Here is a 113058-nt window from a genome sequence, read left to right as displayed (position 1 = left end):
TCGGCAGAGGAATGATGTGCGAATCAGCATCTGTCACAATACCGACTTGGTACGAATAGCACGGTAACGGTTCAAATGTTTTATGAAACAGCCGCCACACTGCCGACCGGATGTAAATTCCGTCTCCGGCAGTAGAAACATGAACTGTTAGTTCGTCAGAAGACAACGCAACAAAGGCTGGAAACCTCAGTCCATTCTCTGGATCAAGAATCAGGGTAATAGAGGCCGTTTGACCAATAAGCAGTCTTGTGTCATTACCGGAAACAAAGAATCCCCCACAGCCCCAATTTTGGCCGCCAGAGGCACTTTTCAGGTACTCGACAATATGGCTCGAAATATTCAGTACAACCTCATGGCTTTGCCGAAGCACTTTAACATCCACAAACAGAATCCGCCGCTGATGATCGATGAGAATACCGCATGGCGGTGATGTTGGATGTTCCGCAAAGACTACAGTATGCCAGCCGCACCCCATTTCCACTGCCTGAGCAAGGTAAGCGAATCGAATCTGCTGATCCCGGGTTAATCTCGGCATGAGACGGATTTGAAAGCGGTCGCCGGTTAAGGCGGAAATACAAACCAACGATTCATCAGCAGGGGCCGCCGCGCTCAAGTAATCATCGGGCCTCAATGTATGAACGGCGAGCATCGTTGGCATGAATCCCTGTGATTCTGAATCTAAGCTATGAATCAACGAATATTGCAGTGTATGTATGCTCATGTGCGATATCCTCCTTTATGTTGGTGAATAGATGGTTGAATCAATGGATGTCATTATTGCGGTCAATCAGACGGGCCAGAAATGCCTTTTGAGCCTCGATTAGCCTTAATTCCAACTCAAGGCTATATTGGATGTCTACAACCGCTGAAATGACCTCAGAAATTGTCTTTTGATGCCATTTAACGCGGCTATGATATACGCCGCCAATAACGACCTCAATGATTTCCCTGCATGCCGCTAACTGGCGGCTCAATTCATCTGCAAGCTGTACAAGTTTCTCGTATTCAGCAAGCAAGTGTTTCCGATTCATGCCTTTAACCTCGCTCTCATTCTGTGATTTGATAAAAAGGAAACGTGGTATCGCCGATCTGCATTGACCGGAAATACCACGTCGCATGAAATTTGTTACATTAAGCCGTGTTCTTTTAGGCTGTAGAACTGATCTCCGCCGATTATGATGTGATCAAGAACGTCGATTCCGATGATGCTTCCTCCCTCCACAAGACGCTTTGTAATTTGAATGTCTTCAGGAGAGGGGGTTGGATTACCGCTCGGATGGTTGTGGGCTACAATGATCGAAGCACTGCTACGCTTGATGGCCGCTTTGAACACTTCACGCGGATGTACGATTGAAGCGGTCAAACTGCCGATCGAAATCGTTTCTTTTGCAATCACGCCATTCTTGATATTCATAAACAGAACGACAAAATGCTCGCATTGCAAATACCGCATTTCAGGAATCAGAAGTGTCGCAACGTCCTGAGGGCATCGGATGATGTACGGTGCTTCAGCAGGTACATTCAGTTTCTTCGCCAGTTCTAGTGCGGCCAGAATTTGTCTTGCTCGTACCTTGCCGATGCCTTTGATCTGCATCAATTCCTGCTCAGTGACCGACATCAGGTCTACAATCGACGGGAAGCGGGAAAAAAGTTCCTCTACAATGTAGGAGCCGGGACGCTCAGCCAATGTTTGTGCAAACAGGTTTTTGATTGTATCGTAATGATCCATTGATATTACCTCCTGAAAATGCAAAAAGAGGGAAACCGTGAGCGGCCTCCCTCTTGCTTGATGTGATGAAATTGGATAAGATGATCTCAAGCTACTTTTCTATTAGTCGCTCCGATTACCGGGCGGCTTTTTCTTTTTCGATCTGTTCGATCTCAAGTTCAATAAGAACCAGTTTCGTAAGCACGCGGGCATACTGCATGCCCTCCCACGTATAAATCGATGCGTCCTTGTCCAACACGCGTTTCACAGACAGCCAGAACTGTTTTTGCTTCCGGAGCGTTTGCAGACGATCCATGTGTCTTCACCTCCTTCACGCCGTAATAAAAAATCCGCCAATTATCGCCCGTATTGAGCAATGACTAGACGGATACTTCGCGTTTCACACTGTACGCGATCAAGACCTCAACTTTCCCGTTCTTCAGGGCAACGACAGCGTATTTGTCACTATCGATCCGCACGCTGTATATGAAGCCCTTCAGTTCACAGTAACCGAGATATTCCTTCTGGCTGTTGCGTTTGAACGCCTGATAATCCATCTTCGTTTCACCTCCTTGCCTTGGTCTGGAACCGGCGGTCACTCTTCACCTGCATGTTTCCGCTGAGACTGGAGTTGACGGCTGAAATACTTTTCAAAGTATCGCCGCATGTAATAGGCCGCAGTCTCATCGTCCAACTCCCAACAGCGTCTGAACCATGCGTACAGCAATGTGCCCGCGATTCGTACACTGCCGTTGGCGACCAGCCGCTTTAATAACGTCTGCAACTCATCCGGCAAACCCCTGCGTACAACCATTTGCGTTCACCTCCCTTCCATGTTCCGGCACTCTCACTACCGGTGATTTTCACTGTCAAATGCCCACGACAAATAACCCGCTTTGATTCAAGCAGGCAAATCAACGATATTGAGTTAAATGTCAGGCTGTCAGGGTTGCAACCGCACGGCAATCCGCAACTGACGGCTCAAATACCAACCGTCATGCTGTAAATCCCGGGCGATCTTGTCGTAGTCCAGATATGGGATCACCGAAGGCGGCACAGAGCCGAACAGTCCTTCTTCCACCATCTGCTCCGCAACGTCGGCCAAATCATCTATGTCGTAGTACACGATGAATTCCCCGGACTGCAATGCCTGAATCACCTCGTCACGATTGCCGAGAAATTCACACAGTGCCGCAACCAGCCTGCCGTCGTAACGGCTCATTATCTTCATGTCTTCATTGATGGCAAACACATTCTCGTATTCGCCAATGGCAAAGGGAGATTCATAATCATGAATCGCGTATTCTTCATCTTTGCCAAGCACATCCCGGATGCATTGCTCCAGTTCATGCCGTTCCATCGGCAACGTGACCCAACGGCCAACCAGTTTCCCTTCGTTGTACTTCGCCAGATTGGCGATATACACGTTGATTAACATTCCGCATCTTCTCCTCATACTGTTTTTTTCAACATCGATTTCCCGATGTTTGACACACCGGGTACATAAAGCCATCAATTTCAGCTAGTGTTCAGCGGCGGGATGAAAGTTTGTCATACTTCACATATCACTCACTGCATACCACTCTGGATTCGGGCACGGAATAAACAAATGCATCAACAAAGATGTCCTCTCCAACCTGCACATCCAAAACCTTTCCGCAGTCATCACAATTCACTTTGCGGCTGTCGAATGATTGGGTATTGACTGAACTTCGCTGATCGCCGTCGTTAAGGCTTTTTCCCAAAACGGCAATTCTGATCAACGATAATCGCTTCCGAAGCATGGTAGCACCTCCTTTCTTTGTGATTTGGCAAGCCTCTCACCTTGCCACTGTGTCCTCTCTGTCAAAACGGTTTTCATCGCCGGAAAAACAAAAAAGGACTGCTATCTGCCAAATGAGGCAGACAACAGTCCTATGCAACCGGGTGGGGCATGAAACGGCAGGCCCCCCGCCTTCAATTATGCATGGGGGTGCCGCCGGAAAATGTATATCATTTTTCCTCTATATAGGGCCGATTATTGCCGTGCAAACGATATTTTCAACGGTTCTTCCGATCAATGGTATTTAGAAACTCACGGGCCACCGTCAGAACAAAGTCCACTTCTTCAATTTGACGCTCACTCAGTAAAGTGATCAAGTCTTCGATCTTGTTTTGTATTTCGCCATTCCCGGAATGTTCCGTTATTTCATCTATATCCTCAAACAGTTGAGCGGGCTTTACACCCAAAGCATTGATAATCTTGCCCAACGATTCCAGCGATATATTACGAGTTCCACGTTCAACATCACTTATATAGCTGAAGCTTAAGCCGGATTGTTCCGCCAGACGCTCCTGCGTCATACCTCTTAACTTTCGAATCTTGCGGATTTGTTCACCTACCATTTGCTTGAAATCCATTTTGTATCACCTCTACTTCAGCTTAGTAGAGTGTGATTGCGACGCTTATCCTATCATAGTGACAATTGAACTACACTTATATGGGTAGTCTGTTGTATAATTGCCTTGGATAGAACTGCCAAGATTCTACAATTTCTATCAAGGGGGGACATATTATCAGCAACCGAATGAAAGATGAATGTGAACCATGTTCAAAGGGACAAGGAGAAAAGATAGCCATGCCAATGATGATTATGCCCATCCCACACTACTATCCTTTCTTTCAGTCCATTGGTAATGTAGCTCTGTTTTTTCAGTAGATTCATAGCTTACGGAGGAATGAAAATGGTACATAAGAAAATCACATCTGCACTAATAGCAATTCTCATGATATTCACCTTAACCGGAACGATGTTTGCGGCTCCTGTTGAATACGGCGAAGAGCTTCAGAACATGCCGCAGAATACGCCGACAGTATCGTTTACCGATTTGCCGAACACCCATTGGGCGTATAAATATATCGCAGAAATGGTGAACAAGAAAGTGCTTGAAGGTTATCCGGATCATAAGTTCCGCCCGGATAACACGATATCCCGTGCAGAATTTGCAACGATCATTGTCAAAGCGGCTGGCCTGCAAGCGAAAAAAGTCAACTATTCGTCATTCAGCGACGTAAAGGTAATGGACTGGTACTCGCCATGGATTGAGACCGCCAAAGACTATCTTACCGGTTACAGGGCGGCAAACGGTGAGTATATATACAATCCGACAGCACCGGCGTTGAGGGAAGATATTACCGTCGCCATCGTCAAACTGAAGGGGTACGATGCCGCCCGTTTAGCGAATCGTTCCATCATTGAAGCGATGTTTAAGGATTACGAGGGCATCTCGGAAAGTGCGAAGGACTACGTTGCCATCGCTGTTGAGAACGGCCTTGTTTCGGGCTATCCCGATGAAACGTTCCGTCCGCAAAACAGCATCACCCGAGCCGAAGCCGCCGCATTGCTGTGGCGGGCATTCATGTATGGCAACGACAACAAAGGCGTCGGAGGGGGCGACCAAACGACGACAACCCCAACAACACCAACGCCGCCGGTCACCCAGCCGGGTACAACGCCAACTGACCCGCAAACGCCAGCACAACCGCAACAGCCTTCACAATCGACGAAATTCAGCGTTGATACGCTTGTTGGAGGAACAGGAGCGGGTGACGTGGATGGGCCGGTAAGTCAGGCGAAAATCAATCAAGTAGACAGCATGGTTGTTGATAAGGACAACAATGTATATTTCCTTGATAAGTCGCTGAAAAAAGTACGCAAGTTTAACGCTTCAAACGGTACGGTCGAAACTTTTAGACAAGTGGACAGTTCATTTGATTGGGATTTATCAAAAAACGGGAATGTCACTCGTATTGATCACACTCAATTTACGCCCGTACAATTAGCATATAGCCATGCCAATAACGGCTTGTATCTTCTTGGATATGCAAAAGGAGATAAAACTCATTCGGACTACGGACAGGAATATTACACGCTAATTTATGCATTAACGCCTGATGTTACACTATCTGCCTATGGACAGTTTTACGAGGAAAATTCAAGCTTTAAGTACCGTTTTTTCCGTATTGATGATCAAAATCAATTTATTTACGGTTCCGGCGGAGATGATGATTATTACTCCATCAAAAACTCAAACATTTACAAAGCGAAAATGAACTCTGAAGTTGAATTAGTTGGAAGTACAAAGGACAATACATCCGTTGCTTTTAGCTATGATCGCTACGCAAGTACGCTTTACCCAATGGATGTCATCGGCATGAATGGAGCCATTTATGTATTTGATACCGGCGTCAGGTACAATTCTTCAGATCCCAAAAACCGGTTGACCAGGATTCAACTATTTCCGCGAAAAGTTGAAAACATTGTATCCTTTAACAATATGTCCTTTGATTCGGTTACTATCCAAAACAATAAGTTTTATCTATCCAGCGGCACTACGATCTACGAACTGACGACAGACGGCAAACTGACCACCTTCATTGACGGCAAAGACCTGACCTACAACGACGGCAACCCGATTAAGAAAATCAGCCACATGTGCTTCGACAGCCGTGGAAACGTCATTGTTTACGACGACGAAAACAAAGCCATCCGGCGGATTAACCTGTAAGGATAAACCAATTTCAGGGGAGCGATCTGCTCCCTTTCTTTTTACTGCTAACGGCAGGGGGATACAGGCATGAACCGGAACTACTTTTGCCAACGTTGCCATGACTTCCACGATACGATGAGCGGCATTGGCATCAAACATTTACCGCATAATCTTTCAAAACGGGATATTGCCAACTTCATCAATGTAGCCACAACGATTCCCACCTATGAAGTTGTCACGGGCGGCATTCCGGGTGTCTTTGAGGGCACCGGCGAATTTGTCCGCGAGGTTAAAATCGCGCAAACCCTGCAAGACAAATTCCCAAATATGGAGGCATACAAGTCAACCGACGGCTTTAAGGAATGGCTTGCCGAACGGATGCAGATGAGCAACAACGCGGGTGCAAATGCGCTGAGCCGCATTCAGGGAGACGCCGCTGGCGAAGTGGATTTCGTGAGAGAGATGCAGGGAGACATCCGCAGTTTGTTCACCAAAACGGATTTTCCGCGCAATGCGGACGGGAGAATCATCAGCAACAATCCCGGCATCGACGCTGTTGAAATCAACCGCTTCACGGGAGATATCGTCAACGAGTACCAGATCAAGACGTTGCGGTCTGCGGACAGCATCGACAAGACGCTGGAAGACTTCCTGAACAACGATCACTACAAACCGACAACCGTACTTGTCGGCCCGCAGGAATTGATCGACCGTGCGCATGAACTTGGCATTCCGAATCCGACCAAAGTCATGGGAACGTTGCAGGACAATCTGCAATCGGCACAAGAGTTGAGCGATAAGATTTTGAACGAACAACTGGCTGTCGGCATGACGCCGGGGGCGGTTGCCGGAGAATTGATCGGCGGCGCAGGCATCGGCGCGGCCATTTCCGTCACTGTTTCCGGGCTAATTACATACTTGCAGTACAAATCCGGCAACATCACTTTCGACGAGATGAAAACGAAACTTGCCAAAGACGGCGTCAAAGGAGCCGTTACGGGCAGTGCGCTGGCGGGATTATCGCTCTTTATTCCCGGCGGTCTGATCGGCACGGGCATCGGCTTTGCCGTCGGCATTTCGCTCCGCCGCTTGCTCGATGAAGCGTATGGCGACGGCATGTTCGGCGAAGTCATCAAGCTGACCAAATCCGTCCACGCCAACGTGCAGATGGTGAACAACGGAGCGATTTATATTGCGCAAATTTCCGAAATGAACAGCAATGCACTGGCAAGGGCGGTCACTGCCGTTGACGATCTGTACGATGACCGCACCCGGGCCGACAACATCTTCACCCGATTGGAGCGGGTTCATAACAACGGCATGCGGATCGATTACAGCCAATCGGCGGACAGCATTTTGTCAAGACTGGATGCGATGCGCAACCGGATGCAAGGAGGAGGATCACGATGAGCCAGTTGCCTGCAAAGGTAATCAGTATTCCGAATGAGCGGCAGGTACAGGAAGTCATCAAAAACAATTCGCGGCTTGTGGACGAAACGCAAGTACGGTCGATCGTCAACGAAGGCCTGTCTCTTCTCGCCAACATTGAATACCGGCTCGACAGGCTGGAGAATCAGGGGTTTCTAGGCCGGGTGTGGGGTTCCATCACCGGCTCCACGAACCGGGAAATGATTTCGCTGATGCGTGACTTGTCCCAAACACAGCAGACCACAATCAAACTGGTGCTTACGCTGGCGGTGTATCACGCGCAAAACGTGAAAGTCATGAACGAAATACTGGACGAACTGGATCGGGCCAAAGGATTGCATACGAGAACGGCTTCGCATATCGAATTTTTGTACGAGCAGGTGCAGTTGATACGGGATATGCATGGAAAACGCAAGCCGCCAGCCGGACATATCCGGATATGGGTGTTGTCCGCCGCGCTGATCGGCATCACCGCATTGTTCATCTTTTTGTGGGTTCAGAACATGGCATAAGCCGAAAGGAGCAGATCAAGCATGATGACGTTGAAGATGGCGTTATTCTTCAAAATTTTAAGTTACTCTACCATCGGATTCGGCATTTTGTATTTCATCGTCGCCAAAATCATAAAGAAAAGCGCGAAGATCGGCTGTCTGGTTTTTATTCTGGGCATTGCATTCTACGCACTGGCTACCCACTTTGAAGATCAATTCAGGCGTTTTGGCGGCTACTAGAATCAAACCGAGGTGTTGACAGCATGAAATGGATAAAAGCTTTGCTATGGATTTCCGCGATTGTCGTTTGCGCGGTTCTCGCTTACAACGAGTTCTATCCGAAAGAGATGCGTTTGGCCGCCGCCGTGAAAGAAGGAGACATCAAAGCAGTGGAGAGCATGCTGAAGAAGGGGGCTGACCCGGACGCATATGCTGGCGATTCGCTGACGCCGCTCAACATCGCTTTGATGAACGGCAATATCGACATGGTTAAAATCCTGTTGAAGTACGGCGCAAACCCGAATGCGCACGGCAAACTGAGCGATGCCGAGATGACACCTCTCGGCCTCACTGTTGTCTACAACAAACGACCGGCTGATGTCATTCGATTGCTGATCGACGCCGGTGCTGATCCCGCGAAAGATTTTTATGCCTTGCACGCGGCCATCGAGAAGGGCGATCTGGATGCAGTGAAGTTGCTTGTCAGCGGCGGCGGTGATGTCAATCAAGGATTGCAATCGGCAGTGATGTTTAATCAGTCAGAAATCGTGAGACTTTTGCTGAAGGCTGGTGCCGATCCGGACAAAGGCGTTCAGCTTGCAAAAATGACATACAGCGACGAGATATTGCGATTGTTGGTTGAAGCGGGTGCAAGCGTGGCAAAGTAATCGGATGATATCTGTTGGACGTTACAATTTTCAATTTTTGCGGATATATGAGATGTGAATGCAGGGCTGTTGGCAGGATGCTTGCCAACCGCTCTGTTTTTTTATTCAGATTCCCGGCAAAATCAGCGGTTTGGCAAGGAGGAACGGGAAAGTGACTGGAGAATCGAAAAATTACTCCCAATTCTGCAATTTGGAAACAAGGATCCGAGACTATCGTAAAATTAAGTGTATTGGGTATAGAATAGGTGGTTCAATTTGGCAAGAACGTACTATTCCAAAGGCAGGCAAATTGCCTATTTCCTTCGTGGTCTTTTGGTATTAATCAGATTTGCACTCGAGTTTTTTGTTTATTTTCTTGATCGTAGGCGTATTCGCGGCAGAGATTATCAGAGCGTTGTGGATTCGACATCGAGGAAATTCTTCAAAAAATTCCAAAGCAAAGAGGTAGGATCAAGCAACCGCACGAAGGAAATGCGCGAGCGAATCACACGTTTGCCTGGATTGAAACAAAAGTAATGCCTCAACAATTAAAGCCTGCAAATTTTATTCTTTTTTCTTCAGATCATCCGCAAACATGGTTTGACGCAGGACATCCTGGGTGAAACACGTTACCAACATATCCTACTAAAACGCATATTTCGTGAGGGTTTACAGGACGTATCAGCCGAGGTTATTACTGTCGCGCTGGAAGAAGACCATTGAAAATAGATTTTAGAAGCGATTCTTTATCAAAGACACCCACAAATAAATAAAAGATATAGAACATTTGTTCGTATTCTGGTATAATAAATAAAAAGAATATGGGGTATAGCATTTCTTGCAATAAAATTATAGTATTATTATATAATAGGAGTTTTTTGCCTTCTGAGGAGTGAATAGAAGATGAATAATATAGAGTTGGAAAAACAGCAAGAAAATAAGGGCAGTGCCTATCTTTACTTTGAACCTAGAGAAGAGTTGAGCGATTTCGTTAATGATAGAAGTACTATATATTGGCTTGAAAGTAAAGCGGGCTATAATGCCTTTTCAGAGAATATGGTTATTAAAGGCGATAACTTAACCGCTATGGCTACAATGAGAGTGTCTTGGCTTCTTACTGAAAATGAAAAAAAGTTTGATGTGATTTACATTGACCCACCATATAATGTTGGAGGAAATACAGGTTATAAAAATACATTTAAAGGTCAGTCTGAAGGTAATTTTGGATGGGCGGGAGATCACGGGAAATGGTTAGACTTTATGGAACCAAGATTAAAGATGGCCAAACTTTTAATGAAAGACGAGGGAATTATTTTTGTATCAATTTGTGACCAAGAATATGCGAGACTACTTTTACTTATGGAGGATATATTTGGGGAATCAAATCTAATTGGTACATTTATCTGGGATAAAAAACAAGGTTCTCCTTCAGAGTCCATAAGTGTTGTGCACGAATACATAATTTGTTTTGCAAAAAATAAGTCAAAATCTTGGAAGTTGTCCCAATTGAAGCCAGGATGTAGTGAAATTATTGCTAAATCAAAAGAATTGGTAAAAAAATATGGATTAGAAAAAGCACAACCATTGTTAAAAAAATGGATCAAGGAACAAGAAAAGAAAGGGAACATATCAAGTGGTCTATCACCATATTGTTATATACATCCTCAATCACATAGGGTGTTTAGAGACATTTCATCTTGTGCCCAAGATGATAATGGTTCAAGGTGCCGCAAGCCTTTAAAACATCCTATTACTGGTAAGGATTGTCCGGTACCATCGAAAGGTTGGAAATGGAGCGAAGAAACATTAATGTCAATGGTTGACTATAACAACGTGGTAGAATACGAAAAAGGATATATCTGTGGGCAAATTATTTTTGGGAAAGATCACAATACTGTTCCGCAAAAGATATCTTATCTTGATGAAAAAGATAGGCAACAGCCGCCATCTATTATTAGAACAAAGTCTTCAGGGGCAGGAGATTTACCTCCGGGTGTGTCATTCCCAACTCCGAAACCCCTTGAGTTACTGGAGACTTTAATTAGTTTTGTGCCATCTAAAAATATTCGTGTGTTAGATTTTTTTGGTGGATCAGGAACAACTGCACATGCAGTGTTGAATTTGAATGAGCAAGATGACGGTAATAGGGAATATGTGCTTATTGAACAGGTGGACAAGTTTATTGAAGAAGCGATATTGCCACGTTTAGAGCATGTCGCTGGAAAGGATAAATTTGGTGTCTTCTCTTTGGCTAAAAAAGAGGTAGATTCTCTCGATTTACTAAGGGCATTTCAAAAACACGCCGAAGAGTTTTTAAGAACTACGCATTCTCTTAACCATTCAATTAACTATGCTACAGAAGGGGTCAAAGTGGTAGGATATAATACATCTACCAAAACACTGGTTGCTACATTAACACAGGAACTTCGGAGTGACAAGTCAAAAACTTATTTCAGAAAAGAAATGCAGTGCCTTGCTAAATCGATCATGGAGACCTCCGCTGTCAAAGTGATCTTATATAGGATTGAGACAGATAACGTTGATCGTGAAGAACCTTGGGTTGGGATAAAATCTGATATATTTAGCAATACAACTTGTGAAAAGTTTACTTTTGTTTCATTGCCAAGTGCAATTATAAGGGCTTGGAATGAGACTTTGAATGCTTTGGAGGCGGTTTAAAATATGATAAGTGATGCTACACGGAGTTTGAAGGATTTCCAGTTCGAAGTGGTAAAAAAGAACCTCGAGCTATTATCAGATGTATTTGATAATGGAGTATCTTTCGCTGAACGTAGAGTTACTGTGTCTCCTACTGGGTCAGGGAAGACTTACATGATGTCAACAATTATACAACTAGGCTTGAGAATGTATAGTAACTCTTGTTTCGTATGGATAACACACAACAAACAAATTACAAAACAAACAGCAGAAAATATACATTCTGGAATCGCCCCGTATATTTGTTCGGTTGAAGCAATTGAATCGGGATCACATTCAAATGCAAGAGTACTCCTTCTAAACGTTCAAAAAGGACTTTCAAAGAAAGCGATACCTTGGTTGCAAAGATGGATTAAAAAGCATGAGGAAGATAATAGAAAATGTGTATTTATTGTCGATGAGTCGGATGAAGGCCAGAGTGGACTGAATATGCAGTCTCTTCGATCTATTTTAAAGCCTAAATTAGAATTGGGATTTACCGCATCCTTTAAAACAGAATCAGAGGATAGACTATTTCATCGCGTCCCTTATGTTGATGTTGTAAGAGCAGAGATGATTGTGGATAACATTTACTATGAGGTATCATCTGAAGTTGCACTGAGAGAGATGATCAAAAAAGCTATTGAAAAAAGAAATCGTCTTGAATCCTTAACAACATTATTAAGGGGTACAGAACGTTATTTTGTACCCAAAATGGCTATACAAACTCAAGCTTCAAGAGCAGAAGAGATGAGATCATTATTAATCGACATACTAAACTTATCACCTGAAGAAGCTCGGAAACAAATTGCAATACATACTCAAGATGAAAGAGGTCTTGATGGTATAATCGACATGAATGAACTACGTTTTATCATTGGTGACCTGATGATTGAACGTGGATGGGATATGCCCGAATTGTACGTGTTACTTGCGGCGAAAACATCACTGTCACAAGCAAAAGGAGTTCAACTCCTCGGACGTGTAATGAGGTTGCCAAAGGCCAAAAGGTTTGAAGAGGAGGAATTACAGGCACTTAATGCAGGATATATTTATATTGCAGGGAAACATTCGATACAGAAAAGTTGTGAAGAATTTATGGCACAAGGGTTGATACCGAAAGGCGGCGGTGGATTCGGTATCGAAATGGAAACAATCAATATTCGTCCAAACTTAAAATTACCCACAATAAAGACGACATCTGGCGAACTTAATGATGACATATGGTCGGACAAAATTAGTACAGTTCTTGAGCAAGCCGTAGAAGCTATATTTGAAGAGATAAATATTACAAGTTCTGCTCAGCCGACCATCAGAACCGGGCAATTGGATCTTGAAGGTATGGCTCATGCCCCATTAACTATTAGAGCAATAGAGGCTGAATGGAACTATGAACATACCAAAGATATCCTAAGAAATGCTATTTCAAAGCATTTTCCACAGGCTCTTTGTGAACTAATAATTGGAGAGTTCCATGCTGAAGTACTTTCTAGAAATTTAGCTTCCTCGCTATAGTTCATGGCTAATGTCTGCTTAATAGAAATTTAGTCAATACTGCTCTGTAAGATGATTAATAGGGCGGGATGACTAGTGTGGACTACATTAAGCAGTAGTGACAATATGATTTCAGAGATGTTCAAAGTGGCGTTACAGTTGGAAGAACCATGGAAATTGACGCATGTTGAGTTTGACGATATGGATCAAGCTTGGCACCTGTTTATCGACTTTGCACGAGGAGCAACCTTCGCTTGTCCCTTATGCGGGATCGCTTGTAAAGCATATGACTCCGAGAAGAAGACCTGGCGACACTTGGACTTCTGGAATTGGAAAACATATATGCACGCCAGAATGCCACGAGTAAAATGCAAGGCGTGTAACAAGATAACGCAAGTATCGGTGAAGTGGGCCAGACCGCTTTCTCATTTCACTTTGCTCTTTGAAGCATGGGCGATGCGATTAATGGCGGAAATGCCCGTCAATGCGGCAGCCCGTGAGCTGAGAGAACATGACACACGGATGTGGCGCATCTTCCATCACTACGTCGATAAAGCGATGGCAGAGCTTGATATATCCAAGGTGAAACGGATTGCGATTGACGAGACGTCATCTAGGCGAGGGCACCGCTACATTACCCTGTTTGTTGATGTTGATCGCAAAACCGTGCTGTTTGCAACTGAAGGCAAAGGAATGGATACGTTGGAGCGCTTTAAGTCGTATCTGACAACAAAAGGTGCTGCCGCGCAGCAGATTGAAGAAGTATGCTGCGATATGTCACCCGCCTTTATCCGAGGCATTGAGGAATATTTTCCTGATGCCGAGATCACCTTTGACAAATTTCATGTGATGAAGCTGGTGGGCGAAGCCCTGGATGAGGTTCGAATTCAAGAGCAGAAGCAAATGCCAGAACTGAAGCGAACGAAATACATCTGGTTGAAGAACGAAGCAAACCTCAAAGCGGAGCAGAAAGAAACCTTACTGCGCCTAAAGGACAGCAACCTGCAGACTGGGCGGGCTTACCGTCTTAAGCTGGCCTTACAGGATCTCTGGACTACCCCGCATATTTTGGCGGATATGTATTTGCGGGAATGGATCGGCTGGGCCACTCGATCAAAGCTCTCGCCCATGATTAGCTTAGCCAAGACGATCAAGCAACATGAGGAAGGCATATTACGCTGGTTCCACAGCAAGATGACGAACGGTTTGCTCGAAGGTATTAATGGTCTGGTGCAAGCAGCCAAACGGCGAGCCAGAGGTTACCGCAACGTAGAAAATCTGATCGCCATGGTCTACATGACCGCGAATAAGCTCCGACTTCCAACGCTCGGAGCACGCCGAGCACAATAACCCTTACCGCCTTAATACCACGCTTCAGAGATTGAAACAGCGGTCAAGTGCTCTTCTTGAGGGCTGTTTCAATCTCTGAAATTCTCTTAGAGGCGGAAGGGTTATAAAACTAATATTTGCGCCTCTACCCACCCAGTAGAGCGAAGAGCCGAAATTTAAGTATAGCAGAACTTTCAAGTAAGATAAGGGAATCAGCCCAGAAAATCAAAAAATCACAACTTTTCAGAAGATTATCTTTACAATTAAACTTAAAAAGACATGACTTTGTTTGGCCAGAATCTATCAATGTAATCAAAGATAAATCATACAGTTTTTCAAGATGCATTTTTCCTAAAATAAGCGGGTTAAATAATGAGGAAGTGGATTTTGCTACCGTTCTTAATGAGGTATGTGAGCGAAAAGGATGGTATTGGTTTAGAAACACTCCATCAGATATTCTAGTTGTAAAAAGTGGTTATCCAGATTTCGTTGTACTATCAGAAGATAAATACGTTTTCATCGAGTTTAAAGGAGTTCACTTAGTTAAAACCGACGAATCGGTGCTTAAAAATGCAATTGGATCTCTTGGTCAGCAGAACTACTATATGGTTTATAAAAAAGATAAAAATGATGATAAATATTATGCAGTCGGATTAAATTCTTCTGATGAAGAAGTTTTTAGACCGGAGATGCATCTATCAATATATTTATAAGTTTAGGCGGGAGCAGTAGAAAGGATACTGCTCCCAATTTATCGTAAGGTTTAGTTTACCATATCAATAGATACGGTGATCCTTATCTTAAACTGGGCGAAGCCTTCGCGGATACGGATGCAAAGAAAGCGATTGGATATCTGGAACGGTTCCGTGAGGTGAATTCCTCCTCTTGCGAAGCGTACTATTTGCTAGGTCAATTATACCGCAAGTTAGGCAGAGAAGAAGAAGCCCGCCGGTCGTTCCGCGAGGCGGTAGAACTGTACCGGGGGCTTCCGAAATACAAACGGCGCCATGAACGCCGTTGGGCGCTGCTTGCCCGTTTGAAATCATAATGATGCCGTTGCTTTTGCGGAATCTCTCATTGGCGAGAAGGGCTTGAGATCCTCAAGAGGCTTGTCTCCTGCCGCGATCTGAGCAACAATTCTGCCAGTGACCGGAGCAAGCAGAATCCCGTTTCTATAATGACCTGTGGCGAAAATCAATCCGGGAAGCTCACTGGTTTCGCCGAGATACGGCAGCCCGTCACGTGTCCCGGGGCGCAGACCTGCCCAGGAGCTTATAAATTCGGCCTCTTCTATTCGCGGCAGCAGCGCGGCCGCTTTGCCGTGAAGCTCGGCTATGGCCTTTACGGTGACTTGCTTATCGAAACCGGCTTCCGCTTGCGTCGCTCCGATGATATAGCTGCCGTCCAGCTTCGGTACGATATAGCAGCCATGAGTAAATACGGTTGAACGGATGATCGGAGCTCCCGTTTTGACCGATATGCATTGTCCCTTTACGGGGAACATATCAAGCTTGATGCCCAGCGGCCCGGTCAATGCCGGACTCCAGGCTCCGGAAGCAAGCACGACGATGTCGGCATACAAGGGGCCCTCCGAGGTTTGAACGCCGCAGATGCGTCCGGTGCCGGGCTCCGTCAGCAGCTTGAATACGGGCGTCCATTCGCGGATGCGGCAGCCTTGCCGTACAATGGCTGCGCCAAGTGATTTGGCGAGCCAGACCGGATGGACCTGGTGATCGGCGTGAAAATGTAATCCTCCCCGCACTTCAGCGGAAAGCTCTGGCTCTATCCGCCGCATGTCCTCCGGCTTCATCCAGTCGGCGTTCTGAATCCACGACAGACGGCTGCGAAGCTCAAGCTCGTCTTCTTCCGTCAGGGCGGCGCGAAGTATTCCCTTACCGATGTATTGTGCCGTTACGCCGCCGATCTGCTCAAGCTCATCGATCCAGGCTTTATATATCTCCTGGCTTTGGCGGCAAAGCTCGTAGAACGGACCGGGCTGATGTATTTCCACCTGGGCCCCGAGCATACCTGCGGCGGCAGTAGACGCTTCCTGATGAATAGCCCCTTTGTCGAGAAGGGTGCAGGCATAACCGGCCTTGGACAGTTCGAAGGCCGCTGCACAGCCGATGACGCCTCCTCCGATAATGATTGCGGTGGGGGCCGATGTCCTGCCGCCGGTTTGTTGTGCTGCCGTGCTCATGTAAATCCTCTCCTTGGTTTGTGCTTGGTCCGATCAAGCGCCTCACGGTAAGCGTATACTTGTCCGACAGGGTCAGAGTGCAGCAGGACGGAAGACAGTACAGCTACGCCTGCGGCACCGGTGGACAGAACGTCGTCCACGGTCTGCGGCTCGATGCCTCCGATGGCGATGACCGGCACGTTTGCGGCAATCACGGTTTGTCTCAGGACGGCAATGCCTCGAGGGGGGATTCCCGGCTTCGAGCCCGTAGGGTAGACATGGCCGAAGATGACGTAATCCGCGCCTTGGAGGGATGCTTCCGCCGCTTCATTGGCAGAATGCACAGAACAGCCGATAGTCATGCCTGTCGGGGCGATAGCCCGTGCCTCTGCAGGCGACAGACTGTTCCCAGTGAGCTGCACCCCGTCCGCCGAAGCTGCAAGCGCAGCGTCCATACGGTCGTTCAGCACTACCTTTGTTTGAGGGAGCAGGGGCTTCAGCATCGCGTGCCATTGCACAAGCTCGTGTGCGCTCCGGTGCTTCTCGCGTATATGCAGCACATCGATGAACGACACAGGGCACCGCTTCAGAATCGCGGCCACCTCTTCGAGCTCTTGCCGTCCCGTGGTGATGATGTGCAGCGCATGCAGTCTACTGATCATCAAAGATCGGACCCTTTCTTTAACTCTTTCATTAACTTCATCATAACGCTTTCGCTTTGACGGCGTCAAAGCGTTTATTCCAGTTGTCATAAAATGATCACCAAACGAAACAACCCCGTCCCCCCGGGCTTCTTGACGGTAAACCGACGGAAGACTAAACTTAAACTGAGGTAAATTCTAGACACTGCGTATTATCTTATTGAATAAGGAGATTGTAGGAATGGTCATATCTAAAGCTCTGACCATCGCCGGTTCGGATAGCGGCGGCGGTGCGGGGATTCAAGCCGATCTCAAAACGTTTCAAATGCTGGACGTGTTCGGAATGTCCGCCATCACGGCCGTCACGGCACAGAATACATTGGGTGTGCATGGAATATACGATATCCCGCTCGAAGGCATCGAAAAGCAGATTCAGGCGGTCTTATCGGATCTCGGAGCCGATGCGGCCAAAACAGGCATGCTTTCGCAGCCGGAGGTCATTGAGCTTGTGGCGGACTGTATTCGTAAAGCCGGTCTGCGGCGGCTGGTGGTAGATCCTGTGATGGTTTCCAAAGGCGGTGCCCGTCTCCTTGCCGAGAACGCCCAGGACGCGCTGCGGCAAAAGCTGCTGCCGCTGGCAGCCGTCGTAACGCCGAATATTCCGGAAGCGGAGGTCATCACGGGGATGACCGTGTCGTCGCTAGAGGACATGAAGCAGGCGGCTGTACGTATAGTGAAGGAGTTGGGCGCTTCGGCAGCCATCGTGAAGGGCGGTCATCGCAGCGGCGATCCTACCGATGTGCTCTATGACGGAGAAAGCTTCCACCTGCTGACGGGGGAACGTTATGAGACGCGCCATACGCACGGGACAGGCTGCACCTTCTCCGCAGCGATATGTGCCGAGCTTGCAAAAGGGAAGCCGCTCCTGGAAGCCGCGCATACGGCCAAGCGCTTCATTACGCTGGCGATCCGCCATGAACTGGGGATTGGCGGAGGACACGGACCGACGAATCATTGGGCCTATTCGCGCGAAGGTGCGCCCTCCAGGGAGAACGCATAAAGATGAGCTACGAATATTTGATGCAGGCCGTCGTGCTTATCGTTCTGTTGTTTGTTTCATTCCCTGCAATCCTGATATGGTCTAAACGGAGAAATAAGAAACGGAGATAACCACATGTATTATGTCAACCAGGAACAAATCGATCTGCGCTTGTCATTTGTGCCTACGCTGCTGCAGGCTTGCACCGAATTAAGAGAAGCCTGGCCGGAAGATGTACTGGGGGAGGCTAAGGAAGAACCGCTTCTCCTTCATTTTGCCCAAGAGCGGACGCTTCATCTGGCTATCGAGACGGTAACGGATGTAGGCAGTCTGCTCATTGATGCGTTTATGATGCGCGATGCGAGCAGCTACGAGGACATTATCGACATTTTAGGCGATGAAGGCGTCTTTGACCAGGACACGGCTGCAACGCTAAAGGAGCTGGTTCTGCTGCGCCGACCGTTAACACAGGATTACACTGCGGTCAGGCACAAAGGATTGCATCCCATGATCGGCAGGCTCCCGGCAGCACTCGAAGCATTCGCCGAAGCGGTTCCGGCTTTTATTCGTAAGGAAATGCTGTAGGCGGTGCTGCAACGGGTAAAAGACGTGAATCCTGTTCTGTAAATCCGCTCTCGTTTTTCATATCCGGTTCTCATAACTTTGAGCACATTCATTTACTTATGGATTATTTTCGTTTAAAATGTGTTGTATTCAGACGGCGACATAACCCGGCAGCGGCATGAACAAGCGGCGCTCGGCTAACAAGAAGGACGGTGAGACCGGATGAACCACGGGGCGGACGTGTCCACGAGAAAAATGATTTTAACCATGCTTAAAACCAAGGGACCGCTGAGCGTCAGCGAGATGACCAGAGAGCTGGGCATTACGGAAATGGCCGTACGGCGTCATTTGAACACGCTGGAACGAGACAACCTGATCGCATCGGAGCTGGTTCGGCAAGCGATGGGAAGACCCATGAATCAGTATTCGCTGACAGAGCATGCAGAAGACTTGTTTCCGAAGAAGTACCAGCATCTCACGTTGGATTTGTTGGAAGAGCTGGAATCCGCTTTGGGGGAAGATAAGGTGAACCTGCTGTTCGAACGCCGGAAGCAGCGCCTGATCCGACGATATGAGAATCGGATGGAAGGTAAATCCCTGGTGGACCGGGTACTGGAGCTCTCGGACATTCAGAATGCGAACGGCTACATGGTGGAGCTGGAACGGAAAGAAGACGGGTCCTTTCTGCTGAACGAGCATAATTGCCCCATCTCGCAGGTGGCTAACCAATACAATCATGCGTGCAGTTGTGAGCTGGAGATGTTCAAAAGCTTGCTTGGCAAAGAAGCCAGAGTGGAGCGAATGGAATGTCTGGCCAAGGGAGGCAGCAAGTGCGCTTACGTTATACAACCTAAATAAACCATCTTCAGAAACCGTAAACCGTAATACGGCTGAAGATGGTTTTTTGCTATTTTCATAAAAAGCGGCGGATTAGAAAAAAATAATCCCTATACTGAGGCGGAGGGAAAAGCATGGAGAACGAACAAAAAAGCCGGCTGGAGCTGCAGTTCGGCAGACAACTGACGGAAGGTGAAGCGGCGGAAATATTAAATGAGCAAATCGTTCATCCGGATGACGAGGAATATGATGAAGAAATGGATGATGCTGCGCCATCTCTGGCAGCCACCCAAATCTTCAGGAGACATCTGTAATCCGTGTGAACGCTTGATCGTATGGCTGACAGGACCTCCTTTATCGGGAAGTCCTGTAATGTGTCTGGGTTATGTTTTTGTCCCGGAGGTCGGTGACGGATGGGTCTATACCGAAGCGCTTTGAAAGTACGCTATAGGTCGCTCCTGTAACCGTGCTGCTTTCCGATGGTAGGCCCAGCTGCGTCCGAAGCGCGGCGATGGCGGCACTAAGATCCTCTTCTTTGGGCACAATATAGGGGCTATCCCATCGGCCATCCAAAGGAATCGATTCGATATGATCGGGTTTCAGCTTCTGAAAGGACAGGATGAATTTGCGCAGCTGGTCAGGCGGAATATCGGTTTGCACATTTTTGCCGGCAATGTCGAGCAATCCTCCCCATTGGGTGATTCCGGTAAACGAGGTCATCTTATCAAGCAGCGTAGACAAGACCTTCTGCTGCCGTTCGTTTCGGGCAATGTCGGAGGATTCCTGCGTCCCCCGGTTGGACTTGCGGTAACGCAGGAAATCAAGCGTTTCCTTGCCGTTGAGTGTTTGCAGCCCTTTGGACAGATTGATGTTCGTACCGTCGAAGTTATCTACATAACGCATATCCATGTCGACATCAATTGTAATTCCGTTAAGCTCGTCAATCACCTGGCGGAACCCGTCAAAATCGATCACCGCTATATAATCGATCGGAACGTCAAACATGCCGCTGAAGAATTTTTTGGTATGGGCGAGGGCCGTTTCGCGGTCCTTATTATAATAGTAAGCGTAATAATAGTTGGCTTTTTGCGAGGACAGTCCGAATTCTCTTGGCTTTAGCTGCAAGTCGCGAGGGATGGAAACCATGGTGGCTGAACGCGTCTCAGGATTGAGCGAGACCAGCATCATCACGTCGCTATTCATGCTTCCTCCGCTGCCGCTTCGGTTATCCACACCGATCAGCAGAAAGCTCATCGGTTTCAGCTGCGCGCTGCTTTCAACAGCGGCTGACTGATGTGCGCCTGCGGCGGATACGGACATTTGCTCCAGAGCTTTATCAGCTTTATGTATTAAATAACCCGCATAACTGGCTGCCCCTATACCGAAAATTCCAAGGGTAAGCATGACGGTACGCAGTATTTTTCGGTTTTTTTTCTTTTTGCGCGGTGACAACATCCGTAGTTCCTCCCGATAAGGTAAAATATGCACTATCTATCATAATAACGTATATTGATGGGTAAAATGTTACAAAAATATTAAATTTTCGACGAAAAGCATGTGAAAATTTTTTTAGAGCAGGCAGCGGCTGCGAGAACGGTGAGAATTTGACATATGCCATAATTTGGAGGATAATAGAATAAAATAGAATACGATTTACTTTTTACGTTATAAAGCAGATTGGCATATGTAAACATTTTGGAGCGGCGGACCAATTCTCTGTTCGCGTGTCCGACATACTGGAAAGGAGAATGAAATCATGTCTTACGATGTTGCTATTATCGGAGCAGGACCAGCCGGAGCCAGCGCAGCGCTTTTTACCGCCAAAGCCGGGAAGAAGACAGTGGTTATCGATAACGATCAGAGCATTACCAAACGCGCATGGGTTGAGAACCACTACGGGGTAACGGAAATCTCGGGCCCGGATCTCGTCGAGATCGGCAAGAAGCAAGCTGCCAAGTTTGGCGCAGAACTGGTGCAATCCAAGGCGGTAAATGTAAAAAAGACTGGTGATGTCTTCCAGGTGGAAACGGAAAACGGAACCTACGAGGCGAAGCATGTCATTCTTGCCACGGGTGTTTCCGTCGAACTCGCGGAAAAGATTGGCGTATCCACCAAGCCGGGTACGGAGCCCCGGATCAAAACGGTCTTTGAAGCGGACAGTGACGGCAAAACGGCTGTACCAGGTATTTGGGCGGCCGGGACGGCTGCAGGAGTAAGCGTGCATACGATCATTACAGCCGGGGACGGCGCCAAAGTGGCTATTAACGTAATCAGCGAACTGAACGGTGAACGCTACGTGGACCACGATGTCATAAAAGGTTAAGTGAAGATGAAGGCGGCCTAAAGGCCGCCTTTTTTGGTTTAACGCTTATGACTGCCGCCGCCGCTGTTGGCTTTTGTTCTCTTTGGATGAAGCGGGCTCAGCCTCTTAAACGAGCCGTTAACCGCGATGCCTTTTCCTGAATCCATCCATAATTTCCGGCGGCAATTTCCTTTAAATTGACAAGCGAGCCGCCGATGCCGACACCGTAACACCCTATTTTGATAAACTCGACTATATTGTCTTCGGTGACCCCGCCGACGGCCATCATAGGAATGTGATTCAAAGGTCCCATCAGCTCTTTAATGTAGCCCATGCCAAGGCTGGACCCCGGAAAAATTTTCACAGCCGTCGCCCCGGCTTTCCATGCTTTGACGATTTCCGTCGGCGTCATCGCTCCAGGGAAGATCGGAACGTCACGGCGGACCGCATAAGAGATGACTTCTTCCTCCATATTAGGCGTGACCAAATAGGATGCGCCCGCGTCCAGGGCTTGACGGGCATCGTCCAAATCCAATACGGTCCCGGCTCCGATATACATCCGGTCGCCGAACTGCTCCTGCAGCTTCCCGATCATCCTGAGCGCTCCGGGCGTATTCATTGTAATCTCCATGACGGGAATGCCCCCCGCCAACAGCGCCTCGGCGACGCCGACAATGTGCTGTTCTTCCACACCTCGTACGATAGCTATGATTTTGACCTCTTCAATTCGCTGCAAGCCTTGCTCTCTGTTCATATCGATGAGTCCACCGCTTTCTTATGTAATCAGGAGAATCAGAAAACGCATCCACTTCTCTCCATTATACCTTCTTTTTTCTTCTTGCCAACCAGGTTGACGTCATGAACTGCTTATGATTGTTTTACGTTCGGACAGGTCTGCTGCCATACTTTTTTTTCAATTGTTGTGTCAAAATGGCCCCCGGCGTCTTATACTGTAGTATCTCATAGGCATTCGTCCAGAAGCTTGATGGATCGGAGGTGACGGCCATGTGGTGGCAATGGGGACTCTTGCTCTGCATGCTCGCATTCCTTCTATTTTTATTTTTCGCTGTCAGGTTGATACAAACGGCAACAGAGGTGCTGAAGCGCAGCGAAATGAAGCTCGAATTTATGCAGGAGCAGGTGCGCAGAACGACGGAGGAATCGGAGCGGCTGGTTAAGGTCTCCACCGAAGTGATGGAAGATGTGCAGAAGAAGCTGGGTACGGTCGACTTCTGGTTTGCTGCAGCGAATGAAACGGGTGAAGCGGTGGACCGGATGTCCCGTTCCGTCAAGGCTGTATCATTGGCAGTGGAAGATACGGTATCGGAAGCCCGCAGGGCTGTCCTTAACAACCGCGACACCGCTAAGGATTTGGTAGAGCTCATGACAGCCGGTCTTCATCTCTGGCATCGACTGAAAGCTTCGAAATCAAATCAATCCAAGGAGTGAAGAGAAGATGACAGCAAACAAAAAAAACAAGGATTTGATCATCGGAGCGGTGATCGGCAGTGTGCTGGGCGCCGTAACCTCGCTGCTGCTGGCACCCAAGTCCGGTCGTGAACTAAGAAACGATATTGCAGAGGGGTATCAGCAGGTCAGTGAGAAGACACAGCGGCTGGCGGGGGATGTCGCCGAGAAATCGAAGCAAATCTTTTCCGCCGTATCGGAAACGTCCCAAACGACAGTAGAGACGATCGGAAAGCATACTTCCGAATGGGCAAGCAAAGCCAAGGAAGTGGCGATTCATGCAGGGGAAGAAGTGAAATCGTGGAAAAAAGATAAAGCCGCTCAACGGCAGGACGACATAGCTGCTGCAGAAGCTTCCGTAGCCGCTACAACAGCGGAACGTGAGGAAGCATAACATAGGCAACGGGACTTGGCTTCTTACTCCAAGTCCCGTTCCGTTATATAGTAGAAGATGGATTTACCACTTGGATGGGTCGATTTTACTCGGATCCAGTCCCTCCCAAATATTGCGAATGTTCGCTTTCTTCGGATCCTTGAAAACAAGCCAGGATGTCGGCAAATATCGTTCGCCATATTCACTGGAGGGCTTGTTTACAATGACGGCCTTGGTTGTTTTATTGGTGGAAGCGGACACTGCGGCATCCTGATTTCCCTGATTCCCCAGCACCAGCACTGAGGATGAGCCGCCATCCAAATTAGCCGCAGTGACCGCACCGCGCTCTAGAAAAATATTCTGGATGTCGTAAAGCGTGGCGCCGATGCTGTGTCCGGGTTGACGCCCGTCAATAACGGCGAACATTACCGTTCCGTCGGCCTTTTGGGCCATCGCGGTCCTGGGAGCGATGCCCCAGCCGTCGGCTTTGCTCTTAATCAGCCCGACACCGTTTGCGATAAACCTGGGAGCGAACGTGACCGCTTCCTGTACGCCCATTTTCAGAAGCTCGGACGGAGAATATTTACCTGCTACCATACGCCCCTCTTTGTCGATACCGACGATATGGGTTGGCGTATTCATGCCGCCGTCATTATAAAAGATTTGGCCTCCGGACATGACAAGCCCTGTAGGCTGGAAGCCGTTTCCTTTCCATTCCGGGTCTACAAAGCCCCCCGCATTCACGCCGGCGAGCGCATCCAGACGCTGCACCATATCGGAAACCTTCTCGCCCTTTCCGGCTTTTCCGGGCACAGCGATACGCAGCATCGTCGGATCATGGACAATCAGAAGCTTGCCTTTAAAATTCGTACCTTGAATATCTTCAATCTCAATAGGCGGCTTGGACTGCTTCTCTATCGTGGAAGTGCTTGTGCCGTCCACATGGACGAGCCCTTGATCCTGGACTTCCGAATAGGTGTCGAATTGCGACCAGTATCGATGAACCCGCTTTTCCAGCTCATCATTGCCGATGATATATTTGGCCCAGTGGCGGTGCTGGGTTGTAATCAGCGTATCGGCCATCAAATATCGAAGGTTGGTGCCTGATTCGGTTAGAAAAAACCATAGTAAGAAAAATAAGCCGAAGATAAACAATACAAACAGAGTATAGAAAAATAATGTAACCGAAACGGATAATCTGCGGCTTTTAACGTTTTTTTTTCTCTTGGGAACCGCTCTGTAAGAAGGCCGCGATGACGAACGGGAGCTGCGGGATAGAGGAGCAGGCATGGTTCAAATCCTTTCCGAATGAGCTGGACTACCATAATTTGACGAAAAAAAAGAAAAAAGTTGCAGCCGCTGACCGCCTTTTTTCTTGGTTCAGATGTTTACATACAGTTGCTTGTTATTTTAATTAAATGTTCAAAGTCGCTGGCTGGGATCGGCTTACTGAATACATTGCCTTGAATCTCGTCACAGCCTTGAGCAATCAGGAATTGAAGTTGGTCCATGGTTTCTACGCCTTCCGCCAATGACTTGATCTTTAATTGACGGGACATGGCGATCAAGGCCGTTACAATCGCAGCATTGTCTTCATCGGAAGAAATATCCCGAATAAACGATTGGTCGATTTTCAGCGTATGTATATGGAACCGTTTCAAATAGCTTAAGGAGGAATATCCGGTGCCGAAGTCATCAATGGAGAGGCGTACGCCGAGCACCTTCAGCTTTTGCAGGGTCTCGATAATGTAAGGGACGTTATTCATCGCTACATTTTCCGTGATTTCCAGACAGAGCCGATCGGGGGCCAAGCCGGACTCTTGCAGGGTATCCATCACCGTCTGCACGAAATTCGACTGGTGAAACTGTATCGCTGAAATATTGACCGATACGACCAGAGGGGGGAGGCCCTTTTGCTGCCACTCTTTGTTTTGCATGCACGATTGCTTCAAAATCCAGTTGCCGATCGGTATGATCAGACCGGTTTCCTCGGCCAGCGGAATAAATTCCGTGGGGGATACCATGCCCCAATCGGGGTGCTTCCAACGGACGAGAGACTCCATGCCGATCACGGACCCATGGCGAAGATCAACGATCGGTTGATAATAAATTTCAAACTCTCCGCGCTCCAGGGCTTTGCGCAAATGCACCTCAAGGTTCAAACGGTGCAAGGATCGCTTGTTCATATCCGGGTGGTAATAATGATATGAATTTCCCCCTTTCTCTTTGGAACGGTACATGGCGATATCCGCATTTTTTAAAAGGCTCTCCACTTCGGTGCTGTCCTGCGGGTAAATACTGATGCCGATGCTGGACGTGACAAAAAACTCGTTGTCCTCAATAACGAACGGTTCCTTGAGCAAATCCGATATTCCTCCGGCAAACTGCGCAGCTTCTTCCGCTTGAGTCACATCCGTAAGAAGAATGATAAATTCGTCACCGCCGAAGCGGGCGACGATGTTTTCGCCTTTAACATATTCCTGAAGCTTACGGGCCAGCATTTGAAGCAGCTGATCTCCGATATGATGTCCGAGCGTATCGTTAATGACTTTAAAGCGGTCCAGATCAAGAAAAATAACCGCCATCATCGAACCGGTGCGCTGCGCTTCTTCAAAATAGTCCTTCAGCTTCTCGTCGAACATCGTGCGGTTAGGCAGGTTGGTCAACGAGTCATGGTAGGCCATGTGCAAAATTTTTTGCTCTGCTAGCTTGCGTTCATTTACCGCACGAATGGTAGCATATGAACGGAGCAGCTGGTAATCGTTGGTTTCGCTTGTGATTTTGGTGAACAGTTTCTCATGCAGCGTAGGATTATGCTCTGCGGAAGCGGAATTGGATGTTTTAATTAGCTGTATCGCATTCTCGATGTGTTCTTTGTGAATTCTTGCGGCGGATGCGGTTATATGGCTTGCCCGGTTTGATGTCAGATACACCAGGCCTTTTTTGGAGTCGTATCGATCGACATGATTCATATTCACGATATTGGTGCTGTCCAGCTGGCGAAATCCGTCCTCGAATAACCATTCTTCTAAGTTGTCAAAGGAAAAATCCAAATAGTACTGTTCGTCTTTGGTATGAACGATGACTTCGCGGTCCCGAATGCGGTCGATCTTGATTACATCGGATGCATCGACTACAAGTGCCTCGGACCCCCTTTTGCCATCGCGAGTAACGGGAATTTTCTGCATGAATGTTCAGCTCCATGGAAAAGGATGAGGCTGACGCGCCATGGCCCGTCAGCCCTAAAGTGCTACGATGTTCTTATTTTTTCAAGAGTTCTTGCGGAGTTTCCGGACGATTCGCGATGATGGTGTTGGTGAAAACAAAGAATGAAGCAAGTACTACAGCAACGCTATTAGCTACTTTTGCCATTTTCAGTTTCATTGTACCACCTCCTTTCCATTAATTTAAACAAGAAGTATCCCGGCTTGGTCAAAGTAACGGACTGTGCAAAAAAAACGGCGGATAAAAGGGAAGATTGAAAGTAAAAATTGCCGCCTATAAATATTAAACATATGATTTTTAAGTAAAGATAGTTTTTGGGATCGATGCGGCTTATATTTTCCAACCCTTCCGGTGCCTTGATCAAAAAAATAATGAAGCTGAGTATATTAAGAATCAGCCCGGTATGAAAGTAAGCGTAATCGATATGGGCCAAGGAAGTTAAAATCGTCAAGGAAAAGATGCAACACCCCAGCGAGGAACTGAGGTGAGCGCCGCCGCTCAAGTATCTAAGGAACAAAAAAGAAAAAATCGTTATAACCGCCTCGGGCAGACGGCCCGTAAACGTACAGATGATTAAAGTCGCAGCAATAGCCAGGGATGTATTGATCAATAAACTGAGCGAATAAAACAGAACTTTCTCGGATGCGGCATCGGCATAATTATTTCGGATTGCTTTTGCTATGCTCATTGCTGAGCGATCGATCAAGTTCATCTCTCACAGGCCTTTCATAAGTTTCTCTAATGATTTTTTTGTTGTGAATATAAGCGACATATATACCAATCAGAAAGATGAAGGCAATAAAAGTAGAACTTACAATATTCATAGAATGATTGTAAAAAGAGATCAATTCGAGCTGAGCTAGGACAATGCTCAAAACTAAAAAAGCCGACAAGATAAAATTATATCCTTTAAGTGCCGTGCGGGATGCCAAATACTTGGTTTTAAACAAGAATCCGATCTTTCTTCTTTGCAGAGGATAGATGATCAAACTGATGATGAACGCGGTAATCAATTGTATAGAACCGAGCACCGCAACCGACTGCTGAATTTGTACCGGGTCAAATAACCCCAGCTTGATGCCGGAAAGCATGACGGCGGATTCGATAATGACTCCGGCGATAAAACCGGTTACACTGACAAGAAGAGAGTAGAAAAAGGGAATTCTGTAAATGATCATGATTAATATGATTTCGGCAGACAGGGCGGAAATTACGGAAAAAGTGCCTAACTCGACGATATCCCTGAAATAAAACGTGATCAAAGACATGATGAATGCAGTGCCGTATATCTTATGTAAATAGTAATAATACTGAAAACGAAACATCGTTAGAGAGAGCACGATCATAGCGCTTAGTTCGATGGAGGAAAGAAATACTTTTATAGCAAAACTCATTGGAATGGGCTCCCTTGTCTTCTATTCTATAGGGTAATTAGAACTTGGTACATAGTTAAATAGACTCATGCTGATCCATGTTCATTATTGTTGTATAAAATTTACTTGTATTTTAGTTTAATACACTTTAAGTAGGGTGACAAGCGAATTATGTCGAATTTTGCTGATAACTTGAATCTCTCCCTATATTGATTTATGTACTGGAATCAAGGCGCATAATGTGCGATTCTATTGTGCGCAGGACCGGAGTGCAAAAAGTGATGAAGAAAAACAACAGGTTCGCAGTGCCGATTGGCTTATAAACAACCGGGACTTAAGAACCATCCGTTTTGATCATTGCGCATTTGAGTTTTGAACCTAGTCATCCGACAATTCCTTTTCATAAAAAATGCGTATGATCCCGATCAACAGCAGCACAGAAAAGAATTGAATGACCGCAGTTTCGGCCTTCCAATAAAATATGGAGGATACGGTTAGGGTAATGATCAACAGACCGGTACTCATGATAAAAAACATGGCTTTGTGAAAGCGGGGGTGAATGTGGTCTTTGCAGTTAATATGAAAGGGCACGAATGAAAAGCCGAGTCTGAATTTTTTAAGGATACAGGCGGCGGACAAATTCAGCAAGAACAAAGAAATGACGGGCATCGTCATGCTTTCCTGCGCGATCTTATAAAAATCTTCTGAAGTAAGCCGACTAATCATCAAGAAGAATCCCAGTTCCGTTGTAGTATCCACCAGATAGACCACTACACTAACGATCAAAGCGTATATAAAACGAAGTCTGAAAATCATGTAAAAGCATAAGATAACAAAAAGAGGCTGCAAAATTAAGCCTATGACCGAATGTGTCGTTTGGACAAAAACGGATATAAGCGTCAGAACAACAGCGCTGACAACAATCTGTTTCCGGTATTCTTTAAGCCGCTGACGAAACACTGCCAAAGCTAACACAATCATCGACAGCCAACATATAAAAAATAAGGGAACTAAATATAACACCCTCATAATATACCAACTTTCCTTGGGTAGTTACTTGGACATTGTATTGAAGTAAGGATGCTCCAATGGTTTATGGCTCTCGCTATATGCTTAGCGCCCAAACATGGAAAACAAGCCCGCAGCACATGATCGCGCAGACGGGCCAGTAGGCGGCGGTTGTATGAAGATTAAACGATTCAGATCAGGGCAGGGTAAACGTATCCCGTGATGTCTCTCATCTTATGTCTGCCCATTGCTGCCAGCGCCGGTTTAAGTTAAATGTGTTTGTTGGCTGCGGAAAACGTCGGGGTGTTTCCGCTTTTGCCGAATGAAAATTCAAGGCTCTTCTCGGTATTGGCCGCTACTTTGCGGGCAATCAGGTCGTGATACTTTTTCTGCCGGATCGCAGAGATGGTTACGCGGGGGCCGGTGCCGTCTTCATGAAAAAAAAGCAGTCCCTTACGTTCGTCATACTTGCGAATGTGATTTAGATTAACATACAGATCGGTATCCATTTTCTTGAAGTCGTTTTCTTCCAGTTCGTCTAAAAACGTGCTGAAATCCAGCAGCGAATCGATGCTATGGACAATGTTCGAGCCCTCTGTATGATAAGTGATGTCCTTCCTGCCGATTTCGATAAAATACACGTGATTGAGATCCATATCCAATCGGTTGCCGTTGGATTGGGAATCGGTATCGCCGCCCGGCAGATGTCCCGCTTTGATCATCAATTCCGTATAAGAATAACCGTATGCAGCCGAGAGCTTCTTCAGCGTATCGGGCGAAGGGGTGATTTTGTCGTTGGTCGAACGGTTTCGTTCCAGTTCCAAATCTCTGATATAAGCATGAGAAAGACCGCTCTTCTTAGCCGCTTCTCTCAAAGACATGGATCCTCGAAGACCTTCAAGAAACTTTCCAAAATCAGGAATAGGACGTCCCATCCCGGTTCACTCCTTTCTAGTACTTAATTGTAATGGACAAATGCGGGAAAAGAAATAGTTTTCTTTACATTGCGCCATCTGACAAAGTATCCCTTGACGGTTTGTAATATCGATACTACATTAGATGTAGCAGTCTTTTTCAGTGTGAAGGGGGAGAATCACTATTGCGAGATAAAATAATGAGTCGTTGGAGTACATATGAACCCTTCCATGTACCATTTAACGGATATAAAATAGCCGACATCGTAATCACCAGCCACGCGCAAAACCGGTGGTCCGAGCGTGTGGAAGACGAAAAGGGCGGAATTGAGCATATTTGCAGTTTTTTATGGAATAAATTGAAGTACGGCGGAATTCAACCGTATTATGCGAATGAGAAGGACGTTTATCTCATTGACGAGGACCTGGTGATGGTATCGGAGTTTGTCGAAATGAAAGATGAGATCGACATTGCCGGCAACCCATTGCACAAAATGATCGTAGTGACGTTTCTTGGCCGCGTCTCTCAAGACATTCAGCTTCGCGATTTGAAGGCGTATTATTCATGGCTTAGGCACAGCCGAAGAATGACTCTTGTGAAGAACGGAAGAAAGAAAAGATAATGAAAACCGGTGTTCAAAGGCCGGCCTGCGGGCCGGCCTTTTTTGGGGTATCTCTGCTTTTCGGTGTAGAGAAAGAACGGTGAAACCAGCGAGCTGTGCCTGAACGGGCCAGGCTCGCTGGTTTGTTTCTGCGGAATGAGCGGACTTTCGTAAGATGGAACACCTCCGCCGGTTCTGATATGATGAGATTAATAGAAGGGAGAGAAAGAGTTATGAATTGGAGGAACACCATCCGCGAGAACGGGCTGCATCTTTCCTGGTTCGTGGCGTTGACCGCCACCCTCGGCAGCCTGTATTTTTCCGAAATTCTGCATTACATTCCATGCAAGCTCTGCTGGTATCAGCGTATTTTGATGTATCCGCTCGTCATTATCCTGGGCATTGCTGCCGTTCGCAAGGAACGACATATGTACATATATGCGCTCCCTATGTCCATTTGGGGCGCCGGCATCTCGCTTTATCATTATTTGATGCAAAAAACATCATGGTTTACAAGCGGCGCGCAAGCCTGCGGTCCGATTCCATGCGATGTCGACTATGTGAATTATTTCGGATTTATCACCATTCCTTTTATGGCATTAACCGCATTTGTAATCATTGCTGTTCTGCAGATTTTGATGTGGGCCGCAGAACGCAAATAAAGGGCGCATTCGTGGAGAGCAGCGGGTTTGGGTTTTCTTTGGATAAGGGGTCTGTTAATATAGAATAACTTGTGCGGTTACAGTATACGCCAGGTACCAATTGTTTCCTTCATTCATAGACTGGAAAAGCATACATCGTTTCAACACACCAACATAAAGGAAGCGAAAACACGTGCAGCAAGCGATAGCCATACTGGATTCAGGGGTTGGAGGATTGACCGTGGTCAAGGAGGTCATGCGTCAATTGCCGCAAGAAAAGATCATTTACTTCGGGGATACGGCCCGTACACCGTACGGCCCGCGGCCTGCGGAAGAGGTATTGATTTTTACCCGCCAGATTGTCGATTATTTGCTTCAATTTCATCCCAAAATGATTGTTATCGCCTGCAATACGGCAACGGCGGTAGCTCTTGAAGAGATTCGCAGCAGACTGCCGATCCCCGTCGTCGGTGTGATTCATCCGGGGGCCCGGGCAGCGATCAAAACGAGCAGGAATTTGAGGGTCGGGGTCATCGGTACCGAAGGCACCATCAAAAGTCGTGCTTACGAGTACGCTCTCCGCCAAATATCGCCGCAAATTCAGGTAATCTGCCAGGCTTGCCCATCGTTCGTACCGCTGGTGGAGCAGGGTCTGTTCCATGCTGAAGAGACGCGGAAGGTTGTGGCGGATACATTATCCGAGCTGAGGAAGAAGCCTATAGACTGTTTGATCTTAGGTTGTACGCACTATCCTTTTCTTTCCGATATCATCTCCCAGGTTATGGGACCCAACGTGACTCTGATCAGTTCTGCGGACGAAACGGCCAGAGAAATCAGCACGATCTTGTATCATAAGGGGAAACTTGCGACCACGGGTACCTTACCCGTACATCAGTTCTTTTGCAGCGGCGACCCGGTATTGTTCAGGAAGATCGCCCAATCATGGCTGAACGAGCATATTAAAGTAACGCCTGTGGTTTGGCAGGTTCCGAATATTATCTAATTCCCGTTCATATGCATTAGCTAGGCTATCGGCCCTTTATAAGCGGATAGGCATTTGAACTTGAAGGGGGAAATGAGATGATATTCCCTTATACGGTGCGGTATGGAAAACCGTTATTCCGGTTGGCCGCGAGGAAAGGCGGGAACGTGGCGGACCGGATCGCGGCAAATCCGGGCGGTGATCCGCATCGCCCTTGTATCTGTATCGGACAAACCGTTGCTGTGGCGCCTGGCAGGACGATGGAAGCCGTGGATACGGCCAACCCCTATGATTATGAGCGCATGATGGAGGATTTGGGGCTCTTGAAGCAAAGGTATCCGTTCCTGGCGGTCGAATCGATCGGCGGGAGTGTGCTTGGAAAGACCATTCCCTCCATCCGTATCGGATCAGGACCCGCGGAGGTGCACTACAACGGTTCATTTCATGCGAATGAATGGATTACAAGCCTGCTGTTGATGAAGTTCATTGAGGACTACGCTTCAGCCTATGTGAATGGTGCGCCGCTTGGAGCATGGGATGTACGGCCGCTGTTCGAACAAACGTCGCTTTGGATCGTACCTATGGTGAATCCGGACGGAGTGGAGCTTGTCTTGCGGGGCCTTTCAAGGGAAAACCCCTATTACAGGCAGCTGATGGAATGGAACTGCGGATTGCAGGATTTCTCGGGCTGGAAGGCCAACATCCGCGGCGTTGATCTCAATGACCAGTTCCCCGCGCACTGGGAGATCGAGCGCGACCGCCGCGGCGTACCTGGGCCGGGCCCGCGGGATTATACCGGTATGGCTCCCCTGTCGGAACCGGAAGCTTTGGCGATGGCGGAATTTACGAAAAGCCGTAACTTTCAACTCGTCGCGGCGCTGCATACACAGGGGAAAGAAATCTATTGGAATTACCGCGATCTGGAGCCCCGTGAATCGGAAGCGATAGCATGCCGATTGGCCAGCGTGAGCGGATATGAAGCGGTTAAGCTCCATGGCAGCGATGCGGGATACAAGGATTGGTTTATTCAAGAGTTTCGGCGTCCCGGCTTCACTGTGGAAGCCGGCCTCGGGGTTAACCCGCTGCCCGTTTCACAGTTTGGGGAAATGTATCGCGAAATCGCTCCTTTACTTCTGGAGGGGCTGGCGTCGGTTTCCATCAAATCGTAAATGACAAATCCTATCCTTTCGTCAAGGGGCAAGCCGGCTCTGTTATGACAGATGCCGGCTCGTCTTTTTTGCTGCATGCTGTTGGGTGAATGCCGGGCATTTGGTGTATAATGGAATATAGAGCTGGGAGAGCACTAGGAGGAGAGAGCATCATGTGGAGACGATTATTATCGGTAAGGCGCTGGGCGCATGTGTTCCGCAGGATTGTGCCGCTTCTGCGCTCTTCGCGAATTCCTTTCCGTGAGAAGCTGTTGTTCGCCGTTCCGGCACTGGTGTATTGGATCATACCTGACGTGCTGCCGGCGCTGCCTATTGACGATGTGGCCGTCATCATGCTGCTGATGAACTGGTTCACCGAACGGGCAGAGCGCAAATATGGCGCCTAACCGGCAAGAGCCGCCCAAGCGGGCGGCTCTTGCCGTTATGCCTAACGGGAGGCACCGGGGTCTTGTTCATATTCTTCAGCAGGCATGCGAATCCATCTTTTCAAGTATCCCTGCTCATACAGCGCTTTAATCAGAATGATCAGAATCGGCGATAAAATCAAACCCGCGACCCCAAAAAGCGAAAGTGAAATGATGATAAACGCCAGCATGGTAAAGGCCGATACGCCGAGCGAATCACCGGTAATTTTGGGCTCAAGGATTTGTCTCGTTGTAATGACAACGGCAAGCAGCACCGACAGCCAGATCCCCAGCGTTGTTTGTCCGACGATGAACAGGTAGATGATCCACGGGATGAACAGCGTAGATACGCCGAGAAGCGGCAGCACGTCAAATACCGCCGATAAAAGCGCGATGGAGAAAGCGTTCTTCACATCCAACAAGAGCAGCGATATGAAAACGACGATAAACGTCAGCGTGATCAGCTTGGCCTGTGCCTTGATGTAGGTGACGATTCCCTTCAATACGTTTTCGCGCAGAAAATGGAACGCCTTTTTAAAGGTTTTGGGCGTTTTCTCTTCAGCCATACGCTTCCATGATTCGATTTCGATGCTTAAGAAATAGGCCAAAATGATCCCGATGGCGAAATTAATCAAAAAGGTTGAAACCGAGGTTAATGCCGTAAAAGTTCCCGTAAGAAAACCGGTGACGAATTGGGTTATTTTACCGGTGATGACCGTCGAATATTCTTTGGCCTGTTCAATCAGATCCTGGATAGGCAGCGGACCCAGGTAATTCTGAAGAGCTTCGGACCGCTGAATGATTTCCCTTTCCATGACGGCCGTATATTCGGGAAACTTATCTTTAAGGTGTAAAATCTGCGTTGTAAAAATGGCGCCGAGTCCGGTAATCGCCCCAAGGATAACCAGAATAAACAAAATGGTCGAGATGCCGGAAGCAATCGATTTCTTGAGCCCTCTGCGGTGCAGAAATTTCGCGAGCGGCTCGATAATCATGTAAATGACGAACGAAAAGAAAATCGGCGTGGCGATCCGATACAAGAGACTGAAGATGTACATAAACAAATACACCGTCAAAATCAGGAGCGCAATATCGAAGATGGTTTTGTAATATTTGCGGTAAAAACTAATCATTCGGTCACCTCGGACTTCGTCAATCCTCTGCGGCTTGCGCACACCATTTGGCGGCCCAGAGCTTCATCTCTTTTAACATGCGGTGCAAATCCTTGCCTTTGGGTGTAAGCTTGTACTCCACGGTAACAGGAACCGTCGGATAGGCGGTCCGTTCTAATACGCCGTTGTCCTCCAGGTGACGAAGCGTGTCCGTTAACGATTTGGGGCTGACGGATTTGATTTTGCGCTGAAGCTCGCCAAACCGTTTGGTACCGCCGAACAATTCGCGAATGACGAGAAATGACCATTTGCCTCCGATAACATCGAGCGCTTTTTCGATGGAGCACTCGATATGAACCGGCTTCACCGGAATAGAACTGCTGGACTGACGCTGTTTGAGCTGCTCGTTTTCCCGCATGGACATGGTTCTCATCCTTTCCGTATGGCTATGTCTGTGTAGATGCCGAGAGGCAGTAACCTTGTGGTAAGTAATGATAGGAAAATGTAATAATATCCGAATTTTTTCACTCCTTTCCATTTTATATAACAAGCCGTAGAATAGCAAATGCAGCGGCGATGCCGTTTGATAGGGAGAAAGCGCGTATGAAAAGGGTGAAGCCGGTTCCCGGCTGGACGCAGCAGCGTGAGATCATGATACGTGAAAGTTGCTTTCACCACCAAGTTTCTATACAATAAGGTGAAAACGATAAGTGCTGGGAGATGGAAATCATGAAATGCAAAATTTCGCGCAATGCCGCCAAAGTGCTTTTGGCCGAAATAGAGAAAGAGGAAGACAAAGAATTGAAGCTCCGCGTATACGTGACGCATTCGCACGGAGATCATGCGCATTACGGTATGAAATTGGACAAGCCTACGGAAAACGATGTCGTCGTCTCGACCGACAAAGGCATCGATGTGATTCTTCAGAAGGACGAGCCGTTTTTGGACGGTATTCGCATCGATTACTTCTATGTGCCTGAGGAAGGCTTTTCGGTGACCAATCCGGGCAAAGGCAACCACGGCGACCACTGATTGTTTAGCGGGTTCCGCAATGGGTTAATGCAATAGAAAGGAAGCCCCCGTATGGCCAACGATATACGTATTTGCGATAAATGCAAGCATATGAGATTAAAAACGGCTTTGCCCAAGCTGCAGAAGCTGGCCCCCGACGCAGAAATCAAGGTGGGGTGCAAATCGTACTGCGGGCCCTGTTCGCGCTTTGCCTTCATCTTCGTCAATGGCCGGTACGTTACCGGCAAGACGGAGGACGAAGCGATCGAAAAGGCCAGTAAATATGTGAAGTGACTTCATAGCGGATACCTACGCGCTTATGTTCAGGTCAGGTCCTGACCGCAGGTTGCTGCGGGTTTATAAGCGTTTCGGAGTCCGCTTTTTTCTTTATCATCCGTCTTTTTAAGGAGTTAAGTACCTCATCATTTTGGCCCGTATCGTTCCTTATAGGAGAAATTGGGCTGTTATATATTGAAAATAGTTCCAAAGACTCAATGTATTTGGTGAAAATAGGAATTTTGAATTATGTATCTCTTAGGTCTTATCTTTTATTCTTAAGGAAATGAAGTTCATTTGAAGACATTATTCGAGCAAACTCGATAAAGGCAAACCAGGCGAAAGCCTGGGCACGCAAAGCTATAGGGGCTAAAGCGCTGATTCCGGCGCCAAGCCAGCCAGTTGCCGAAGGTAAGGAGCGACGCATCCATTTGCTACTCCTGTACCCGTAGGTTGAGAGTCTCTTTGTTTTGAAAAAGGAGTGGAAACGGATGCAGGGTCAGGATCGGAGCATCATGTCAAGAAAAGGCTTTTACACGAAAGTAGGGAATGATTTCGTAGGCGTGTTTTTGTCGAACGAAGGTCCGAAAATGTTCATTAACCGTGAGGTTTACGAACTGATGGCGCCGTGCTGGGACGTCGAAATGGTTAAGGGGCGCAGCCATCAGATCGTGAATTTTTACTGGCGCGGCGAAGTCAAGCTGTCCGTAAGATGCGAAGCGGATAATGACATATTCATGCCGCTATTCGATTATTTGAGCTGCAGGGAGTCTCTGGTTCGTCACGCCTGATTGCCGGAATAGAAGAATAACCGATATCGCAAAAAGAACCGCGGACAAGGCGAGGTGCCTTTGAAGCGGTTCTTTTTGCATGCTTATATGTCCGGGCTGCTTCAGCATAAACATGGAAAGATGAAGAAGCGGTGCTTAAGACGATCACAGTACGGCAAGGTCCCGAATGTTATTGTTCGGAAGGAGCCGCCGCCTTGTTGCTGCGCCAACCGTATAAACCGCCGGGGGCGAAATATTGGTAAAGACTGCATTCGATGCGGCCGTTGAACAGCTTGCGTTTCTTGTCGGTTTTACGGCCCATATGATGCTCAAGCTGTTTGTTCGGGCTAAGGATGAAGGCGGACCATGTAGGCAGCTGCCCGTATAAATGGCTGAACTGGCGAATAGCCCGTTCCGCTTCACCGTGGTCGCCCAGACGTTCGCCATACGGCGGATTCGTAATGATACATCCGTAATCTCCCCGCGGCATGACCTTGGCAACCGGGAGCACCTGCAGGGTCAGCTCCTTTGCCAGGCCGGCCGCCTTCGCGGCGGCCAAAGCGACATCGATCGCTTTCCGGTCGATATCGGAGCCCGTAATCTGGAGCGGGATGTCATCCTTTACAAGATCGTAAGCTTCTTCGCGGGCTTGAGACCATAATTCATTAGGAATGAGCGGCCACTTCTCGGCGTTGAAGCTGCGTCTTAAGCCCGGGGCCAAATTCCATCCGATCATTGCGGCTTCGATGGGTATCGTGCCCGACCCGCAGAAGGGGTCATAGAGCGGGCGTTCGGCCTGCCACCGGCTCAGCAGCACCAAGGCTGCGGCCATGGTTTCTTTCAGCGGGGCTTCCGTGACCAGCTTGCGGTAGCCGCGCTTGTGAAGTCCGGGGCCGGTTGTGTCCAGCGTCAATGTAGCGATGTCGTTGAGCAGCGACACCTCGATGACGAAGCGGCCGCCGGTTTCGCGGAACCACTCCGTACCGTACCGCCGTTTCATGCTTTCGACGATCGCTTTCTTGACGATACCCTGGCACGCGGGAACACTGGACAGCTGTGACTTGTGCGACCGTCCTTCCACAGGAAACTCCCCGTCCTCGGGAATCCAGTCCGGCCAAGGCAGCGCCTTGACGCCTTCAAACAGCTCGTCGAAAGTAGCGGCTTTGAATTGGCCCATCTTGACGAGTACGCGGTCGGCCGTGCGAAGCCACAAATTGGCGCGGCATATGGCTAAATAATCACCTACGAACGTTACGCGTCCGTTCTCAACCGTGACTTGATCGTAGCCGAGATTGCGCACTTCTCTGGCTACAACGGCCTCGAGCCCCATAGGGGAGGTGGCGATGATTTCAATGGAATCTGACGACATGTTGAACTCACTCCGTATCTGTTATGAAAGGGAAAACTCCGAATATCAGCAGGTTGAACTAAGTCTGGAAAAGCCATACAATTAATTAGTATAGGCGATTGACGGTGATTATACAATGACACAAAGCCATAATGGCGGGTATTGGCGCCGCATTGCAGGGTTTCGCCTATTGGCGCAAACCATCGTGCATGGGCGCGGGCCGGCCCAAAACGGGAAGGATGGAAAACCATGACAACATCAATAACGGCAGAGCAGTACCTGGAAGGATTTTTTGAACCGGATGAGCTGCTGGAGCGGGTTAATGAAGGCATCCGGGCCAACGATATGCCGGAAATCTCGGTAGCCGCCGGTTACGGGCGGCTTTTGACTATGCTTGTGCGCATTACAGGGGCCAAAGAGGTGCTGGAGATCGGAGCGCTTGGGGGATACAGCGGAATTTGTCTGGCCCGGGGGCTGCCGCATGACGGCAAACTGGTCTCGCTGGAGTTGAAGCAGGAATATGCGGATCTGGCTTTCAAGCATGTAAGCGAAGCAGGGTTTGGCGGGAACGTGGAGTATCGGATCGGTGAGGCGCTGGACAGTCTGAAGGCGCTCGATGCGGAGGGACGGAAGTTCAACCTGTTTTTTATTGACGCGGATAAAGGCAATTATCCGAATTATCTGGAATGGGCGATCAAGCTGGCCCGGCCGGGGGCTATCATCCTGGGCGACAATTTGCTTATGCGCGGGAAAGCCGTAAACCCGGAGGCAAAGGGGAATGCGGTTACCCAAATGAGGCTGTTTACGGAAGCGGTGGCTCGGGATCCCAGGCTCGAAGGCGTGCTGTTGCCTGCCTACGACGGTTTAGCCATAGCAAGGGTGAGGGAATAATCATTATAAGAGGAGCCGTTGTTTTCATATCATGTTAGGGAAACAGGAACATGCTGCTTTCCATGCGTTTCCATCGATAGGAGGATGAGAAGTTTGACACAGGTGCGGTTAGAAAAAGATTTTCTGGGCTCCAGGGAGGTTCCGGTTCAAGCTTACTATGGCATTCAGACGCTGCGGGCAGTGGAGAATTTTCCGATCACCGGTTATAAAATTCATTCCGAATTGATTCGCGCGATGGGGATGGTGAAGAAAGCCGCCGCCACCGCCAATATGGAAATCAAACAGCTGAATCCGCGCATCGGGCAGGCTATCGTTCAGGCGGCAAAGGAAATTGTTGAAGGGCAGTGGCACGATCAGTTTATTGTCGATCCGATTCAAGGAGGAGCAGGCACTTCGCTGAACATGAATGCGAACGAAGTGATTGCCAATCGGGCGATCGAGCTTTTGGGCGGAACGAAAGGGGACTATTTCATGGTCAGCCCGAATACCCACGTCAATATGGCTCAATCGACGAACGACGCGTTCCCAACAGCCATCCATATCGCGGCCCTCTCCTCCATTCAGAAACTGCTTGAAACGATGCGCGAGCTGCATGCCGTTTTCGTGGAAAAAGCTCGGGCATTTGACGGGGTTATCAAGATGGGGCGGACGCATCTGCAGGACGGGGTCCCGATCCGTCTCGGTCAAGAATTCGAAGCCTACGCAAGGGTGCTGCTTCGGGATATCGAACGCATTACGCATTCCCGGCGGCATTTGTATGAGGTCAACATGGGAGCCACGGCGGTTGGAACCGGACTCAACGCAGACCCGAGATATATTGTCCGCGTAGTCGAGCTTCTGGCGGAAGAAAGCGGGCTCCCGCTGGTCACCGCCGAGCATCTGGTCGACGCCACCCAAAACACGGATGCGTATACGGAGGTTTCCTCGGCTTTGAAGGTGTGCATGATCAATATGTCCAAAGTCGCCAACGATCTAAGATTGATGGCATCCGGGCCGCGGGCCGGCCTCGGTGAAATTATGCTGCCGCCCCGTCAGCCCGGATCTTCCATCATGCCGGGCAAGGTTAATCCGGTGATGTGTGAGGTCGTCAATCAGGTGGCGTTCCAGGTGATCGGCAACGACCACACCATTTCGTTGGCTTCCGAAGCAGGACAGCTCGAGCTGAATGTGATGGAGCCGGTCCTGGTGTTCAATCTGCTGCAATCGATCAGCATGATGGATCAGGTGTTTCAGGTGTTTAACAAGCACTGTCTGCAGGGCATCGATGCCAATGTGGAACGCTGCCGTGAATACGTGGAAAAAAGTGTGGGAGTGATCACTGCGCTGAATCCCCATCTCGGTTACGAGACGGTGGCGCGCATTGCCCGCGAAGCTATTGTGACCGGACGCTCCGTGCGGGAATTATGCCTGCTGTACGATGTGCTCAGGGAAGAGGAATTGAATCTGATTCTCGATCCTTATGAAATGACCAATCCCGGGATTGCGGGGGCCTCTTTATTGACCGATAAGACAGAGTAAATGAGAAAAAGACTTGGCCTGTACACCGGCCAAGTCTTTTTTAGCTCCTGAAAGACCCGGACATTCCAATCCTAACGCAGCCTCTTTTTGTTTCTACCTGCCCTCCCGATACCCCAGTTCTTGGGAAATTTCCCGCGTAATCTGCAAAAGCTCCCGGACCCACTGCTCCTGATAAGGCGTCATACGGTCGGTTGGCCCGATGACGCTGACAGAGGCCGGCACTTTACCGTAAGCGTCGAAAATGGGGGCCGCAATCCCTGTCGCCCCTACGTTACGCAGATTGGAGCTGATCTCGTAGCCGTTTTTCCGGATTTCCTCAAGCCGGTCTTGCATCATTCGCGATTCGGTAATGGAATAAGGCGTGAATGTAATTAAATCGTCGGCCAGCACCTCATCGATAAACTCCCGGTCATGAAAAGCCAGTATCGCTCTGGCTGCGGAAGTGGCATACAAGGGAAATCTCCGGTATTCCTCCGCGTTGAAACGAATGGGATGCTTCGAATCGATTTTGTCCACATAGATTGCATCTTTGCCGTCGATAATACACAGGCAAACGAGTTCCTTCGTCTTTTCCGAAAGTCTTTGCAAGTAGGGCTTGGCGAAATCCACCAGATTATGATTCTTCAACACCTTGTTTCCAAGCTCCAATAGAGTATATCCTAGCGAGTACTGTTTGTTTAAAGGGTTTTGCTTGATAAACCCCTCGCTTTCGAGCGTCATTAACAGCTTATGTACGGCGCCTTTGGATAGCTCAAGCTTTCGGCTTAATTCGCTCACACCGAGCTCTTTGGGTGAATTCAAAAATATTTTCAGCAGTTTGCAGCTATTTTTGACCGAAGATAAATAATTGTCCATAGTAAATGTGCTCCTTATGTTGATAATAAGCTTGGATTCATAATGAAATTAGAGTTAGTGTAACACAAACCGAGAATTCTTCCCATATCCTTCAAATTATGTGATGTAATCTTCCATGAAAGATAGTTTTTTTAAAAAAGAGTATTGCACAACCTAATGCTGCATGCTAAAATCACAATATGTTTTACACATAGAAAACGTCGTTCTCATATAGAGAACGATAACACAACAAAAGGAGGAAAATCAATGAACAAAAAAGCGGGGATATTGGCAGTATTGACTTTGTGCGGAACGGTATTGGCAGCATGCGGTTCTTCGACCAAGGAAAACCCGGCTCCCGCCGCAGGGACGGGGGGACAGGACCAGTCTGCGGCGGCAGTGGAAAAAAAGCTGGTTGTCGCCGGTAACGGGGCAACGGTTGAGCAGCTGATGAAAGACGAAGTGTTCAAGAAATTCAATGAAAAGTATCCTGACGTGAAATTAACTTATGTAGCCGGCGTGGCTACGGAAATTGTGGCAAAAGTCAAAGCGCAAAAGGCTTCTCCTCAGATCGACGTTACGGTAATCGAAGCAGGCGAGCAGGAAGCGGGCCGTGTAGAGGGTTTGTGGGAACCGATTACAGAAAAAGATGTCCCATCGATTTCCAAAGTGTCGCCTGAGCTCAAAGTCAATGAAAACAGCGGCGTAGCCGTCAACTTTACACCGATGGGCATTTCGTATAATGCCGCCCTTGTGCAATCCAAAGGCTTGCCGGTGCCTGAATCCTGGAACGATCTTGCCAGGCCGGAAATGAAGGGCAACCTTACGTTGAGCGAAATATCCAGCAACTTCGGCCGTTCGGCGCTGATCATGCTGTCCTATGCCAACGGCGGTTCAGAGAAGGATATGGAGCCCGGCTTCAAAAAATTAGAAACTATTGCAGGCTATATGCCCACATTTGCCAAAAATGCGGCTCAATTGCAGCAGAACCTGCAAAATCAAACCGCAGCTTATACTGCATGGACGATGGCCCGCAGCTTAGTGCAGAAAGATGCCGGGCTCGACCTCCAATTCGTCATTCCGAAGGAAGGCTCCAATCTGGTTCCGACGGTAGCCTCCGTTGTCAAGGGAACGAAAAGCCCGAACGCAGCCAAGCTGTTCGTAGAATTCCTGCTGTCCGATGAAGTACAAACCTCGTTTGCCACAAAGCTTTATTATAACCCGGCAACAAATGTCAAACTTCCGGACGATATTTCTAATAAGCTGAAGGTTGATATGAGCAAAGCCGTGAAATTCGATTATGCCGTGCTTAGCAGCGAATCTTCCAAATGGCTCGATCGCTTCAACAAAGAAATCGCACCAAAAGTAGGGAAATAGGTGATCCTCGTGTCGAAAATGATTGATGTAGAATTGAAAGGCGTTCAGAAAAAATTCGGTTCCAATGTGGTTGTAGAAAATTTCAACCTGCAGGTGGAGCAGGGAGAATGCGTCTCTTTCCTCGGTCCTTCGGGATGCGGCAAAACGACTACGCTCAACATGATTGCCGGCTTCCTTGAGCCAGATCAGGGCGAACTCATCATTAAAGGAAAGAAAATGAATGGCGTTCCATCCAATAAAAGAGAGCTCGGCATGGTGTTTCAGACGTACTCCTTATTTCCGCACATGACGGTATTTGAGAATGTAGCCTACGGCCTCAAACTGCGCAAAACGCCGAAGACGGAAATTCAAGAGCGCGTGAAAAAGGTGCTGGAGCTTGTGAAGCTGCCGCATGTGTCGGACCGTTATCCGAAGCAATTATCGGGCGGTCAGCGCCAGCGGATTGCTATAGCAAGAGCGCTTGTGACCGAGCCTTCCCTGCTGCTGTTGGACGAACCGCTCAGCAATCTGGATGCGAAGCTCCGCGAAGAGCTGCGCGACGAGTTAAAGCGTTTGCAGCAGGAGATCGGCGTGACGACGATTTTCGTAACGCACGATCAGGAGGAAGCGATGTACCTGTCGAACCGGATCGTTGTACTGGACCACGGTAAAGTGGAGCAAATCGGCAGCCCGTGGGATATTTACAATTTGCCTGCATCAGAGTTCGTTCATACCTTTATTGGCAAATCGAACCGGTTGAACGGTACTGTCGTATCGGCTTCGGAGAGAGACGGAATCGTTCTGAGGACCAATGAAGGACTAGAGCTTCGTGCGTCATTTAAAGGCCGGACATTCCAGTCCGGAGAGGCGGTATCGATCTATGTGCGTCCGGAGAAAATTGCCTTTTCTACAGGTACAGGGGGAGGCTTGCAGGCGGAAAGCCGCAATGAAGCACAAGGACGCATAGGCCAGATCTCGTTCCTGGGTTCCTACGCGGAAAGTGAAGTCCTGCTCGGGAATACGGTCATCCATGTGCGGATGCCTTCGGACAGCCAGAACCGTATATGGACGGCCGGCGATACAGTGAACTTGCAGTGGAAGCCAGAGGATGTATTCGTATTCCCGGGAAAGGGGAATGGGGCTCATGGGTAAAGGCGCTTTGTCCTCTGTACGTTCGGCCGCTTTCCTTCTTGCCCCGAGCCTTGCCGTCGTGGCAGGCGTATTCCTGCTGCCGATGCTGTATATTCTTATGCTCAGCTTCCAGGATGGTGACGGACAATTTTCATTCGAGAATTATGCGCTCCTTGTCCAGGATCCCTATTATCTGCAAATTTTGTGGAGAACGGTCAAATTGGGGCTGCTGACGGTATTGGCCTGTCTCATTTTAGGCTATCCGGTCGCCATGTATATGGCTAAGTGCTCGGGCAAAATGCGCGGTTTGATCACGTTCCTGATCATCTCCCCTCACTTGATCAGCGTAGTCATCCGAAACTTCGGCTGGGTCATCATTCTGGGGGAAAAGGGCTGGATTAACAACACGCTCATGCAGCTCGGTCTGATCGATCAGCCGATCAAGCTGCTGTATAACGAGCTTGGCGTTGTCATCGGCTTGACCGATTCGCTGATCGTTTACATGATTCTGGCGATCGCCACCAGCATGTATCAGATCGACGAATCGCTGTATAAGGCGGCCGGAATTCTCGGCGCCGGCAAATTGCGCACATTCTTTACTGTGACGCTTCCGCTCACGCTGCCCGGCATCATGGCGGGAACGACTCTCGTGTTCAGCTTGTCGATGAGCTCATTTGTGACACCTGCTCTGATGGGCGGTACGTCCGTCAAGGTACTGCCTGTGATCGCCTATGAGAAAATTATGGCTCAGATGAACTGGCCGCTCGGTGCTGCGCTTGCGTTCCTGCTGCTCGGATCGACGATTGCGCTTGTCACTTTGTTTACCCGGCTTATGGAGACAAAGCGGTATAAAGAGGTGTTTTCTTCATGATCAAACGAATCACTCCGCTGGGAGTCATCACCTTTTTCGTCGTTTTGTTTGTGATCTCGCCGCTGCTGATCATTATTCCAACCTCTTTAACGTCGGCAAAGTATCTTTCTTTTCCGCCGGTCGGTTTTTCTTTGGACTGGTATGAAAGAATATTCGACCGCCCCGAATTTGTCGAATCCTTCTGGTTCAGTCTGCAGCTTGCGGCACTTTCGGCTGTGCTTTCAACCTTGATTGGAACGATTGCCGGTCTAGCCTTGCATAAGTACAAGTTTCCCGGAAAAGACGTCATTAACGGACTTTTGCTGTCGCCGCTTACCGTGCCGGCGCTGATCATCGGCATTGCGGCTTTGCTCTTCTTCACGAGGATCGGACTGGCGGGCACCTTCACCGGCCTCCTGTTGGCGCATATCTTAATTTCGATTCCCTATGTCGTGCGCCTGGTGCTGACAGGACTCAGCTCCTTCGATTATACCCTGGAGCGTGCCGCATACATTCTGGGCGCGAAGCCGATCAACGTCTTTTGGGATATTACGATGCCGATCATTAAACCGGCTATTTTGTCGGGAGCGATTTTCGCCTTCTTGACCTCCTTTGACAATGTCACGGTGTCTCTCTTTCTGGTCTCACCGACGACGACAACGCTCCCGATGGCGATATTCAGCTACATGCAGGAAACACTTGACCCGCTTGTAGCCTCGATTTCATCGGTCGTCATTTTATTAAGTCTTGTATTTATTATTTTATTGGAACGTGTGTACGGTTTGGACCGGCTGTTCGGTTCGAAATCGCATTCGCACTAACGGAGATGCTGCTTTGGTGAAGTTACAGACAATAAAAGAACAAATTGAAGGGTATATGCCTGACATTCTCCGATTGCTGGAGGAGAGTGTGAATATCGATTCGCCGTCTACAGACAAGCGGCAGAACGATTTGATGGCCGACTGGTTTACGCGTCAATTTCAACGGCTGACCGGAGGCAGGGTCATTCGGGTTCCGAACGAAACGTATGGCGACCGCCTTTTGTGCGAAGTCGGAAGCGGGGAAAAACAGATTCTTCTGTTGGGTCATTACGATACCGTTTGGCCGCTGGGAGAAGCTGCCCGAAGGCCGTTCCGCATCGAGGACGGACGAGCCTACGGTCCCGGCGTTTACGATATGAAGGCCGGTTTGCTGCAGGCCATATTCGCACTTAAAGCGCTGTTGGACTCCGGACGGTTTCCGGAGGATAAGAAAGTCGTACTGCTCATGAACAGCGACGAAGAGCTGGGAAGTCCGACGTCCCGTGCTTTGATCGAGGAGCAGGCGAAACTGTCGGCTGTCGCTTTCGTATTGGAGCCGCCGATGGAGCCAAGCGGTGCGCTCAAGACGTCCCGCAAAGGCAGCGGACGCTATAAGCTTGCGGTACAGGGCATCTCGGCGCATGCCGGGGTAAATCCGGAGAAAGGTGTATCTGCCATTCATGAGCTGGCTTGTCAGATTCAGCGTCTTCATGCGCTTACGGACCTTTCGCGGGGGACTACGGTGAACGTCGGCGTGATCCGGGGCGGTATCGGGAGCAATGTCGTTGCGGAGCATGCTGAAGGAGAAATCGATGTGCGCGTGGCTACCTCAGCCGAAGCGGAGCGCATCGAAGCGGAGCTTGCCCGGCTTATTCCGGCGCTCCCTCAAGCCCGGCTTACGCTTACCGGCCGGATGATGCGCCCTCCGATGGAACGTACCGACCGTACGGCGGCCCTGTTCGCCTTGGCGCAGGAAATCGCCCGGACGGATCACGGAATCGAACTGGCGGAGACGCATACCGGCGGTGTGAGTGACGGAAACTTCACCGCCGCCGTCGGCACACCGACGCTGGACGGTTTGGGCGCAAGAGGCGACTTTGCCCATTCTCCGGATGAATACGTCCGGATTGACGAGATACCGCTGCGCACCGCGTTGCTGGCCGAGCTCATCCGGCGCTGCTAAAGTCTTAAATGAAACAGCCTGGTACCTCTATGGGGTAACAGGCTGTTTTGCTGTACATTCCTCGTCAGGTTTCATATCTGAAGGGCATCCTCATTCATACCCGAATGGGATGCCCTTTATTAGCGATAAGCTACGAACCTGTTTTCTGCACTTGATTTCTCGGGAATAGAGAGAGCCTGACCCATAAAGCGTTTAGCAGCAGCAGCACGGCGGCCATCATGAAGATTCCCCGGATGCCGATCAACCCCGATACGGCTCCCCCGATGACCGGTCCGAGCATATTGCCCAAAGCCAGGGCGCTCGTATTAAAGCTATAGGCCCGGCTTTCCATGCCGCTTGGTGTATACTGGCGTATTAAGGTCTGCACGGAAGGGAGAAGCCCTCCCATAAAAACGCCCAACAGGAAACGCGAGGCGAGCAGCTGCCAGATGTTGGTGACAAAGGCCTGGGGAATAAAGGCCAGACCCGTCCCGATTAAAGCGATCGCCAGAATGCGCTGCGATCCCAGCCGGTCCCCCAGTCTGCCCAGCAGCGGTGATGCGATCATGTTCGAAAAGCCGGTCACCGAACCGACAAGTCCGGCATAAAAGGCCAGCAGCTGGCCGCTGCCGTGGAGCTCTTGTACGAACAAGGGAATCAGCGGCATCGAGCTAAGAATCGAAAACTGGATCAGGAAGGTAACGGAATACAGAGCCGGCAGCTGGCGGATCCGGATCAGCTCGCGAAACCCGCTGAACACCGACATTGTTGGCCTGGTTTTGGCTTGCTCGATGTCGAATTTTTCTTTTACCAAGAACGCGGCGAGCACGGAAGCGGCGAACAACAATCCCCCGGTGATGTAAAAAATGGGGCGAAAGCCGACCCATTCCGCCAATACTCCCCCAAACAAAGGTCCGAGAATCGTGCCCGCCACGCTGCCGGATTGCAGAGTACCCATGGCGAAGCCCATCCGTTCACGGGGCGTATTCGCGGATACCAACGCGACGGCGGCCGGCATAAAGCCCGATATAACGCCGTTAGCCAAACGAAGCAGCAGCAAATGCAGAGGCGTAGCGGCCATGCCCATGAACATCATGACAAAAGCCATGCCGAAGCCTGACCTAAGGAGCATGACCTTGCGTCCGAACCGGTCGGCAAGTCCTCCCCAGATCGGCTGAAAAATAAACGAAGAGACGAAGTTGGCGGCGAAGATCAAGCCCGCCCACACGGCCACTTCATGCGGATCGTGAATTCCCATTTCCTGTATGTATAGGGGCAGGAACGGAATAATCATGGTCATGCCGGACATGACCATGAATTGTCCAAGCCAGAGTACGATTAAGTTGATTTTCCAACGTTCCAAAAAAGGTTCCTTCTTTCCTTGCTTGGATGGATAACTTACAGCGCTTCAACGTTCCAGGCCGGTTGTCTGTTCATAACGGAACCGCTCCAGCTCAGGCAGTCCGACCTGCTCTGCGATAGCGACGGCTTTCTCGATATCGTAAGGGACGCGTACGGATTGCACGGAGAACGGGGCTTCCTCCATAAGGTTCGCCACACCCTCCAGAATCACGTAGCTGGCCTGCGCCAGTCCGTCGTAGGGAGCGCCGACGCTGCCCGTATTGAACAGCAAAAGTCCTTTGCTTTGTTTGGATTTGAGCGTCTGCATGAACGGGATGTGAATGTCCCCGTAGCCGATCACATCCGGCGTATGCTCCGTTCCCAGGAATCCTCCGGTATGCTCGGTGTTCTCGAACATCGCCAGCTTTTCTTTCTTGTCCGCTTTTTGCGGTACGCGATGATAGACGCTTTTCGCGGAAGCGTGCAGCAGCCGGATACGCCTGCCGCTCATCCGAAGATCCACGAAAAAAGGCAGCTCCCGCAAATAACGGAGCCGTTCCGCTCCAAGCCGTTCCTGCTGCCACAAGCCGGATTCCTTATCCTGAGGCTGGTTGATTCCGTGTTCCCAATTGCCCAGCACCGTCACTTCGCAAAGCTCGCGAATCCGATCCACCACCTCGCAAGGCTGAGGGCCTTTGCCGACCAGATCGCCAAGACAAATGATGCGCCGGATCTCGCGGCAGCGGATGTCCCGCACAACAGCTTCCAATGCCTCCAGGTTACCGTGGATGTCGGAAATGACTGCGATTTTGTCCATTGTCACCCATGGCCTCCTGTTATTCCATTTTTTCATATGTTTTTCATTATACCACATACCGGGCTAGTATATTTGATGAATCACTTCTTCAAAATCAGGCTCCTCCATATGAACGTCGCTGATCGTACCGAACGATTCCAGCTTCCGGAGCACTTCCATCGCAGGGATATCCCGCCGGTTGAAATGAATCGCAAGCCCGCGGCCGCTCGTCTTTGCGATGCTAAATTCGGGTAACGCATCCGGGCCCGGAACGTCCGCTTCCGAGGTGAAGGTAACCTGAAGGAGGGTAGGAAGCCCGATACGTTCGCGGAGCTGACCGATCGTTCCGTCATAAACGAGCGACCCGTGGTTAATGACCATCACACGGCTGCATAACTGCTCGATGTCATCCATATCGTGAGTCGTGAGCAGCACCGTTTTTCCCAGCTCCCGGTTAACGGTGGACAGCAGCTTGCGGACAGGGACGTCCATCAAGTCGCGCAGCTCGAGAAGCTCGTCCAGCTCGCCAAGCGTCTTTGCTTTACGGCGCGGGTCAATGCGGTACATTGCGGCAAGAATATCGAACGAATCGCGAACGGGCAGATCCCACCACAGCTGGCTGCGTTGTCCGAATACGACGCCGATCCGGGAGGCTACCCGCCGCCGGTCCTTATGGGGATTAAGTCCGCCGATGCGGACTTCCCCGGAGGAGGGATGAAGGATACCCGCCAGCATTTTGATGGTGGTCGATTTGCCGGCGCCGTTCGGTCCGATATATCCGACAAATTCGCCTTGCTCTATGGTGAAGTTAATCTCGCGGACGGCTATTTTTTCCGCACCCGCCCCGGAGAGTACAGACTTCAACCGCTCCCACCTGCTTGGATGGTTCGGGGGGAGCCGAAAGCTTTTATGCAAATTTCTCACTTCGATCATTCAAACGGCAGCTCCTCTCTATATTTATGGAAGGATGCAGGCTTGCATCAGCTTCCCGTGCTTTGATAGCGGGTAAGGCCGAGCTTCCAGAAACGCAGCATAAGCCCCAGAAAAACAACGGTAAACAGCATGACGCCGGGCAGCAGCCACCAGCCGAATTCCCCTCTCAGCACATACAGTGCGGGAATGTAGTTGGCCATTCCTACGGGAATGAGCGTAAGCAGAACGGTTCGCAGCCAAAGCGGGTACAGATCCATCGGGTACTGAACGGCGGTTCGGGCGGCGTCTTCCGTCAGATTTTGAAGGTCGCTGATGCGTGTAATCCAAAAGCCGAAGGTGGCGGTGCCAAGTCCGATCGCGAACAGCAGGGCCGCTCCGGTGACAAGAATGAGCAGCGTTAAAGGAACCGCCAGCCATGTGACTTGCCCTATGCTCATCATGTGGCTTAAGCAAAGCGTCAGAATGATCCCACCCTGGATGCACTCGCCGAACATGGGCCGGAAGTTTTGCGACATCAGCGCGAGCAGAACGGGGACCGGTCGGATCAGCAGGCCGTCGAGGTCGCCCGACACCAAATATTTTTCCAGATGGTGCACATCGTTGGCAAAGCTGCGATAGAGCGCCTTGGACAGCAGTATGGTGGAATACAGATAGCCGATATCGTACAGGGACCATTCTTGGATGTTATCGAACTTCCATAAAATGATCGAAATCAGTAAAAAATCGGTCGCATTGACTACAGCGGCCAGCAGCGTAGACAGCCAGAAGTTGAATTTGTACTGCATTCGGCTGCGGATGCTTGCTCTAATTAGCAGAACATACATTCGAAGCGTGTTCATCCGCCCTGCACCTCCACTTTGCGCCGAACGAACGCGGTGGCTGCCAAACAAAGCGCCGTAAGCAGCGCGCACCACAAAAAACCGCCACACATGGTGGAGGGGTGAGCGAGGCCTAAATAGATTTTGCTTGGAACGTGCTGCATATAGGGATATGGGGTCCAAGCGCTTATCCGCGAAAGCCAGTCGGGCAGCCATTCGATCGGGACCAGAAAGCCGGAAAGGACGGAAGAGACGGAAAAATGGACCCAATACAGCCAGTTGGACTCGGTGGTCCAAAGCGCCGTGACGCCGATGAGGTAGTTGATGCAGATGTTCATATAAGAGGCGGATGCCAGCGACGTTAATGTAAAGATCCATGTTGCCGCGTCTGTAGGGACGGGCAGACCGATCGTCCAGATATAGATGAAGTAGATGGGCACCGTTTTGTATATCAGCTGATAGCCGATTTGTCCCCATTCCCGCCCCATCAACTGATAGAAAAGATGAACCGGGCGCATCAGGTCCAGGGCGATATGTCCGCTGCGAACGGAACGTTCGATGCCAAGTCCGTTGGTGATGAACAAGGTGATCCACAATACCGCCTGATTGAACGCAACATAATGGATGACATTTTGCAGGCTGTAGCCGTTCATCCCCGCGGGCTCGCCGATTCCTTTCCAGATGGAAACGTAAATAAGACCGAACATGGCGCTCGCGAAGGTATTGATCGCATGCGAGGAACGGTACTGCAGGTTTCGCGAGAACGCTTTTTTAACCAATACGGGAAAAAGCATAGGCACCTCCAAGGTTTCAAACTCTCTCCAACTGGTAACGGCAGTGGAGAAGTGAATGGGTTCGTGCAATCATGCCTAAGTCCGCTCGGGGTGAGTAAGTCTGAAAATCGAAAGGATATCTATCATACCAGAAGGCAGCGGGGAACGGCAACATATTTTTGGTACAATTGCCCATGACCAGGGGAGGGCCTTTTGGTATAATGGTACACGGAGGTTGCCGGCAGTTGGGAGGAAAAAGGGGTAGGTTGCGATTAGATCACGTACAGAAAAACATAAGCGTCTTAAAGAGAAAAAAATGAATCGCATGTTATGGCTGAAGATCGCTTTGTTGACAGTTTTGACGATAGGTGCCTTCGCCTATTTAATGCAGGAGCTTGATCGGCCTCATGGTATGGTGGAAGGTGAAGCGGCGTCAGGAGCCAAAACGCCGCCAGCTCCAAGCGCAGGAGTTCAGCCGCGGCAGGATGATGCGGACAAGCCGCCGGCGGTGAATGAAAACGAACAGGCGAATATCGCCCCAGCTAACGATAAAGCAGCGGACCGTGTGAACATGTCCTTTGTCGGCGATGTGATGTTCGCGGGTAAAGTGGAGGCTCTCCTGAAGCAGCACGGATATGATTATCCGTTCAAATATGTTCGTTCCTATCTAGAGAAGGCGGATATTGCCGTCGCCAATCTAGAGACGCCCATTACGACCCGAGGCACGCCGGAGGATAAGACCTATGCTTACCGTTCGTCGCCGTTGGCCCTTTCCGAGCTCGGGAAAGCAGGGGTGGATCTCGTCAATTTGGCGAACAACCACAGCATGGACTATGGGGTGGAGGGTCTCCTCGATACTTTGGATTACCTGGATGCGGAGGGGATCAGGCGGGTCGGGGCCGGAAGAGACAGCGAAGAAGCGTACCGTCACGTCATCATGGAGCATAACGGAATGAACATCGCGTTTCTCGGGTTCAGCCGGGTGATTCATTCCGCAAGCTGGTATGCGGGTAAAAACAAGCCGGGGCTTGCTGAAACCTATACGACAAAGCTGCCGCTTCAGGCGATTGCCAAAGCCAGGGAAGAGGCCGACCTCGTTGTCGTCATCGCCCATTGGGGAGAAGAACGAAATCACCGACCGATCAAGGTGCAAACCGATCTGGCCAGACAGTATATCGATCAAGGTGCGGATCTGGTTATCGCGAGCCATCCGCATGTATTGCAGGGCTTCGAGCAGTATAAGGGCAAGTGGATTGCGTACAGCCTCGGCAACTTTATTTTTACGACCAACGAAAATTCGGCTACGTGGGAAAGTATGATACTGGAAGCGTCCTGCTCGAAAGAAGGAAGCTGCGATTTGCAGCTTGTGCCTATCTTGACCAAATGGGCTCAACCAATCCGTATGGTAAAGGAGGAAGGCCGCAAGCTGTTCGACAAATTGACTGCTATTTCGGTTAATGCCCAGGTTGATGAGGAAGGGCGGGTTACGGCAGCATCCCGACCGTCAACGGGGCAGGCGGCAGTGAAGTCATCGGTGAACGAGACCAAGAAGCCGACAGAATCCAATCAGGCTGTCCGATCGGGAAGCAAGGCGGACCCGGGCAACAAATCCGATAGCAATAATGCAAAGCAAAGCGAATCAGCCAAATCCGGAAGCACAGCGAATCGGAATGAAACGCCGAAATCGAACGGAACGGCCAAGCCGGATGAAGCGCCGAAATCGAACGGAACGTCGAAATCGAACGCGAATCCTAATTCAGATGAACCGGCAAAAACAAATCATCCCGTCAAACCCGGCGGGACACCGAATGTGGGCGAATCCGGGCAAACCGGTAACCAAACCAATCCGGGGGGTATGGCCGAGTCCGGAGAACCTGTTTCCGGTGAGTAAACAAAAGAATGGCCATGAGGAAAATACAAACCGGCCCAGGATCGGCACAAAAGAAAGTCTGCAGCAGAACTTGAGATCCGTACATATGAATCCGTACATATGAAAAAAGACGCTCCATAAGACTGATTTTCAATGCAGTGGCCAGCGTGTGGTAGGCAGAAACGTGGTCGGCGATCTCCGGCTAGCGGACAGAGTATGTTGCCCGGCAATATGGGATATTCCCTTAAACTCTTCAGAAATGGGTACGTCAATAGTGGGATGAGGTGGAAGCTGACTTGGCAAAAAAAGAAACAGCCAGCAGAGGGCAGGACATTATAACGAGCCTCTTTTGAAGCTGTAGTGATTCCACAGCAGCATCATTGGCCCCATACCCACCCGTCTAGAGAATTGCCCGGCCGGCGGCCGGGTTTTCTTGATGCTGCACAATGAGTAAGTTCAGTCAAGCGCTAAGTAAAACCGGGATGATGATCCGGCATCCTTGAAAGGACTTCGACGGGAATATTCCTTTTCGCAAGAAAAGCTGCTGTCAAACATTGATCGAATGTGTTTTTTATTCAGGAAGAGGAGTTGAAGTACAAATGGCGGATCTGCTGGTTGGACTTGCCGGGAGTTTGCTTATCGCAGGAGCGGCCTATTGGAAAAAGTCGCTGACGATTTCAGGCCTGGCGGCGGCTGTACTGCTTGGCACCTTGATGTATGCGTTAGGAAGCCTTCCCTGGTTTGGGACGCTGATTGCCTTTTTTATTACCTCATCGGCATGGTCCAAATGGAAAAGCCGAAGAAAAGAGGCCGCGGAAAGCGGCTATGCCAAATCGGGGAGGCGTGATGCAGGACAGGTTTGGGCTAACGGCGGGCTGGGGCTTGCGCTGTGCATCGGATATTGGTTGTTTCCGCACCCGCTCTGGTGGGCCGCTTTTGTCGGTGTCATGGCAACGGTTACCGCCGACACTTGGGCAACGGAAATCGGCGGCGTCAGCCGCTCGGCTCCCAGGTCCATCGTCAGCCTGCGCACCGTAGAGCCCGGGACATCCGGCGGCGTGACACCGCTTGGGCTCGCCGCCTCGGCGGCCGGCGGGCTGTTCATCGGAGCGACAGCTTGGCCGCTCCTGCTGCTGTCGCCGCAAGGGCCTCTCCCGTCCGCAGCGGCCTTGTGCTTCATCGGCCTGCTCGGCGGTTTGGCCGGGTCGTTGGCGGACTCCTGGTTTGGTGCGGTTTGCCAAGTCATGTACCGCTGCCGGGTGTGCGGCAAAGAGATCGAAAAAAACCGCCACTGCGAGGCAGCGGCGGTTCGAATCCGTGGGCATGCGCTGATGACCAACGATACGGTTAACGCCCTAAGTTCCGCGTTCGGAGGTCTGATCGCCTTGGCCATGTGGCATTGGATTGTTTAGTCTTGTTTGCGTGAATAGGCTTTGTAAGTAACGTAGATCGTTAGTCCCGAAACAACCAATGCAATAATGACGGAGATGGTAATGATGGTGTTTACCATATAAACAGGCTTACCTCCATATAGGATTTGACACTTGTAATTGTACCCGATGAGGAAGCCGCTGCCAAGCCCGTTATTGGCGCGGCTTCCATGGAGGGAGCTTGAGCGATCCGATTTCGGTTAACGTGGACAAATCGTTTGCTTTCAGCATATCCGGCGAAGCAGTATACAGGGTATCGCCGATATAGAGCAGCCGTTCGACGTTGCGGTCGCTGCTGTACCATTCACGCCCGGCCTTTTGCAGGTCTTCATCGCTCAAATGGGTAATCCTGCCCCGAAGCTGGAAGCCATTTTGCAGATCCAGCCCGTAGACGTATGCACCCTGGAACGTGAACTCGCCGTATTTTGTCGCATCTGCGGGAGCACCGCCGGAGGATTTGTCTTTGACCTCCATAACCGTCACCGGAAAAGCGAGCAAATTTTTCTCTTTGGAGAACAGCAGGGCTTTATGATTGTTCAGCAGCTCCGAATGCGTGCCCCGGCCGCCGATCGATTCTTTGAACAGCTCTTTCGGATGGGCGACATCCGATACGTCGAACAGCGCCAGCTTCATGCCTTGATAATATGCAGTAGGACCGCCTTCGAAACCGGAACCGTTTTTGTTGTCCACTACTACGGCGTCCTTGCCGAAGCCAATGATATGGTTCTCGTCATAGGGGTGCAAATAATCGCTGTAGCCCGGTATTTTGAGCTGACCCAGCACTTTGGGCGCCTGAGGATCCTTCAAATCGATAACGAACAGAGGATCGACGTTCTTGAAGGTAACCATATAAGCCCGGCTTCCGGCATAACGTACGGAGTAAATGCGCTCGCCTGGGGCCAGATCTTCCACTTTGCCTACGACATTCATCGTTTCGTTCAAAACATACATATTGTTCTTTGAAGTAAATTCATCGTCGCGCCACATGTCTCCCTTGGTGGTTGCGATGCGGAAATAGCCGTCGTGTTCATCCATGGAAAATTGATTCAGCGGGTGTCCGGGCACTTTGCCGCGTCCGAGGTACTTGACCGTGCCGTTATCCATGCCAAATTTATAAATGACGCTGCTCGTTTCGACCGGTACCGGCCGGATCGGCATAATTTCCTGCCCGATTCCGGGAACCGCCTTTGACGATTGTTCAGGTTCTTCTTTAACAGGTTCGTATTCATTCACTGTAATATACAGATTGTTTTGCGATGCATACACATATTGGCCGGAACCGAGATAGCTGGTCACCTGCATTTTTTGCTCCGGCTTGCTGAGGTTGAGTCCGCCGACGAGCAAATAATTCGGCTCTACCGCTTTCGGGAAATATCGAATGTCCTCGTAGCCGATGGTGATAAACGAGTCCCCGGCCGCAGAGTCACGGTAAGCCGGTGTGGAGAGGGCCGCTTTCTTTTCCGCAGGGCTGATCTGTTTGTCCATAAGCCAATACGTATCCATCCCTTTGTTGGTGACGATGTAAAGCGAATCGCCGATTTTACGCGACGAAATGTAATTTCCCTCGAGTTCCGTTTCTCGGACAGGTTTCATTTCCGTACGGTCGCCCAGCTCATATACGATCGCCTTGGTGGTGAAACGTTGAGGCGCGGGCCAGATCATTTTTTTTCGCTCTATAAACTCGGGTACGGGCGCGACCTTGATACTTTTTGTCGCTGGGGCATCCACCGCCGGACTGCTGACCGGGGTGGAGGGATCGCTCGCAGCCGGCGCGGCCGAATTAGACGGTTTTATCTTATCGTTTATCGGATAATGGGTATTGCCGATCACCACGAGATGCTTGCCGTCGACATAAATTTCCTGCGGGTAAAATTGGGGGTCGGCCCAGTACACCGTACTGACGACGCTCATACTATCGGCAGGGTAGGCCTGGGATACGATCACCCGGTCACGGTTTACCTGATAAATGTATTTGCCGTCCGTCTTGATGATATCCGCCTCATCCACGCCTTCCACCTGTACATTAGTACCGGAGTGCGAGGGGGCTGCAGAAAACGCCGGAGCCGTAGAGGCGGATTCACTGGTTGGTGTTTTGGCGGCACCGGATTGTGAAGCCAATTTATCGGTAACCATTAAACGCATGCCGCCATGGACCGCAGCGGAATCCTTCAGCAGCTCCTCCATTCGTTCGAGCGATCCGACCGTGGGCAGGCTTTTGTCCGCGTCCACGATGTCCACCGATCGGTTGGCGCCATCCCAATACACATTAAAATCAAAAGATTCACTGAAAAAACGGAGCGGCACAAGCATATAGCCGTTATCCGATACCGGTGCCGCGTCCAGCGTTACGGGTGTGCTGCCGCGATACGCCTGGTTGCTGTCCAGGCTCAGCTTAATGTTTCGCTCTCCTTTGCTGGCTATCGCCGTCCGTTCGCGTTCGTTCCACTGCACCGTGACACCCAGAGCTTCCGAAAGCTCCCGCAGCGGTACCATCAGCGTGTTTTGGATCAAGCGGGGTTGGATCGAGAAACGGACCGATTCTCCGTTCAAGCTCAAGCCGACCGTCTTTTCCGTTTCGGCCTGCATTTGTTGAGCCGGTACGCTAGAAGCAAGCAGCGTGAGCGCGACCATGCATGAGAGCAGGGTTGTTTTTCTCACATAAGTCCCTCCATTCGTTTTTATGTATTTCCATGATTTGCTTTCAACCCTACTGACGCAAACCGCACCCGATTTGTTTCAATATAAAAACGCCCTTTTCTTCAATAAAGAAAAGGGCGCAGCTGCGTTTAGGAGGGTTCATAGGTTTTGACCCGGTTTCGTCCGTCTTTTTTGGCCTGGTACAACGCCTTGTCCGCTTGCAGGAGGAGCTCGTGGCTGGTCATCTCCAGAGTAGGAATGACCGTCGCCGTTCCCAAGCTGGCTGTCACCACGGGGGATACATCGGATTGCCTGTGAGGAATGGACAGGCTTTCCACTTCTCTGCGCAATTGTTCGGCCACCGTCTGTGCCCCGCGCTTATCCGTAAAAGGAAGCACGATGACAAATTCTTCACCGCCGTATCTGGCAATGATATCGCCGGGACGCTTGACAGCCGCACGCAGCGCATTGGCTACTTGCTGCAGACAAAGGTCTCCCTTTTGGTGCCCATAGGTGTCGTTGTACTTTTTGAAATAGTCGATATCGATTAGTATGACGGTTAGCGGAGTAGAGAAGCGAAGGGCCTGCCGCCATTCCAGCGCGTAGCATTCATCGAATCTTCTTCGGTTGGCCACACCGGTCAATGCATCGATATTGGATATTTGCTGCAGCAATTCGTTCGTTTGAAGGAGCTGATGCTCCAATTTTTTTCTGGCAGAGATGTCCCGGGAAGTGCACAGCGCTTCTTTAAACTCCCCGTCGTCGCCTCTCAGGATACTTCCGGTGGTTTCAAACCAGACATAGCTGCCGTCCTTGCGGCGGAAACGATATGAAAAAAGGATAATATCGGAACGGCCATCGACGATGTCTTGCGGTTGGGGAACGGCATCCAGATCCTCCGGGTGAAGCAGCTCGTAAGCGATGATGCCGACCAGTTCTTCGGGTTTTACCCGAGAAGCTTGCGGCAGGCGGGAGAGACGTACAAGAACCTGCCCGACCTGTCGTGCTTTGAAATCATGTCCGTGGAATGATCGGCAATCATCCGGTACATTCGTTCGCTTTCGAGTAAGGCGTTCCAAGCCTGCTTGGCGTCGTCCTCCTTGCGTTTGCGCTCCGTCACATCCTGAACCAGCTTGAAATATAAAGGACGGATGCCGTTGGACGGTGTAATCTGAGAAATGCTGACGTAAGTCCACAAGGTTTCACCATTTCGGCAGATATATCTGATTTCATGCTGCTTCAACGACCGATCGTTGGCAGGACTGTCCGACAGGAACGAATACAGGAGATCGCGGTCATCGGGATGAATGACCGATTTCCATGGTTTATCGGACAATTCTTCCTCCGCATATCCGAGAAGTGAGCAAAATGAAGAATTCACATGAATAAAAAAGCCATCAGCAGATACAAGGGCCATACTTAAAGCCGATTGGTGAAATGAGCTGGCCAATAACTCTTTTTCCTGAATTTCCGCCCATTGAAAATCCATGATGACGGCATCCTTCCTTCATAGTATAGGACTTTCGCCCTGCTAATAGTACTATATTAATGAATGCCGTCATTCAGTTCAATGAGGAATGTTGAAAAATGCTCATTTTCAAATGCATTTGACTAAAACTTGATTTTTACGATTTAAAATCCTCGGAATTTGGGTTGAGCGATTCCTTTGGGAGAACGATTTCACGATCCCCCGGGGATAAAGATGAGTCCTTCCATTCCTCCGGGGCTTGTCCGTTCCCGGATTCTGCGAGCCGCTTCTCCAATTGCTTGATGGTCCGCTGCAGCTTGAACTGTCTCATGAATCCGATAAAAAGGGCAATCAGTCCTCCGAGAAAAGTGGAGCCGATAATCACCAATATGAGAGGGATATCCGCTTGCGTGAACAAAAAATTAACCTGAACCGGCTCTACGTTAATCACTGCAAATACGGCGGTAATCAGGGCAAAAATAAGTATGAACATGAGAAACCATTGTGCTTTCATAGTCCCTCCCCTTTACATGAGTGTCTATAATAAGGCTTAAAAAAGCTGAGCCGGGAGAACCGGTCTCAGCCTGCGGCGCATGGTTATTTCGCCAGTGCCTCCATTTGTTCGAGCAGCTCTTTAAATACGCTCATGGCTTGCTTGATTGGCTCTGGAGAGGACATATCCACGCCGGCCCGTTTTAAAATGTTAATCGAATAGTCGCTGCCGCCGCTTTTCAGAAAACCGATGTAGCGCTGCACCGCCGGCTCGCCTTCCTCCAGAATTTGCTTGGCGAAGCTGGTGGCTGCGGAGAATCCTGTAGCGTATTTATACACATAGAAGCTGTTGTAGAAATGCGGAATCCGCGCCCACTCCATCTCGATATCCTGGTCTACGACCATGCCTTTGCCGTAATACAGCACATTCAGATCGTAGTAAATTTGGCTGAGTAGCTGAGGCGTTAACGATTCGCCTTGCTCCGCTTTTTCGTGAATGATTTTCTCGAATTCGGCAAACATCGTCTGGCGGAAGACAGTCGTCCGGAATTGGTCCATATAGTAGGTAAGCAGGTACATTTTTTCCTTTTTGTCCGTCGACTTTTTCAACATATAGTCCATCAGCAGCGCTTCGTTAAGCGTAGAGGCGACCTCCGCCAGGAAAATCGTATATTGCGCATAACGGTAAGGCTGGTTGACATCGGATAAATACGAATGAAGCGCATGACCCATTTCATGCGTCAATGTAAACATGCTGTTGAGATTGTCTTTATGATTCAGCAGCACATATGGATGGGTCCCGTAAGCTCCCCAGCTGTAGGCGCCGTTGCGCTTGCCTTCATTCTCGTAAATATCGATCCAGCGGTTGTCAAAGCCTTCCTGCAGGATGCCCAGATAATCGTCGCCTAGAGGCTTCAAGCTTTCTTTGACCATTTGCTTCGCTTCCGGAAACGTAATATCCATTTTGTACTCGTCGACGAGCGGAGCGAACAAATCGTACATGTGCAATTCGTCCACTTTCAGCAGCTTTTTGCGCAGCTCCATGTAACGGTACATCAAAGGCAGCGATTCGTGGATGGCGTCGATCAGGTTCGTATAAACTTCCTTTTTGATATTATCGCCGAAGAGGGACATCTCCAGCGTGGAAGGGTATTTGCGCGCCTTCGCATAAAAGATGTTCTTGGTTACGTTCGCGGCCAACGTAGCGGCAAGGGTATTTTTTTGCTTGGCGTAAGTGGAATACATCGCTTCAAAAGCCTGCTTGCGGACCTCGCGGTCTTTGCTTTCGAGGAACTGAATATATCTTCCATGTGTCAGTTCGATTTCTTCGCCGTGCTCATTTTTTACCTTGGGGAATTTTAAGTCGGCGTTATTCAGCATGCCGAAGATGGTTCCCGGAGCCTGCGAAAGATTGCCTACTTGGGCGAGCAGCGCTTCTTCTGTTTTACTGAGCACATGCTGCTTTTGGCGGATCATCTCCTCCAGCGTGCGCTTATAAAAGGAAAGCTCTGGGTTTTCGACGAGCTTATGCAGCTGTTCGTCTGTCAGGCTCAAAATTTCCGGGGAAATAAACGACATGGCTTCGTTGGCTTCGACGCTTAATTTTTTGGATTTATCGGATAAGGCCTGATATGTAGGATCCGCCATATCTTCATGGTGCTTCATGTTGGCGTATACATACAGTCGTTCGGTATGTAGGGAAATTTTGTCCTCCAGCTCGAAGCATTTTTTTATCGCAGCCGGGTCGTTAAGCTTACCTTCAAAACGCCCGATTTCTTTCAGGTCATCCTTGACCAGTTGATACTCCTTATCCCAAGCCTGTTGATTTGGAAAAAGGTCTTCCAGGTTCCAGCGGTGTTCCAAGGCTACGTCCTTACGCTTTGGCAGTTGATTCATGGGAGCCCTCCTTGTCATATGATATGGTTTGGCCGCTGCATCCGTCTGCATCGCGGATGCGCTCAGCAAGCCGGACAACAGCATGCCGCACAGCAGCAAAGGCATGATTCTCAAATTTGCTCACGCTCCATGGAAAATAGGGGTTGGTCTGGAAAGCATTCCTTAGTATGACCGGAGCGAGGCTTAAATATTAGTATATGAAAATCATGGAAGGAAGTCTAATGCCTCTAAGCGGGAGCGGCAAAAAAGCTGAATATCATCAGCACGAAGGAAAAAGAAACCAGCACCAGTGCGATGATCGCCAGAGGACGTTTCACTCCGGGGGGCAGCGTATCTCTTTTCATGATTAATACGAGTGCCAAAGAAAAGGACAAGATCATAAACGTAACAACGGATGCCGCATTGCTCAACAGAATCACCTCTTGCTAAGTAGTTTCGCCACAAAGGTTGAAATTCCTGCGTTTCCATAGGCAAGATATACCTGAAATCAGGAAGGGGAGAGTCGGCTGCAGGATGCGAAAATATAATACGCCCGAAGACGATGGTTTTCATTGGAAAAAATAAAACAACCCGGCGAGAATACCGCCGGATTGTTTTATTGGTCAGCCCTCGGATTTGGCGACTTTCACCAATACGATGCGGCCTTGATCATCGACTTTTGCTTCAAAGCTGTCATTAGCTTCGATTTGAGCTTCATTTTTTATACTGTCAGGGATGGTCAGTTGTCCTTGTTCATTGATGGAAATGAAGTTTTTTGACAGCTTCTTCAAGTAACCGGCGAGAATGACGCCGATGACGACAATGGCGATGAATGCCCACTTCATTACAGGATTTTCATCAAACCAGCCTTTGACAAAAGGATCCCCCGTCAGCATGGAACCTGCAGTGTACGCGAGCACCCCGGCACCGATCGTAATAATAACAGGGAATTTTTCGACCAAACGAATGAACAGCGTGCTGCCCCAAACCATGATAGGGACACTGACGATCAGGCCGATGATTACCAGATCGAAGCTGCCGTGGGCTGCGCCTGCCACGGCGATGACATTGTCAAAGCCCATGACTGCGTCGGCGATAATGATGGTTCGGATAGCAGGCCAGAGCTGAGGCTTCGCTTCGATGTTATGCTCCTTTTCATCCACGAGCAGTTTATACGCGATCCATACCAGCAGTACGCCTCCGATGAGCAGGAGGAAAGGCAGCTGCAGGAGCCAAACAACGGCCAACGTAGCGGCGATCCGTATGATAACAGCGCCTACGGTTCCCCAAATGATCGCTTTCTTCTGATGTTCTTTCGGTAAATTTCGGGCGGCCAATGCGATAACAATGGCGTTGTCCCCGGCGAGCACCAAATCGATCAAGATGATGTTGAACAATTTGATGAAATAATCCAGTGTAAGGAAGTCCATTTTTAAATACCACTCCTTCATCCAAATGATTTTTACACAAAAATGACCTCTACCGATACGGTAAAGGTCGTTTTCAATCAAAAATAGACCTTTACCGCAATAGGCAAAGGTCTTGCTAACAACGTTTCGTTGCCAATAAAGCCGGGGTTTATCAAAAACCCGAACTGACGACTTTATTGTGACAGCTACTCCCCTTTGGAGGACATCCTTATGTAATTGCCCTCATTATAACGAGTGGACAAGCTGCAAGTCAAGCCTAATTTTGTCGGTTTCATGTCGTAACGTTTATGGAATTATATTTGACGGAAAGCCTCGATTAAAGCCTCATACTCTTCTTCCGTGCCTTGAAAACGGTCTTTGGGGAATCGCTCGTGAACCCAGCTCATCATCTCCGGACGGCTCAGGAATGTGTGGCATTCTTCTCCCCAATCTTCGGATATTTCCCGCAGGATCAGCTGCTTTCCGTTAACCTCTACCGTCATCATATTCCATTTGTCCTTCTTGTAAATTGTGTGTTTTTTGATCATTTTCAAGAGCTCCGTTCTATTATGATATATTTGAACACCGTCTATGCGCGAAATGATACCTTAGCTGTAAGGGAAAATCAAGGAAAAGAAACAATGACGCTTTTTGTTGGTGTATGATATAATTCCGGATACGCTTCAGTGCCGGCCGGAGGGCCGGTGCTGAAGCGTATCCGGAACAGATGAGGAGAGTGGATTTTGAGATGAGTGGAGAAGCAAGAAAGTACGAACAAGCAGGCGTTGCCATGACATGCCGTTCCTATGTGGAATATGAGCGCATGTTCTCACTGGATGAAGAGGTGCTTGGGGCCGGCCCTATCCTGGATATTGCCGCAGGGGCTTCATCCTTTGTGGCTGAGGCGGCAGATCGCGGGTGGGAAGCGGCCGCAGTCGATCCCTTGTACGCCATGACGCCTGAAGAGCTGTTTGAACACGGAAAGAAGGAAATTCAGGTTTCTACTCACAAGCTTGCCGGGCTGGAGAGGGTTTGCGACTGGACGTATTACGGAAGTCTCAGGAATCACAGATCGATGCGTGAAGCGTCGCTCAGCCGCTTTATTGAAGACTATAAGACCCGCGGCAAGAAAAGTTATATGGCAGGAATGCTCCCGAAGCTGCCGGTGGAGGACAATTCACAGGGACTTGTGCTGTGCAGCCACTTCTTGTTTTTGTATCACGAGCAGTTTGATTATGATTTTCATCTGGAGGCGATAAAGGAAATGCTTCGCGTTTGCCGTCCGGGCGGTGAGATTCGTTTGTATCCGCTAGTCACACTCGGGTGGGAGAGGTATCCTTTCCTTAAATGCCTTTTAAAAGAGCTGGAAGGGGAGGAGCAGAAGCTAACCTTGATGCCTTCATCGCTTCCATTCATCCCCGGATCGAACCAGTTATTGCGTATACAAAAAAGTGATTTCGAATAAATTTCATTGTGTTGATTTATCCTTATAAGGGTGCTATAATTGAACCATTCGCCCTTGATGGCGATACATCTAGGAGGTTGTTTTCATTGAAAGGTACAGTAAAATGGTTTAACGCAGAAAAAGGCTACGGATTCATTCAAGTAGAAGGCGGCGACGATGTATTCGTTCACTTCTCCGCAATCCAAGGCGAAGGCTTCAAAACTTTGGAAGAAGGCCAATCCGTTGAATTCGAAATCGTTGAAGGAAACCGTGGTCCTCAAGCGGCTAACGTTCAAAAGCTGTAAGCTTAACACTAAACTATAACTACCCTTTACGGGTTAGCATGATATAATGTTTCTCTGGAAATCAAATGACTGGCTTCTAGTACTTGCTCCTTGATTTCACAAGAAAACGTACCGCTGCTTTGCGGTGGCTCCTTTCATGTGCAGGTAGTTTTCTTATAGGTTAGTGCCACAACAACAAGCCGATAAGAGCGGTTCTTGGAATAAATCCAAGAACCGCTCTTTTTGCTATGCTGTTTATCTCCGAACATGGTTATATCGGCTTTCGCCTCGCTCGGAGTGTAAAGATGAGGGTACCAAAAAGGATGCTTCCATGGATGAGCTATTCAGCATGATTGAAATTTTAGAGGAATTTTCAGATGAGCATTCCCTCATAATACATGTTTTTTGAACAAGGGACTTGCATGTTTTCATAGGTGAGAGGACGGGGATTAGTCGCCCTCTCCTACTCGATTACCGCAAAAGCTGCTGTTGATATTACTCCACAATACGAAGAATATCGTCAATTTCTTTACGCGCGAGCCGTGCAGGACGCTCTGCCGGATGCCCGAGCGCGATGACCATATTGATCTGGCACTCCGGGCGAATATCCAGGTAAGCGCGAAGCTGCTCGCCGGCGAGCAGGACGGGGCCGGTCATTGGGCATGTGGCAAGTCCGCGGGCATGTGCGGCGAGCATCAGGTTTTGTGCGGCCAAGCAGCTGCTCTTGATACCTTCTTCTTCCCATATCGCGTCATCAACCAATTGGATCGGATCGAAAATCCGCTCGCGGAACTTGGAGTTGTAGGGCGTAGCCAAGCAGATAATCAGCACCGGGGCATCGGCGAATGCAGTCGCATAAGGTCCGAAGGATTTGGTCAGCAGCCGCGCTTCCCTGGAAAGTCCCCGCCGTTCGGCTTCTGCGGCTTTGAGGTGCAGCTGCTCCCAGGTCATCCGTTCGATTTCTTTAATTTTATTTCGATTCATAACGGCGATAAATTCCCAGGTTTGCGAGTTCGTATCGCTCGGGGCGTATCTGGCACAATCGATGATGTCGCGAATATCTTCAATCGAAACCGATTGCTCGGTAAATTTGCGAATGCTGCGTCGATCCAGCAGGATCGATTTGAAATCCTGATAGGGCAGTGTCATGATGTCGTCAGTCATGTATGGTTCATCCTCTCCGTATGGCAAGCCGTCAGCTTACTGCTTAGTACTTGGTACTAAAATTATCCCTTATTATACCGTTCGTCAGAGGAAAAGACAACTCAACGGTTTCGCCTTCGCCCATCCCGGAGACGATCCGTCTTCTCCATCGTTTCCATGCCGATCTGCACAATGCGGCGCCCTCCTTTAAGCTTGCCTTTCTCTTTTGCCGACAGGTGCGGTCGTCCCTCCATCAGGAGGGACCCTGTTCCAACTCATGAAGGGCCGTACGCCCTCTGGTTCGAAGGTGAAGCCCCAGAAAACCCAGCATCGCGGCAAAAGCCAATGCCGACGCCAAGGCGTACATGGCGTGCGGTCCCCAGGAGTTAAAGACGGTTCCGCCCAAAGCACCGCTAATTAAACCGGCCAGCCCGGACCAGGTGATGGCGAACAGCGCCTGGCCGCTGGCACGAAACTGGTCGGGCACCACGCTTTGAATATAGCGGATGACGGTGAACAGAAAGATCCCGAAGGAGACGGAGTGCATGAATTGAATCCCGATAACCCACAGCGGGTTGTCTATAACGCTCATCAATAAAAAGCGGGCCAAGTATACGAGGCAGCAAATGATGAGCAGAGGCAACTCCTTGTATTTATGGCCATGCTTGCTAAGCCAAAAGAATATAGGGATTTCGCTCACGGCCGAAACCATCCAGGACCATCCGACGATGGTCTGATCGGCGCCAAGGCGTTCAAGATAGAGGGCCAGAAAGCCGTCATTCATCCGGTGTGCCACGGAGATTACGAGGACCGTGAGCAGGAACGCGAGAAACGAGCGGGTGGTGACAATCGGCACGAGTCCGGAGAAATCCGGCTTCTTATAACCCGTCTGGCGGGCGTCCTTCAGCATCAAGGATAAAAGAAGGGAGCAGCCGATCGTTGTCATCATCAATACAGCCGTCAGCTCTATGCCGAAGTCTTTCAACAGCTTGCCGAAGACCAGTGCAGCGGCGGCAAAGCCGATCGAACCCCAAACGCGGAAGGAAGCATAGCTCTTTCCGGTGTTTTTGATCGTCAGCAGAATTTGGCTGTCGTTCAACGAGCTCATCGGGGATTGAAAAAAATAAAAGCTCCCCATCAGCACCATCAGAAGACCGAACGCATCGGTGCGGAAGATGAAAGCCGAGGTAAGCCATTGTCCGATCAGAACCAGGATGACTATTTTTTTCACCGTTTGCCATCGGTCGCTCACCACGCCCCAGAATAGGTTGGACACGATACCGAGCATCGGGCCGACAGAATACAAGAGGCCAATTTGGACCGTTGAGAATCCCTTGGACAAAAAGTAAAGCGGAAAATAAGAAGTAAGAACGGCAACCGTCGTATATATAGAGAAGGTAAAGCAGCAAAGCGTTGCAGCATTTCCTCTGATTAATCGCTCACTCATGCATTTTCACTCAATTCTTTTGTGTTTCCTGCGGCAGAAAGCGGCGGTCCGGGGATTTTACCCTCCATTTTGGCCGTCTCCCGGATGACGAACCAGACTACGGCGGCTTCTGCGGCTGTGCCGAGCGACTGCGCCAAGGCGCCGATCATCCCGTTCCAGCCGGGACTAAAAGCGATGCACAGAAATAAGGCCAGCAGGGTGGCGCACACGTTTGCAGCCTGAGACCAAACCATCACCTTCGTTTGGCTGCGCAGCATCAGCAGTCCGTTCCCGTAATCCAGCCAAGGGAAAATCAAGGTCATGATCATAAACACACGGAGCGTAGCAAGACTCGCCTCCAGCAACCTCTCGTTCACTCCCATCACATGCTCCATAAACCAAGGGCCGGCAGGCGTATAGGACATTACGGCAATCAGCAGGCCGGGAATCAACGAGATCATCAGCGTGAAGCGAAGCACAGACTCCGGATCCTTGCGGTAAAAATTCAGAACTAGCTGGTGCACGTAAGTAAAAAAACTTTGTACGAGCTGCGTCAGGCTGGCTGCGATGGCAAAGGCTGCTATGGACAGCTGAATATCCGTCGTTTTGCCGAGAAACGCATTGATGGCGGGGATGGAGATCACCGCAATAAACGACGAGTACATTAACGGCTTGTAGAATCCGAATACTTGCGAAGATTTCTCGATGGAATGCCCGGGATGCTTCTCCGGAATGACGCTGCGCAGCAGCGACCGGCCTTCCCAGTAACTGACGGCCGCTTCAATGATCATCCCGGTGAGGAAGATGATCGCACCGACCGTAGCGCTCGTAACCCCGGTTTTAATAAAATACAGCGAGAGCGAGTACATGCCGACCAAACGGATCAGCATTCCGATCGTAAGCCATTTCGTCCGCATGTTATAGATGATGATTCCGTGATAAATACAGCGGATGCCCGAAAAAATACTGACGAACATCAGCACCCGGTACACGTCGACCATCGGGGCGATCATGCTTTCCTCCGCTCCGAACAAATGCACGAACACCCACGGACCGATAGAGGTGTAGCTGATGAGAAGACCGATGAGAGAAACCGAGCCAAGCACATAAAAGCCCACAAGCGACATCGCCCGAAACGATTGTCTGTCGCGGACGAGGGCTGAGCAGGTTTGACGCAGCAAAACGGCGGGTTTTTCGGTAATGCCTAGTATGCTCATCGGCAAAGCGTAGGCGGCAATGATGATCTCCGGATGGGAAGATCGCGCCAATGTGCTGTTAATGATGACATGGGATATGGTAACCAAGCTCGCCGAAAATCCTAGCGGAAGGAAGAAGGCAAGCAGCTGACGAAACGTGATGCGAGTTTGTTCCGATGCGTTCATGACGGGCTCCCTCTTTTCACATGTCACACATTATACCATGAACCGGACCGGCAGGGGAGAAAAATTTGTTTTCCTACTGGAAGCAGTGAAGCGTTCGTGATACATTAATATAGATAAGCTGTCAGCGCCTTTTACGGTGATCCGGAACAGAAAGGTGGAACAGAAATGTCTTACTCTTTTATTATGGATGAGAGGATAGGTATACCGCTGCCTCACCTGGAGAAGAATTTTGAAGATTACAGCGAGCAGGAGCAGGCGGAGATTCTTCTTCGCTGGGAGGAAATCCGGGGAATGATCCCGGATCGGATCAAGCGGCTGGAGACGATGATCATCGCCAGACAGGATCAGCTTAACGTAGAAGATAATTTTGCGGTTTCCTGCCGCCTGAATACTGAAATTGCAGATCTGGCCAGTACGATCAATGAGCTTCATTTATGGTTTCGGGTTCATCAGGACATGGCCGTGGGAGCGGCTCATCACTAATAGATTCCATTCGCTGATTGATAGAGGAGGTAAGAAGCTTGAGCTGGACCGAAAGCTTATACAAGCTTGCAGCGAAGCTGACGGCTCACAAGCCTTCGCTGTATCCGACGGAGGAGCTTGACGATTTGACGGATGTCAAGATAACGAAGCTCTCCGTGGACGGATTCGAAGGCGAACGCCGATCCTATGCGCTTTCCGTTAAAGCGGGCTTGCATTTGTTTAACGAAAGTTTGGAACCGTCGCACGCCATTTCTCAGGATATCGATACGCCGACCGGAAGCTATTGGCACGCGATCATGCATCGGATGGAAGGGGATTACAGCAATGCGAAATACTGGTTTCGCATGGCGGGTGCTCATCCGGTATATGATGATGTGGCCAAAGAAGCGTTCGCGTATATAAGACAAACGGGTTTGGAGGATATCCAAAGCGCGGCGCTCAAGCAGCAGTTTGAACAATGGTTATCGGCAAGCGGCTATGATCCGGTTCGGTTCACGGATCTGGTGGAGTATCAAGTCACGAAGGCTAACGACGAGCGGGGAGAGGAGCTGCTGAAGCATATTCAATGGATCGAAATGCGTAAGCTCCTCCGGCATGGTTATGCGTTCAGTGGCGGCGAAAGGGAGTTATTCTGATTTTCTTGAACCGCAATCCTCAAGTTCCCAGAAGCCCGTTGCAGCTTATGCTTCGCGTTTATCGCCACGTTCTTCCCGCTGTCCGGGAACAGCTGGATCATTGGCGTTCCAAGGCGGAACAGATCCCGGATGCGGAGCTGCGCAAGCAGGCGATTAACAGCTTAACCTCAAAGCAGTTTCACTGTGAAGGCGGAGCCGTATATGCGGCGGCGAACCTGTCGATGCGGCATATACTCATTCCGCTCATCGCCGCTTTTCAAACGATCAGCGATTATTTGGACAATTTGTGCGACCGGAGCACATCGCTCGATCCGGAGGATTTCCGTCGGCTGCATCAATCAATGCTGGATGCGGTGGATCCGTCCGCGCCGCTGCACGACTATTACGAATTTCACAAGGAGCAGGAAGATGGAAACTACCTGAATGAGCTTGTCAAAACATGCCAGGCCAGCATTCGCATGCTTCCGTCCTATGCGCCGGCGGCTTCTTCCGTTCGGGAACTCGTCAGCTTGTATTGCGATCTGCAAGTTTACAAGCATATGGCCAAGCCTTTGCGCGAGGATGCGCTGCTGTCTTGGTGGGAGATGCACCGGGAACGCTATCCCTCTATAGGATGGAATGAATTTGCCGCTGCGACGGGATCCACTCTCGGCGTTTTTGTGCTGTTCCTGGCGGCATCCGAGCCCGAACTTAGTCCGGAAACCGTGCGGAACATCCATGTCGCTTATTTTCCGTATATTTGCGGACTGCATATTTTGCTTGATTATTTGATCGACCAGGAAGAAGACGCGATTGGCGGGGATCTTAATTTTTGCAGCTATTATGACAATATGGACAAGACCGTTGAGCGGATTGCGCTGATTGTGAAGGAGGCCAAACGCACATCGGAGAGGCTGGAGCATGCCGCATTTCACCGGATGATCATCGAAGGGCTGCTTGCGCTTTACTTGTCCGATCCGAAGGTCAGAAAGCAGCGGCAGGTCAAACGGGTTTCCCGGCAGTTGATGAAGGACAGTCCGCTGATGCGGATGTTTTTCCTCGTTAACAGCATTTGGATTCGCAAAAACTCGTAATTCCAACGATAATTAATGGTGTGCTTTATCAACAAGGAGGAATCATCATGTCGGTAAAAAAAATCGCAGTACTTACAAGCGGAGGGGATTCGCAAGGGATGAACGCGGCCGTTCGCGCTGTCGTTCGCAGCGGCCTGTATCACGGGCTGGAGGTATTCGCCGTTCAGCGCGGCTATGCCGGCCTGATTAACGACGATATTCGCGAGATGGATCTGCGCAGCGTGGGTGACATTATTCAACGCGGGGGGACAATTCTGCAGACGGCCCGCTGTAAGGAGTTTCTGACGCCGGAAGGGCAGCAGCTCGGCGCGGAGAACCTGCGCAAGCGGGGCATCGACGGTCTGGTTGTCATCGGCGGGGACGGCTCCTATCAAGGGGCAAACAAGCTCAACAAGCTCGGGATCAAAACGATGGGCTTGCCGGGCACGATTGACAACGACATTCCTTTTACCGATTTTACGATCGGCTTCGATACGGCCGTCAGCATTGTCGTGGACGCGATCAACAAGATCCGCGACACCATGAGTTCCCATGAACGATCTTCCGTCGTTGAAGTCATGGGCCGCCATTGCGGAGATATCGCATTGTACTCGGGACTTGCCAGCGGGGCGGAGACCATTCTGGTACCGGAGGTTCCGTATGATCTGGATGAGATCGCGAACCGGATGTCCGAAAATTTCAAAATGGGCAAGCGCCACAGTATCATTATTGTTGCCGAAGGGGTAGGAAAAGGGGAAGATATTGCCGCGGAAATTACGAAGCGCAACGGCATCGAACCGCGTGTGACCGTGCTCGGCCATATTCAAAGAGGCGGTACGCCGACGCATAACGACCGGATTTTGGCGAGCAACCTCGGCGATTTTGCAGTGCGCAAGCTGCTGGAGGGCGTCTCCGGTAAAGCGTGCGGCATCATCAAGGGAGAGCTTACGGTAACCGATATCGATCTGGTAGTAAACTCCAAAAAACAATTCAACATGGAGCTTTATGAATTGGCTAAACGGTTGTCTCAGTAATAAGGGAGAAAATATAAGCATTCTCACTCCTTTTGAAGGGGAGAGAATGCCTATTTTTTCAACAGTTATCGATGCTCCTCCAGTGCCTTCAATATTTCGGCGGTGGGGCGGTTGCCTTTCATGGCGTACACGATGGTTCCGTTGCGGCCGATGACATAGACGGTGCGCTGTTGACCGAGAAGACCAAACAGGGTGTGTCCGACGTCGTACAGCTTTTGAATGTTGGCTCCTTTGTCGGCAACCAGCGGAAAGTCGTACATAAATTTGTTGGCGAACTGTCGGTGCTCCTCCAGGAACCCGGAGTTGATCCCGAGCACCAGCGCATCATATTTGGCGTACTGCTCTTTAGAGTCGCGGACAGCGCACAGCTGCTTTGTACATATGGGCGTATGGTCCTTCGGATAAAAAATGAGAACAATCGGACGCTTGCCCAATGTCTCCTCCAGTCGAATCTCACCTTGTGTACTGTCCGCCGAAAAAGACGGAGCTCTTGTACCCACAGCCAGCATAAGAATCACCCCTCATCTTTGCTGCATCAAGTAAAGATGAACAGCATCCAGCTACATTGTAGCGGATTGCGGTGAACGCTTGCAAGGAAAGCGCGTCACGTTCAAGTGCCTGGAAGCTGCTGCTTGCGCATCATTTCGTCCGGTCTGATCATGATTTCAAATAAAAGGAGGCGTGCGTCGGTGGGCGTCATTCTGAAAAACGATTGGGCGGACCTGCTCGAAAACGAGTTCCAAAAACCTTACTACATCAGGCTGAAGCATTTTTTAAAACAGGAATATGCTTCGCATACCGTGTATCCAAACATGTACGACATTTTTAATGCGCTTCATTATACGTCATATGCAGATACGAAAGTTGTTATTTTGGGACAAGACCCGTACCATGGACCCGGACAGGCCCATGGCCTCAGCTTCTCCGTCAAGCCGGGAGTTCCCGCACCGCCGTCCCTGCAGAACATGTTCAAGGAGCTGCAAAGCGATTTGGGCTGCCCCATTCCGGATAACGGTTATTTGGTTCGTTGGGCGGAGCAGGGAGTGCTGCTGCTCAACACGGTGCTGACCGTGCGGGCCGGAGAGGCCAACTCGCATAAAGGAAAGGGCTGGGAATCATTCACAGATCAGGTGATTCGCCTTCTGAACGAGAGGGAGGAACCGGTAGTCTTCATTCTTTGGGGAAGCCATGCCCAAAAAAAATTGGAGCTGATTACGGAAAAACGCCACTGCATTCTACGTTCGGTTCATCCGAGTCCGTTATCCTCTCACCGCGGTTTTTTCGGAAGCCGTCCGTATTCAAAGGCCAATGAGTTCCTCCAAACCATCGGCAGGTCGCCGATCGATTGGCAAATTCCTAATATCGGCAGGAGCGGGGCGGCCAACGGATAGCTTTTATTCAAACGGTGAAGGCCCGATTCCGGTATATACGAAGTCGGGCCTGCCTGTTATTGGTATTCTACACCCTGCGTGTAAGAGTTCACAGCGTTCCATAGAAGAAACTCTTCAATGCCGTTATCCTTTAGTGCGCCGATTTGCTCTATAAATCATCGGGCAAATGACATCCACCTGCTCCGATATTTTTTGAAAATCCTGGCCGATCCCTTCGGCAGCAGGCACGGATGCGGCATAGCCGAATATATCTGCGGATACGCGGACGCCTAACGGGTTGAGCTGTTCTCTGGCATACTTCGCAAATTAATAAGTGCAGGCATATCGCGAATAATGTTCTTGGTTGTGTCCATGGCAAGCAAATCCGGGTTTCCGGTGTTATATGTGATATAGCCCCAATCGTCCTTTACATCAACTACCAGTGCATTGAGTTCCGTACGATCCATCAGCTCCAGCAGTGAATGTAACCGGGAACCGCCGGCGCTGTGAGCGGTTGCGTAGACGCCCTTAACCTTGGGAGCATCTGGTTGAGGGTCCTGCTTGTTTACCGGCCTCAATCGGTTTTCGGGGCTGCCGTTTGACGGTATCTGCTGTACAACGGCGTTTTTTCGAATCAAGAGATGCTTACGCCAGCTGTTCGAACGTCATATTCGGATGTTCAGCGCTGACACCCCCCCAGGCGAGGAGAAACGCGGCCAGCAATAATTCCATTTTCTTGTCTCTCTTTGGCAGTTATTCTATATATTTGTAGTTTATTCTGATATTATAATAGAATAGCAGGTCATTCGGATAGAGAGTTTTGAAGTATGTTGTTGATTGGAAGGACCAACCCGCAAGAAACTAGAGTAAAAAGGATCGATATCGGATGAAGAATCAACTGCGGATGCTGCGGGGACTTAATTTTTCATACTATGCCACCAGCGCGGTGCTTATGCCGTTCTTGCCCATTTACTTCGAAGGCAGAGGATACTCCTCTTCCCAAATCGGGCTGCTGATGATGATCGGGCCTTTCGTCTCCATCTTCGCCCAACCGATATGGGGCTATTTAAGTGACCGCTATCAGACGCTGAAGCTGATTATATTCGGGCTTTGGGGGATGACCCTTTTGTCCAGCGTAGGCATCTTTACAACGACCGGCTATTCGTTTGCTTTGTTGTTCATGCTGCTGCTTTACTTTTTCATGCTGTCGTCGGTACCGCTGCTGGATACGTTAACAATCAAGTCTGCGGTGCAGGCGGGGGCCAGTTACGGCTCGATCCGATTATGGGGATCCATAGGCTTTACGCTGCTGGCCGTCTCCAGCGGGTTTATTCTGCAGGCGCTGGGCGGACTTCAGAATATTCCTTATTTATACTGGAGCATTTGGATGCTGCCGCTCGTGCTTTTGCTTTTCTTAAAGGATGAACGAAGCCCTGCGCCGCGGGTATCGTTCCGTTCCTTTACCAGCATGTTTCGGAACGGCCATTTTCTTTGGTTTCTGCTGCTTGTGTTTATTCTAACCGTACCGCACCGGATGAACGACGTCATGTTCGTGCTGTATCTCAAAGATTTGGGGGCAACGAATGCAATGGCGGGCTGGGCATGGGCCTTGGCCGCCTTCAGCGAAATCCCTACGTTCGCGCTGTTAAGCCGTTATATGCACAAGTTTCACGAGCTTGCACTTCTCGGTATTGTGGCCATATTGTACACGCTCCGTTGGCTGGCTTACGGTTGGATTACGGATCCGCTCATGCTGATGGTTCTTCAGGTGACGCACTCCATCACCTTTGCCGTATTTTGGATTGTAGCGGTACAGTATGCGGTTCGGCTGGTTCCTCCTGAACTGCAGTCCACGGGACAATCCATGCTTTCCATGGTATTTCTGGGGTTGGCCGGCATTACCGGAGGATTTGTCGGAGGTTGGATTAAGGATGAATGGAGCGGGGCGGGCATGTATATGTTCGGAGCGGGAATGACTTGCATCGCCGCGATTTTGCTGCTTGGCACCCATGTTTATTATCGCAAAAAAACCATCCGGCTTAATTAGCGGATGGTTTTTCGTTGGAAGCGGTCAGTTCTTTCTTGGTCGGCTCCGTATCATGTATGGCTTCGCTGCTGTTGCCGCTATTTCCGTTCGTAGCATCTTTAAACTCCCGAAACATGCGGCCGAAGCTGCGTCCGAGCTCTGGAAGCTTGTTCGGCCCAAACAGAAGCAAAGCGACGAGAACTATCAATAGAATATGCATGGGTGACAAAGCGCCCATTGTAAACACCTCCGGAAAACTTTTTCTACTACAGCATACCACGAGCATAACACGAAAATGAAGCCGGCAGGAACGGTCAATTATTACGAAAAGACAACATTTTTGCGTCGCTGCGACAGATTAAAACGCCTATCTTAATGAAGATAGGCGTCTTTTTGATGTTCAGAAATGCTGTATTGAATAATTTCCATTGCATCCTCCGCTTCAAGAGCGGCCAGGCCATTGCGCAGGACAATCTCTGATTCAAGCTCGTGTTTCTTTAAGGTAGGATATAAATCAGGCGTTAATTTCATAACAATAGTCGCCAACTTTACTGTTTCCACAAGCATCACCCTTCCCGTCATCATCTAGTGTTGAAGAGAGCAAGTGCGACTTACGAGCAATACAGGTAAGGCCGGTGAAAAGATATGAAATTACGCTTATATTATAACATAATCAAAACAAAAAATCTTGGTTTATTTATGCCAAATTTGGCATCAGTGCCGCCAATTGTTGAATGAGCCCGGGGCTACCGGCGGAAAAGACCCATGACATTTACCGTTTCCGTAATATTTACGAACGCTTGCGGATCCCACTGCCTGATCAGGCCTTGAAGGTCGTACAGCTCATACCGGGTGGTTACCGTCATTAGCATATGCTGAGGGTCCTTTGTATAGGATCCTTCCGTATTGATAACGGTAACGCCCCGCTGAAGCTTTTGCATTTTTTTCAGGAGCAGATTCTTTTTGCGGGTTACGATAAACACCGTCACTTTCAGATGCCGGATATGGATCGTATCGATCATTCTGCCCGTGATATAGATGGACAGCATGGAATAAAGGGCCAGATCCCAGTCGTTCTTGAAATATCCGAGGGCCAGAATGACCAGGCCGTTAAGCCCGAATAGAAAGGTACCCAGAGGAAAATCGCGTTTGCGCGTGAGGATGGAGCCCAAAATGTCGAAGCCGCCGGTTGATCCGCCCGCCCACATGGATAAACCTGAACCTAAGCCGATAAGAACGCCTCCGGTGACCGATGACATAATAATATCCCGACTGACTTCCGCAACCGGAATCATATGCATGAACCAGGAGGTCAGGACAACCGAAATCACGCTGAGAATGATAAATTTACGGCCAACAGTAAGTAAGCCCCATATCAGCATAGGCAGATTGAAAACAAAATACAAGAGGGAGATATGAAGCCCTGTAAAATAGCCTACGATCATGGAAATACCGGAGATTCCGCCGCTGAGCAGCTGATGGGGAATCAGAAACAAATTAAAGCTGGCAGCGATTAAAGCGGAGCCGAGCACACAGATGAGCACGGAGCCTATGACGGACCGTTGGAAATAGAGCATGAGCGTACCTCCCTAAGTTCTTCATGTAGTATATCCCAAAAAGGGGCCGTCCCAAAACAGGACATCAGCAAGGTGGACAACTGGTCATATGATGAAGCCAGCGACACTTGGCATTATCCTGGCGGTCAGGCACGAGAGCTGCTCCAAAGTGAAGAAGGATACAAGCTTTCCGTTCGTCGTATGATTGAACCCGAGAGTGTGTTTGGACAAATGAAAAGCAACCGGAGCTTCCGGCGTTTCCTGCTTCGCGGCTTGCCTAAAGTGAGCCTGGAGGTCGGGTGGCTTTCCCTTGCCCATAATCTACTCAAATGGGCAACAACGAAGGAAAAAGAGCGAGTATGGGTGGGAATCTGACCACCAAACTCGCTCTTTTTCACTAAATCGTTGGCTTATTTGTAAACTATGGTTGTTTCTCAGTAGTTTTGATACTACTTATGAGACAGCCCCTTAGATTGGTTTCCGTTCCGGCTATCTTCTCTTAAAGGAACCGGAGCGGATGCTTGTACTTGGTTTCGAACCGGTGATGCGGGAAGGCGTTTTATAATTTTTCGTTGAACCGTCATTACGTCTGATCGACTGGCTGCTTCCTGACACCGATTTGGACGGCGAGGTGGTAAAGGTGCCTTTACGCTCACTGGTCGAAGGTGCGGTGGTTGAAGAAGGGGCGGGAGCGCTTTGGTGCTTGCCGTAATCCTCGTACCGTTTGGTAGACGTGTAGCCTCTATAGCCGCCGCTATCGCCGGACCAGACGGAGCCAAACAGCGACTGCAGCAGGCTGGCGGCCACATAGCCCTGGAGGAAGGAAGAGTCGTAATGTTCCTTCGCATACTCTATGGAATCTAACTGCACCAGCGTGGTATTCTCGTTTTCTTTGTCTTTTTGTATGTTGATGATCTTGTTGTCGTAGACCAGGAACATCTGGTTCTCATATTCTTTGCTGATTTCCAAAGGGGGTTCTTGATCTGCGAGTTCTTTGGCGACAGTCGGAACATTCTTGCCTTCTACAGAATAGATTTTGGCCGTGCTTTTTCCTTGACCTTGAACATCAATTAAGGAATAATTCTCTTTTATATAATTGCTTGCATCCCCGCAGCCGGCCAGCAGTGCAAATACCAGTACGACGGCAAGCCATTTGGATATCCTGCTCATCATGTTCCGTCACCTCCTGCATAAAGCTTCATTTATACTTGCTTTCGCCTGGTTACTTTGAGCCTTTCAAAAATTGAATTTGACTGCCCGGAGTGGGCGCACCTTCCATGGCGACGTATTTGCCGTCTTGCCATTGCAGGAAGAAATAACGATCTCCCGTTCCACTATAACGCCAGAACAGCACCTGATCGTTGCCGCGGAAATCCGTATTGCCTTCTGTCCTCACCGTATCGCTGCGATGATGCTCCAATTCAAAGAGGCTTTCGGCTCCGATATCAAGCCGGGTCGGAACGTCATTGGGATCGTCCAGCGATCCTTCCACAAATTCACACAAGAAACATTCATAGATTCTTCCTTTTTCCACAAGGAGGCAGGAAATATGCTTGCCGTTCTGCAAATAATAAGCAAACCGGTGCGGCGGGAATCCTCTGTCGAAATAGACGGCTTTTCCGGAAACGACATATTCCTCTAAATCTACGTTTACGATATCGCCCACTTGAGTATCCTCGAAAGGATTGGACGGTTTCGCTTCCGGCTGTGGTTTGCTGCCTTTTATGATCGAACCAACTCTTTTCCAGATGGACATGGGTGTTTCGCTCCTTTTACGGTTTAACACGAAGACTTTAGCATCATTATAATATTATATACGATATTTGATGTTTTTGGGTTTCAATTTGAAGTTATCTGGTATATGGATGTTGGGTGTGGTATAATACTAAAGATATTCTTAAGTACGGCGTAACTGTTCATTTCTGACACGTTTGAAAAGTGTTTTATGAAGAGATAAATAAAGCAAAGATAGGAGTCGCACTTAAGGGTATAGACAAATAAAAGAACCCTAGTACAAAGGAGATTGAAATTTTTGAAAACATTTAGTGAATTCGGCTTAGAGCCAAAGGTGCTGCGCGCCATTACGGAAATGGGCTTTGAGGAGTCGACACCGATTCAAGAGAAAGCCATTCCAGTAGCGTTGGAAGGCCGCGACCTGATTGGCCAAGCCCAAACGGGAACAGGAAAAACCGCTGCATTCGGTATTCCGCTCGTAAACAAAATCGATGTAAAAGAAGACCGCATCGTAGCGCTCATCATGTGCCCTACACGTGAGCTAGCGATTCAAGTAGCGGAAGAAATCGAGAAGCTGGGACGCTTCAAAGGGATTCGCTCTCTTCCTATTTACGGCGGTCAGGATATCGTAAAGCAAATCCGGGCACTGCGCAAAAAGCCGCAAATTATCATCGGTACGCCAGGACGGCTGCTTGATCATATTAACCGCAAGACGATTAAGCTTGATGATGTGCAGACCGTTATTCTGGACGAAGCGGACGAAATGCTCGACATGGGCTTCATGGATGATATCCAATCGATTCTCAAATTGGTTCCCGAAGAGCGCAACACGATGCTGTTCTCCGCCACGATGCCGGCCAATATTCGCAGGCTGGCCGATCAGTTCTTAAAGAACCCTGAACACGTATCCGTCATTCCAAAGCAAGTCAGTGCTCCGCTGATCGATCAAGCATATATCGAGCTGCATGAGCGTCAGAAATTCGAAGCGCTTTGCCGCTTGCTGGATATGGAGGCTCCGGAGCTTGCGATCATTTTCGGCCGGACCAAGCGTCGTGTCGACGAGCTCTCCGAAGCGCTGCAGAAGCGCGGCTATACGGCAGAAGGACTTCATGGCGACTTGTCCCAGAACCAGCGCGATAATGTGATGCGCAAGTTCCGGGACGGCAGTATCGACGTTCTGGTAGCAACGGATGTAGCCGCTCGCGGCTTGGACGTATCCGGTGTAACGCATGTCATCAACTTCGACCTGCCCCAGGATCCGGAAAGCTATGTACACCGTATCGGCCGTACCGGTCGCGCGGGCAAAGAAGGTGTTGCCTACACGTTCGTTACACCGCGTGAGATCGACCACTTGTACTTCATCGAGAAAATTACGCGTCACCGCATAACCCGCAAGCCGATGCCGAGTTTGGCTGAAGCCATTGAAGGCAAGCAAAAATTGACGGCTGAGCGCGTGCTCGATGTGCTGCAGCAAGAAGAGCATAACGAATACAAGGGCCTTGCGATTTCTCTTCTGGAGCAGCATGACTCCGTACATTTGCTTGCGGCCGCGCTGAAGCTGTTGACCGGAGAGAAGAAGGATGTAGCCATTGAGCTTACTCCGGAGGATCCGATTCGCGCCAAGAAGAGAAGACCGGATGTTCGCAGCTACGGCCGCAAACCGGCAGGTCCTTACGGAACGGCCGGCGGTGCCCGCAGGAACGACAGGCCTTACGATCGTGACCGGAATGGACGCGGACGCCGTGAGGATGGCGGATACCGCGATTATCGCGGACGTTCGGACGGCCGTGATCAAAGAGGCTATTCCCGTCCTTCCAACCGTTCGAATGAGGGAAGTTTGGTATAATGGAATGAAAGCAAGCGCGCAGGCAGTAGCGTGCTTGCTTTTTTTATCGAAGCGTCAAGTATTTAGCTCCCGGTTTTATAGACCCGTTCGTTGAGGTATTGGGTATAGATGTCTGTCTTGAAAGTGAGAATTAAGCTATAATAGTTGTTGTATTATGAAGGAGGGCATAATTTTGGAGTTTCGTGGAATGATGGGTGGGTTTTACCGCATTTCCGAGTGGATCATGCGTCTTTCGGTCATTAACATCCTTTGGGTCATATGCGCCATCCCTTTCTTTTTGCTTGGGCTTGTCCTGCTGCAATCGCAGACGGGCGACCAGGTAGTGCAAACCCTTTTTCTCATGGCGGTCGTTTCTCCCTTTACGATTTTTCCTTCGACAGCGGCCATGTTCACGGTGGCCCGAAAGTGGCTGACAGGTGAAGAGGATGTTCCTCTGCTTAAAACCTTTTTCCGCGGTTACAAAGAAAATTTCCTGCAGAGCATGCTCGGCGGATTCATATATATACTGCTCGGCGTAATCCTGTACACGAACTTCCGGTTTTACGGCAGCCAAACGGGAGTCTTTGGAGTTTTGCGCTTCCTGGTATTATCGCTCACAGTGGTTCTGATAATCTCGCTGTTCCATTTTTTCTCCATCATGACCCATTTGCACATGAAATGGTTTCAGATTGTAAAAAATGCGATCCTGATCACGATCGGCAATCCGATCCGTTCGTTATCGATGATGGTGCTGAACGTCATCATCCTGTACGTCAGTTTCGCGATATTCACGTTTTTGATTCCGTTTTTTATGGGGAGCTTCATCGCGATCGTATCGTTTTGGCACTTCAACCTAATTTTCGGCAAACTGCAGGAAAAACAGCAGGAGATTGCGGAGGATCAGGATGAGGAAGAGGCGGATAGAAAGCAAGGAGGAGCGGAACAGGAGTCCGAGACCCGGATGGAGAGAGGCCAGAGGCCTAATGAATCGGGAGCGATCGAAGAGGGGGATTACCAAGGTAAGAATGGAAAGCCATAATGTCCCGCAGATTCCACAAAGATAAAAACGCAACAGGTTTACTTTCCGCTTGAAGTGCACTATAATAAGACTACAACAAAATCCTGCGATGTGCGTTTCGGTTTTCAGTTGTTTTGAACCAATGACTGTTTCTAGGGAGACCTACATAGAATCGCGGCTGACATGCCCTCGAAAAGGGACTTCAAAACCGATTCTGCGGACACCCACCTGCGAGAGCGGGTTTGAAACAAGAAAATCGGACGGCATTGCGGGTTTTTTTTGTGCACTTGTGTAAGCGTAAAAAATGTGAAGAGAGGATTTTTGGAGATGAAGCTGTTTATTGATACCGCTAATGTAGAAGAGATCCGTAAAGCTCATGAACTCGGCGTCATCGCCGGAGTAACAACGAATCCTTCACTCATTGCTAAAGAAGGCAGAGATTTCTTCGAGACGATTAAAGAAATTATCTCCATCGTCGGCGATCTCCCGATCAGCGCAGAAGTGATCAGCCTCCAAGCTGATGAAATGGTGGAGCAGGGCAAAAAGCTCGCTGCACTTGGAGAAAGCATAGTCGTGAAAGTGCCGATGACAGAAGAAGGTTTGAAAGCGACCAAGCGCTTCAGTGAACTCGGCATCAAAACGAACGTTACGCTCATCTTCAGCTCTCCGCAAGCCTTGTTGGCAGCACGCGCAGGGGCAACGTATGTTTCTCCGTTTGTCGGACGTTTGGATGATATCAACCAGGTGGGTATGAATCTGATTAAGGAAATCAGCCAGATTTTTGCCGTACACGGTATTGAATCCGAGATCATTACAGCCAGCGTTCGTACGACAACGCATGTCATCGATGCGGCTCTGCTCGGTGCGGACATCGCGACCGTACCTTATAAAGTGATTCAACAGATGGTCAAGCACCCTCTGACGGATACTGGTATTGAGCGGTTCCTGAAAGACTGGGAAGGTGCCAACTTAACATCGTTTTAATAAGCTACATATAACAAACAACAACCCGGCATCGTTTGAATGCCGGGTTCGTTCATTCATGGCCGTGCGGCCAGATTCGTTAATTGATGCATCGTCTGCTTCAACGTACCGTATAAAGATCGGTAGATCTTGTAATAAGCGTCGTAGCGCTGAGAGCTTGAAGCATCGGGCTCGATGAGGTCCTCTATGTCAATCCATTCCCCGCATAATGACGGGATATCCCGGCCAAGGACTCCGGAAGCAGCCATGAGCGCGGCTCCGTAAGCCGGACCGTCCGTTGAGTTCACAGTAACGACGGGCAGCCCGAAAATATCTGCAATCATCTGTCTCCAGAAACGGCTTCTTGCCCCGCCGCCGTTCACACGCAGCTGTCTGATTTCGATTCCAGATGCCTTGATCAGCTCCATGGAGTCGCGCAAACCGAAGGTGATGCCTTCCAAAATCGTTCGGGTCAGATGAGCTTTGGAGTGACGCAGGTTGAGGCCAATGAACCCCCCTCGCGCTTTGGCATCGGCATAAGGGGTCCGTTCGCCGGTTAAATAGGGCATAAAGAGCAGTCCTTCGCTTCCGGGAGGAGCGGTTTCCGCCAGAGCGGTCAAATATTCATATACGTCCCGTCCTTCCGCCTTCGCTTGCTCCAGCTCCTCGCAGGCAAAGTGGTTTTTCCACCATTGGAACGATCCCCCCGCGGAGAGCATAACGCCCATTCGATGCCACTTTCCGGGCACTCCATGACAGAAGGTGTGAAGACGGCACTCCGAATCCGCTTGATAAGTATCGTCATGGACGAAGACGACGCCTGATGTGCCCAGCGCAACGGAAGCGATGCCGCTTTGTACCGCCCCGACGCCGACAGCGCCGCAGGCTTGGTCGCCGCCGCCTGCCACTACTGGTATGCCCGGGACAAGGCCTGTCGCTTCCGCAGCGTCAGGCTGAACATACCCGGCCACCTCATTGCTTTCGTAGAGCGGAGGAAGCCATTCCTCCGGCAGGTCCAGCCGTTGGAGCAGCTCGCTCGACCAACGGCGCTCGGCCACATTCAGCAGCAGCGTCCCGCTGGCGTCGGCGAGGTCCATGCCGAAGGCTCCGGTCAGCTTGAGACGCACGTAATCTTTGGGCAGCATTAAATGTGCCGTTCGCTTGTAATGTTCCGGCTCGTGATTCCGCAGCCATACGGCCTTGGGTGCCGTAAAACCGGTTAGCGCCCGGTTGCCTGTAAGTCTGGAAAGCTCATCTCTGCCGATCGTTTGTTCTATCCACCGGCATTCTGCCTCCGTTCTTTGGTCACACCATAACAGGGCGGGACGGATTGGGCGAAGCCGGCGGTCAAGAAATACCGAGCCGTGCATTTGTCCGGACAGACCGATGCCTGCAATTTGATTCCCGTTTACCCCGCTTTCATTTAGCAGTGCACGGATGCAAACGGCTGTGCCGTTCCACCAATCCTCCGGCTCCTGCTCCGCCCAACCCGGCTGCGGCTGAAAAAGCGGGTATTCCACGCTTCTGCCCGCCTTGACGGCGCCGTGATTGTCCACCAGAATACATTTGACCGCGGACGTGCCGAGATCGATCCCCAAATAATAAGTCAATGCGCTCACCCCATCTGTGGATTACAGTGCTATCGGCCTTTCAGACTTTGTTTATCGGATAAACAAATATGATTATATATATTCGCAGAGGAACGGTAAAATCCTGCACACTTTCCGGTGGCTTCAGATGAAAATCCATTGATTTTGCGGTACAATGTTAGCGAATGACACAGCTCGGAAGGTGACTGGATTTGAAGCAGGGACCGGTTTCTGGTGATAGTACATTTCTTAAAACGCTAAACAAATCAACGCTTCTGGATCTGATTCGAAGGCACGCTCCGCTTTCGCGAGCGGATTTGGCCAAAAGTACAAAACTGACGAGGGCAACGGTTTCAGCTCTGGTGGAGGAATTGATCGCGGAGCATTGGGTCGTGGAGACCGGTACCGGTGAATCCAGCGGAGGGCGGAAGCCGATGATGCTTGAACTGAACCGCAGCGCGGGATGCGTGATCGGACTGGATTTACGGATGACCAACATCCTGCTGATTGTTACCGATATGCAGGGGACGATTATTCGCAAGTCGGTGCATCCATATCGTTCCCACACGGGCACGAGCGGTTTCCCCTCCGATCCCGACCAGTTATTCGAGCAGATTGTAGCGGTCATAAAAAAGGAAAGACAGGCGCTTCCTGAGACGCCGTTAGGGCTCGTCGGAGCAGGGATCGGCGTTCATGGATTTGTGGAGTATCCTTCCGGACGCATTGTATTTATGCCGCATACCGGTTGGAAAGGGCTGAGCTGGAAGGAAGGAATGGAAGCACGGCTTCAACTTCCGGTGATTCTCGACAATGAAGCGAATTTGGCCGCATTAGGAGAGCACGAATTTGGAGCCGGTGCCGATAGCCATGCCGGAGATATGCTGTATTTAAGTATTGCCGGCGGTATTGGAGCAGGGTTTATATCGGGAGGCGAGCTGTTTCGGGGAAGCGGGGGCCTGGCCGGAGAAGTAGGGCATACGACGATTGAAGCCAATGGTTTGCCTTGCTCCTGCGGCAATCGGGGCTGCTGGGAACGGTATGCGTCTGAACGGGCGGTAGCCGACAAGCTGAATTTGCAATACGCGCCCGGGATTACGGACAGGATTTTGCGCAAGTTGAGAGAAAAGGATACTGACGCACTGTCGGCCATCCGCGAGGCGGGAATATACCTGGGCATTGGCATCGGGAATATGATGCATGCGCTCAATCCGCAAATGATTGTTGTCGGCAATGCCATGAGTGAATACGGTCCATGGATCAATGATCAAGTGCAGGAGGTTCTCTCAACGCGATATTCCTATGTCCGTTCGTATCAGGTCCAAGTCCGGTATTCCCGGCTCGGTGAAGACAGCTGCGCTCTTGGAGCCGCATCCTCCGTCATTCGTTCGATCATGCAGCAGAGGTCATAAATAGGGCTTGCTGAACAAGATCCATCCCAGTCTACACCCAACGTAAGCCTCTAAACCCAAGCAGTTTGAAAAAAGGCAAAAAGAGAACCCGTAGTCGTCGCTCCAAATTCATGACCAGAAATTGAAGGGCGATGACGGTTAAACTGGTTTCGGCACCACGTGCATGAATGCGACCCAGTCCCAATTTGCGCTTGCCTTCTCCAAACTTTCCTTCGATTGCATTGCGCTGTGCGGCGTCCTGCCGCTCTTGCCGACGATCGGCGACTTCACTTTGCTCCTTCGAGGGCCTACCGAGCTTTGGGCCACTAAGGCGAATCCCAAGCTCTTTGCAATAGTTCAGATTGTCTCGATTGCGATAGATTTTGTCAGCCAAAATGACGGCGGGGTAATACCCAAATCGCTGTTTGTACGCTTCCGCCGATGCTTGCAGCGTTGTTGCCTCGTTGAAGCTGTCCCACTCAACCGTTTCGATCCAAGCGTATCCATCCACCAGACTGGCGGCGATTTTGGCGCCGAACTCCACGTTCGTTCCAGCTTTGCCTCGAACCATCGGACGGACATGCGGCTGTTGGATACTCACGATACGATCAGCGATGACGTGTATTTTCTTCTCCATCATTTCGCGCTGCTGACGGTAGAGTTCCGAGATGATCAGAAGCTGACGATAGTGTCTTTTGCTCAGCTCCGTGAGAGGCGTATGCTCCACGAGTGCTTCAATGATCCGCAGATCCCGTCCCACGTAGCCCAGTTGCTTTTTGATCGCTTTGCGGATCACCTTGCCCGATGCCTTGCGTTGTTTGGATACGCCCAGATATGATTTTCTGGCTTTCTCGCGGTATGTGCGCGGCTTCTCCATCACTCCAATATGGGGATGGTGCAGTATGTCAATGATGTCTTCGAGGATCTCACGCGCGTGATTCAGCAACCCCAAATCCGTCGGATACTTGATGTCTGCAGGTGCGCATGTCGCATCCAGCATGAGGGTCCCCTTATTCCTCACGTTCGCAGTCGGTGCTGATGCTGGTGGCAAGACATGGAACCTTTTAGCTATGTTACGGGATTTCTTAGCTGTTGCGGGAGTTTCCTCAGGAATGGTGAGGGCTTCCCCTACTTCCATGGTGAGCTGCGAGCCACCCGCATCGTTGTCGTCGTCATCACGATCTCGTTTGGACGATTTCGGTTTCGCCTCGGCCTCTCGTTCTGCTTGCAGCGCGGCTTGGGCGATCCAATCGTTCACTTCAGCCAGGATTTCCAGGCCGAGCCGTTCCCGAAAATGCGTGAGCAGGGAGTGATGAAACGGCACTTCATCGACATACGCGGTGTAGCCCAAGAAGAACTGCAAATACGGATTCTCTTGGATTTGCAAGGTCGTCTCGCGGTCGCTTAAACCAAGGCGCTCCTTGATAATGAGCGAGCCGAGAGCGATACGTGCAGGGTACGCCTTTTGGCCGATGATCGGTGACTGGAACGAGCTCACGTATTTTTCTTCTACTTTGTCCCAAGGAATGATCGACGCAAGCTGGACCCAACGATTGGTTGGATTTAATTTCCCGCCAAAGGGCAAATAGAAGTTTTCCAGCAGGTCTGCCATATCTCGATTCAACACGAACATTTTCGCTCACTCCATCTGCAAGGTTTTTTACCGATTTCCCGTATTTTCCTTGCAGATGAATTCGACAAAAGTGCCTCAAAATCCTTGTACGATAAGGATTTTTTGATTATTCAGCAAGCCCTAAATATGAATAATTTGTGAATTCCCCTCTTTCTCTTCAAGGGAAACAATGATATGATTAAAGATAGTGTTTCATTGTAATTGTTACTTCATTAAGGAGGGAATGCTTTGTTAAAGCGAACCTTAGTCGGATTCATCCGCAGTCATGAGACAACAGGAGAGAAAGCGAAGGATCCGGCTTTAAAGACCCGCTATTATAAAATCTCCATGGATCAGGCCTGGGATGAGATCATCAACTTGTTAAAAAAGCTAAACGGGTATAAGCTTCTTCATGAAGTACGCAGCGTAGGGGAGATTGTGGTTGAGCGTAAAACCATCACCGGAAGAACACAGGACATCACGCTGACCTTGTTCGGTATCAACCCGCTCAAAACCGCTGTTGATATTTATTCGGCATCCCGCGGATCTCTTGGGGATCTAGGCTCCAATTATCGTACGATCCTCGATTTATATAAACATATAGATAAGCGGCTGGCCGCTTATAAAATAGACAACTGAATGTAAAAAAAACAGCGTGGAGTCCTGTTTTGGCACCACGCTGTTTTTTTGTGAATCAGTTATAGTACAAGTCTGAAATGAGCATCGCTCAATCTGGATAATGGATTAAACCAATTTTTTAACGGCTTCAATGGCCGCTTCGTAGTTCGGGTGATCCGTCATCTCGCTCAGGTACTCGACGTATTGGATCGTATCGTTGGCGTCAATGACGAATATGGATCTCATCAGCAGGCGAAGCTCATCGATCAATACGCCGTAATTTTTGCCGAAAGAGTGGTTTTTGTAATCGGAGAGCGTAATCACTTTGTCGATACCGGCAGCACCGCACCAGCGGGATTGGGCAAATGGCAGGTCTACGCTGATCGTAAGCACGACTACGTTGTCGCCAAGCTTCGCTGCTTCTTCGTTGAAGCGGCGGGTTTGCGCATCGCATACGCCGGTGTCAAGGGAAGGAACTACGCTGATCAGCTTCACCTTGCCTGCATAATCGGCCAGAGATGCGGTTTCGAGCAGATTCTTATTCACAGTGAAGTCAGGAGCTTTGTCGCCAACTTTGACTTGTGTTCCGACTAACGTAATCGGATTGCCTTTCAGTGTCGCTTGTGCCATATATACAGGGGCCTCCTTCAAGGATTGAGAATGATTGGTATTCCACCGTAATATATTATAAGCTTTTATAAGAGAACTTGTCCAATAACAATATGCATTAAAGTTAGGATACGGGAGGAAACACAACGTGGAACTCAGACAGCTGCAGTATTTTGTAAAGGTGGCGCGTAAACAGCATGTGACGCAAGCAGCCGAAGAGCTGCATGTAGCCCAATCGGCGGTCAGCCGGCAAATCCGCCAACTGGAGGAGGAGCTTGGTGTACAGCTGTTTGTGCAAAAAGGACGCAATCTGCAGATTACCGCGGTAGGGAAGCTTTTCTTAAGCCGAATCGAAGCTGTGCTTACGGACCTTGAACGCGCAGTGAATGAAATTCATGAATATTTGGACCCGGAGCACGGAGAAATTCGTGTAGGCTTCCCCCACAGTCTGGGTATATACTTGCTTCCGACCGTGATTGCACATTTTCGCAAAAACCATCCGAAGGTTAAATTTCGGCTGCGGCAGGGAACATACAATAGTCTGATCCGGGACGTCATGAAGGGTGAAATCGATTTGGCGTTTATTTCGCCGTTTCCCGAAAAGCACAGTCACGTTGCCGGCGAGCTGCTGCTCCGGGAGGAGCTGTATGCGATCGTACCACAGGGGCATGTCCTGTGTGAATATCAAACGATTCGGCTTGAGCAATTGAAGGAAGATTCATTTGTGATGTTCAGCGAGGAATATTCGCTGCGTGCGATTGTGCTGGAGGCGTGCAGAAAGGCCGGTTTCTCACCGCGCATCGGGTTTGAGGGAGAAGAAACAGATACCATTCGGGGGTTAGTGGCAGCGGGCATGGGGGTCAGCCTGCTGCCGGAAATGGCGCTTACGGAAATCAGCGAGCTTCAACCGGTCAAGGTACGCGTTATTGAGCCGCAGGTCACCCGCAGCATAGGGCTGATTCATCGTACAGGGGAGAAGCTCCCGCTGGTTGCCGAGGTGTTCCGTGAATTCTTGATCGACTTCTTCATCAGGTACAAATAATCATGATCTGGAGTCTGCCAGAAGCATAAAATGCCGCCCGGTGCTTGTTTAATGAAGCATCGGGCGGCATCTTTGTACCGTCTGTTATTCGTTGCGGTTGGTGAAGATCATAATGTATTTGACCAGCTCCAGCAGGGAGATCAGCGCCGCGGCGACATAGGTAAGGGCAGCCGCGTTCAATACCTTTGCTACTCCCCGTTCTTCATCGTTGGTGATAAAGCCCTCAGCGACCATCAGGTCACGTGCGCGGTTGCTGGCGTTGAATTCGACCGGCAGCGTAACAAGCTGGAAAGCTACGGCAGCGGAGAAGAAGATGATTCCGACGCCGAGCAGGAAGTTAAACTGCTGGAAGAAGAGACCCGCCAAGATCAGCAACGGAGCAACGCCCGAGGTCAGGTTGACCACCGGAAACATCCGGTGGCGAAGCACCAGCATCGGATAAGACTGTTGGTGCTGAATCGCGTGTCCAACTTCGTGGCAGGCAACCGATACGGCGGAGATGGAATTCTCGTAATACACCGGCTCCGACAGCCGTACGGCGCGGGCTATAGGGTCGTAGTGGTCCGTCAGCGCTCCCGGTACCGGTTCAACCGGGACGTCGTAAAGTCCGTTTGCATCAAGCAATCGGCGGGCGGCTTCGTAACCGGTCATACCTGAATGAATCGGAACCTCGGACCATTTATTGAAAGTTCCCTTGACCCGAAACTGCGCCCATAAGGAAAGACCGAACGCAACAATGATAAGGTAATCCATAGGGTGAAAAAACATGGCTTCATTCCTCCGTTATATTTTTTATGATTAAAGGGGACCTTTACCCAACAGCAACAACAAGGCTTCGATACATGCAGCCGCAGACGGCGTCAGTGACTTGTGAAGCGTTTTTAGCTGGGACGGCTTCAGCTTCTCAAGCAGCGGTTCAACCTCTTTCGCCTCTTTCTCCAGCTGATGCAATAATACCTGTAAAGACGTCAATTTATCTGTCACTAATTCATCATGGCTAACCTTGTTCCACTGCTGCAGCGTAGCCTTGATTTCCTCTAAGGTATATTTCTCCCGCTTCATACTTTCAATACGTTTGAGCCGCATTAAGGTTTCATCGCTGTATAACCGGTAATTGGTATTTGATCTTTTCTCAGGTTGGATCAATCCGAGCTTCGTATAATAGTCGACTGTTCTGGGACTGACATTCGATAACTGAGCCAGTTCGCCGATTTTGTAAAGCTTCATATCCCCATGATATGCTCCCTCCATTTTCGCCATATGATGGTATTTTCAAGGTCTATAGAACTAATAATACTGAAACCGAACCATACAGTCAAACGTTATGCTTTGAGCTTTTCGACGAATGGGGCAGCGAACGGAGAGGAAGATCAGAAAAGAAACAAATCTGTATTAAGAGGTTAGTATATGTTTGCCATATTACGAATATTCGATTTTTTTACAGCTTGTAAAACCGAATAATGTACATTTTATGTAAGGTTATTTTTCGTTTTTTACATGATTTATAGAAAAAACCTATTGCCAAATGAAAAGTACGTGTATATAATGACAATATGAATTTCAATTGATGTTATATAAACTAACATTAAAAAGGAAGTGGTCATGATGTTAAAGAAGTTACTATTATCCACGGGCCTTATGTCAGTTTTGATTCCTACGGCAGCCTTTGCTGAGGATGCGACGCCGGCGCAGCTGCAAGGGGCAGTCGATGCTGTATGGGTCATGCTGGCTGCCATTCTTGTCATCTTCATGCAGGCAGGCTTTGCTTTGCTGGAAGCCGGCTCCACCCGAATGAAGAATGCAGGCCACGTTGCAGGTAAAACAATTCTTACGTTCGGTATTTGCGCCATAGCGTTCTGGGCTATAGGTTTCGGCTTAGCTTTCGGTGACGGCAACGGGTTTATTGGAATGACAGGTTTCTTCGTAGACGGAACGGAAACCCAAGCGGCGGCCGCATTCGGAGCATTGAGCTTCTCGGACGTTCCGATCGGAATCAAGTTTTTGTTCCAGTTGGCTTTCGCAGGGGTATCGCTGGCCATTGCATTCGGCGGATTTGCCGAACGTGCCAAGTTATCGGTATACTTTATCTTTAGCGTACTGTATGTTATTGTCATTTATCCGATTGTTGCTCACTGGGTATGGGGCGGCGGATGGCTCGCAGGTCACGGTAAACAGGATTTTGCCGGCTCTACGGTCGTTCACCTGCAGGGCGCAACGGCTGCTCTCGTAGCGACGCTGATGCTTAAGCCGCGTATCGGTAAATATAATAAGGATAAAACGCCGAATTTGATTCCGGGCCATAACCAGGTCCTGTCCGTGCTTGGCGTCATTATTCTCTGGATCGGCTGGTTCGGCTTTAATCCGGGCTCCACTTTAAGTGCTATGGGTGACGGCTTCTTTGGATATATCGCCATGACGACGAATTTGGCGGCTGCTGCCGGAGGCGTTGCAGCGATTATCGTAGCATGGATGTATTTTGGCAAGGCGGATATTCCCAGCATGTTGAACGGTGTGCTTGCTGCACTGGTTGCTATTACAGCTTCTTGCGCATTCGTTACGGTCAGAGACGCCATCATTATTGGCGTAGTTGCCGGCGTCATTACTTTCTTTACGGCACAATGGTTTGAAAAAGCAGGGATTGACGATCCGATTTACGCCTTCTCCGTACATGGTATTGCCGGAATATGGGGAACGCTGGCCAATGGTATTTTCGCCACGCCGGAGCTTGTCGAGAAAGTAGGCGTAGGTAAACCGGGGCTTCTCTATGGCGGAGGCTTTGAGCAATTGGGCGTGCAGGCGATGGGGGTATTCAGCGCATTCTTCTTCGTACTTGTCCTGTCCTGGATCATCCTGTCGATCTTGAAAGCGACCATCGGTCTTCGTGTGACAGAGGAAGAAGAAATCATCGGTCTTGACCTGTCCGAGCACGGTACGTATGGCTACCCTGAGCAAATGAAGAAAGCGGCTCAAGGCGGCAGGGTGAATGCATAAGTAAACAAAACGCCTTCGTTTTTAAAGGGGATGTCGGTATGGAACGCCTCTCATTGGAAATGATTCAACAGGAAGCAGCCAAAGCTCACAGCTTGCAGGAGCTAAGGATCTTTCGGGATCAGGCGCATGAGGAGCTTCAGCGGCATCTCCTTTTTGCCCGTCCATTGGATTGGAATAGAAAAGTGAATACATTGCATGATGCGATCATCCGTCGGGTCATTCAACTGTCGGAAGCGCAGCTGGTTCGCGAGTCGGGCGAAGCCCCGCCGGTTCCTTACGCATTCCTGCTGTTCGGCAGCGGGGGGCGCGGCGAGCAAACGCTGTGGAGCGATCAGGATAACGGGCTTATCTATGCCGAACCGGACAATGAAGAGGCGAAAGCCGGGGCGGAACGTTATTTTGCCGGACTGGCGCAGCGCATTTCAGCCAATTTGGAGGAGGCGGGATATCCGCCTTGCAGCGGCGGCGTGATCTGCACCAATGACCAGTGGCGCAAGTCGGCGGCCGGATATCGGCGGATGCTGCGGGAATGGCTGGAAAACCCGCATTGGGAGCATGTAAGGTATTTGCTTATCTCGGCCGATGTCCGAACGATATATGGCGATCCCGGTTTAGACGGCGCGATCTCCGGCGAAATCATCGGGTTCATCAAATCGAACCCCGCGATGCTGGAGCATATGCTTCATAATACACTGCATCATAAAGTTTCGATCGGGTTATTCGGTCAGCTCATTAAAGAGCGCTATGGCGAGGATGCGGGAGGCGTGGATGTCAAATACGGGGCCTATATTCCAATGGTTAACGGAATAAGGCTGCTCGCTTTGGAAGCGGGGATTCGCGTCTCATCGACCGAAAGGCGTATACAGGAGTTGATGGCAAACGGTCACGTAGATCAAGAAATCGGCCGCGATTGGCTGGAGGCGTTGACCATCGCCCTGAAGCTGCGTTCCATGACGCCTTATCAAATGGAAGGCAGCCACTACACTACCCGCGGGAAGCTTACACCGGAACAGTTGACCAAGGAACGAATAACGGAGCTTAAACGTTGTCTGCGTATCGGAATCGATCTGCAGAAGTATGTGAAAAGCAAATTTGCTAAAAGATAGAAAAGGGTTAGGAGAGATCTTCAATGAAGGATATGAAGCCGGCCGGAAGGATGTGGCATCTGTACAAAACGGGCGGGTTGACTTCTGCTCTTACCTCGATGTTCGATGTGCAGAGCGCCCAGCAGATGGCCTTCATTCGATCCATCATGAAGGAGCAGCGGAAAAATTCATTGTACGACATTCCTTTACATTCGGTGGAACTGGTGGTATTCGATTTGGAAACCACCGGATTCTCTCCTTATAACGGGGATGAAATCATTGCTTTCGGTGCGGTCTCGGTTAACGGAAGCCAGATTGCCGAAAGCCAAACCTTCTACAGCCTGGTCCATCCGAAACGTTCGATTCCGGACGAAATTGAGAAGCTGACCGGGATCACGAATGAAATGGTGGCAGAAGCGCCGGACCTGCTGCATGCGCTCAGAGGGTTTCTTGAGTTTGTGCAGCGGAAGGTGCTTGTCGCCCACGGTTCCGGGCATGATAAGCATTTCCTCAATTCCGCGCTGTGGAAAACCTCCAGAGTGAGCCTGTCCCACCGGTTGCTCGACACTATGATGATCGCCAAGTGGCTGAATCCCAGGCTGAAAGCCTATGATCTGGATACGCTGCTTGATCTGTACGGAGTTGAAGTGACCAAGCGCCATCACGCCCTTGAGGATGCTTTGATGACGGCGAGGCTGTGGTCCAAGCTGATGCTGGAAGTGCAAGCCAGAGATATCCAGACACTGGGCGACCTGTATACGCAATTAAGTTATCATTGACTCTTCTCCGGCGAGCGGATTGGCGGATTCGTGAACCGGGATTTTTTTATTTACAGTCTGATTCCAGGATTTCAAAGGGGTAGGAAGTATAGTGCCAGGTTCCGTCTCCTTGCTGGACATATTGATAAGCCTTCACCAAGGGGATTTGGGGATCTTCCAAAGAGACAATCCAATGCCATGCTGCTCCCCGCCAGGATGACCGTATGTCTTCTGCCGAAGGAACGGGAGGGGTGCGCGGATGCGAATGCACGATCCCCGCAGGTTTCTGATTCCCATGGCGCCCCGCAAATAAAGCCCGAATCATTTCTTCCGGATCCATCAAAAAATGCCGCTCCGGCTCGTTGTGGACGTTGGCTACCGGTACAAAAAGATCCATCTCTCTTTCATTGCTCCCAAACAGAAAACCGCAGGCCTCCTGCGGCTTTTGCTCGATGCAGTGCCGAAGCATGGCAGTCCATGCCTCACGGCGGATACATAAGCTTTTCAGTATGCTCATCGTATAACGGCGACCTCATTCCAAACAGGATGGTTAGCACCATTATACAGGATCCGGCGCCTGCACGCCTCCCTTTTAGCCTCCGACCTTCCCCTCCGGTTTAATGAAGAAAAATACGAGGCCAAGCGCCAATAAGGCCAATGCCGTAACGGAAATAAACACAATCTGATGCGATTTTTCCATCATCCAGCCAAATAAGGGCGGTCCGGCCGCAACACCCAAAAATCTCAGGCTGCTGTATATGGAAGTAATCATGCCTCTCTGTTCGCGTTCGACAGAGCCGGTAATCATCGTATTCAGACAAGGCAGGAGGAGTCCCGTACCGATGCTGCTGAGCGTCAGCAAGCCGATGAACAAGGTTAGATTTTGGTTAAAGAAGAAAATGCATAAGCCCAAAGACACGGTCATCAAAGCAAGTCCGATATTCATAAGCCACCGCATCAGTATTCCGTTCTTCTTGATGACGGAGCCGGTTGTGTAAGAGGTAACCACCAGGCCGAGGAGGGGAATAGCCAGCACAAATCCCTTTTTGACGCCGTCAATATAGTAAGGCTCGAGCTCAAGAATGTCGGATAAATAAAACAGGACGCCGAATAAGACGAACAACGCTAGAGATCCTGCAAAGAAGGACGTGATTAGCCAACGGCCTTTTTCTTTCAGCACCTTCCCGATATTTTTCATGTATGGCCCCGGTTCGGGAGCTTTTTTTTCTTTTTTTCGGTTCTTTAAGCAGAAACATAACGGCCAGTAAGGACATGAGACAAAAGAAAGGGAAAGCGAAAAAGGGGGCGTACCATACCCACAAGGCGAGCAGCGCGCCCAGGATCGGGCTGATGACCTTTCCGGCTCCATTCGAAGCTTCGGTCAAGCCGAGCGCCTTGCTTTCCGTTGCTTCCTTATACATATCGCCCGCCAAGGCCATAGCGATGGGAGCCGTACCTGCCGCTCCAAGTCCTTGGATGGCTCTTGCGATAATGATCACCGTGTAGGAGTTCCACACGGCCCCGAAGCCGGCCAATACCCCCGCAGCCCCATATATAATTAATGAAGGGATCATAATGGCCTTTCTGGAGAAGCGGTCGGACAAATAGCCGGAAAGCGGAATGACCAGGCCCGCCGTGACGGAGAACAGGGTGATGACGAGGCTGCTCTGAAACTGGCTGATCCCCAGCCGTTCCTGCATATCCGGCAGGATGGGAACGAGCATGGAATTCCCGAGCACAAGCACCAGAGGTACGGTGGCAATAGCGATAAATTCCCAGACCTGCCCTTTGGACGCCTCATTGTTCCGGCCTGATTCCTCCGATTTGTATTGCGGTTCAATATCGCTGTCGAAAAAAATTTGAAGCTTTTTCCTTTTGCTTTTTTCCATGTCGAACCTGCCCCTCTGAAGACAAAAGAATGTAGCTCTAATGTTCCCGTACCCTAGCGGGATCATGCCTTCCGGCTTATTCCAGCAGAAACAAGGGCACAGCCTGAAATCTTTCTGTAAATGAGGGGAATACTTAGGAGGAGAAGCACAGCGGGTCTTGACTGGAGGAACCACTCATGAAAAAAAACGCAATACTGCTGCTGGTCGCGCTGCTTTTGGCAGGCATTGCCTTTTATCAACATGTCAGGGGGCCTGAGTCCTCTACACAAGCTGCATCGGCAATGAACCGGCTGGCTGTAGGTCAGCCTGTGCCCCAAATCATATTACAGGGGCTGGACGGCTCGGATTATCGGCTTGGCGGAGCCCGGGATAAACCGTTGGTGATAAACTTTTGGGCATCCTGGTGCAGGCCCTGCCATGAAGAGGCGCCTGATTTAAGTCAGGTATACGAGCGGTATCAAGGCAAAATCGATTTGTATGCAGTTAATGTAACAAAAGATGACAGTATAAACCTGGTGCAAAGCTTTGTGCAGCAGTATCGCTATACGTTTCCTGTCCTTCTGGATTCGAAAGGAGAAGCGGCTTCCGCTTACCGGATTTTATTTGTGCCGACCAGCTTTCTGATCGACCGTCAGGGGAGGCTGCTGGAGGTTATTCATGTCCTCCCTAAAGAGGAACTGGATAAAAAATCAGAAGGCTCGTCGAATCGGCGGCCTGAAAAAAAGCCGCAGTCCTGTTTGAAGAATTAAACAGTCTGCGGCTTTTACTATAGGTTTTAATGATTGATGAGCCCGACCTGTTCCCGCTGCTGTTCTTTAAGTTGGCGGGCGGCCCGGGTTTGGCTCAGCAGGGCGTAGCGCATGCTGTCGACCAGCGCCTGCCAGCTTGCTTCAATGACATTTTCGGATACGCCGACTGTACTCCATGTGGATTGGAAATCGGACGATTCAATCAGCACCCGAACTTTTGCGGCTGTCGTATCCTTCTCGTCCAATACGCGAACCTTGTAGTCCGTCAAGTGCATATTTTGCAGCCCCGGATAATACTGCATCAGGCATTTGCGCAGCGCATTATCCAACGCATTGACCGGGCCGTTGCCCTCGGCAGCGTTATAAACAGTCTCGCCGTGTACCTTGACTTTAACGATGGCTTCGGAAACAACCGGTTGGTCCTCGGATTTGGCAACCATGATTTTAAAGGATTCCAACGTGAAGACTTCTTCCAGATGTCCGTATGCGCCGCGGATAAGCAGCTCCAATGTAGCGTCGGCCCCTTCGAATTGATAGCCTTGATGCTCCATCTCTTTAATTTGGGCGATCAATTGCTTCGTCTGCTGGTTATTGGTATTGAAATCGAGTCCCAGCTCCTGCGCCTTGAACACCAGATTGCTTTGACCCGCCAGCTCGGAAACAAGAACACGCTGCTTGTTGCCTACCAGCTCCGGCGTAATATGCTCGTATGTGCTGGAATTCCGCAAAATGGCGGACACGTGGATGCCCCCTTTATGGGCGAACGCAGCGGTGCCGACGTACGGCTGGTTCATCGGCATGTGCATGTTGGCGATCTCGCTGACGTAACGGGCGACATTCGTTAAGTTTGCCAGCTGCTCGTCGCTGATGACATCATATTTCAACTTTAATTGGAGGTTCGGAATAATAGAGACGAGATTCGCGTTCCCGCAGCGTTCTCCGTATCCGTTAATCGTCCCCTGAACCTGGGTGGCTCCGGCCATAACGGCGGCGATACTGTTAGCGACCCCGACCTCACAGTCATTGTGGGCATGAATGCCGATCGGACATTTCACCGCCCGGCGTACGGAGGCAACGATTTCCGATATCTCATGAGGAAGCGTCCCTCCATTGGTATCGCAGAGGGCAATCCAATCGGCTCCGGCTTCTTCCGCTTTCTTGATGGTTGCCAGGGCGTATTCCGGATTGCTTTTGTACCCGTCGAAAAAATGCTCCGCGTCGTAGATGATTTCCAAACCGCGGCTCTTCAAGTAGCGGACGGAATCATAAATCATCGCCAAGTTTTCTTCAAGCGTCGTTTGAATAGCCGTGTGCACCTGGAAATCCCAAGATTTGCCGAAAATCGCGGCGGCTTGTACACCGACTTCCAGAATGCGGTTCAGGTTGGCATCGTTCTCAGGCAAAGTGTCCTTGCGGCGCGTGCTGCCAAAAGCGGTTACTTTGGCCTGCTTAAGACCAAGCTCCTTGACACGAATGAAAAATTCAATATCTTTATTGTTGCTTCCCGGCCATCCGCCTTCAATATAGGAAACGCCCAGTTCATCCAGCTTCTGGGCGATTTTGAGTTTGTCTTCGACAGACAGGCTGATGCCTTCCCCTTGCGTTCCGTCTCTCAAGGTCGTATCGAATATTTTAATTTTGGTTCCCATGGTAAAGTCCTCCTGTTCCATTAACCTGTATACACCATCAAATGAATGAAAAATAGATTTCATAATTATAGCACATTGTTTCTTGTAAAGGATATTATTAAAATAAAAATAACACCTATCTTTTTAATGACGAGTATACTGACATCAGGGCGAGGTGACCTTGAACATGCCGGAAAGAAAGCCGGGGACCGGGGATGGTTATCCCGTGAACGGCAGAGTCATACTCCATATCGATATGAATGCATTTTATTGTTCCGTGCATGAGGCGGTGGAACCTGACAAATACAAAGACAAGCCGCTGGCCGTCGCCGGCAGCGTGGAACTGCGGAAAGGGATCATTGTCACTTGCTCCTACAAGGCCCGCAGCAAGGGAGTGAAGACGGGGATGCTTGTCGGGCAAGCGCTGAAGCTTTGTCCCGAGCTGATTGTCATCCAGCCGGATTTTGAACTCTACCGGAGCTTCTCCAGACGGTTTATGAAAATCGCTTACGAATATTCGCCGCTGGTCGAAGCCATGTCTATTGACGAATGCTACGTGGATATTACAGGCTCCAAGACGTTCGGGACACCGCTTGAGATTGCTTCGGCCATTCAGGAACGAATTCGCAAAGAGCTGCACCTTCCTTGTTCGATCGGCATAGCTCCCAACAGACTGCTCGCCAAGATGGCGTCGGATATGAAGAAGCCCAACGGCATTTCCGTGCTGCGCAAAAGGGACGTGCCGGCCATGCTCTGGCCGCATCCATGCTCCTATTTATACGGGATCGGGAAGAAAACCGCCGAAAAGCTCAAAAGGCTGCAGATTCATACGCTTGGTCAGCTGGCGCATGCCGATGAGGCGGTTTTAATGCATCATTTTGGCGTGCTGGGGCCGGTCTTGAAGCGTGCTGCGAACGGAGAGGACGATTCGCCGGTCAATCCGGAGCGGGAACAAAGCAAGTCGATCGGGCATACGACGACCCTGCCGGTCAATTATACGGAGTATGCCGATATTCACCGGGTATTCCTTAATTTGGCCGATCAGGTGGGCCGGAGGCTGAGGAAGCAAGGGCTGTTGGCTCAGACCGTGCAAATCACCATCAGGGATCCCGATATGAAAACCATCACGCGTGCGGCGAAGCTCAATGAACCGACGGAGGACGCCTCGGACTTTTACCGCCTTGCTTGCCGCCTGTTCGACACGCATTGGAAGGCGGGAGATCCGGTAAGGCTGCTGGGGATCACGCTGCAAAGTCTGTCTCCCAAACGGGAAGCCGCCGTTCAGCTGGATTTATTCAGCTATCAGAAGCAGCCTGCGAAAGAGAAATTGACCCAAACACTGGATGCGCTGCGCGACAAATTCGGCGAGGGAGCCGTTCTTACCGCGGGAATGCTCGGCAACGACCCTTCGACGCTGATCCGCAACGCAAAAATCCGCGGCACCTCCCTGCAAATGGATCACCTCAGATTAAAGGGACTGGAGGAAGAGGAGTGAAAACGAAGGTGATCGGCTTTACCGGCTATGCGAACAGCGGCAAGACCACGTTAATCCGGAGATTGACGGAGCACTTTGAGGCCAAAGGCATGAGCGTGGCCGTCATAAAACACGACGGGCACGGGCATTATAAAGAAGCGGCCGATACGGACTCGGCCCGGTTTATTCAATCGGGGGCCTCGGCTTCCATTGTCATATCGCCGGATGCCGTCCGGACCTATGAACGTCGGATGATGCCGCTATCCGATATGATCGAAACGCTGCAGGAGCGCTACCAGTATATTTTCGTGGAAGGATTCAAGCGCGAGCCGCACGCGAAAATCGCCGTCTTCCGTACCGAAGAGCAGGCGGATATCGTTAGCTCCCTCCCGGTTCCGCCCGTCGCTTGGGTTACAACCGATGTTGCTTTGGCCGAACACCGTGTTCCGGACTGCCCTGTTTTTCAGCCGGACGATATTGAATCGATAGCGTGCTTTATCGAAAACCTATAACGATACGTTATCATTATGTTCGCTACTTTCTATTTGAACTTTATAGGCATTTATATTATATTTTAGGATGAGGTAAACAATAAGGGAGGAAGATTAGACATGGCTAAATACACATGGGTGGACAAAGAAACCTGTATCGCCTGTGGTGCTTGCGGCGCAACGGCACCTGACATTTACGATTACGACGATGAGGGTCTTGCTGAGGTAATCTACGATAACGACGGCAACAAAGGCGTAACTGAAATTCCGGAAGATCTGTACGATGATCTGCAGGATGCGCAAGACGGCTGCCCTACGGATTCCATTAAAGTGGCGGACGCTCCTTTCAATAAGTAAGACTTCAGAATTATAACAAGGCTTGTTCCTGATGCGGGGAACAGGCCTTTTTTCTGTTTTTCTACATTTTTTCGCCGGATGCATAGGATTATATGTTAATATAAAAATTGGTAATTTGCGAGTTGGCGTAGGGGGTAATCTATGAAAAAAGGAATGAGCGAAGCCGGGGTTACCCTTATAGGCAATGGTTTCATCGCACTGCTGTGCGTACTGCTTCTGGCGACCGGCCCGTTACAGGTGCTGTCCAATTCATTATATGATTTTAATATCAGGCAAACCATGTTGCAAGCACCGCATGAGGACATTCTCGTCATCGGGATAGATGAGCGGTCGATCAAGGAAGCCGGTCCATACCCCTGGGATCGAAGGATTTATGCGGAACTGATTTCCCGCCTGGAGGAAGCGGGAGCGAAAGTCATCGCTTTCGATATCGAGCTGTATACGGACAGCAATAACCCGGAGAGCGACAAGGCGCTGGCCGAAGAGCTTGCCAAACACCGCAATATCCTTATCCCCTCCCATGCCCATGTGGAAGGAGAGTTTCAGCGAACGACCACGGTCAAAGCGGGCGAGCTGATCAAGGCCCGGTCTGTGACGGATCCGATTCCGATGTTCAGCCGTTCGGTATACAGAACACATATCAACATGACGCTGGACAGCGATGGGGTAGTCCGCTCCCATTGGATGCAAATTGATACGCCGCAGGGAGTATACCCGACGCTGAGCCTTGCTATGGCGCAGTTGGCCGGGGTGGATGTAAGCCGGTTTCTGGATTTGCCCTTGATGGACGAACGTCCCCAATCCGAAATGCTGATCCGTTGGGAGGGCAAGGAGAACGATTTTGAAACCGTTTCTTTCATTGACGCATGGAATGGAACGGTGCCTGCCGAGACGTTCCGCGACCGTCTGGTGCTTGTGGGCTACACCGCCCCCGGGTCCGATCAAGGGATTACGCCCGTAGAGAAGCACATGCATATGGTTTACGCGCATGCCAATATGCTGAATCAGATTTTGAGGGGCCAAGTGATTACCCCGGTGCATAAGGCATTTGGGATGGCGCTGGCTTTACTTACCATGCTGCTGCTCGGCTTCAGCACCTGGAGACTGAAGGCTAATGCGGGCATCATCGCGGCGTCAGGCGTCATTCTTATGCTGTTCGGCGGCCAGTTCGCGCTGTTTGCCTTCAGCTCGCAATATTTGGATGTTATGGCTGCAGCCGTATGCGGCGTGATGACCTATCTGGGCAATCTGGCCATGAAAGCTTATTTTGAGACCAGACAAAAAAATTATATCACCAGGCAATTCGGCCGCTACCTTTCACCCGACCTGGTCAAATCCATCGCCGACAGCAAGCGGGAAATTCAGCTGGGGGGCATCAGCAAGGAGCTTTCGATCCTGTTCCTGGATGTGCGCGGATTCACTCCGCTTTCAGAGAAGCTGAAGCCGGAGGAAGTGGTCGATTGTCTCAATAGGTTGTTTAACCTGATCACCGAACGGGCGCTGCACAATCATGGCACAATTGACAAATTCATCGGCGATGCCGCGATGATCTTGTACAATGCGCCGCTCGACGTACCTGACCATCCTTATTACGCGGTCAAAACGGCCTATGAAATTCAAAAAGGAATGGAGAAGGTCAGGGCAGAAATATGTGGGAAATACGGCGTAACCCTCAGTGTCGGCATAGGGATTAACACCGGCGAAGCCGTTGTCGGCAACATCGGTTCTTACCTCCGCGTGGATTATACGGCGATCGGAGATCATGTCAACACGGCGGCACGAATCGAATCCCATACGGAGCCGAACCAGATTCTCGTATCCGAAGCGACGTATGAGCTGACCAAAGCATACTTCGAATACCGCTATGCCGGGGAAAAGCGGATGAAAGGCAAAAGCGTTCCCTTGAAGCTGTTCGAGGTGGCGGGCGTCAAAGGGGCTCCGGCTTCCGGGAAGGGCGGGATTCCTGCTTCTGCGTTAAAGAAAGGGGTTTTCAGGTGGAGAAAGCAAATCGGTTGAAAAGGAAAAAACGGGCAGCAGCGTTCATGTGGGTGATGATGTTCGCCCTGCTCTTCTCTATGCTGTCATTCGTACCGGCCCCGCCCGTTCAGGCTAAAAGCGTGCGCGCTGCAGTAGTGGTTGAGGTCAAAGGGAATGTGACTTACACCAAATCCGGGGGTTCAAAGTCGCACCGCGCCTATGTGAATTTGAGCCTGAACCGAGGCGACGCCATATCAACAGGGTCTTCTTCTTCCGTCGTCATTCGCATCGTTGACCGTGAGGATGAACTGACGATCGGTTCGAACGCGGAAGTGTATATCGCGGATTTGCTGGAGGAGAACGGCGGCAAAAAGTCCAAAGTGAAAGCATGGGCCGGTTCGTTATGGGCAAAGGTGAAATCGCTGGTGAGCCCGGAGGATGAGTTCGAGGTGGAGACGCCTACGGCCGTCATGGGTGTTCGGGGGACGCAATTTATGACGCTTGTCGATCCGGTTACCGGCAGAACGACCATGTACGTGGCGGCGGGTATCGTAGAGGCGACGTCGACGCTTTCCACCGGTTCGGAAGGCCATCCGTCGGGATCTGCTGCCGTATACCCGGCGCAGCAAATCGACATGGATTTGCGGGCGCAGGCCGAGGATTTAAGGATTCTGGTATATTATGCGGAACCCAAAGCCATCGTCGAGTCTGCATCGCCGCGAGTGCTGGAAGCATTCCTGACCGCCATACCGGAGATTCAGGCGGAGAATGAAGGAATAAAAAACCGGATGCAGGAACAATTCAATCAAGGCATCCGGCAGCCGGATGACCGGTCGATTCTGAGGTACCTTACGCAGGATGAATTGGACAACGTCTTGCGCAACTTCGACGCTCTCGTGACGGAGCTGGTTCAAGAGGCCGTGAGAGCAAACAAGCTGGATCCGCGAAAGGTAGATGAAGTGAATGCCCGGATTACGGATCCGGGCAAGAGAATCGACTTGACGCAGCCCCCGGCAGTCGACAGGACGGCAGGGCTGGACCCGGCCATTGAAAGGCTGAAGCAGGTCAACAGGAATACGGAAGCAAGCCCTGCAAGACTGGAACGGCTCCGGATGGAGCAGGCTATGCGGAAGCTGGGGCCTTATTTGGCGGAGCTGGCAGGCGAAAGGAACAGGTTGGCGGAGGAGAACCGAAAGACGGAGGACGCTGCCAATCAGAGAGCCTCGGAAGCCTTGATGAATCAATTGTCCGATTCGGAACGTCGGAAGTTCTTGGAGAATCGACTCAAGCTCGGGGAGCAGATGAATTCCAATACCCCGGCACCGCTAGCCGGCGGCGGAGAACCTGCCGTACAAGTGCCGGGTCCTGTTAAGCCGGCCGTAACGGTCAAGCAGCATGGATCGCCTGTAAACGGCTTTATTCATCTTGATCTGGAAATGCGGCATTTTACGGACAAGGAGCCGTTCTACGCCGTGGAGGCTCACCTCGTCTACAAACAGAGCGAATTGAACTATAGGCAAACAGCGAAATTTACGAATGCGGCCGGTGCTGTATTCAAGGACCGGCAAGCTGCAGAGACATTGACCCAGCACAAGGGAGAGACGCAAAATGAGCTGATATACGCAGCATCGCAATATGAAACCGGTCCAGATCAGCCTGTGGATCACATCCGGTTGAACGGATCCGGACTGTTGGCGCGCATTCCGCTGCAAGTGTTGGATTCGGCCGCCAATACGGCGAATGTCGAGCTGGTATACGTGAAGGTCGTCGATAAAGAAGGCAGGACCGTTTACGAGCTGACAAGCCCGCAATCGATCACGGTTATAACGAGGTAAAGGTTTGTGCGTACGGAAGGAGAAACCAATGAATAAAGCTGTACTACGGGCCGCTTTAGCCGTCCTGGCTTCCGTCATGATCGGCGGTCAGGGCGCCTTAGCCGCCTCTTGGGAAACGGATAGTCTCCGGGGCCCGGAGCAGCAGATCATGGTCAATGTCACCAGTCAGGCAGGCTCCGGGGATATGGGCAGCATGAACGGGGCGGAGAAGAATGCGACGTTTCGTATTCCGTCCCGGCTTACCGTGCTGCCGGACAGCACGGTACTGATTTCGGATTCAAGGAATCATATGATTCGCATGCTGGCTCAAGGACGGGTTGGCACCTACGCGGGCATCCTGTATGAAATGGACGGTAAAGGGTTTCCGGTCGGAGGTCTTTTGGACGGACCGGGCGACATGGCTCTATTCCAGGAGCCGCACGGGATGGCCGTAGATGCCGGAGGCAATGTCTATGTAGCCGATGCGGGGAATCACGCGATCCGGAAAATCGACGCTTCCGGCAGAGTCTCTACCGTAGCCGGAAACGGTTTGATCGGATTAAAGGACGGCAGGGGAAAAGACGCCTCCTTCTACCGCCCGACGGATGTGGTTGCCGCGCCTGACGGAACGCTGTATGTAGCGGATACGCTCAATCATGTCATCCGCCGCATTACTCCGTCCGGTGAGGTAAAGACGCTGAATGCCCCTTCAACCCGGGCCGTGGAAGTGTCTCCGGGCCAGGCTTCACCGGCCGGCGATTACGCCGACGGCGACTTGAAACAGGCGAAATTTAACGAGCCGGGCGGGCTCGTGATGGACGACAAAGGCAATTTATATGTCAGCGACTCGGGCAATCAACGCATTCGCTATATCGATTTGCAGGCGGGTACGGTAACCACCGTAGCCGGAGGAGGGACCGCCTCCGCGACCAAAGACTTGTATGCTCCGGGGGATTATGCGGACGGAGAAGCGGGCCATGCCAGATTCAACTTCCCGCTCGGCCTGGCACGGACAAGGGAAGGCGGGCTGATTATTGCGGACAGTCAAAACCACGCGGTTCGTTATTTATGGAACGGCCGGGTTACTACGCTTGCAGGCGTACCAGGCAGCACCACGGGCGAGCTGGACGGCATTGAAGGACACGCGCGGATGCATAGGCCTACCGGTGTAGCCGTACAAGCTGACGGCAGCATTCTGGTGGCGGATGCCTATAACAACAAGCTGCGTCAAATTCGTTTGTACAGCCTTCCGGCGGATTTGCCCAAGGACAACAACGTCAAGGTCGTAGTAGACGATCAATGGATTCCATTCGAAGTCCATCCGGATTTGACAAACGGCCGCACGATGGTACCGGTCCGCACCCTGGCGGAAGCGCTTGGCTATGAAGTGACGTTCGACGCCGGGACCCGCACCGTACGGCTCAGCAAGGACGGTACAATCATTGAAATGGGCATGGACAGGAATGGATTAAAGCGGACGGCAAAAGGCAGGGAATGGAGCTCGGAAACGGATGCGGCGCCTTATATCAAGCAGGACCGCATGTTCGTTCCTATACGTTTCGTTGCAGAAGCAATCGGCCTGGACGTCCAATGGGATAACGCTTCCCGTACGGCCATCCTCCGTCATAAGACCATCGACACTGCGCGTTAAACGTTCAAAGCCGGGAAGAGGGCTATCTTCCGACTTTCAATGAAATTCGCCTTCCCGGCCGATCGTTCGGCCTGCGGAAGGCGTTTTTGTTCCCCATACTCTCAAAAACCGCACGGCAAACGCCGATAATTTAGTGGACGAGGCGGAAAGAGGGGAATGCTCTTGAAATCGAAGGATCCAAAAGATCAGCTTCAACTCTTTTTTAAGCAGGACCCGCAGTATTTAAAAACATATGTCAAAGAGCATCCGAACAATAAGATGGCGTGGTACTTGCTTGGACGCGAATACGAAGCGCAGGGCAAACAAGGCAAGGCGCTGTATTGTTACGCCCAGGCAGGCGAAATATACGAGGCTTATGAGAATCAGAAGGTCAGTCTGCCCCCCGAGGCATTGGAGCAGATCCGGGGTTGGGGCTCGACCCGCAAGCGCCGCCGCCGTATGGGCCGTCTCCGATTAGGCTTGGCGCTCCTGATGTTGGCGGCTGCGGTATTATTCGCGCCAGGCGCTCCTTCATTGCCTGTACACGTAACGGAGAAGGAAGTGCCGCTCCCGGAAGGCGTAACCCCCGCACAGCTGCAGGAGACAAAAGTCTATTATATCACCGGAGGGAAGACCCAGGAAAGGATCGGAGCCGCTTTACAGAGCATGCTGCTGGAGGAGAGAATCAGCAGCTTCGCGATTTTGGCCAGGGGGATTCCGATGGGACAAACCTCGTGGATCAGCTGGCTGAGAAAGCCGGAGGTGCTGCTTTCCGTCGAAGCGAAGCAGGATGCTTCGCAGCAGCAAATCAATTACCATGATGCCGAGAGCTGCGGCTGTCAGCCGGCCGATCCTGGCAAGGCGGAGCAGATCGTAGCCGCATGGATGTCCAAACAGGAGCAGGAGCTCGTGCTGAAATCAGCCATAGCGTATTATACCAAAGCGAATGGCCGGGCACCGGAGCAGTTGACGGAATTAACCGCGCCTTATCCCGGTAATGTGCTGCCCGGCGTTACCGCGGACATGCAGGAGCTGTTCGACCGGCAGAAAGATGAAATCGCTGCCGAAACGGCCGAATGGGTAAAGCAAAACGGGTCGCCAAAAGCGTCAGAGGCCATGCCGGGCGCGGAAGGCTTGACGAAACCGATGAAGGAGCCGCTGCGGATTGTGGTCGACAAGTCCGCCCACCGTTTGGCTCTAGTCAGCGGCAATCTGATCGTGCGCAGCTACGCCGTCGGGCTGGGAGGCGACCGCACGCCCGAAGGGACCTTTGCGATCACGGAAAAGGTCCGCAACCCGAACGGGAAGTCGAACGGCGAGTTCGGCAGCCGGGGCATGACGCTTTCGGATACCCTTTACGCCATTCACGGAACGAACCGGCCGTCGAGCATCGGCAAGGACGAGTCCCTGGGCTGTATCCGGATGCGCAAGGAGGATGTGGAAGAACTGTTCGACATGACGCCGCTCGGTACACCGGTAACGATCGGCAGAGGGCTGCTGCCGGCGGAAGAATCACGCAGCGGGAGCCCGTTCAGGCTGCCGCTGCAGACCGGGGAAACGAACCCGGGGAAAGTGTACCGATGGCTGAACTGAAAGGTCTGCTTGGCCGGACAGAGGCTTCGGGCTTCCCTGGAGGATGGCTAGCTGCCGAGGATGAGGAGTACGGCCATGATGATGACAATCGCTGCAAATATGGAGCTGATCCAGATGATCAGCTTTTTGTTCGGCTGCTCCTTCGCTTTGCGCTGCAAATAGGAGGAGTTTTTTTTCTTTGGCATGACAATCGGCCCTTCCGAAAGAGTGAGTTTAAACATAATATTAACATAATGCAGCCGGATTGGCAGGGGGATTTTGCAGCTTGTCCTCTTTATTTTTGTCCCGCAAAACGATACACTGTCAAAAGAGAGTAAAAGACGAGAGAACGTGCGGGGAGAGGACAGAAGTATGCTTTACAAAAAAATCGCCAAACCGGTTCTATTTGGGATGGACCCGGAAAAAGCGCATCATGTTATCATTGACGGAATGCATACGGTCGGTAAGCTGCCAGGGGGGCGAATGCTGCTCCGTTGGGTATGGGGGGTTCGGCCGGCTCCTGAGCTGGAGATGCAGCTTTGGGGAATTACGTTTGCCAATCCTGTCGGATTAGCAGCGGGACTGGATAAGAATGCGAAGGCGGTCCCCGCATTTTCAAACATCGGCTTCGGGTTTATGGAGGTTGGAACGGTAACGCCCAAGCCCCAGGCGGGCAATGAGCTGCCCCGCTTGTTCAGACTGCCGGAAGACGCTGCGCTGATCAACCGAATGGGCTTTAATAATGTAGGCATTGAAGGAATGAAGCGTAATTTGCGGAATCAGGGGAAGCGAACGATCCCGCTGGCGATTAATATCGGCAAAAATAAATCGACGCCAAACGAGCAGGCGGAGGAAGATTACCGTGCATGCATCCAGGCGCTGTATGGTTACGGCGACTTTTTCGTTGTGAATATCAGCTCTCCGAATACGCCGGATTTGCGCAATCTTCAGCATGGAGACGACTTGTCCAGGCTGCTTGCCGCCGTGAAGGACGAGGTACGCAAGCAGCATGCGCGCTTTGGCGGAAGGGAAAAGCCCGTGCTGGTGAAAATCGCTCCGGACCTGCAGCCGCAAGAAGTGGAATATATGGTGGATACGATCTTGCGGAGCAATATTTCCGGCATCATCGTCTCGAACACGACCATCTCCCGCGACGGGCTGCAGAGTGCGCACCGCAGCGAGGCCGGGGGATTGAGCGGCCGTCCGCTCACTAAGCGATCCACGCAGCTCATTCGCGCTGTTTACAAAGCAACACGCGGGCAGCTTCCGATTATCGGTTCGGGGGGGATTTTCTCCGCGGAAGACGCCTATGAAAAAATACGGGCCGGGGCCAGTCTGGTTGAAGTCTATACGGGATTGATCTATGAAGGTCCTGCTCTTATCGGACGCATTAACGAGGGACTTCGGGCTTTACTTCGAAAGGACGGTTTCAAGCATATTTCCGAAGCGATCGGTTCAGAGCATCGAGGCTAGGAGAATGGAGGAGTAGCGATTGGACGGACGCGATTGGAAAAAATTCCTTATGCCCTATGAACAAGCGGTTGAGGAATTGAAAGTAAAGTTCAAAACCATGCGCGCAGAACTGAAAATCTGGGAGGAATATTCTCCGGTTGAATTCGTCACGGGCCGGGTCAAACGGATTTCGAGCATTCTGGAAAAATCCAAGCGGCTCAATGTGCCTATGGAAAAGCTGGAGACAGGTATCGAGGATATTGCCGGGATCCGGATCATGTGCCAATTCGTCGAGGACATTGAACGGCTGGCCGAACTGATCCGCAAACGCGAGGATATGAAGCTGATCTACGAGAAGGATTACATTCTCAATAAAAAGCCAAGCGGCTACCGCAGCTACCATATGATCGTAGAATACCCGGTACAAACGGCGCTCGGCATGAAGCGGGTATTGGCCGAAATCCAGCTCCGCACGCTGGCGATGAATTTTTGGGCTACGATTGAGCATTCGTTGAACTATAAATATCGGGAAAGCCTGCCGGAGAAGGTGCTGAACCGGCTCAGCAAGGCGGCGGAAGCGGCGTTTCTGCTCGACCAGGAAATGAGCAACATCCGCGAAGAAATTATGGAAGCTCAGAAGCTGTTCGAGGATAAATCGAACATCGTCAACCGGGTTCTAAACGGCATTCAGGAGCTGTATTTTTACCACCGGGTTCGCGAGGCGGCGCAGTTTCAGCTGCGCTTCAACGAGCTTTGGGATACGGATGACGTCTGGCATTTGAAGCGTCTTTCCAGCGAAATCGAAGATGCCATCATCCGGGCCAAAAAAGGTTCTACACCGTAAACCGGCTCCGGGTAAAATGGGGGAGGGTTGCCCTTTGAATACCTATGATCATCTGTATGTACAGTTTGTATACTATTTTAATGAAGCAAGGGATTACTTCGAATGTCACGAGGTGATGGAGGAATTGTGGCTGGAAGAAGGCCGAAATCCTCTTTATCAAGGCCTGCTGCAGGTAGCGGTAGGCCTTTACCATTATAGGAACGGGAATGTGAACGGGGCGATAAAGCTGTTTACCGCTGCGATAGAAAAGCTGGAGGGATATCCGGGCGATCGTCTCGGGATCGATCTGCACCGGCTTCGCGAGGACAGCAAAACGTATCTGGCTAAGCTTCTTCGTTTGGAGGAAGAACCGTTTGCTTTTTACGATTTGGATATTCGGGTCACGGATCCGCAGCTGGAAGCGCTGGTGGAAGAGCTTCGCCTGCATCCGCCGGAGGCTCATGAAGAGGATGCGCCGTGAAGGCTCCGGGATCATAGGGACAACCGGCTGAAAAAAGCAGAGGAGCCGCTGTCCTCTGCTTCTATGTGAAGGGCTATTGTTTATGTTTGGCGATAAAGCTGCGGAACGTATCGGCGGTTTGTTCGCCTTCCAGACGTTCTACTTCTTTGCCGTCTTTATAATATACGAAAGTAGGCGTGAATTTAATATTATACCGCTGCCAGGCGTCACGGTATTCCTCCAGGTTAAATTGTTTGACATCCACGTTCAGTTCTTTGGCGACAGGCATCAGCACCGGAGTCGTCGCTTTGCAGTGGGAGCAGGTGGATGCAAAATAGTAGAGGAAAAAATCTTCCTGTGCGGCGATTTTCTTGTCCAGTGCGTCAGGTAAAATAATGTTCTGGTAGTTAGGATCGTCAAGCAGCTTCAGCGTTTCGGGCTGAAGCTTGCTCGGGTCAATGCCGTATACATTATCGGCATACTTGCCGTATTTGGCTTGATTGGCCTGCTGATTTACAAAATAAAGCGCGCCGAAGAGAACGACGATGATGGATAAATAAATGCCAAGCTTTTTCATAGTGCTCCTCTTTTCTTCTTAGTGGTGTAACGTTCTTTCAAAATATTCGTTACTTACTCTTTCGTTTCCTTCTACGATTGTACCCTAAAAATGAAGGAATTTCGAACTTGCAGATGACATGAGCGGTTGAAGCGGATGCGGGGATCCGCTCGTTGCGGAGCCGGACGATAATAAGTACAATTGGACTAATGCCTGTAGAACAATTAAAGTGAGTTGAGAACTGATGACGGTGCTGATGCTGCCTGAAGCATTTTTGGATAAAATGGAACGTTTGCTGGGGGCGGAGTCTGCGGATTTTCTGGCTTCCTACCATAAGGAGCGGCTGTACGGGCTGCGTGTCAATTCATTGAAGCTCAAGCCGTCCCGGTTTCAGGAGCTGACGAATTTCCGGCTGGAGCCGGTGCCCTGGACGGAAACCGGGTTCTATTACCGTGAAGAGGATCGTCCGGGGAAGCATCCGCATTACCATGCCGGACTATACTACATCCAGGAGCCAAGCGCTATGGCGCCTGCGGAGCTGCTCGACGTACGTCCCGGCGACCGGGTGCTTGATTTGTGCGCCGCGCCCGGGGGCAAAACCACCCAGCTCGCCGGGAAGCTGCAGGGGACCGGCGTGCTGGTCGCCAATGACGTGCATCCGGACCGGGTCAAGGCGCTGGTGAAAAATATCGAGCTCAGCGGAGTTCGAAACGCGGTTGTGCTCAATGAAAATCCGGACAAGCTGGTGGAGCCTTTCGCCGGATATTTCGATAAAATCCTGGTCGATGCCCCCTGCTCGGGGGAGGGGATGTTCCGCAAGGAAGAGGACATGGCGAAAGCCTGGCGTCCGGATTGGCCCGGGAAGTACGCTGCGATACAGCGGATCTTGCTGCGGCAGGCGGCTCGTATGCTGCGTTCCGGCGGCCGGCTGGTGTATTCGACCTGCACGTTCTCGCCGGAGGAGAATGAAGCGATCATCGCGGAGTTTCTTGAAGCGCATCCTTTATTCGAGGTGGAGCCGATTCCGGAACGCAGCGGCTGGATGCCGGGACGTCCTGACTGGCTGGGCGAACAAGGCGGCCGCGCGGCCGAGGTTGCCGGCACGGCAAAGCTGTGGCCCCATCGCCTTGCGGGCGAAGGCCACTTTGTCGCGGTGCTGCGCCATCGCGGGCAGGCTGCGCCGGAGGAGGCGGGCGCGCGGCCCGTCGTGACGCAGGCCGCCGCTAAGGCGCCACGCCGGGAAGGCAAGCGGCCCGCGAAGGCCGCGGCGGCCGACCCGCGCGAGGCGCTTGCGCGCTTTGCGGCGGAGCAGCTGGCGGCGGCGCCGTACGACGCCGCGGGCCTTGTGTGCCGCGGCGAGCATGTGTACGCCGCGCCAATGGGGCTGCCGCCGCTGGACGGAGTCCGGGTCATCCGGCCCGGCTGGTACCTCGGCAGCGCTGCGGGCCAGCGCTTTGTGCCGTCGCACGCGCTGGCGATGGGGCTGCGCGCGGAGGAGGCGCTGCGTACGGTGACCTTCACGGCCGACGATCCGCGGGCCGTGCGCTACTTGAAGGGCGAGACGCTGATGCACGCCCCCGACGAGCTGCGTACGGCCGGAGAAGGTGTGCCGGCCAAGGGCTACTGCCTCGTCTGCATCGACGGTTTTCCCGTCGGCTGGGCCAAATGGCAGGACGGCCTGCTCAAGAACGAATATCCTCCCGGCTGGAGGTGGACATAGAGATGAAAGCAACGCTTCGTTTAGACAAGCTTCTCGCTCATACGGGCTTCGGTACGCGCAGCGAGATCAAACAGCTGGTAAAACGCGGAGCCGTCAGCGTGAATGGCAGGACGGTCAAAGACAGCGGGCAGCAGGTGCATCCGGAGCGCGATGAAATCCATGTGGACGGAGAGCCGGTCGTGTACCGGGAATTCGTTTACCTGATGCTGAACAAGCCGCAGGGTGTTGTTTCGGC

At 50.4% G+C, this 113058-nt stretch carries 121 protein-coding genes, 1 other RNA gene, 4 pseudogenes and 1 riboswitch (2 of these 127 only partly in view); of the genes and pseudogenes, 66 read left to right on the top strand and 60 right to left on the bottom strand.

Annotation, left to right across the window (positions count from 1 at the left end):
* From EXW96_RS15145 to EXW96_RS15105, 9 genes are all read right to left on the bottom strand, one after another.
* Positions 1-721, bottom strand: the 5' portion of a protein-coding gene (locus EXW96_RS15145; protein WP_174350887.1) for a hypothetical protein. It extends 62 nt beyond the left edge of the window; only the first 721 of its 783 coding nucleotides appear in the window; its start codon is at positions 719-721; its stop codon lies off the left edge, out of view.
* A gap of 40 nt (positions 722-761) precedes the next feature.
* Positions 762-1031 (bottom strand): hypothetical protein, encoded by a 270-nt coding sequence (locus EXW96_RS15140; protein WP_174350886.1) that lies wholly within the window; start codon positions 1029-1031, stop codon positions 762-764.
* Positions 1032-1126: 95 nt separating this feature from the next.
* Positions 1127-1729: a RadC family protein gene (gene radC, locus EXW96_RS15135; protein ID WP_174350885.1), complete on the bottom strand. Its 603-nt coding sequence runs from the start codon at positions 1727-1729 to the stop codon at positions 1127-1129.
* A 115-nt stretch (positions 1730-1844) separates the two neighbouring features.
* Complete coding sequence (locus tag EXW96_RS15130; protein ID WP_174350884.1) at positions 1845-2024, bottom strand: hypothetical protein; 180 nt, start codon at positions 2022-2024, stop codon at positions 1845-1847.
* Positions 2025-2088: 64 nt separating this feature from the next.
* Positions 2089-2265, bottom strand: a complete 177-nt coding sequence (locus tag EXW96_RS15125; RefSeq protein WP_174350883.1) for a hypothetical protein — start codon at positions 2263-2265, stop codon at positions 2089-2091.
* Positions 2266-2303: 38 nt separating this feature from the next.
* Positions 2304-2522: a hypothetical protein gene (locus EXW96_RS15120; RefSeq protein ID WP_174350882.1), complete on the bottom strand. Its 219-nt coding sequence runs from the start codon at positions 2520-2522 to the stop codon at positions 2304-2306.
* Positions 2523-2651: 129 nt separating this feature from the next.
* Positions 2652-3146, bottom strand: a complete 495-nt coding sequence (locus EXW96_RS15115; RefSeq protein WP_174350881.1) for an antirestriction protein ArdA — start codon at positions 3144-3146, stop codon at positions 2652-2654.
* A gap of 127 nt (positions 3147-3273) precedes the next feature.
* A complete protein-coding gene (locus EXW96_RS15110) occupies positions 3274-3492 on the bottom strand; it encodes a hypothetical protein (RefSeq protein ID WP_174350880.1) in 219 nt (72 codons plus the stop codon).
* A 256-nt stretch (positions 3493-3748) separates the two neighbouring features.
* The gene (locus EXW96_RS15105; protein WP_174350879.1) at positions 3749-4108 is read right to left on the bottom strand and encodes a helix-turn-helix domain-containing protein; all 360 of its coding nucleotides are present in this window, start codon (positions 4106-4108) and stop codon (positions 3749-3751) included.
* Positions 4109-4432: 324 nt separating this feature from the next.
* On the opposite strand from EXW96_RS15105, the gene EXW96_RS15100 reads away from it, so the two are divergent.
* The 10 genes and pseudogenes from EXW96_RS15100 to EXW96_RS15055 all read left to right on the top strand — a co-directional run.
* Positions 4433-6256, top strand: a complete 1824-nt coding sequence (locus EXW96_RS15100; RefSeq protein ID WP_174350878.1) for an S-layer homology domain-containing protein — start codon at positions 4433-4435, stop codon at positions 6254-6256.
* 69 nt (positions 6257-6325) lie between these two features.
* Complete coding sequence (locus EXW96_RS15095; protein WP_174350877.1) at positions 6326-7648, top strand: hypothetical protein; 1323 nt, start codon at positions 6326-6328, stop codon at positions 7646-7648.
* Positions 7645-8178: a hypothetical protein gene (locus EXW96_RS15090; RefSeq protein WP_174350876.1), complete on the top strand. Its 534-nt coding sequence runs from the start codon at positions 7645-7647 to the stop codon at positions 8176-8178. Before EXW96_RS15095 ends, EXW96_RS15090 begins: the two co-directional genes overlap by 4 nt.
* Before the next feature lie 21 nt (positions 8179-8199).
* On the top strand, positions 8200-8397 hold the full coding sequence (locus EXW96_RS15085; RefSeq protein ID WP_028107444.1) for a hypothetical protein: 198 nt from the start codon (positions 8200-8202) through the stop codon (positions 8395-8397).
* 23 nt (positions 8398-8420) lie between these two features.
* A complete protein-coding gene (locus EXW96_RS15080) occupies positions 8421-9044 on the top strand; it encodes an ankyrin repeat domain-containing protein (RefSeq protein ID WP_174350875.1) in 624 nt (207 codons plus the stop codon).
* Positions 9045-9926: 882 nt separating this feature from the next.
* A complete protein-coding gene (locus EXW96_RS15075; protein WP_174350874.1) occupies positions 9927-11702 on the top strand; it encodes a site-specific DNA-methyltransferase in 1776 nt (591 codons plus the stop codon).
* Between the two features lie 3 nt (positions 11703-11705).
* Positions 11706-13235 (top strand): DEAD/DEAH box helicase, encoded by a 1530-nt coding sequence (locus tag EXW96_RS15070; RefSeq protein WP_174350873.1) that lies wholly within the window; start codon positions 11706-11708, stop codon positions 13233-13235.
* A gap of 75 nt (positions 13236-13310) precedes the next feature.
* Positions 13311-14564 carry an ISL3 family transposase gene (locus EXW96_RS15065; RefSeq protein ID WP_309224977.1) on the top strand — a complete coding sequence of 418 codons (1254 nt, stop codon included), beginning with the start codon at positions 13311-13313 and terminating at the stop codon, positions 14562-14564.
* Positions 14565-14680: 116 nt separating this feature from the next.
* The gene (locus tag EXW96_RS15060; RefSeq protein ID WP_174350872.1) at positions 14681-15256 is read left to right on the top strand and encodes a hypothetical protein; all 576 of its coding nucleotides are present in this window, start codon (positions 14681-14683) and stop codon (positions 15254-15256) included.
* 68 nt (positions 15257-15324) lie between these two features.
* Positions 15325-15591: pseudogene (locus EXW96_RS15055) on the top strand (tetratricopeptide repeat protein); the annotation flags it as partial.
* Here EXW96_RS15055 and thiO read toward each other — a convergent pair.
* Positions 15586-16743, bottom strand: a complete 1158-nt coding sequence (gene thiO, locus EXW96_RS15050; protein ID WP_074727819.1) for a glycine oxidase ThiO — start codon at positions 16741-16743, stop codon at positions 15586-15588. The pseudogene EXW96_RS15055 and the gene thiO sit on opposite strands and share 6 nt — an antisense overlap.
* Positions 16740-17384: a thiamine phosphate synthase gene (locus EXW96_RS15045; protein WP_174350871.1), complete on the bottom strand. Its 645-nt coding sequence runs from the start codon at positions 17382-17384 to the stop codon at positions 16740-16742. The genes thiO and EXW96_RS15045 overlap by 4 nt, the downstream gene beginning before the upstream one ends.
* A 220-nt stretch (positions 17385-17604) precedes the next feature.
* On the opposite strand from EXW96_RS15045, the gene thiD reads away from it, so the two are divergent.
* From thiD to EXW96_RS15025, 4 genes are all read left to right on the top strand, one after another.
* On the top strand, positions 17605-18423 hold the full coding sequence (gene thiD / locus EXW96_RS15040; protein WP_174350870.1) for a bifunctional hydroxymethylpyrimidine kinase/phosphomethylpyrimidine kinase: 819 nt from the start codon (positions 17605-17607) through the stop codon (positions 18421-18423).
* A gap of 114 nt (positions 18424-18537) precedes the next feature.
* Positions 18538-18987 (top strand): DUF86 domain-containing protein, encoded by a 450-nt coding sequence (locus EXW96_RS15035; RefSeq protein ID WP_174350869.1) that lies wholly within the window; start codon positions 18538-18540, stop codon positions 18985-18987.
* Positions 18988-19188: 201 nt separating this feature from the next.
* Positions 19189-19824: a helix-turn-helix transcriptional regulator gene (locus tag EXW96_RS15030; RefSeq protein ID WP_054819063.1), complete on the top strand. Its 636-nt coding sequence runs from the start codon at positions 19189-19191 to the stop codon at positions 19822-19824.
* A 113-nt stretch (positions 19825-19937) separates the two neighbouring features.
* Positions 19938-20117, top strand: coding sequence for a hypothetical protein (locus EXW96_RS15025; RefSeq protein WP_054819064.1), 180 nt, complete (start codon positions 19938-19940; stop codon positions 20115-20117).
* Between the two features lie 40 nt (positions 20118-20157).
* Here the strand turns inward: EXW96_RS15025 and EXW96_RS15020 are convergent, their stop codons facing one another.
* Positions 20158-21258, bottom strand: a complete 1101-nt coding sequence (locus EXW96_RS15020) for an LCP family protein (protein WP_082660642.1) — start codon at positions 21256-21258, stop codon at positions 20158-20160.
* Positions 21259-21559: 301 nt separating this feature from the next.
* On the opposite strand from EXW96_RS15020, the gene EXW96_RS15015 reads away from it, so the two are divergent.
* A complete protein-coding gene (locus EXW96_RS15015) occupies positions 21560-22126 on the top strand; it encodes an FAD-dependent oxidoreductase (RefSeq protein ID WP_062407067.1) in 567 nt (188 codons plus the stop codon).
* A gap of 97 nt (positions 22127-22223) precedes the next feature.
* On the opposite strand, the gene EXW96_RS15010 is transcribed toward EXW96_RS15015, so the two are convergent.
* Positions 22224-22859, bottom strand: coding sequence for a bifunctional 4-hydroxy-2-oxoglutarate aldolase/2-dehydro-3-deoxy-phosphogluconate aldolase (locus EXW96_RS15010; RefSeq protein ID WP_174350868.1), 636 nt, complete (start codon positions 22857-22859; stop codon positions 22224-22226).
* A 251-nt stretch (positions 22860-23110) separates the two neighbouring features.
* Between EXW96_RS15010 and EXW96_RS15005 the strand changes: the two genes are divergently transcribed.
* Together EXW96_RS15005 and EXW96_RS15000 are read left to right on the top strand one after the other, a co-directional pair.
* Entirely contained in the window at positions 23111-23554 is a 444-nt protein-coding gene (locus EXW96_RS15005) for a DUF948 domain-containing protein (protein ID WP_062407071.1), read from the top strand.
* Positions 23555-23561: 7 nt separating this feature from the next.
* Entirely contained in the window at positions 23562-23966 is a 405-nt protein-coding gene (locus EXW96_RS15000; protein WP_174350867.1) for a YtxH domain-containing protein, read from the top strand.
* 63 nt (positions 23967-24029) lie between these two features.
* Here EXW96_RS15000 and EXW96_RS14995 read toward each other — a convergent pair whose 3' ends face one another.
* From EXW96_RS14995 to EXW96_RS14965, 7 genes are all read right to left on the bottom strand, one after another.
* Positions 24030-25235: a phosphodiester glycosidase family protein gene (locus EXW96_RS14995; RefSeq protein ID WP_174350866.1), complete on the bottom strand. Its 1206-nt coding sequence runs from the start codon at positions 25233-25235 to the stop codon at positions 24030-24032.
* A 98-nt stretch (positions 25236-25333) separates the two neighbouring features.
* Positions 25334-27133, bottom strand: coding sequence for a putative bifunctional diguanylate cyclase/phosphodiesterase (locus tag EXW96_RS14990; protein WP_254611393.1), 1800 nt, complete (start codon positions 27131-27133; stop codon positions 25334-25336).
* Positions 27134-27206: 73 nt separating this feature from the next.
* The gene (locus EXW96_RS14985) at positions 27207-27329 is read right to left on the bottom strand and encodes a cyclic lactone autoinducer peptide (RefSeq protein WP_137669923.1); all 123 of its coding nucleotides are present in this window, start codon (positions 27327-27329) and stop codon (positions 27207-27209) included.
* Positions 27301-27882: an accessory gene regulator ArgB-like protein gene (locus EXW96_RS14980; RefSeq protein WP_174350865.1), complete on the bottom strand. Its 582-nt coding sequence runs from the start codon at positions 27880-27882 to the stop codon at positions 27301-27303. The genes EXW96_RS14985 and EXW96_RS14980 overlap by 29 nt, the downstream gene beginning before the upstream one ends.
* Positions 27830-28564, bottom strand: coding sequence for a hypothetical protein (locus EXW96_RS14975; protein WP_174350864.1), 735 nt, complete (start codon positions 28562-28564; stop codon positions 27830-27832). The genes EXW96_RS14980 and EXW96_RS14975 overlap by 53 nt, the downstream gene beginning before the upstream one ends.
* A 357-nt stretch (positions 28565-28921) precedes the next feature.
* Positions 28922-29524: a hypothetical protein gene (locus EXW96_RS14970; protein WP_137669924.1), complete on the bottom strand. Its 603-nt coding sequence runs from the start codon at positions 29522-29524 to the stop codon at positions 28922-28924.
* Between the two features lie 296 nt (positions 29525-29820).
* Positions 29821-30486 (bottom strand): helix-turn-helix domain-containing protein, encoded by a 666-nt coding sequence (locus EXW96_RS14965; RefSeq protein WP_054819073.1) that lies wholly within the window; start codon positions 30484-30486, stop codon positions 29821-29823.
* A gap of 164 nt (positions 30487-30650) precedes the next feature.
* Between EXW96_RS14965 and EXW96_RS14960 the strand changes: the two genes are divergently transcribed.
* The 5 genes from EXW96_RS14960 to EXW96_RS14940 all read left to right on the top strand — a co-directional run bounded on the left by EXW96_RS14960 (position 30651) and on the right by EXW96_RS14940 (position 34245).
* Positions 30651-31088: a hypothetical protein gene (locus EXW96_RS14960; RefSeq protein ID WP_174350863.1), complete on the top strand. Its 438-nt coding sequence runs from the start codon at positions 30651-30653 to the stop codon at positions 31086-31088.
* A 212-nt stretch (positions 31089-31300) separates the two neighbouring features.
* Positions 31301-31729 (top strand): disulfide oxidoreductase, encoded by a 429-nt coding sequence (locus EXW96_RS14955; protein WP_054819074.1) that lies wholly within the window; start codon positions 31301-31303, stop codon positions 31727-31729.
* 172 nt (positions 31730-31901) lie between these two features.
* Entirely contained in the window at positions 31902-32711 is an 810-nt protein-coding gene (gene racE / locus EXW96_RS14950) for a glutamate racemase (RefSeq protein ID WP_174350862.1), read from the top strand.
* A gap of 77 nt (positions 32712-32788) precedes the next feature.
* Entirely contained in the window at positions 32789-33859 is a 1071-nt protein-coding gene (locus EXW96_RS14945) for a M14 family metallopeptidase (protein WP_174350861.1), read from the top strand.
* Positions 33860-34011: 152 nt separating this feature from the next.
* A complete protein-coding gene (locus EXW96_RS14940; protein ID WP_054819076.1) occupies positions 34012-34245 on the top strand; it encodes a hypothetical protein in 234 nt (77 codons plus the stop codon).
* Positions 34246-34286: 41 nt separating this feature from the next.
* Here EXW96_RS14940 and ytvI read toward each other — a convergent pair whose 3' ends face one another.
* Positions 34287-35396 carry a sporulation integral membrane protein YtvI gene (gene ytvI, locus EXW96_RS14935; RefSeq protein WP_054819077.1) on the bottom strand — a complete coding sequence of 370 codons (1110 nt, stop codon included), beginning with the start codon at positions 35394-35396 and terminating at the stop codon, positions 34287-34289.
* Between the two features lie 19 nt (positions 35397-35415).
* Positions 35416-35799 carry a winged helix-turn-helix transcriptional regulator gene (locus EXW96_RS14930; protein WP_054819078.1) on the bottom strand — a complete coding sequence of 128 codons (384 nt, stop codon included), beginning with the start codon at positions 35797-35799 and terminating at the stop codon, positions 35416-35418.
* A gap of 305 nt (positions 35800-36104) precedes the next feature.
* Between EXW96_RS14930 and EXW96_RS14925 the strand changes: the two genes are divergently transcribed.
* The 3 genes from EXW96_RS14925 to EXW96_RS14915 all read left to right on the top strand — a co-directional run bounded on the left by EXW96_RS14925 (position 36105) and on the right by EXW96_RS14915 (position 37453).
* Positions 36105-36407, top strand: coding sequence for a hypothetical protein (locus EXW96_RS14925; protein ID WP_054819079.1), 303 nt, complete (start codon positions 36105-36107; stop codon positions 36405-36407).
* 51 nt (positions 36408-36458) lie between these two features.
* On the top strand, positions 36459-36680 hold the full coding sequence (locus tag EXW96_RS14920) for a YuzB family protein (RefSeq protein WP_054819080.1): 222 nt from the start codon (positions 36459-36461) through the stop codon (positions 36678-36680).
* Between the two features lie 300 nt (positions 36681-36980).
* Positions 36981-37072, top strand: a riboswitch (cyclic di-GMP riboswitch).
* An 81-nt stretch (positions 37073-37153) separates the two neighbouring features.
* Entirely contained in the window at positions 37154-37453 is a 300-nt protein-coding gene (locus EXW96_RS14915) for a hypothetical protein (RefSeq protein ID WP_062407086.1), read from the top strand.
* A 169-nt stretch (positions 37454-37622) separates the two neighbouring features.
* Here EXW96_RS14915 and EXW96_RS14910 read toward each other — a convergent pair whose 3' ends face one another.
* On the bottom strand, positions 37623-38801 hold the full coding sequence (locus EXW96_RS14910; protein ID WP_174350860.1) for a THUMP domain-containing class I SAM-dependent RNA methyltransferase: 1179 nt from the start codon (positions 38799-38801) through the stop codon (positions 37623-37625).
* A gap of 228 nt (positions 38802-39029) precedes the next feature.
* On the opposite strand from EXW96_RS14910, the gene EXW96_RS14905 reads away from it, so the two are divergent.
* Positions 39030-39671: an O-methyltransferase gene (locus EXW96_RS14905; protein ID WP_174350859.1), complete on the top strand. Its 642-nt coding sequence runs from the start codon at positions 39030-39032 to the stop codon at positions 39669-39671.
* Positions 39672-39755: 84 nt separating this feature from the next.
* Complete coding sequence (gene aspA, locus EXW96_RS14900) at positions 39756-41189, top strand: aspartate ammonia-lyase (protein WP_054819083.1); 1434 nt, start codon at positions 39756-39758, stop codon at positions 41187-41189.
* A gap of 93 nt (positions 41190-41282) precedes the next feature.
* On the opposite strand, the gene EXW96_RS14895 is transcribed toward aspA, so the two are convergent.
* Entirely contained in the window at positions 41283-42044 is a 762-nt protein-coding gene (locus tag EXW96_RS14895; protein ID WP_062407090.1) for an IclR family transcriptional regulator, read from the bottom strand.
* Positions 42045-42290: 246 nt separating this feature from the next.
* Here EXW96_RS14895 and EXW96_RS14890 point away from each other — a divergent pair, with 246 nt between their 5' ends.
* The 5 genes from EXW96_RS14890 to EXW96_RS14870 are packed head-to-tail and all read left to right on the top strand — an operon-like array spanning position 42291 to position 47343.
* Positions 42291-43400: an extracellular solute-binding protein gene (locus EXW96_RS14890; protein WP_174350858.1), complete on the top strand. Its 1110-nt coding sequence runs from the start codon at positions 42291-42293 to the stop codon at positions 43398-43400.
* Between the two features lie 9 nt (positions 43401-43409).
* On the top strand, positions 43410-44531 hold the full coding sequence (locus EXW96_RS14885; protein ID WP_174350857.1) for an ABC transporter ATP-binding protein: 1122 nt from the start codon (positions 43410-43412) through the stop codon (positions 44529-44531).
* Entirely contained in the window at positions 44524-45381 is an 858-nt protein-coding gene (locus EXW96_RS14880) for an ABC transporter permease (protein ID WP_062407094.1), read from the top strand. Before EXW96_RS14885 ends, EXW96_RS14880 begins: the two co-directional genes overlap by 8 nt.
* On the top strand, positions 45378-46181 hold the full coding sequence (locus EXW96_RS14875; protein WP_054819085.1) for an ABC transporter permease: 804 nt from the start codon (positions 45378-45380) through the stop codon (positions 46179-46181). Before EXW96_RS14880 ends, EXW96_RS14875 begins: the two co-directional genes overlap by 4 nt.
* Before the next feature lie 55 nt (positions 46182-46236).
* On the top strand, positions 46237-47343 hold the full coding sequence (locus EXW96_RS14870; protein ID WP_062410833.1) for a M20 family metallopeptidase: 1107 nt from the start codon (positions 46237-46239) through the stop codon (positions 47341-47343).
* 130 nt (positions 47344-47473) lie between these two features.
* Here the strand turns inward: EXW96_RS14870 and EXW96_RS14865 are convergent, their stop codons facing one another.
* From EXW96_RS14865 to EXW96_RS14845, 5 genes are all read right to left on the bottom strand, one after another.
* A complete protein-coding gene (locus tag EXW96_RS14865) occupies positions 47474-48685 on the bottom strand; it encodes an MFS transporter (RefSeq protein ID WP_174350856.1) in 1212 nt (403 codons plus the stop codon).
* A gap of 45 nt (positions 48686-48730) precedes the next feature.
* On the bottom strand, positions 48731-49480 hold the full coding sequence (locus EXW96_RS14860) for a metallophosphoesterase family protein (RefSeq protein WP_174350958.1): 750 nt from the start codon (positions 49478-49480) through the stop codon (positions 48731-48733).
* A gap of 63 nt (positions 49481-49543) precedes the next feature.
* A complete protein-coding gene (locus EXW96_RS14855) occupies positions 49544-50392 on the bottom strand; it encodes an ABC transporter ATP-binding protein (protein WP_174350855.1) in 849 nt (282 codons plus the stop codon).
* 47 nt (positions 50393-50439) lie between these two features.
* Positions 50440-51231 carry an ABC transporter permease gene (locus EXW96_RS14850; RefSeq protein WP_062407100.1) on the bottom strand — a complete coding sequence of 264 codons (792 nt, stop codon included), beginning with the start codon at positions 51229-51231 and terminating at the stop codon, positions 50440-50442.
* Positions 51228-52004, bottom strand: a complete 777-nt coding sequence (locus EXW96_RS14845; protein ID WP_174350854.1) for an ABC transporter permease — start codon at positions 52002-52004, stop codon at positions 51228-51230. The genes EXW96_RS14850 and EXW96_RS14845 overlap by 4 nt, the downstream gene beginning before the upstream one ends.
* A 295-nt stretch (positions 52005-52299) precedes the next feature.
* Here EXW96_RS14845 and EXW96_RS14840 point away from each other — a divergent pair, with 295 nt between their 5' ends.
* Together EXW96_RS14840 and EXW96_RS14835 are read left to right on the top strand one after the other, a co-directional pair.
* Positions 52300-53874 carry a CapA family protein gene (locus tag EXW96_RS14840; RefSeq protein WP_254611392.1) on the top strand — a complete coding sequence of 525 codons (1575 nt, stop codon included), beginning with the start codon at positions 52300-52302 and terminating at the stop codon, positions 53872-53874.
* 578 nt (positions 53875-54452) lie between these two features.
* A complete protein-coding gene (locus EXW96_RS14835; RefSeq protein WP_174350853.1) occupies positions 54453-55265 on the top strand; it encodes a DUF92 domain-containing protein in 813 nt (270 codons plus the stop codon).
* 171 nt (positions 55266-55436) lie between these two features.
* Here EXW96_RS14835 and EXW96_RS14830 read toward each other — a convergent pair whose 3' ends face one another.
* From EXW96_RS14830 to EXW96_RS14800, 8 genes are all read right to left on the bottom strand, one after another.
* Positions 55437-57941 (bottom strand): beta-propeller domain-containing protein, encoded by a 2505-nt coding sequence (locus EXW96_RS14830; protein ID WP_309225107.1) that lies wholly within the window; start codon positions 57939-57941, stop codon positions 55437-55439.
* A gap of 128 nt (positions 57942-58069) precedes the next feature.
* On the bottom strand, positions 58070-58855 hold the full coding sequence (locus EXW96_RS14825) for a sensor domain-containing diguanylate cyclase (RefSeq protein WP_302621129.1): 786 nt from the start codon (positions 58853-58855) through the stop codon (positions 58070-58072).
* Positions 58856-58866: 11 nt separating this feature from the next.
* On the bottom strand, positions 58867-59409 hold the full coding sequence (locus tag EXW96_RS27545; protein ID WP_254611391.1) for a PAS domain-containing protein: 543 nt from the start codon (positions 59407-59409) through the stop codon (positions 58867-58869).
* Between the two features lie 136 nt (positions 59410-59545).
* Positions 59546-59902, bottom strand: a complete 357-nt coding sequence (locus tag EXW96_RS14820) for a LapA family protein (RefSeq protein ID WP_062407112.1) — start codon at positions 59900-59902, stop codon at positions 59546-59548.
* 83 nt (positions 59903-59985) lie between these two features.
* Positions 59986-61776, bottom strand: coding sequence for an oligoendopeptidase F (pepF, locus tag EXW96_RS14815; protein WP_082660971.1), 1791 nt, complete (start codon positions 61774-61776; stop codon positions 59986-59988).
* A gap of 227 nt (positions 61777-62003) precedes the next feature.
* Complete coding sequence (locus EXW96_RS14810) at positions 62004-62195, bottom strand: hypothetical protein (protein ID WP_235594237.1); 192 nt, start codon at positions 62193-62195, stop codon at positions 62004-62006.
* 183 nt (positions 62196-62378) lie between these two features.
* A complete protein-coding gene (locus EXW96_RS14805; RefSeq protein ID WP_062407118.1) occupies positions 62379-63185 on the bottom strand; it encodes a TerC family protein in 807 nt (268 codons plus the stop codon).
* Positions 63186-63478: 293 nt separating this feature from the next.
* Complete coding sequence (locus EXW96_RS14800) at positions 63479-63712, bottom strand: hypothetical protein (RefSeq protein WP_054820221.1); 234 nt, start codon at positions 63710-63712, stop codon at positions 63479-63481.
* 200 nt (positions 63713-63912) lie between these two features.
* On the opposite strand from EXW96_RS14800, the gene EXW96_RS14795 reads away from it, so the two are divergent.
* Complete coding sequence (locus tag EXW96_RS14795; protein WP_174350851.1) at positions 63913-64629, top strand: class I SAM-dependent methyltransferase; 717 nt, start codon at positions 63913-63915, stop codon at positions 64627-64629.
* Positions 64630-64715: 86 nt separating this feature from the next.
* Complete coding sequence (locus tag EXW96_RS14790) at positions 64716-64913, top strand: cold shock domain-containing protein (protein ID WP_062407120.1); 198 nt, start codon at positions 64716-64718, stop codon at positions 64911-64913.
* 474 nt (positions 64914-65387) lie between these two features.
* Here EXW96_RS14790 and EXW96_RS14785 read toward each other — a convergent pair whose 3' ends face one another.
* From EXW96_RS14785 to EXW96_RS14775, 4 genes are all read right to left on the bottom strand, one after another.
* On the bottom strand, positions 65388-66056 hold the full coding sequence (locus EXW96_RS14785; protein WP_174350850.1) for a nitroreductase family protein: 669 nt from the start codon (positions 66054-66056) through the stop codon (positions 65388-65390).
* 101 nt (positions 66057-66157) lie between these two features.
* The gene (locus tag EXW96_RS28080; RefSeq protein ID WP_302621122.1) at positions 66158-66289 is read right to left on the bottom strand and encodes a hypothetical protein; all 132 of its coding nucleotides are present in this window, start codon (positions 66287-66289) and stop codon (positions 66158-66160) included.
* Complete coding sequence (locus tag EXW96_RS14780; RefSeq protein ID WP_174350849.1) at positions 66289-67482, bottom strand: MFS transporter; 1194 nt, start codon at positions 67480-67482, stop codon at positions 66289-66291. The genes EXW96_RS28080 and EXW96_RS14780 overlap by 1 nt, the downstream gene beginning before the upstream one ends.
* A complete protein-coding gene (locus EXW96_RS14775) occupies positions 67479-68843 on the bottom strand; it encodes an MATE family efflux transporter (protein WP_174350848.1) in 1365 nt (454 codons plus the stop codon). The genes EXW96_RS14780 and EXW96_RS14775 overlap by 4 nt, the downstream gene beginning before the upstream one ends.
* A gap of 165 nt (positions 68844-69008) precedes the next feature.
* Here EXW96_RS14775 and EXW96_RS14770 point away from each other — a divergent pair, with 165 nt between their 5' ends.
* Genes EXW96_RS14770 through pfkA form a run of 4 tightly spaced genes read left to right on the top strand, consistent with a single transcriptional unit; the run spans position 69009 to position 72047 of the window.
* Positions 69009-69326: a hypothetical protein gene (locus tag EXW96_RS14770; RefSeq protein ID WP_054819020.1), complete on the top strand. Its 318-nt coding sequence runs from the start codon at positions 69009-69011 to the stop codon at positions 69324-69326.
* A gap of 38 nt (positions 69327-69364) precedes the next feature.
* Positions 69365-69961, top strand: coding sequence for a hypothetical protein (locus tag EXW96_RS14765; RefSeq protein ID WP_054819021.1), 597 nt, complete (start codon positions 69365-69367; stop codon positions 69959-69961).
* 47 nt (positions 69962-70008) lie between these two features.
* Positions 70009-71034, top strand: a complete 1026-nt coding sequence (locus EXW96_RS14760; RefSeq protein ID WP_054819044.1) for a tetraprenyl-beta-curcumene synthase family protein — start codon at positions 70009-70011, stop codon at positions 71032-71034.
* Positions 71035-71081: 47 nt separating this feature from the next.
* On the top strand, positions 71082-72047 hold the full coding sequence (gene pfkA / locus EXW96_RS14755; RefSeq protein WP_054819022.1) for a 6-phosphofructokinase: 966 nt from the start codon (positions 71082-71084) through the stop codon (positions 72045-72047).
* Positions 72048-72112: 65 nt separating this feature from the next.
* Here pfkA and EXW96_RS14750 read toward each other — a convergent pair whose 3' ends face one another.
* Positions 72113-72556 carry a peroxiredoxin gene (locus EXW96_RS14750; RefSeq protein ID WP_062407130.1) on the bottom strand — a complete coding sequence of 148 codons (444 nt, stop codon included), beginning with the start codon at positions 72554-72556 and terminating at the stop codon, positions 72113-72115.
* Positions 72557-72706: 150 nt separating this feature from the next.
* Here EXW96_RS14750 and EXW96_RS14745 point away from each other — a divergent pair, with 150 nt between their 5' ends.
* Complete coding sequence (locus tag EXW96_RS14745; protein WP_062410836.1) at positions 72707-73438, top strand: uracil-DNA glycosylase; 732 nt, start codon at positions 72707-72709, stop codon at positions 73436-73438.
* Positions 73439-73561: 123 nt separating this feature from the next.
* Here EXW96_RS14745 and EXW96_RS28570 read toward each other — a convergent pair whose 3' ends face one another.
* Together EXW96_RS28570 and EXW96_RS28565 are read right to left on the bottom strand one after the other, a co-directional pair.
* A complete protein-coding gene (locus EXW96_RS28570) occupies positions 73562-73687 on the bottom strand; it encodes a putative glycoside hydrolase (protein ID WP_375256456.1) in 126 nt (41 codons plus the stop codon).
* Positions 73688-73707: 20 nt separating this feature from the next.
* On the bottom strand, positions 73708-74055 hold the full coding sequence (locus tag EXW96_RS28565) for a putative glycoside hydrolase (protein ID WP_062407132.1): 348 nt from the start codon (positions 74053-74055) through the stop codon (positions 73708-73710).
* Between the two features lie 248 nt (positions 74056-74303).
* Here EXW96_RS28565 and EXW96_RS14735 point away from each other — a divergent pair, with 248 nt between their 5' ends.
* Positions 74304-75464: an MFS transporter gene (locus EXW96_RS14735; protein ID WP_062407134.1), complete on the top strand. Its 1161-nt coding sequence runs from the start codon at positions 74304-74306 to the stop codon at positions 75462-75464.
* Here the strand turns inward: EXW96_RS14735 and tatA are convergent.
* From tatA to EXW96_RS14720, 3 genes are all read right to left on the bottom strand, one after another.
* Positions 75457-75681, bottom strand: a complete 225-nt coding sequence (gene tatA, locus EXW96_RS14730; RefSeq protein WP_054819025.1) for a twin-arginine translocase TatA/TatE family subunit — start codon at positions 75679-75681, stop codon at positions 75457-75459. The two genes, EXW96_RS14735 and tatA, sit on opposite strands and share 8 nt — an antisense overlap.
* Before the next feature lie 134 nt (positions 75682-75815).
* On the bottom strand, positions 75816-76010 hold the full coding sequence (locus tag EXW96_RS14725; RefSeq protein WP_054819026.1) for a hypothetical protein: 195 nt from the start codon (positions 76008-76010) through the stop codon (positions 75816-75818).
* A gap of 179 nt (positions 76011-76189) precedes the next feature.
* On the bottom strand, positions 76190-77020 hold the full coding sequence (locus tag EXW96_RS14720; RefSeq protein WP_174350847.1) for a YitT family protein: 831 nt from the start codon (positions 77018-77020) through the stop codon (positions 76190-76192).
* On the opposite strand from EXW96_RS14720, the pseudogene EXW96_RS14715 reads away from it, so the two are divergent.
* A pseudogene (locus EXW96_RS14715) lies at positions 76976-77374 on the top strand (transposase); the annotation flags it as partial. The gene EXW96_RS14720 and the pseudogene EXW96_RS14715 sit on opposite strands and share 45 nt — an antisense overlap.
* A 114-nt stretch (positions 77375-77488) precedes the next feature.
* Here EXW96_RS14715 and EXW96_RS14710 read toward each other — a convergent pair.
* Together EXW96_RS14710 and EXW96_RS14705 are read right to left on the bottom strand one after the other, a co-directional pair.
* Positions 77489-78172: a DUF4247 domain-containing protein gene (locus tag EXW96_RS14710; protein WP_254611389.1), complete on the bottom strand. Its 684-nt coding sequence runs from the start codon at positions 78170-78172 to the stop codon at positions 77489-77491.
* A 49-nt stretch (positions 78173-78221) separates the two neighbouring features.
* On the bottom strand, positions 78222-78755 hold the full coding sequence (locus EXW96_RS14705) for a DUF4178 domain-containing protein (protein ID WP_174350846.1): 534 nt from the start codon (positions 78753-78755) through the stop codon (positions 78222-78224).
* A 276-nt stretch (positions 78756-79031) separates the two neighbouring features.
* On the opposite strand from EXW96_RS14705, the gene cshA reads away from it, so the two are divergent.
* The 4 genes from cshA to fsa all read left to right on the top strand — a co-directional run bounded on the left by cshA (position 79032) and on the right by fsa (position 82560).
* Complete coding sequence (gene cshA / locus EXW96_RS14700; RefSeq protein ID WP_174350845.1) at positions 79032-80579, top strand: degradosome RNA helicase CshA; 1548 nt, start codon at positions 79032-79034, stop codon at positions 80577-80579.
* 172 nt (positions 80580-80751) lie between these two features.
* Positions 80752-81597: a YesL family protein gene (locus EXW96_RS14695; protein WP_174350844.1), complete on the top strand. Its 846-nt coding sequence runs from the start codon at positions 80752-80754 to the stop codon at positions 81595-81597.
* Between the two features lie 77 nt (positions 81598-81674).
* Positions 81675-81855: non-coding RNA, 6S RNA (gene ssrS, locus EXW96_RS14690), on the top strand.
* Between the two features lie 48 nt (positions 81856-81903).
* Positions 81904-82560, top strand: a complete 657-nt coding sequence (gene fsa, locus EXW96_RS14685) for a fructose-6-phosphate aldolase (protein WP_062407143.1) — start codon at positions 81904-81906, stop codon at positions 82558-82560.
* A gap of 56 nt (positions 82561-82616) precedes the next feature.
* Here fsa and xylB read toward each other — a convergent pair whose 3' ends face one another.
* Entirely contained in the window at positions 82617-84149 is a 1533-nt protein-coding gene (gene xylB, locus EXW96_RS14680) for a xylulokinase (RefSeq protein ID WP_062407144.1), read from the bottom strand.
* Positions 84150-84340: 191 nt separating this feature from the next.
* On the opposite strand from xylB, the gene EXW96_RS14675 reads away from it, so the two are divergent.
* Positions 84341-85537 carry an ROK family protein gene (locus EXW96_RS14675; protein WP_174350843.1) on the top strand — a complete coding sequence of 399 codons (1197 nt, stop codon included), beginning with the start codon at positions 84341-84343 and terminating at the stop codon, positions 85535-85537.
* Positions 85538-85568: 31 nt separating this feature from the next.
* On the opposite strand, the gene EXW96_RS14670 is transcribed toward EXW96_RS14675, so the two are convergent.
* The gene (locus EXW96_RS14670; protein WP_074729564.1) at positions 85569-87149 is read right to left on the bottom strand and encodes an IS5 family transposase; all 1581 of its coding nucleotides are present in this window, start codon (positions 87147-87149) and stop codon (positions 85569-85571) included.
* Positions 87150-87377: 228 nt separating this feature from the next.
* Here EXW96_RS14670 and EXW96_RS14665 point away from each other — a divergent pair, with 228 nt between their 5' ends.
* Positions 87378-87767: a DUF1499 domain-containing protein gene (locus EXW96_RS14665; RefSeq protein ID WP_062407148.1), complete on the top strand. Its 390-nt coding sequence runs from the start codon at positions 87378-87380 to the stop codon at positions 87765-87767.
* A 105-nt stretch (positions 87768-87872) separates the two neighbouring features.
* Here EXW96_RS14665 and tpx read toward each other — a convergent pair whose 3' ends face one another.
* Positions 87873-88376, bottom strand: coding sequence for a thiol peroxidase (tpx, locus tag EXW96_RS14660; protein ID WP_054819028.1), 504 nt, complete (start codon positions 88374-88376; stop codon positions 87873-87875).
* A gap of 127 nt (positions 88377-88503) precedes the next feature.
* Here tpx and gltC point away from each other — a divergent pair, with 127 nt between their 5' ends.
* A complete protein-coding gene (gene gltC, locus EXW96_RS14655; RefSeq protein ID WP_054819029.1) occupies positions 88504-89397 on the top strand; it encodes a glutamate biosynthesis transcriptional regulator GltC in 894 nt (297 codons plus the stop codon).
* Between the two features lie 84 nt (positions 89398-89481).
* Here gltC and EXW96_RS14650 read toward each other — a convergent pair whose 3' ends face one another.
* Positions 89482-90165, bottom strand: a complete 684-nt coding sequence (locus EXW96_RS14650; RefSeq protein WP_054819030.1) for a zinc metallopeptidase — start codon at positions 90163-90165, stop codon at positions 89482-89484.
* A gap of 30 nt (positions 90166-90195) precedes the next feature.
* Complete coding sequence (locus tag EXW96_RS14645) at positions 90196-90624, bottom strand: helix-turn-helix domain-containing protein (protein ID WP_054819031.1); 429 nt, start codon at positions 90622-90624, stop codon at positions 90196-90198.
* 375 nt (positions 90625-90999) lie between these two features.
* Between EXW96_RS14645 and EXW96_RS14640 the strand changes: the two genes are divergently transcribed.
* Genes EXW96_RS14640 through EXW96_RS14630 form a run of 3 tightly spaced genes read left to right on the top strand, consistent with a single transcriptional unit; the run spans position 91000 to position 94252 of the window.
* Positions 91000-92388 (top strand): ammonium transporter, encoded by a 1389-nt coding sequence (locus tag EXW96_RS14640; RefSeq protein ID WP_375256452.1) that lies wholly within the window; start codon positions 91000-91002, stop codon positions 92386-92388.
* Between the two features lie 38 nt (positions 92389-92426).
* Positions 92427-93494 carry a DUF294 nucleotidyltransferase-like domain-containing protein gene (locus tag EXW96_RS14635; protein ID WP_174350842.1) on the top strand — a complete coding sequence of 356 codons (1068 nt, stop codon included), beginning with the start codon at positions 92427-92429 and terminating at the stop codon, positions 93492-93494.
* A 23-nt stretch (positions 93495-93517) separates the two neighbouring features.
* Positions 93518-94252: an exonuclease domain-containing protein gene (locus EXW96_RS14630; RefSeq protein WP_174350841.1), complete on the top strand. Its 735-nt coding sequence runs from the start codon at positions 93518-93520 to the stop codon at positions 94250-94252.
* Positions 94253-94298: 46 nt separating this feature from the next.
* Here the strand turns inward: EXW96_RS14630 and EXW96_RS14625 are convergent, their stop codons facing one another.
* The 3 genes and pseudogenes from EXW96_RS14625 to EXW96_RS28560 form a co-directional block, all read right to left on the bottom strand.
* Entirely contained in the window at positions 94299-94748 is a 450-nt protein-coding gene (locus EXW96_RS14625; RefSeq protein WP_174350840.1) for a M67 family metallopeptidase, read from the bottom strand.
* Between the two features lie 75 nt (positions 94749-94823).
* A pseudogene (locus tag EXW96_RS27540) lies at positions 94824-95438 on the bottom strand (MFS transporter); the annotation flags it as partial.
* Positions 95439-95451: 13 nt separating this feature from the next.
* A pseudogene (locus tag EXW96_RS28560) lies at positions 95452-95931 on the bottom strand (MFS transporter); the annotation flags it as partial.
* 365 nt (positions 95932-96296) lie between these two features.
* Here EXW96_RS28560 and EXW96_RS14615 point away from each other — a divergent pair.
* Complete coding sequence (locus EXW96_RS14615; RefSeq protein ID WP_174350839.1) at positions 96297-96869, top strand: TlpA family protein disulfide reductase; 573 nt, start codon at positions 96297-96299, stop codon at positions 96867-96869.
* 26 nt (positions 96870-96895) lie between these two features.
* Here EXW96_RS14615 and cimA read toward each other — a convergent pair whose 3' ends face one another.
* On the bottom strand, positions 96896-98518 hold the full coding sequence (gene cimA / locus EXW96_RS14610; protein ID WP_174350838.1) for a citramalate synthase: 1623 nt from the start codon (positions 98516-98518) through the stop codon (positions 96896-96898).
* 166 nt (positions 98519-98684) lie between these two features.
* On the opposite strand from cimA, the gene EXW96_RS14605 reads away from it, so the two are divergent.
* The 7 genes from EXW96_RS14605 (at position 98685) to EXW96_RS14575 (ending at position 107833) form a co-directional block, all read left to right on the top strand.
* Positions 98685-99992 (top strand): DNA polymerase IV, encoded by a 1308-nt coding sequence (locus EXW96_RS14605; protein ID WP_062407162.1) that lies wholly within the window; start codon positions 98685-98687, stop codon positions 99990-99992.
* Positions 99989-100483 (top strand): molybdopterin-guanine dinucleotide biosynthesis protein B, encoded by a 495-nt coding sequence (gene mobB, locus EXW96_RS14600; RefSeq protein ID WP_174350837.1) that lies wholly within the window; start codon positions 99989-99991, stop codon positions 100481-100483. The genes EXW96_RS14605 and mobB overlap by 4 nt, the downstream gene beginning before the upstream one ends.
* A gap of 99 nt (positions 100484-100582) precedes the next feature.
* Positions 100583-100819 (top strand): ferredoxin, encoded by a 237-nt coding sequence (locus EXW96_RS14595; RefSeq protein WP_054819035.1) that lies wholly within the window; start codon positions 100583-100585, stop codon positions 100817-100819.
* Positions 100820-100960: 141 nt separating this feature from the next.
* The gene (locus EXW96_RS14590; RefSeq protein WP_174350836.1) at positions 100961-102835 is read left to right on the top strand and encodes a CHASE2 domain-containing protein; all 1875 of its coding nucleotides are present in this window, start codon (positions 100961-100963) and stop codon (positions 102833-102835) included.
* Positions 102814-104631 carry a FecR family protein gene (locus tag EXW96_RS14585; RefSeq protein ID WP_174350835.1) on the top strand — a complete coding sequence of 606 codons (1818 nt, stop codon included), beginning with the start codon at positions 102814-102816 and terminating at the stop codon, positions 104629-104631. Before EXW96_RS14590 ends, EXW96_RS14585 begins: the two co-directional genes overlap by 22 nt.
* Before the next feature lie 28 nt (positions 104632-104659).
* On the top strand, positions 104660-106261 hold the full coding sequence (locus tag EXW96_RS14580) for a stalk domain-containing protein (protein WP_074727877.1): 1602 nt from the start codon (positions 104660-104662) through the stop codon (positions 106259-106261).
* A 162-nt stretch (positions 106262-106423) separates the two neighbouring features.
* Positions 106424-107833 carry a L,D-transpeptidase family protein gene (locus tag EXW96_RS14575; RefSeq protein ID WP_174350834.1) on the top strand — a complete coding sequence of 470 codons (1410 nt, stop codon included), beginning with the start codon at positions 106424-106426 and terminating at the stop codon, positions 107831-107833.
* Between the two features lie 47 nt (positions 107834-107880).
* On the opposite strand, the gene EXW96_RS14570 is transcribed toward EXW96_RS14575, so the two are convergent.
* Positions 107881-108018: a hypothetical protein gene (locus EXW96_RS14570; RefSeq protein WP_171005842.1), complete on the bottom strand. Its 138-nt coding sequence runs from the start codon at positions 108016-108018 to the stop codon at positions 107881-107883.
* Between the two features lie 166 nt (positions 108019-108184).
* On the opposite strand from EXW96_RS14570, the gene EXW96_RS14565 reads away from it, so the two are divergent.
* Genes EXW96_RS14565 through EXW96_RS14555 form a run of 3 tightly spaced genes read left to right on the top strand, consistent with a single transcriptional unit; the run spans position 108185 to position 110568 of the window.
* On the top strand, positions 108185-109285 hold the full coding sequence (locus EXW96_RS14565) for a quinone-dependent dihydroorotate dehydrogenase (protein ID WP_174350833.1): 1101 nt from the start codon (positions 108185-108187) through the stop codon (positions 109283-109285).
* Positions 109286-109304: 19 nt separating this feature from the next.
* Positions 109305-110108 (top strand): GTP diphosphokinase, encoded by an 804-nt coding sequence (gene yjbM / locus EXW96_RS14560; RefSeq protein WP_062407171.1) that lies wholly within the window; start codon positions 109305-109307, stop codon positions 110106-110108.
* 34 nt (positions 110109-110142) lie between these two features.
* Complete coding sequence (locus EXW96_RS14555) at positions 110143-110568, top strand: DUF309 domain-containing protein (protein ID WP_254611386.1); 426 nt, start codon at positions 110143-110145, stop codon at positions 110566-110568.
* A 73-nt stretch (positions 110569-110641) separates the two neighbouring features.
* Here EXW96_RS14555 and EXW96_RS14550 read toward each other — a convergent pair whose 3' ends face one another.
* Positions 110642-111124: a thioredoxin family protein gene (locus EXW96_RS14550; protein ID WP_174350831.1), complete on the bottom strand. Its 483-nt coding sequence runs from the start codon at positions 111122-111124 to the stop codon at positions 110642-110644.
* A 223-nt stretch (positions 111125-111347) separates the two neighbouring features.
* Here EXW96_RS14550 and EXW96_RS14545 point away from each other — a divergent pair, with 223 nt between their 5' ends.
* Both EXW96_RS14545 and EXW96_RS14540 read left to right on the top strand, forming a co-directional pair.
* Entirely contained in the window at positions 111348-112823 is a 1476-nt protein-coding gene (locus EXW96_RS14545) for an RsmB/NOP family class I SAM-dependent RNA methyltransferase (RefSeq protein WP_174350830.1), read from the top strand.
* Positions 112824-112825: 2 nt separating this feature from the next.
* Positions 112826-113058: the beginning of a pseudouridine synthase gene (locus EXW96_RS14540; RefSeq protein WP_062407177.1), read on the top strand. The gene runs 523 nt beyond the window's last position; only the first 233 of its 756 coding nucleotides appear in the window; it begins with the start codon at positions 112826-112828; the stop codon falls past the right edge of the window.

This window comes from Paenibacillus sp. JMULE4 (assembly GCF_013337105.1).
Lineage (GTDB): Bacteria > Bacillota > Bacilli > Paenibacillales > NBRC-103111 > Paenibacillus_G > Paenibacillus_G naphthalenovorans.
The sequence above is the reverse complement of the archived record's forward strand: the minus strand, read 5'-3'. Positions and strand labels throughout refer to the sequence as shown.

Bases quoted from the DNA above. Each gene is read 5' to 3' on its own strand.
- EXW96_RS15015 (WP_062407067.1), top strand. From the start codon at position 21,560: ATGTCTTACGATGTTGCTATTATCGGAGCAGGACCAGCCGGAGCCAGC.
- EXW96_RS14760 (WP_054819044.1), top strand. From the start codon at position 70,009: ATGCTTCGCGTTTATCGCCACGTTCTTCCCGCTGTCCGGGAACAGCTG.
- EXW96_RS15130 (WP_174350884.1), bottom strand. From the start codon at position 2,024: ATGGATCGTCTGCAAACGCTCCGGAAGCAAAAACAGTTCTGGCTGTCT.
- EXW96_RS27545 (WP_254611391.1), bottom strand. From the start codon at position 59,409: ATGGATTTTCAATGGGCGGAAATTCAGGAAAAAGAGTTATTGGCCAGC.
- EXW96_RS14580 (WP_074727877.1), top strand. From the start codon at position 104,660: ATGAATAAAGCTGTACTACGGGCCGCTTTAGCCGTCCTGGCTTCCGTC.
- EXW96_RS14800 (WP_054820221.1), bottom strand. From the start codon at position 63,712: ATGATCAAAAAACACACAATTTACAAGAAGGACAAATGGAATATGATG.
- EXW96_RS14705 (WP_174350846.1), bottom strand. From the start codon at position 78,755: ATGTCCATCTGGAAAAGAGTTGGTTCGATCATAAAAGGCAGCAAACCA.
- EXW96_RS14820 (WP_062407112.1), bottom strand. From the start codon at position 59,902: ATGAAAGCACAATGGTTTCTCATGTTCATACTTATTTTTGCCCTGATT.
- EXW96_RS14995 (WP_174350866.1), bottom strand. From the start codon at position 25,235: ATGCCTGCTCCTCTATCCCGCAGCTCCCGTTCGTCATCGCGGCCTTCT.
- pfkA (WP_054819022.1), top strand. From the start codon at position 71,082: ATGTCGGTAAAAAAAATCGCAGTACTTACAAGCGGAGGGGATTCGCAA.
- EXW96_RS14550 (WP_174350831.1), bottom strand. From the start codon at position 111,124: ATGAAAAAGCTTGGCATTTATTTATCCATCATCGTCGTTCTCTTCGGC.
- EXW96_RS14795 (WP_174350851.1), top strand. From the start codon at position 63,913: ATGAGTGGAGAAGCAAGAAAGTACGAACAAGCAGGCGTTGCCATGACA.
- EXW96_RS14590 (WP_174350836.1), top strand. From the start codon at position 100,961: ATGAAAAAAGGAATGAGCGAAGCCGGGGTTACCCTTATAGGCAATGGT.
- EXW96_RS14890 (WP_174350858.1), top strand. From the start codon at position 42,291: ATGAACAAAAAAGCGGGGATATTGGCAGTATTGACTTTGTGCGGAACG.
- EXW96_RS14595 (WP_054819035.1), top strand. From the start codon at position 100,583: ATGGCTAAATACACATGGGTGGACAAAGAAACCTGTATCGCCTGTGGT.
- EXW96_RS15030 (WP_054819063.1), top strand. From the start codon at position 19,189: ATGAACCACGGGGCGGACGTGTCCACGAGAAAAATGATTTTAACCATG.
- EXW96_RS14980 (WP_174350865.1), bottom strand. From the start codon at position 27,882: ATGAACTTGATCGATCGCTCAGCAATGAGCATAGCAAAAGCAATCCGA.
- EXW96_RS14750 (WP_062407130.1), bottom strand. From the start codon at position 72,556: ATGCTGGCTGTGGGTACAAGAGCTCCGTCTTTTTCGGCGGACAGTACA.
- EXW96_RS14870 (WP_062410833.1), top strand. From the start codon at position 46,237: ATGCCTGACATTCTCCGATTGCTGGAGGAGAGTGTGAATATCGATTCG.
- EXW96_RS14775 (WP_174350848.1), bottom strand. From the start codon at position 68,843: ATGAACGCATCGGAACAAACTCGCATCACGTTTCGTCAGCTGCTTGCC.
- EXW96_RS14910 (WP_174350860.1), bottom strand. From the start codon at position 38,801: ATGTCGTCAGATTCCATTGAAATCATCGCCACCTCCCCTATGGGGCTC.
- EXW96_RS14635 (WP_174350842.1), top strand. From the start codon at position 92,427: ATGGAACGCCTCTCATTGGAAATGATTCAACAGGAAGCAGCCAAAGCT.
- EXW96_RS15105 (WP_174350879.1), bottom strand. From the start codon at position 4,108: ATGGATTTCAAGCAAATGGTAGGTGAACAAATCCGCAAGATTCGAAAG.
- EXW96_RS14940 (WP_054819076.1), top strand. From the start codon at position 34,012: ATGTGGAGACGATTATTATCGGTAAGGCGCTGGGCGCATGTGTTCCGC.
- EXW96_RS15075 (WP_174350874.1), top strand. From the start codon at position 9,927: ATGAATAATATAGAGTTGGAAAAACAGCAAGAAAATAAGGGCAGTGCC.
- EXW96_RS15095 (WP_174350877.1), top strand. From the start codon at position 6,326: ATGAACCGGAACTACTTTTGCCAACGTTGCCATGACTTCCACGATACG.
- EXW96_RS14650 (WP_054819030.1), bottom strand. From the start codon at position 90,165: ATGTTTTTTCACCCTATGGATTACCTTATCATTGTTGCGTTCGGTCTT.
- EXW96_RS14625 (WP_174350840.1), bottom strand. From the start codon at position 94,748: ATGAGCATACTGAAAAGCTTATGTATCCGCCGTGAGGCATGGACTGCC.
- EXW96_RS14745 (WP_062410836.1), top strand. From the start codon at position 72,707: ATGATTTCAAATAAAAGGAGGCGTGCGTCGGTGGGCGTCATTCTGAAA.
- EXW96_RS15020 (WP_082660642.1), bottom strand. From the start codon at position 21,258: ATGTTGTCACCGCGCAAAAAGAAAAAAAACCGAAAAATACTGCGTACC.
- EXW96_RS15035 (WP_174350869.1), top strand. From the start codon at position 18,538: ATGTATTATGTCAACCAGGAACAAATCGATCTGCGCTTGTCATTTGTG.
- EXW96_RS14785 (WP_174350850.1), bottom strand. From the start codon at position 66,056: ATGACTGACGACATCATGACACTGCCCTATCAGGATTTCAAATCGATC.
- EXW96_RS15085 (WP_028107444.1), top strand. From the start codon at position 8,200: ATGATGACGTTGAAGATGGCGTTATTCTTCAAAATTTTAAGTTACTCT.
- EXW96_RS14835 (WP_174350853.1), top strand. From the start codon at position 54,453: ATGGCGGATCTGCTGGTTGGACTTGCCGGGAGTTTGCTTATCGCAGGA.
- EXW96_RS28080 (WP_302621122.1), bottom strand. From the start codon at position 66,289: ATGGAGGGACGACCGCACCTGTCGGCAAAAGAGAAAGGCAAGCTTAAA.
- EXW96_RS15000 (WP_174350867.1), top strand. From the start codon at position 23,562: ATGACAGCAAACAAAAAAAACAAGGATTTGATCATCGGAGCGGTGATC.
- pepF (WP_082660971.1), bottom strand. From the start codon at position 61,776: ATGAATCAACTGCCAAAGCGTAAGGACGTAGCCTTGGAACACCGCTGG.
- EXW96_RS15080 (WP_174350875.1), top strand. From the start codon at position 8,421: ATGAAATGGATAAAAGCTTTGCTATGGATTTCCGCGATTGTCGTTTGC.
- EXW96_RS14615 (WP_174350839.1), top strand. From the start codon at position 96,297: ATGAAAAAAAACGCAATACTGCTGCTGGTCGCGCTGCTTTTGGCAGGC.
- EXW96_RS15120 (WP_174350882.1), bottom strand. From the start codon at position 2,522: ATGGTTGTACGCAGGGGTTTGCCGGATGAGTTGCAGACGTTATTAAAG.
- EXW96_RS14565 (WP_174350833.1), top strand. From the start codon at position 108,185: ATGCTTTACAAAAAAATCGCCAAACCGGTTCTATTTGGGATGGACCCG.
- EXW96_RS15070 (WP_174350873.1), top strand. From the start codon at position 11,706: ATGATAAGTGATGCTACACGGAGTTTGAAGGATTTCCAGTTCGAAGTG.
- tpx (WP_054819028.1), bottom strand. From the start codon at position 88,376: ATGGCACAAGCGACACTGAAAGGCAATCCGATTACGTTAGTCGGAACA.
- EXW96_RS14545 (WP_174350830.1), top strand. From the start codon at position 111,348: ATGACGGTGCTGATGCTGCCTGAAGCATTTTTGGATAAAATGGAACGT.
- EXW96_RS14930 (WP_054819078.1), bottom strand. From the start codon at position 35,799: ATGTCCATGCGGGAAAACGAGCAGCTCAAACAGCGTCAGTCCAGCAGT.
- EXW96_RS15005 (WP_062407071.1), top strand. From the start codon at position 23,111: ATGTGGTGGCAATGGGGACTCTTGCTCTGCATGCTCGCATTCCTTCTA.
- EXW96_RS14965 (WP_054819073.1), bottom strand. From the start codon at position 30,486: ATGGGACGTCCTATTCCTGATTTTGGAAAGTTTCTTGAAGGTCTTCGA.
- EXW96_RS14605 (WP_062407162.1), top strand. From the start codon at position 98,685: ATGCCGGAAAGAAAGCCGGGGACCGGGGATGGTTATCCCGTGAACGGC.
- EXW96_RS14860 (WP_174350958.1), bottom strand. From the start codon at position 49,480: ATGGACAAAATCGCAGTCATTTCCGACATCCACGGTAACCTGGAGGCA.
- EXW96_RS14805 (WP_062407118.1), bottom strand. From the start codon at position 63,185: ATGGACTTCCTTACACTGGATTATTTCATCAAATTGTTCAACATCATC.
- EXW96_RS14955 (WP_054819074.1), top strand. From the start codon at position 31,301: ATGAATTGGAGGAACACCATCCGCGAGAACGGGCTGCATCTTTCCTGG.
- EXW96_RS14840 (WP_254611392.1), top strand. From the start codon at position 52,300: ATGAATCGCATGTTATGGCTGAAGATCGCTTTGTTGACAGTTTTGACG.
- EXW96_RS14920 (WP_054819080.1), top strand. From the start codon at position 36,459: ATGGCCAACGATATACGTATTTGCGATAAATGCAAGCATATGAGATTA.
- EXW96_RS15090 (WP_174350876.1), top strand. From the start codon at position 7,645: ATGAGCCAGTTGCCTGCAAAGGTAATCAGTATTCCGAATGAGCGGCAG.
- aspA (WP_054819083.1), top strand. From the start codon at position 39,756: ATGAGAAGTTTGACACAGGTGCGGTTAGAAAAAGATTTTCTGGGCTCC.
- thiD (WP_174350870.1), top strand. From the start codon at position 17,605: ATGGTCATATCTAAAGCTCTGACCATCGCCGGTTCGGATAGCGGCGGC.
- EXW96_RS15045 (WP_174350871.1), bottom strand. From the start codon at position 17,384: ATGATCAGTAGACTGCATGCGCTGCACATCATCACCACGGGACGGCAA.
- EXW96_RS14990 (WP_254611393.1), bottom strand. From the start codon at position 27,133: ATGCAGAAAATTCCCGTTACTCGCGATGGCAAAAGGGGGTCCGAGGCA.
- EXW96_RS14640 (WP_375256452.1), top strand. From the start codon at position 91,000: ATGATGTTAAAGAAGTTACTATTATCCACGGGCCTTATGTCAGTTTTG.
- EXW96_RS15025 (WP_054819064.1), top strand. From the start codon at position 19,938: ATGGAGAACGAACAAAAAAGCCGGCTGGAGCTGCAGTTCGGCAGACAA.
- EXW96_RS14985 (WP_137669923.1), bottom strand. From the start codon at position 27,329: ATGAAACTGAAAATGGCAAAAGTAGCTAATAGCGTTGCTGTAGTACTT.
- EXW96_RS15125 (WP_174350883.1), bottom strand. From the start codon at position 2,265: ATGGATTATCAGGCGTTCAAACGCAACAGCCAGAAGGAATATCTCGGT.
- EXW96_RS15010 (WP_174350868.1), bottom strand. From the start codon at position 22,859: ATGAACAGAGAGCAAGGCTTGCAGCGAATTGAAGAGGTCAAAATCATA.
- EXW96_RS14850 (WP_062407100.1), bottom strand. From the start codon at position 51,231: ATGAACACGCTTCGAATGTATGTTCTGCTAATTAGAGCAAGCATCCGC.
- tatA (WP_054819025.1), bottom strand. From the start codon at position 75,681: ATGGGCGCTTTGTCACCCATGCATATTCTATTGATAGTTCTCGTCGCT.
- EXW96_RS14735 (WP_062407134.1), top strand. From the start codon at position 74,304: ATGAAGAATCAACTGCGGATGCTGCGGGGACTTAATTTTTCATACTAT.
- EXW96_RS14570 (WP_171005842.1), bottom strand. From the start codon at position 108,018: ATGCCAAAGAAAAAAAACTCCTCCTATTTGCAGCGCAAAGCGAAGGAG.
- EXW96_RS15110 (WP_174350880.1), bottom strand. From the start codon at position 3,492: ATGCTTCGGAAGCGATTATCGTTGATCAGAATTGCCGTTTTGGGAAAA.
- cimA (WP_174350838.1), bottom strand. From the start codon at position 98,518: ATGGGAACCAAAATTAAAATATTCGATACGACCTTGAGAGACGGAACG.
- fsa (WP_062407143.1), top strand. From the start codon at position 81,904: ATGAAGCTGTTTATTGATACCGCTAATGTAGAAGAGATCCGTAAAGCT.
- EXW96_RS14975 (WP_174350864.1), bottom strand. From the start codon at position 28,564: ATGAGTTTTGCTATAAAAGTATTTCTTTCCTCCATCGAACTAAGCGCT.
- EXW96_RS14780 (WP_174350849.1), bottom strand. From the start codon at position 67,482: ATGAGTGAGCGATTAATCAGAGGAAATGCTGCAACGCTTTGCTGCTTT.
- EXW96_RS14645 (WP_054819031.1), bottom strand. From the start codon at position 90,624: ATGAAGCTTTACAAAATCGGCGAACTGGCTCAGTTATCGAATGTCAGT.
- EXW96_RS14875 (WP_054819085.1), top strand. From the start codon at position 45,378: ATGATCAAACGAATCACTCCGCTGGGAGTCATCACCTTTTTCGTCGTT.
- EXW96_RS14630 (WP_174350841.1), top strand. From the start codon at position 93,518: ATGAAGGATATGAAGCCGGCCGGAAGGATGTGGCATCTGTACAAAACG.
- EXW96_RS14925 (WP_054819079.1), top strand. From the start codon at position 36,105: ATGAAATGCAAAATTTCGCGCAATGCCGCCAAAGTGCTTTTGGCCGAA.
- EXW96_RS14670 (WP_074729564.1), bottom strand. From the start codon at position 87,149: ATGTTCGTGTTGAATCGAGATATGGCAGACCTGCTGGAAAACTTCTAT.
- thiO (WP_074727819.1), bottom strand. From the start codon at position 16,743: ATGAGCACGGCAGCACAACAAACCGGCGGCAGGACATCGGCCCCCACC.
- EXW96_RS15100 (WP_174350878.1), top strand. From the start codon at position 4,433: ATGGTACATAAGAAAATCACATCTGCACTAATAGCAATTCTCATGATA.
- EXW96_RS14710 (WP_254611389.1), bottom strand. From the start codon at position 78,172: ATGATGAGCAGGATATCCAAATGGCTTGCCGTCGTACTGGTATTTGCA.
- EXW96_RS14905 (WP_174350859.1), top strand. From the start codon at position 39,030: ATGACAACATCAATAACGGCAGAGCAGTACCTGGAAGGATTTTTTGAA.
- EXW96_RS14855 (WP_174350855.1), bottom strand. From the start codon at position 50,392: ATGATCGAAGTGAGAAATTTGCATAAAAGCTTTCGGCTCCCCCCGAAC.
- radC (WP_174350885.1), bottom strand. From the start codon at position 1,729: ATGGATCATTACGATACAATCAAAAACCTGTTTGCACAAACATTGGCT.
- EXW96_RS14915 (WP_062407086.1), top strand. From the start codon at position 37,154: ATGCAGGGTCAGGATCGGAGCATCATGTCAAGAAAAGGCTTTTACACG.
- EXW96_RS14845 (WP_174350854.1), bottom strand. From the start codon at position 52,004: ATGCTTTTTCCCGTATTGGTTAAAAAAGCGTTCTCGCGAAACCTGCAG.
- EXW96_RS14945 (WP_174350861.1), top strand. From the start codon at position 32,789: ATGATATTCCCTTATACGGTGCGGTATGGAAAACCGTTATTCCGGTTG.
- ytvI (WP_054819077.1), bottom strand. From the start codon at position 35,396: ATGATTAGTTTTTACCGCAAATATTACAAAACCATCTTCGATATTGCG.
- EXW96_RS14725 (WP_054819026.1), bottom strand. From the start codon at position 76,010: ATGCTTGTGGAAACAGTAAAGTTGGCGACTATTGTTATGAAATTAACG.
- EXW96_RS14720 (WP_174350847.1), bottom strand. From the start codon at position 77,020: ATGCTCTATTTCCAACGGTCCGTCATAGGCTCCGTGCTCATCTGTGTG.
- EXW96_RS15115 (WP_174350881.1), bottom strand. From the start codon at position 3,146: ATGTTAATCAACGTGTATATCGCCAATCTGGCGAAGTACAACGAAGGG.
- EXW96_RS14880 (WP_062407094.1), top strand. From the start codon at position 44,524: ATGGGTAAAGGCGCTTTGTCCTCTGTACGTTCGGCCGCTTTCCTTCTT.
- EXW96_RS14895 (WP_062407090.1), bottom strand. From the start codon at position 42,044: ATGGACAATTATTTATCTTCGGTCAAAAATAGCTGCAAACTGCTGAAA.
- EXW96_RS14970 (WP_137669924.1), bottom strand. From the start codon at position 29,524: ATGATTGTGTTAGCTTTGGCAGTGTTTCGTCAGCGGCTTAAAGAATAC.
- EXW96_RS15140 (WP_174350886.1), bottom strand. From the start codon at position 1,031: ATGAATCGGAAACACTTGCTTGCTGAATACGAGAAACTTGTACAGCTT.
- EXW96_RS14770 (WP_054819020.1), top strand. From the start codon at position 69,009: ATGTCTTACTCTTTTATTATGGATGAGAGGATAGGTATACCGCTGCCT.